Genomic DNA, 91,454 nt, shown 5'->3' with positions numbered 1-91,454 from the left:
CCGCTTTGTCGCGCCCCACACCGAACCCTGGGCCGACGCGGTATACTCCCGCTCTTTTTTCCCGGAGCGACGTCATGTCCCTGCCCAGCCTTCGTCTCAAAGCCAATGCCGACCGCCGCCTGCGCGCCGGCCACCTGTGGGTCTACAGCAATGAAGTCGACGTTGCCGCCACCCCGCTGCAGGGCCTGAAGGCCGGCCAGCAGGCCATCCTCGAAGCCGCCAACGGCAAGCCGCTGGGCGTGGTGGCCATGAGCCCGAACAACCTGATCTGCGCCCGCCTGCTGTCGCGCGACGCCAAGCTGCCGCTGGACAAGTCGCTGCTGGTGCACCGCCTGAACGTGGCCCTGTCGCTGCGCGAGCGGTTGTTCGACAAGCCGTGCTACCGCCTGGTCTACGGCGACTCCGACCTGCTGCCGGGCCTGGTGGTCGACCGTTTCTTCGACATCCTCGTGGTGCAACTGGCCTCGGCCACCATGGAAGCGCACAAGGACGAAGTGATCGCCGCCCTGATCCAGGTGCTCAAGCCCAGCGGCATCCTGTTCAAGAACGACTCCGCCGCCCGTGACGCCGAAGGCCTCGAGCGCTACGTCGACACCGTCTACGGCGAAGTGCCGGACTGGGTCGCCCTGGAAGAGAACGGCGTCAAGTTCGAAGCCCCGGTACGTGAAGGGCAGAAGACCGGCTGGTTCTACGACCACCGCATGAACCGCGCGCGCCTGGCGCCCTACGTCAAAGGCAAGCGCGTACTCGACCTGTTCAGCTACATCGGTGGCTGGGGCGTGCAGGCCGGCGCATTCGGCGCCAGCGAAGTGTTCTGCGTGGACGCCTCGGGCTTCGCCCTCGACGGCGTCGAGCGCAATGCCGCACTGAACGGCATCAGCGAGAAAGTGACCTGCATCGAAGGCGATGTGTTCGAAGCCCTGCGCGAGCTCAAAGCCGCCGAAGAGCGCTTCGACGTGATCGTCGCCGACCCGCCCGCCTTCATCAAACGCAAGAAAGACCTGAAAAACGGCGAGGCCGCCTACCGCCGCCTCAACGAACAGGCCATGCGCATGCTCAACAAGGACGGCATCCTGGTCAGCGCCTCGTGCTCGATGCACCTGCCCGAGGACGACCTGAACAACATCCTGCTGACCAGCGCCCGCCACCTGGACCGCAACCTGCAACTGCTCGAGCGCGGCGGCCAGGGCCCGGACCACCCGGTGCACCCGGCGATCAGCGAGACCCGTTACATCAAGAGCATTACCTGCCGCTTGCTGCCGAACAGCTAAGCACGCTGGCCTGACCGCATGGGGCCCCATGCTGTCAGGCCAGCCCCGGTTACCGCCTGAAGTCCTGCATCAGCTCCTGCCCGTCGATGCTCAAGGTCTTGTAGCGCGGCGTGACCAGCTTCACCGCCCCTTCGCGAATGCCCTTGGCCAACCCTTCCAGGTTGTCCATGTTGCCGCTCAAACTCCCCACTTCCTGCCATTCCCGGTTGTCCCAGGTGAACACGAACAGGCGCGATGCGTAAGTGTGCCGCGGAATCATCAGCACTTCGTTGTGGCCGTCGCCATCCAGGTCGACCGCCCACAGGTAGCACCCCTTGCCGCCGCACTGGCTTTCGGCCATGGTCGAGTCAGCCAGGGCTTCAGTGCTGGACTGCACCGGCCCCAGCCACTCCAGTTTTGGTCCGCGCTCCTCGGACACTGCCGGCCGGCGCACTTCCTCCAGCGCCGCCAGCAGTTGCGCGCGCCCTCGCGCATCGAGCAACTCATCCGTTTGCAGCCGTTTTTCAAGCTGCTCGAAGGCGTCCCGCCCCGGCTGGCCCAGGTCGTGGTACAGGTTGCGCGCATCGAACTCGCTCACCGGCGTACGCCCACTGACCAGGCGCTCGACCTGGTTTTTCGCACTCAGCGCCTGTGGCGCGAGCAACGGCGTATAGAACAGCACCACCAGCGCCGCGCTGAGCAGGGCGATCCACGGGTTGCTCACCCGCAGGCTGTTCAGCCAGCCCTGGCGCGACGCCAGCACCGCCCAGGCCGCCGCCAGGCCGTGGGCCAGCATCACCCCCACCAGCAACAGCGCCAGGATTCGCGACGGTGTCAGCCCGTACTGATCGATGCGCATCCAGCTGGCGTAGGCCGCCAGGCCCACCAGTACCGGCAGGCACAGCAGGCTGGCGTTTACCAGGCGCTTGAGCGCAACGGGGTAGACACTGCCCTGATGCCCCTCCTGGAACACACCGTTGACCAGGAACAGGTTGATGATCGCCAGCACCAGCAACAGGGTCGTCGAATAGCCTGTGTCCCACACCGGCTGCAGCCCGGTGAACGGCAGCGTCAGGGTGAACAGCAGGGTAATCAGCGCACCGAGCGGCAGCAGGAAGCGGCACAGCGTCAGCAGGATGCCGCGCAGCAGGCCGATGACCTTCTCGTTCTCCCGGCCCATGCGCATCCCCAGGGAGAACACCACCGGCAGCACCAGCCAGAGGAACACCGGCGACTCCACCGCCTCCTTCACCTGCGGGATGCCCAGCATCCTGAACAGCAGCGCGCACAGCCAAAGCAACTGCCAGAACAGGCCGGTCAGCATCTGCGCCAGGAACAGGATGAACACATTGTTCCAGGCATGCCGGAACAGGTCTTCATAGCGCAGCCGCAGCCCTTCGCCGGTCGGCCAGGCAAGGATGAACGCGGTGCCGATATAGCCCAGCACCACCGCCGCCAGGCACCAGGTCTGCTGCAGCCAGCCCATGCGTTCGGTGGCGAACACCCAGGCGCTGATCCCGCCGATCAGCAGGCTCAGGCCCAGCACCAGCCAGCCCGTGCCGCGCTGGCGCACAGCGCTGCCGAGCAACTGCAGGTTGAGGCCCGCCACCGCCACCGCGACACAGACCGCGACCGACAGGCCGAAGCCGAGCACTTCACCGCGCCCCAGCACGGTGGCGAGCAACACCAGGCCCTGGAGCAGGCCAATGACAACGTAATACAACAACGAACGAGCAGGCGCCGGCATGGCAAATCCTTTTGGCCAGAGGGGTACGAAGCGCGCCAGTCTACCGAACCCTGCGCAACCGATGCCAAGGGCTTTACCCTGCGGGCTGGGCCGACCGCCAATTATCACAACGGCATTCCCTCGCAGGCGCGGCGGTGTAGAATCGGGCCTATTCATCGCCAGTCATCCCCGGCGGGTTTATGAGCTCTGGTCGAGCCTGCGGCGATCCCGCGCGGTCTTCGGCCCCCATCCTTGCCAGCGGCAACCGGCCTTCGGCGTATCAGGACAAGAGAAGCTCACTCCCTATTTACGTGATGTGATTTAGCCGCCAGGAGCGCTCCATGCCTGATTACCGTTCCAAGACCTCCACCCACGGCCGCAACATGGCCGGCGCCCGCGCCCTGTGGCGCGCCACCGGGATGAAGGACGACGATTTCAAGAAACCGATCATCGCCATCGCCAACTCGTTCACCCAGTTCGTCCCGGGGCACGTGCACCTGAAGGACCTGGGCCAGCTGGTCGCCCGCGAGATCGAACGCGCCGGTGGCGTGGCCAAGGAATTCAACACCATCGCAGTCGATGACGGCATCGCCATGGGCCACGACGGCATGCTCTATTCGCTGCCCAGCCGCGAGATCATCGCCGACGCCGTCGAGTACATGGTCAACGCCCACTGCGCCGACGCCATCGTCTGCATTTCCAACTGCGACAAGATCACCCCCGGCATGCTGATGGCCGCCCTGCGCCTGAACATCCCGGTGATCTTCGTCTCCGGCGGCCCGATGGAAGCCGGCAAGACCAAGCTGGCCAGCCACGGCCTGGACCTGGTCGACGCCATGGTCATCGCCGCCGACTCCAGCGCCTCCGACGAGAAAGTCGCCGAGTACGAGCGCAGCGCCTGCCCGACCTGCGGTTCGTGCTCCGGCATGTTCACCGCCAACTCGATGAACTGCCTGACCGAAGCCTTAGGGCTTGCCCTGCCGGGCAACGGCTCGACCCTGGCCACCCACTCGGACCGCGAGCAGCTGTTCCTCACCGCTGGCCGCACCATCGTCGAACTGTGCAAACGCTACTACGGCGACAACGACACCTCGGTCCTGCCGCGCAGCATCGCCAACTTCAAGGCGTTCGAGAACGCCATGATGCTCGACATCGCCATGGGCGGTTCGACCAACACCATCCTGCACCTGCTGGCCGCGGCCCAGGAAGGCGAGGTGGACTTCGACCTGCGCGACATCGATCGCCTGTCGCGCAAGGTGCCGCAGCTGTGCAAGGTGGCGCCGAACATCCAGAAGTACCACATGGAAGATGTGCACCGCGCCGGCGGCATCTTCAGCATCCTCGGCTCGCTGGCCCGTGGCGGCCTGCTGCACACCGACCTGCCGACCGTGCACAGCGCCAGCATGGAAGAAGCCATCGCCAAGTGGGACATCACCCAGACCGATGACGAAGCCGTGCACACCTTCTTCAAGGCAGGCCCGGCCGGCATCCCGACGCAGACCGCGTTCAGCCAGTCGACCCGCTGGGAAACCCTCGACGACGACCGCGAAAACGGCTGCATTCGCAGCTTCGAGCACGCCTACTCGCAAGAAGGCGGCCTGGCCGTGCTGTACGGCAACATCGCCCTGGACGGCTGCGTGGTGAAGACCGCCGGCGTGGATGAGTCGATCCATGTGTTCGAAGGCAACGCGAAGATCTTCGAAAGCCAGGACAGCGCCGTGCGCGGCATCCTTGCCGACGAAGTGAAGGCCGGCGACATCGTCATCATCCGCTACGAAGGCCCGAAAGGCGGCCCGGGCATGCAGGAGATGCTGTACCCGACCTCGTACCTGAAATCCAAAGGCCTGGGCAAAGCCTGCGCCCTGCTGACCGACGGCCGCTTCTCCGGCGGCACTTCCGGCCTGTCGATCGGCCACGCCTCGCCGGAAGCCGCCGCAGGCGGTGCCATCGGCCTGGTGCGCGACGGCGACAAGGTGCTGATCGACATCCCCAACCGTTCGATCAACCTGCTGGTCAGCGACGAAGAGCTGGCCGCGCGTCGCGTCGAGCAGGACAAGAAAGGCTGGAAGCCGGCCGAAGTGCGCCCACGCAAGGTGACCACCGCGCTGAAGGCCTACGCCCTGCTGGCCACCAGTGCCGACAAGGGTGCGGTGCGCAACAAGGCGATGCTTGAAGGGCTGTGAGGCTTTGATGGCATGAAAAAACCGGCGCCTGGTGCGCCGGTTTTTTATGCCTGCTTTGCGCAACACACGCCCTCTGTAGGAGCGGCCTTGCGCCGCGAAAGGGGCGCGAAGCGCCCCCATCAACGCAGGTGTCAACGCTGAATCCTGGGGCCGCTTCGCGGCCCTTTCGCGGCGCAAGGCCGCTCCTACAGATGAACGCGGCGGCAGTTACTGAATCTGCTCCGGCGTCACGATCACCCAGTTCTTGTCCGCCGTCACCGGCAGCCCTTCCTTGGCCTGGGCCGCCGCATGCTTGGCGATCATGCCGTTCAACTGGTCCATGTACTTGGCCTTGCGGTTGATCCACAGGTGGATGCCGCCCTTGCTCACATCGACACTGTGGAACTGCATGTAGCCATCGCTGGTCGGCGTGTCGCCGCCCACCAGCACCGGTTTCTTCCATTCGTCGATATAGGTCAGGATCGCCGCCTGCTTGCCGGCCATCCAGGTCGCCGGGGTCCACAGGTACGGGGTCAGCTCCAGGCCTTCGTTGGCCTTGGGGTCATAATGCCCGGCGCTGATCTGCTTGCGCGCGGTGGTCAACTGGCCCGTGGCGCGGTCCTTGAGCAGCAGGCTGACGCCGATCACGTTCTCGGGTTTGACGTTGTAGCCGTACTTGGGATCGGCAGCGACCATGCGCACCAGCTCTTCCGACGCCGCCGAGATCACGTACACCTCGATGCCGTTCTCCATCAGCTTGTTGTACAGCTCGGCCTGGCCGGTGAAGACCTTGGGCGGCTGCACCTCGATGTTCTTGACCTGATCCCCTTCGTAATAGGTGCTGGGGATCGGCTTGCCCGAGGCCATCAACTCGTCAACCTGCTGCTTCAGCTCCTTGAGGGTGAAGCCGGAGAACACCTGGGCCACCCACGGGTAGCAGACCATGTCGTCGATTTCGCACAGGCGGTAGTAGTAGCTGAACAGGCTCTCCTTGTGCTCGGCGGTGTCCTTGAACGGGATCAGCTTGAGCGAGGGGTCGAGCTTGTCGCGGGTCAGCAGGCCCTTGTTCTCCATGTACGGCAACAGCGACTCTTCGAGGTCGAAGCGGTAGCTGGTGTTGTCCATGTCGAACACCGCGTAGTTACCCTTGTTGGCATTGGCGGCAATCATCGCGTCCAGCTTGCTGGCCGCCTCGGCGGGCCAGTGCTTGAGCTCGGTGGCCGCCCAACTGCTGGCACTGAGCAACAGGGCCAACCCGCCGGCGAACAGTTTCGGCGCAGACATCATGTGCAGTTCTCCCAAAGACGTGGCCGCTCAACCCTAGACCCGTTTTGTGACACCCAGGCGTTCGCGACCGACCCCGACGCAGCCGCAAACGCCATGGGGGTTGCCAATAACGACACTGCGTTATTCCATAAACGACTATGTAAATTCCTTTTAGGTATAAATTCGTTTGTTTTCAGGCTGTTAGCATTTCGGTTCGCAATCGCTCATCAGAGGCGCTGCCTCTTCTGCTTTTTCTGGAGCTTCAATGAACCTGCCGCTGTCTCTCAACCTGCTGGCGTTCCTGGCCCTGCTGCTGGGCCTGGCGCAAACCCGCCGCACCGACTGGAGCCTGGCCAAGAAAGTACTGCTGGGCCTGGCCCTGGGCGTGGGCTTTGGCCTGGTCCTGCACACGGTCTACGGCGCCGGCCACCCGGTACTCAAAGCCACCATCGCCTGGCTCGACCTGGTCGGAAACGGCTATGTCGGCCTGCTGCAGATGATCGTCATGCCGCTGATCTTCGCCTCGATCCTCAGCGCCGTGGCCCGCCTGCACAATGCATCGAGCCTGGGCCGCATCAGCGTGCTGAGCATCGGCACCCTGCTGCTGACCACCGCCATCGCCGCGCTGATCGGCATCGTCCTGACCAACCTGTTCGGCCTCAGCGCCGAGGGCCTGGTGGCCGGCGTGCAGGAAAGCGCGCGGCTGCAGGCGATCCACAGCGACTACGCGGGCAAGGTTGCCGACCTCAACATTCCGCAACTGCTGCTGTCGTTCGTCCCCACCAACCCGGTGGCCGACCTGGCGCGGGCCAAGCCGACCTCGATCATCAGCGTGGTGATCTTCGCCGTGTTCCTGGGCCTGGCCGCCTTGCAACTGATCAAGGACGACAAGGACAAAGGCGAACGCGCGCTGTCGGCCATCGACGTACTGCAAGCCTGGGTGATGCGCCTGGTGCGCCTGGTGATGAAGCTCACCCCCTATGGCGTGCTGGCGCTGATGACCAAGGTGGTGGCCAGCTCCAACCTCGACGACATCCTCAAGCTGGGCAGCTTCGTGGTGGTGTCGTACATCGGCCTGGGCCTGATGTTCGTGGTGCACGGGGTGATCCTGGCGCTGACCGGCGTCAGCCCGCTGCGCTTCTTCCGTAAAGTGTGGCCGGTACTGACCTTCGCCTTCACCAGCCGCTCCAGCGCCGCCAGCATCCCGCTGAACATCGAGGCGCAAACCCAGCGCCTGGGCGTGCCGCAGTCGATCGCCAGCTTCAGCGCCTCGTTCGGCACTACCATCGGCCAGAATGGCTGCGCCGGCCTGTACCCGGCGATGCTCGCGGTGATGGTCGCCCCGGCGGTGGGCATCGACACCTTCGACCCGCTGTGGATCGCTACACTGGTGGCCATCGTCACCCTGAGCTCGGCCGGTGTGGCCGGCGTGGGTGGCGGTGCGACCTTCGCCGCGCTGATCGTGCTGCCGGCTATGGGCCTGCCGGTGGAGCTGGTGGCACTGCTGATCTCGGTGGAGCCGCTGATCGACATGGGCCGCACGGCCTTGAACGTGAGCGGCTCGATGACCGCGGGCGTGGTGACCAGCCAGTTGCTCAAGCAGACCGACCAGCAGGTGCTGGGCGGGGATGAGCATGCCGAGCTGAGTCACAGCTGATATCGCCGGGGGCGCTTTGCGCCCCTTTCGCTGGCAAGCCAGCTCTCACAGGGTCATGCATTTTCCTGTGGGAGCCGGCTTGCCGGCGATAGGGCTTCAGGTCAGTAACTGGCCCGCAACGTCAACGTCAGGTTGCGCGGCTCGCCATAGAAGTTCGACCCCCAGGCACTGTCCACCCGCTCGTAATACTTGCGGTCGAACAGGTTGTTGGCCGTGAGGGTGGACGACAGGTGCTTGTTGAAGCGATACCCCACCTGCGCCGTGGCCACGCTGTAACCCCCCTGGACGAAGTCCACGTCACGCTTGTAATAGGTCTGGCTGACCGCCCGCACACCGCCACCCACGCTGAAACCGTCCAACGGCCCATCCTTGAACTCGTAACGCGTCCACAGGTTGAAGTTGTGCTTGGGGGTGATGCTGATCCCCTGGTAGTTCTCCTCGTTCATCGACTTGAGCATGGTGAAGGCGTAGCCGGTGCTGATGCTCCAGTTGTCGGTCAGGTTGCCGGACAGCTCGGTTTCCCAGCCCTGGCTACGGACCCTGCCCTGCGCTTCGAAGTAGGCGGTGCGCTGCACCGACTGCGCACGGTTCTCGTCATAGATGCGGAACAACGCCACGCTGCCGTTCAGGCGGCCATCGAGAAACTCACGCTTGAGCCCCAGCTCGTACTGTTCGCCCTCGCGCGGGTCGATCGGCTTGCCGCTGGCATCCACGTCGGTCTGTGGCTTGAACACGCTGGTGTAGCTGGCGTAGGCCGACAGCTCGGGGGTGAGCTTGGCCACCAGCGCCGCATACGGGATCACCTTGCGGTCGATGTTGGTCTCGGTGTTGCTGAAGTTGTTGAAGAAGGCATTGGCGTTACGCCCTTCGCTCTCGAACCAGGTCACCCGGCTGCCGAGAATCACGTCCAGCCAGTCGGTGGCGCTGATCTTGGTGCGCCCATAGACACCGTACTGCTGCGACTTGACCCAGTTGCCGTTGACCATCTCGTAGTCGCGCTTGGGGATATTGATGCTGCCCGGGTCGTACACATTGATGTCGAAGTACTCCCCGCCGCCGTAGGTGAAGTCCTTGTCCAGGTGCTGGTATTCGGCGCCCACGGTCAGCTCGTGGCTGCGCCCGAACGCCTCCACCGGCAAGGTCACGAAGCTGTCCAAGCCGAGGGTCTTGATATGGGTGTAGTAGGCGTAGGCCACTGCCGAGCTGGCGCCGGTCGCCCTGTCCACCGCGCCATCGGTCCAAGTGAAGTTGCGGGTCGGGGTTTCGGCATCGCGGTAGGTCAGCGAGGTCTTGAACTGGCCGCCATCGTCCAGCGCGTGGTCCACCTCGAAGAAGCCCTCCCACACGCGTTCGTCCAACTCGTTCCACTTGGCGTCGACGAAGCTCGAGCGGCTCACATCGAGCAGCTTGCCGTCCGCATAGGCCGGCAGGCCGAATGCCGGCGTCGAGTTGTTGCGCTGATAGGCGCCCCCCAGGGACAGCGTGGTGGCCGGAGTCACGTCGTATTCCAGGCGGCCATAGACCATGGGCCGCTCGTTCTGCGCATGGTCGACGAACGACTGGTTGTTCTCGTAGGCGGTCACGAAACGCCCGCGCAGGCTGCCGTCGCCGTTCAGCGGGCCGGTGACATCGACGCTGGAGTGGTAGCGGTCCCAGCTGCCGGCCGACAGTTCGCCGCTCAGGCCGAAGGTACTCAGTGCACGCTTGCGCACCAGGTTGATGGTGCCGCCCGGCTCCCCTGCGCCCTGGTACAGGCCGGAGGGGCCGCGCAGTACCTCGACCCGGTCGAACATCGCCAGGTCGAAGCTGGTGGCCATGTCGCCCTGCCCGGTCAGTTGCGAAACGCCGTCCACCTGCACCTGGTCGACCAGGAAGCCGCGCATGTACACATCGTTGAGGTTGGAGCCGCTGTTGTAGCTCTTGATCGTCGCCCCGGTCACCTGGCGCATGGCGTCCTGCAGGCTGTTCATGTTCTGGTCGTTCAGGCGTTGGCGGGTAACCACCGAGACCGATTGGGGGATGTCCTTGAGTTTCTGCTCACCCTTGCCGATGGTCAGCGCGCCCGTGGTGTAGGAGCCGCTGCCCTCGGTGGTGGCCCCCAGCGCGCTGCTGTCGATCTTGACGGCGCCCAGTTGCATCGAGGTGTCGCCTGCCGCGCGCTGGCGCTCCAGGGTGACGCTGTCGGCGTCGATCACGCTGGCGCTCAGCCCGGTGCCTTGCAGCAGCCTGGCCAGTGCCTGGTCCTGTGGATAACTGCCATTCAGGCCCGACGAACGCAGGCCCTGGGTGAATTCGCCCGGCACCAGCACCTGCACCCGGGTAACTGCACTGAAGGCCGCCAGCGCCGAGTCCAGCGACTGCGCCGGGATCTCGAAACGGTATACCTGTGCCTGCGCTGCGGCCAGCGCCTGCAGTGGCGCGGCCAGGGCTGCGCTGCCCAGCGCGATGGCCAGGCCGAGCACGGTCCGAGTGGCGGTAATCTTCATCAGTGGAGCTCCCCGAAATCGTCCAAGTCATTGAGTGGCGCTGCACTATCTGAGAGTGCTTATTATTTGCGCCTGCTCATTCAAGGACGACGGACTCGCGGGAATCCCCGAAACTTTTTTCAACCCTCGCGCAGAATGCGCAGGTAAGGGGTGTATTGCTCGGCGTGGACACCCAGGGTGTGGGTCAGGGCCCTGAGCACGGCCTCCGGCTTGTCGATCTCGAACACCCCGGACACCTTGCGCTGGCGCAGGGCTTCGCCCAGCACCAGGGTCTGGCCCGGCCAATAGCGGTTCAGTTCGGCCACCACTTCAGCCAGGGGCTGCTGGCTGAACACCAGTTGCCGTTGCCGCCAGGCGAACGCCCGGCCCGGCTCGAACGGGTGTACGGCCCCCGGCCCGTTGGCCGCGTACTCCACCGCCTGCCCCGGCACCAGGAACACCCCGGGGCTTTCCCCCGCACGCACCTGCACCTTGCCCTGGGCCAATTGCACGCAGGTCTGTTCGCCTTCGAGGGCAACACTGAATTGCGTGCCGACCACCTTCACCCAACCGTCGCCAGCGCGCACCACGAAGGGCCGGTCGGGGTCACGGGCCACCTCGAACCAGGCCTCGCCACGCAACAGGTGCACACGCCGCTCGCCATGGGCCAGCTCCACCTGCAGCGCGCTGTCGGTGTTCAACTGGATACGCGAGCCATCGGCCAGCTGGACACTGCGCGACTCGCCGGTGCCGGTGGCGTAGTCGGCACGCCAGCGGTCCAGCCAGGGCGTCTGGCCGAGCAGCAGCCCCAGCGTCAGCACCGCGGCGGCAGCGCTCGCCACCTTGGGCCAGGCACGCCGTGGCGCGCTGCGCCATTGCCAGCGCTGCTGCTCGCGCACGCGCCTGGCCGGGGCCTGCAGGGCGCCCAGCAAGGTGACCACCTCGGCCCAGGCCTGGGCCTGCTCCGGCCCCTGCAGGTGCCAGTCGGCAAACGCCTGCCGCTCGGCCGCGGTGACATCCTCGGCTTGCAGGCGGTAATACCAGGCGGTGGCTTCGGCGAACAGCTGCTCGCTGTCGGGCGTGTCGCTCATGGGGTCGATGGTGCTCTCGGGATCTTGGCTCATGGGCGTTGCCTCCCCCCGTCGCCGGCCAGCTGTGCCTTGATGAAGGCACGGCAGTCGAGCAGCGCCTTGCGCAGCTGGTATTCGACACTGCGAGGCGTGGTGTTCATGCGCTCGCCGATTTCGCGGTAGGTGCAACCGTCGACATGATAGAGCAGGAAGATGTGCCGGGTCGCCTCGGGCAAGGCCTGGATAGCGGCCTGCATCAAGGCTTGCTCCTGCTGTGCGGCCAACTGGTCTTCGGCGGCGGGTGCTTCGCTGGCCAGCTCCTCGCTCGGCTCGCCGGCGTCCAGGCGCTCACGGCGAATGGCCTGGCGCTGGTGGTCGCGCACCAGGTTGCTGGCGATGGTGAACAGAAAAGCCGACAGGTTGTCGATCTGCTTGTCGGCAGGCAGCCGCGCCAGCCGCAGGAAAGACTCCTGGGTCAGGTCGGCGGCCACCTGCGCATTGCCGGTGCGCCGGGCCACGAAGGCCTCAAGGGCCTTCTTGTGCTCGGTGAACAGCCGGGCGATCTGCTTGTTCCATGAAGACACGGCACATCCTGGCTCTAGGTCTCAAGAGGTGCGCACGCTAGCAGAGGATGAGATAAATTCGCAATTGCTGCTGATCAGCGTTTATCCCAGACTTCGAAATGGTAGACCGGGCCCTCGCCCTCGGCGGCCTGGGCCTGGCTCGATGCCAGTTGCCACTGCCCCGGGTCGTACTCGGGGAACCAGGCATCGCCCTGAGGCGACAGCTCGACCCGGGTCAGGTACATGCGACTCACCAGCCCTTTTTCCAGCGCCTGGCCGTAGAGCTGCGCGCCGCCGATCAGCATCAGCTCCTCGACGCCCTGCTCCCGGGCCCACTGCTCGGCGCGTACCAGCGCGGCTTCCAGCGACGCGAACACCTCGGCACCGGCCAGTTGCAGCCCAGGCTGGCGGCTGACCACGATGTTCAGCCGCCCGGGCAACGGCCGGCCCAGCGAATCCCAGGTCTTGCGCCCCATGATGATCGGCTTGCCCAGGGTGGTGGCCTTGAAGTACTTGAAGTCCCCCGGCAGGTGCCAGGGCATGGTGTTGTCGATGCCGATCACACGGTTCTCGGCGAGGGCCGCGATCAGGCTGAGGGGGAGTGAGGTAGTCATGGCGGCGAGGATAGCACCGGGCACGTGGGTTATGCTTGCGCCCTGACCTGTGCAATGGACGAGCTTGTGACTGCACTGACTGAACTGGACAAGCAATGGCTCACCGAAGCGGTGCGCCTGCGCGAAGAACACGCCGGCCCCCTGGAGGACCAGGAAGCCAACCGCCGCGCCCGCCAGCAGGGTGGCGACCTGGCCAGCCGCATCGAAACCCGCGCCCTGTGGCTGGCCGAACGCGATCGTATGGCCGAGGCGCTGCGCCACTGGAAGCAAGGCGCCCGCCTGGCATTGATGGCGTTGCTGGTGCTGGCCCTGTTCAGCGGCGCCGGCCTGGGCCTGGCGGCGCTGGGCGACGGCCAGCGCCCGGTGAACGTGTTCTGGGCCCTGGGCAGCCTGCTCGGGCTCAACCTGGTGTTGCTGGCCGGTTGGGCCATCGGCTTTTTCTACGCCGGCGAACAGGGCGCAACACTGGGCCGCCTGTGGTTGTGGTTGAGCGAACGCCTGGCCCGTGATGCCAAGGCCGCGCAACTGGCCCCGGCGCTGCTGGTGCTGTTGCAGCGCCAGCGCCTGAACCGCTGGCTGCTCGGTGCCCTGGTGCATGGCCTGTGGCTGTTGGCGATGCTGGCGGCGCTGGGCATGTTGCTGGCGTTGCTGGCGACCCGGCGCTACGGCTTCGTCTGGGAAACCACGCTGCTCGCCGCCGAACCCTTCATCGCCCTCACCCATGCCCTCGGCGCCCTGCCCTCGGTACTGGGCTTCGCCGTGCCGGACGAGGCCATGATCCGCGCCAGCGGCGACACCCTGCCGGCCCTCGACCTGGCGCGCCAGGCCTGGGCCAGCTGGCTGCTCGGCGTGGTGCTGGTCTACGGCCTGTTGCCGCGCCTGGCGCTGGCCGCGCTGTGCCTGTGGCGCTGGCGCCAGGGCCGCGGGCGGCTGGCCCTGGACCTCAACCTGCCCGGCTATGCGCAGTTGCGTGAAGCGCTGATGCCACGCAGCGAGCGGATCGGCGTGCAGGACGCGGCCCCGGAGGCGCTCCCGCGGTTCGAGGCCGGGCAACTGGACAGCGGCAGCAGCGGCGCCCTGCTGGTGGGCCTGGAGCTGGACGATCAGCAGCCCTGGCCGCCAGCCCTGCCGCAAGGCGTGACCAACGCCGGCGTGCTCGACAGCCGCGAATCGCGCAACAAACTGCTCGAACAGCTCGGCCGCTTCCCCCCGGCGCGCCTGGCCATCGCCTGTGATCCGCGCCGTTCACCGGACCGTGGCAGCCTGGCGCTGCTCGCGGAGCTGGCGCGCAATGCCGGCGCCACGCGCATCTGGCTGCTCCAGCCACAACCCGGCCAGGCGCTGGACGCCGCGCGCCTGGGCGACTGGCACGACGCCCTCGACCGCCTGGGCCTGCCCCACGCCGACACCTCGCCGCTGACCTGGCTGGAGCATGGCCATGACTGAGCCCCTGAAACTGGCCGTGGTCGGCCACACCAACGTCGGCAAGACCTCGCTGCTGCGCACCCTGACCCGCGATGTCGGCTTTGGCGAGGTCTCGCACCGCCCCAGCACCACCCGCCATGTCGAAGGCGCGCGCCTGTCGGTGGACGGCGAGCCGCTGCTGGAGCTGTACGACACCCCCGGCCTGGAAGACGCCATCGCCCTGCTCGACTACCTCGAACGCCTCGAGCGGCCGGGCGAGCGGCTGGACGGCCCGGCCCGGCTGGAGCGATTCCTCCAGGGCAGCGAGGCGCGCCAACGCTTCGAACAGGAAGCCAAGGTGCTGCGCCAGTTGCTGGCGAGCAACGCCGGGCTGTACGTGATCGACGCCCGCGAGCCGGTGCTAGCCAAGTATCGCGACGAGCTGGAGGTGCTGGCCGGTTGCGGCAAGCCACTGCTGCCGGTGCTCAACTTCGTCGCCAGCCACCAGCACCGCGAGCCGCAGTGGCGCGAAGCCCTGGCGCGGCTGGGCCTGCACGCGCTGGTGCGGTTCGACAGCGTGGCCCCGCCAGAGGACGGCGAACGGCGCCTCTACGAAAGCCTCGCCCTGTTGCTGGAAGAGGCCCGCCCGGCCCTGCAGCGGCTGATCGACGACCAGCAGGCGCAGCGCCTGGCCCGCCAGCACAGCGGCAAACGCCTGATCGCCGAATTGCTGCTCGATTGCGCCGCCTGCCGGCGCAGTGTCGAGCCCGCCGAAGAAGCCAAGGCCATCGAGGCCTTGCGCCGAGACGTACGCCAGCGCGAGCAGCGCTGTGTCGAGGCGCTGCTCAAGCTCTATGCCTTCCGCCGCGAAGATGCCAATGCCGGTGACCTGCCATTGCTGGATGGCCGCTGGGGCGATGACCTGTTCAATCCGGAAACCTTGAAGTTGCTGGGCGTGCGCCTGGGCAGCGGGGTGGCTGCCGGTGCAGCGGCCGGCGCCGGCGTCGATCTGCTGGTCGGCGGCCTGACCCTGGGCGCCGCGGCGCTGGCCGGGGCCATTGCCGGCGGCGCGCTGCAAACGGCGCGCAACTATGGCGCGCGGTTGATGGGCAAGCTCAAGGGCCAGCGGGAATTGACGGTGGATGACACCGTGCTGCGCCTGCTGGCGCTGCGTCAGCAGCAGTTGATGGTGGCGCTGGATAGCCGCGGACACGCGGCGCAGGACAGCATTCGCCTGGGCACGCTGGACGAGAAGGCCTGGCGCGAAGGCAAGCTGCCCGAGGCGCTGAGCAAGGCGCGGGCGCATCCGCAGTGGTCGACGCTCAATCCGGGGGCCAAGGTGAATCAGCCGGAGCGCCAGGAGCAACTGGAGGCGTTGGTGGCCGACCTTTAGGCCCATCGCGGGGCAAGCCCGCTCCCACAGGTTCACTGCTACTTTTGAGCGCAACGAGATCCTGTGGGAGCGGGTTTACCCGCGAAGAGGCCGGCGCAGGCCATTAAAGCCTCAGAGCAATGCCAAGGCCTTCTGCTTCAGCACCATCAGGTCCATCACCGGCACCCCGACCTCCTTGGCCAACTCATCCCACTCGCGCATCCGCAGGCTCACCGCAAACAGCGGATCCCCCTCGAACGCATCCGCCTCGGCATCGCTCATCACCCCACCCTGATACCCCAGCGTGCGTCGACTGGCCTCGCTCAGCCGGTCGTAATACCCCGGCTTGCGCAGGGTCAGGTAGCGCTTGGCCTCGACGTGGTACTCCACCAGGCGCGCCATGCGCTCGCCGAAGCCGGCACGGCGCAGGTATTCGGCGCCCAGGCGTTCGTGGCTGACCACACCATAGCCGCCCATGCTGGCTTCGCCTTCACCCAGCAAGTGGCCGATGTCGTGGAAGAACGCCGCCAGCACCACTTCGTCGTCGTAGCCTTCGGCCATGGCCAGTTGCGCGGCCTGGGACATGTGCTCGAGCTGGGTGATGGCTTCGCCGATGTAGTCGGCGCTGCCGTGGTGTTCATAGAGAGCGAAGGTGTTATCGATGGTCTGGTGCGAATTGGGCATCGTGTTTTCCTTTGATGACGTCATCGCGGGGCAAGCCCGCTCCCACGACACCTGGACTCCCCCTGAAAATTGGACACCAATCCAACCCTTGGGGACAGTCCACGCCCGTGGGAGCGGGCTTGCCCCGCGATGGGGCCCTCACTGCTGGGCGACTTTCTCCGACTTGCCGTCATAGCGCTTGCGCCATTCGCTGAGGATCTCGTCGCGGTTCTTCGAAGCCCAGGCGAAGTCGTTCTTGATCAGGCGCTGCTCGTAGTCCGCCGGCAACTCGGTCTGGGGCTTGGCAATGCCCGGCGCGGCGAGCACGGCGAAGTTCTCTTTGTATAGCTCCATCGCGGCGGGGCTGGCGGAAAAATCTGCAAGGCGCCTGGCCGCATCGGCCTTCGGCGAACCCTTGATCACGGCGGTGGCCTCGATCTCCCAGCCCAGGCCTTCCTTCGGCAGCACGATGTCCAGCGGCGCGCCCTGGCGCTTGAGCTGCACGGCCGGGTACTCGAACGAGATACCGATCGGGAACTCGCCGGCGGCGGCCAGCTTGCACGGCTTGGAGCCGGAATGAACGTACTGGCCAATGTTCTGGTGCAGGGCGTCCATGTAGGCCCAGCCCTGGGGTTCGCCGAAGGTCTGCAGCCAGGCGCTGACATCCAGGAAGCCGGTGCCGGACGAGGCCGGGTTGGGCATGACGATCTTGCCCTTGTACTCGGGCTTGGTCAGGTCTTGCCAACTCAGCGGCTTGCTCAGGCCCTGTTTCTCGGCTTCGACCGTGTTGAAGCAGATGGTCGCAGCCCACACGTCCATGCCCACCCAGGCCGGCGGGTTGGCGGCGTCGCGGTAGTTGGGCGAGATCTTGCCCAGGTCCTTGGGCGCGTAGGCGTCGAGCATGCCGTTCTGGTCGAGGATGGCCAGGCTGGAGGCCGCCAGGCCCCATACCGCGTCGGCCTGCGGGCGGTCTTTTTCGGCCAGCAGCTTGGCGGTGATGATGCCGGTGGAGTCACGTACCCACTTGATCTCGATGTCCGGGTTGGCCTTCTCGAAGGCCTGCTTGTAGCTCTTGAGCTGCTCGGCCTCAAGGGCCGTGTAGACGGTCAGCTGGGTGGCGGCAGCCGAGGCCTGCAGGCTGAACACGGCGGATACTGCAGCGGCAAGTGCGAGGGGCTTGAACATGGTGCGGTTCCTATCGTTGTGGGCAGTCGGTCAATGGCCAGGGGCGCGCTGGCGCCAGGCCTGGGAGCGGCGCAGCAGGCCGCGTGAAGCCGCGGCCAGCAGCAGCGAGGCGGCGGCGCTGGTGAGCAGGATCAGGGTGGACATGGCGGCGGCGCCGCCAACGTTGCCGGCGTCATCCATGTTCAGCACGGCCACGGCAGCAAGGATGGTGTCGGGGCTGTAGAGGAAGATCGCCGCCGACACGGTGGTCATGCCCGAGACGAACAGGTAGCGGGTGATGTCCAGCAGCGCCGGCAGGCAAATCGGTACGGTGACGCGCATGAAATGCTTGTACAGCGGCGCCTTGAGCGACAGCGCGGCGGCTTCGAACTCACCGTCGAGCTGGCGCAGCGCGGTGGTGGCGGTCATCTGCGCGGTGGTCAGGTAGTGGGCGATGGTGCACACCACCAGCAGCGCCATGCTGCCGTAGAACACATGCAGCGGGTTGCCGTTGAGGTTGAAGAAGAACACGTAGCCCAGGCCGAGTACCAGGCCGGGCACGGCCATGGGGATGAAGCTGAGCAGACGCAGGGCCTGGTTGAGCAGGCGTTGGCCTTGGGTCTTCTCCATCAGGTAGGCGCCGCTGAAGATGATCACGCTGCCGATCAGCGCGGTGCACAGGGCCATGGTCACGCTGTTGCGATAGGCCAGCCAGCCGCCACCTGCGGTGTCGTCGAACTGATAGTGGTTCAGCGACAGCGACAGGTTGTAGGGCCAGAACTTGACCAGCGACGAATACACCGCCATGCCGATCACCGCCAGCAACGCCGCGCACACCACCAGCACCAGGGCCAGGAAGCAGGCATCGCGCAGCCTGGATGGCTTGGGCTCGAACACCTGGGCGCGGCCGCTCATGGCGTCGCCCTGGCGGCGGCGCAGCCAGGCATCGACAGCAAAGCTGAGCAAGGCCGGCACCAGCAGCACCATGCCGATCAGCGCGCCACGGCCGAACTGTTGCTGGCCGACCACCGCCTTGTAGGCTTCCAGCGCCAGCACCTGATAGTCGCCACCGACCACCACGGGCACGCCGAAGTCGGTGATGGTCAGGGTGAACACCAGGCAGAACGCGGCGAATACCGCCTGGCGCGTGGCCGGCCAGGTGATGCTGAAGAAGGCCCGGGCTGGCCCGGCACCCATGCTCGACGCGGCATCGAACAGCCGGGCATCGGCCAGCGACAGCGCCGACAGCAGGATCATCAGGGCATGGGGGAAGGTGTAGATGGCCTCGCCGAGGACGATGCCCCAGAAGCCGTAGATGTTGTCGCTGAGCAGCCCGCGCAGCAGGCCCTGGTTGCCGAACAGGTACACCAGGGCGATGGCCGGCAGCATCGACGGCGCCAGCAGCGGCAGCAAGGAAATGCCGCGCCACAGGCCCTTGGCCGGGATCAGCGTGCGTTGCAGGGCATAGGCGAACAGGTAGGCCAGCGGCACGACGATGGCCGCGACGGTGAAGGCCACCGACAGGCTGTTACCGAGCAGCCAGTGGAAGTTGGCGCTGGCGAACAGCTCGCGGGCCGCCACCAGGCCACCGCCCTGGCCGGCATCGGCACTGAAGCCTTTCCAGAAGATCGCCAGCAACGGCATCAGCACCGCCAGCACCAGCAGGATCAGCAGCAGGCTCTTGCCACCAACGACGAACAGCCGGTCACCGAAGGCGACGCCACTGCGCGGCGCGGCCTTGGCGGTGTTCAGGGGCAGGGTCATGGGCGCGGCCATCTCAGGCAAACACCTGCAGGCTCTGCGGTGGCAGGGCCACCCAGATGTCCTGCGAGCCCAGGCGCGGCATGGCTTCTGGCGCAAGCTCGGCGAGCAGGGCATGGCCCGGCAGGGCCTTGAGCTCGAAGCTCATGCGGCAGCGGTTGCCGAGGAAGGTGATCTCGCGGACCTTGGCCGGGAACAGGTTTTCCTCGTGCACCACCGGGTTCACGGTGATCGCCTCGGGGCGACAGAACAAGCGGCCGCTGCTGGCACGGCCGGCGTTGGCCGCCAGGCGCATGTTCATGCTGCCGACCTGGGCATGGCTGTCGCTGCTGCGCTGGAACGGCAGCCAGTTGCCCTGGCCGACGAACTCGGCGACGAACGGCGTGGCCGGCTGGTCGTAGATTGCCTGCGGGGTGGCGTACTGCTCGACCTGGCCGTTGTTCATCACGGCGATGCGGTCGGCCATCAGCATGGCCTCGTCCTGGTTGTGGGTCACCATCAGCGTGGTGATGCCCAGTTGGCGTTGCAGCTGGCGCAGCTCGGTGCACAGGTGCTCGCGAACCCGGGCGTCGAGTGCCGACATCGGTTCGTCGAGCAACAGCAGCGATGGCCGGGGAGCCAGGGCCCGGGCCAGGGCCACGCGTTGCTGCTGGCCGCCGGAGAGTTGGCCGGGGTATTTCTTTTCGCTGCCCGACAGGCCGACCAGCTCGAGCATCTCGCTGACGCGCTCGCGCACCTGGTCACGGCTGCTGGCGGTCAGGCCGTAGGCGATGTTGGCTGCGACGGTGAGGTTGGGGAACAGCGCGTAGGACTGGAACAGGATGCCGTAGTCACGGGCCTGGGGCGGCAGCTCGGAGATGTCGCGATCGCCGATGTACAGGGTGCCGCGGTCCTGGCGTTCCAGGCCGGCGATGCAGCGCAGCAGGGTGGTCTTGCCGCAGCCCGAGGGGCCGAGCAGGCACACCAGCTCGCCAGCGGCGATGTCCAGGGACACGTCGTTGAGCGCGGTGAAGGCACCGAAGCGTTTGTGGATGCCGCGCACTTTCATCTGTGCGCCCGGGGTGACGTGGTTCATGGCAAGTCCTCATCGAAGCGATGGGGGCCATGCTAGGCAGGCTGTGCGAAGGTTCTGTGGCGTTGGGGCAAAAGCCGGCGATAGTGGTATAGGCAGATTTTGTAGTGGCCTTGAGGGCCCTATCGCTGGCAAGCCAGCTCCCACAAGAGCAGGTCGGCGCTAACCCTGTGGGAGCCGGCTTGCCGGCGATGAGGCCGGTGCAACCCGTAGAGAACTGTCAGAACTGCGAACCCACCACTTCCTGCGCCACCCCCAGAAACGCCGCCGGCAACCGCGCCTGGCGGCGCTCCTTCAGGCAATACAGGTACTCGTGCATCACCGGCGCATCGTCCAGCGCCAGCACCCGCAGCTCGGGGTTATGCGGCACCTCATGGCGGGCAATGATGCTGATGCCGATATTGCGCAACACCGCCTCGCGGATCGACTCACGGCTGCCGATCTCCAGCAGCGCCCCGGCCTTCACCCCGGCGTCCTGCAGCATCTGCTCGGTGAGCTTGCGGGTGGTCGAGCCCTTCTCGCGCATCAACAGGCAATGCCCGGCCACCACGTCGATCGACACCGCCTGGCGCTGTGCCAAAGGGTGGTTACGGTGTACCGCCAGCACCAGCGGGTCGGTGCCCAGCACCCGGCGCACCAGGCGTGCGTCTTCGAGCAGTTGCGATGAGGCGGCGATATCCACCCGGTAGTCCTCGAGCATTTCCAGCACCTGCTGCGAGTTGCCGATCTCCACCGCCACCTCTACCTGGGGCAGGCGCTCGCGGAAGATCTTCACAAGGTCCAGGATGTAGTACGGCGCGGTGGCGGCGATGCGCAGGCTGCCCTGGGCCTGGCCGCTGTTGCGCAGTTCGAACTCGATGTCGGCTTCCTGCTGCAGCAGCGCCTTGACCATCGGCAGCAGGCGCACGCCCTCCTCGCTCAGCACCAGGCGCCGGCCGCCACGGTAGAACAGCTCGACGTTGTACTGGCTTTCGAGGTTGCGGATCTGCGTGGTCACCGTGGGCTGGCTGAGCCCGAGCTTTTTCGCAGCCAAGGTGATGCTGCCCTGGCGGGCCACCATGTAGAAGGCTTTGAGCTCGGCACTGAGCATTGGGGATAACCTCTTGTGGAACAGATGCATGAACTGTGGGAGCGCTGGCGCGCCGAAACAACTTGCCCCGCGATATCGGCGCCGCCGGCGCCATCCCATCGCGGGGCAAGCCCGCTCCCACGTTGCCATGTTGGGCAGAGCTGAGCGCTGTGCTACTTGCGCAGCAGGCGCAGGCCGTTGAACACCACCAGCAAACTCACGCCCATGTCGGCGAACACTGCCATCCACATGGTGGCCATGCCGGCAAACGTGATTGCCAGGAATATCGCCTTGATCCCCAGGGCCAGCACGATGTTCTGGGTGAGGATCGCCGCACTTTGGCGCGACAGCCTGACGAACGCCGGGATTTTGCGCAAGTCATCGTCCATCAGCGCCACGTCGGCGGTCTCGATGGCCGTGTCGGTACCGGCGGCAGCCATGGCGAAACCGATCTCGGCGCGGGCCAGGGCCGGCGCGTCGTTGATGCCGTCACCGACCATGCCGACCCGATGGCCCTCGGCGTACAGGCGCTCGATGGTGGCGAGCTTGTCCGCCGGCAGCAGGTTGCCCTCGGCCCGGTCGATCCCCACCTGGGCGGCGATAGCCTGGGCGGTGTGAGGATTGTCGCCGGTCAGCATGACCGTCTTGATACCGAGTTCATGCAGTTCGGCAATGGCCTGGCGGCTGCTGTCCTTGACCGTGTCGGCCACGGCGAAGAGCGCCAGCGGGCCGCTGCGGTCGAGCAGCAGCACCACGGTCTTGCCCTGGCGCTCCAGCTGGTCGAGCTCGGCCTCGAGCTGCGGCGAGCACAGGCCCAGCTCCTCGACCAGGCGATGGTTACCCAAGTGGTAAGTTTCACCGTCGATGTCGCCGCGCACGCCACGGCCGGCCAAGGCGGCGAACTCGGTGACTTCGCTCAGGGCCAGGGCTTGCCCCTTGGCGAAGAGCGCGATGGCGCCGGACACCGGGTGGTCGGAACGGTCGGCGAGGCTTGCCGCCAGCGCCTGGGCGCGGCCTTCGAACAACGGGTCGAGCACCTTGCTGTCGGTTTGCACCGGCTTGCCGTGGGTGATGGTGCCGGTCTTGTCCAGGGCCAGGAAGTCCAGCTTGCGCCCACCCTCCAGGTACACACCGCCCTTGATCAGGATGCCCTTGCGCGCGGCAGCGGCCAGGCCGCTGACAATGGTCACCGGGGTGGAGATCACCAAGGCGCACGGGCAGGCCACCACCAACAGCACCAGGGCGCGGTAGATCCAGTCGAACCAGGCGCCGGCCATGAACAGCGGCGGGATGATCGCCACGGCCAAGGCCACGGCGAACACCACCGGGGTGTAGATGCGCGAGAACTGGTCGACGAAGCGCTGGGTCGGCGCACGGGCGCCCTGGGCCTCCTCGACCGCCTTGATGATGCGCGCCAGGGTCGACTGGCCGGCGGCGGCGGTGACGCGGTACTCCAGCGAACCGGCCTGGTTGATGGTACCGGCGAACAGTTTGTCGCCCACGCCCTTCTCGACCGGCAGGCTTTCGCCGGTGATCGGTGCCTGATCGACGCTGGATTGCCCACTGACCACCTCGCCGTCCAGGCCGATGCGCTCACCCGGGCGCACCCGCACCAGGGCGCCCAGCGCCACCTCGCGCACCTCGACTTCGCGCCACTGGCCGTCAGCCTGCTGCACGGTCGCCATGTCCGGCGCCAGTTGCATCAGGCCTCCGATCGCGTTGCGCGCACGGTCCAGCGAGCGGGCCTCGATCAGCTCGGCGACGGTGAACAGCACCATCACCATGGCCGCTTCCGGCCACTGGCCGATCAGCACGGCACCGGTCACGGCGATGCTCATCAGCGCGTTGATGTTGAGGTTGCGGTTCTTCAGGGCGATCCAGCCCTTCTTGTAGGTGCCCAGGCCGCAGCCGAGGATGGCGGCCAGGGCCAATGCAGCGACCACCCACTCTGGGGCAAGGGCGGAGAAGTGCACGAGTTCAGCGGCGATGGCCGCCACACCCGACAGCGCCAGCGGCCACCAGCGGGTCTTGACGGCAGGCGCGGCACCGGGCTCATCTTCACCGCCCAGCGGTTCGGCCTGCATACCCAGGCTGTCGATGGCGCGTTCGATCTCGGCGGTGCCGTCGAGGGTGTGGCGTACCCCCAGCACGCGGTTGATCAGGTTGAATTCCAGCTGCTCGATGCCGGCCATCTTGCCCAGCTTGTCCTGGATCAGGGTCTGCTCGGTCGGGCAGTCCATGGCCTGGATGCGGAAACGGCTGAGCTGCGCCCCGGCGCTGGCCTTTTCGGTCAGTTGCACCAGGGCCGGCGCGGCACTGGCACCGCAGCAGCTGTGGGCATGGGTGTCGTGGCTATGGCCTTTATCACCATGCGCGTGGTCATGGCCGTGGTCATGCTTGTGTTCGGGGCTGACAGGCTGGTTCATGGAATCATCCTTAACTGAGCACTGGCCTCTGCAGTTATCCACAGAGCGGGTTGTTGCCAAGTGAACACCCTGTAGCCACTATAGGGTCAAGCCCTCTGCAGGAGATTTGCCATGAAGATCGGAGAACTGGCCAAGGCCACTGATTGCGCCGTGGAGACCATTCGCTACTACGAGCGCGAGCAACTGCTGCCCGAGCCCGCCCGCACCGATGGCAACTACCGGCTGTACACCCAGGCCCACGTGGAGCGGCTGACGTTCATCCGCAACTGCCGCACCCTGGACATGACCCTCGACGAAATCCGCAGCCTGTTGCGCCTGCGCGACAGCCCGGAAGGTTCGTGCGGCAGCGTCAATGCGCTGATCGACGAGCATATCGAGCATGTGCAGGCGAGGATCGACGGGTTGCTGGCGCTGCAGACGCAGCTGGTGGAGCTAAGGCAGCAGTGCAATGCGCAGGGGAATGAGTGCGCGATCCTGCAGCAGCTGGAGACCAATGGGGCAGTGTCGGTGCCGGAGACCGAGCATTCGCATGTGGGGCGTAGCCATGGGCATTGAGGCCAAAAGCATCGCGGGGCAAGCCCGCTCCCACGCAGCCTGCGTTTAGCTTGCGTGGGAGCGGGCTTGCCCCGCGATAGCGTCAGCTCAGACGATGAGGATCTGTCAGACCGCCATCGGCGCCGTCATCGGCGCATGGTGCTCATAGCCTTCCAGCCAGAAATCACTCGGCTCGATCTTCTCCAGCCACTCCGGCTCGTACTTGCCGGTCTCGGCAAACGCCGGCACGCGGTCACTGATCACCAGCTTCGGCGCCGCCAGCGGCTCGCGCTTCATCTGCTCGTTGAGCATGTCCAGGTGGTTCTCGTACACATGGGCATCGCCGATGAAGTAGGTGAACCAGCGCGGGGTGTAGCCGGTCAGGCGGCCGAACAGCGACAGCAGCGCGGCGCCTTCGGTGAGGTTGAACGGCGTGCCCAGGCCCAGGTCGTTGGAGCGGATGTAGAGGGTCAGGGAGATTTCCTTGGTCTCGACATTCGGGTGGAACTGGTACAGCAGGTGGCACGGCGGCAGGGCCATCTCGTCGAGCTGGGCGCAGTTCCAGCCGTGGAACAGGATGCGGCGGCTGCCCGGGTCGTTGGCAATGGTGTCCAGGCACTGGCGCACCTGGTCGATGGCCTTGTACAGGATGACGAACGCCTGGCCGTCCTCCTCGTCCTGGGCGATCTGGCGGAAACCGGCCTTCTCGGCCATGGCGATGGCGGCCGGGTTGCTCAGCGCGATGCGCTTGTAGCCCGGCCACTGGCGCCATTGCACGCCGTAGATTTCGCCAAGGTCGTCATGGCCCAGGCGGAACGGGTTGGCCAGCCACTGGGCGTTTTCGTTGGCGTTCTGGTCCCAGACCTTGCAGCCCAGTTCGCGGAACTCGCCGGCGTTCTTCACGCCACGCAGAAAGCCCACCATCTCGCCGATCGCCGACTTGAATGCCAGCTTGCGCGTGGTGATGGCGGGGAAGCCTTTTTGCAGGTCGAAACGCAGCATGGCGCCCGGCAGGCTGATGGTGCGGGTGCCGGTGCGGTTTTCCTGCAGCGTGCCGTTGTCGATGACGTCACGGACCAGATCTAGATACTGTTTCATCGCTTACCTGTAACAAGAACGGCAGGGGGATCGCCCCTGCCGTGGGAATCAGACGGCGGCCTTGGCCGTAGGTTTACGGTTGTAGGCCCACCAGATCAGGAAGATGCCGCCGACGATCATCGGCACGCAAAGCAACTGACCCATGGTCAGCCAGCCAAAGGCAATGTAGCCCAGCTGGGCATCCGGCACCCGCACGAATTCCACGATGAAGCGGAAGATGCCGTAGAACAGCGCGAACATGCCGGAAACGGCCATGGTCGGGCGCGGCTTGCGCGAGTAGAGCCAGAGGATGACGAATAATGCCACACCTTCCAGGGCGAACTGGTACAGCTGCGACGGGTGACGCGGCAGTTGCGCCGGATCGCTGAACGGCGGGAAGACCATGGCCCACGGCACGTCGGTGGCCTTGCCCCACAGTTCGGCGTTGATGAAGTTGCCGATGCGCCCGGCACCCAGGCCGATCGGCACCAGCGGTGCGACGAAGTCCATCAGCTCGAAGAACGACTTGTTGTTGCGCTTGCCGAACCACAGCGCCGCCAGCATCACGCCGATGAAGCCGCCGTGGAACGACATGCCGCCTTTCCATACTTCGAAGATCAGCGTGGGGTTGGCCAGGTACTGGTGCAGGTCGTAGAACAGCACGTAGCCCAGGCGCCCGCCGACGATTACACCCATCGACAGCCAGAACACCAGGTCGGACAGTTTCTCGCGGGACCAGGTGGGGTCGAAGCGGTTGAGCCGGCGCGAGGCCAGCAGCCAGGCGCCGCCGATGCCGATCAGGTACATCAGGCCGTACCAGTGGATTTTCAGCGGCCCGAGGGCCACGGCCACGGGATCTATCTGCGGGTAAGGCAGCATGGATATTCCTCTTGGTTCAAATCAGAAAACTTAAGCCGACGCAGAACAGCAGCGCGGCGAATAGGCGCTTGAGCAGGCGCGGCGACAGCCTGTGCGCCAGGCGCGCGCCAAAGCGGGCAAAGAACATGCTGGTCACGGCGATGCCGACCAGCGCCGGCAAATAGACATAACCCACACTGTGGGCCGGCAGGTGCTCCTCGTGCCAGCCAAGCCACATGAAGCTCAAGGCACTGGCCAGGGCGATCGGCAGGCCGCAGGCCGACGAGGTGGCCACGGCTTTTTGCATGGGCAGGCTGCGCCAGGTCAAGAACGGCACGGTCAACGAGCCACCGCCGATGCCGAAAATCGCCGAGGCCCAGCCGATCACGCCGCCGGCGCCGATCAGGCCAGGCTTGCCGGGGATGCCACGGCTGGCCTTGGGCTTGAGGTCCAGGGCCATCTGCACGGCGATCACCAGGGCGAATATGCCGATGATCTTCTGCAACATCGGGCCCTGGATCAGCGAGGCAGTCTTGGCCCCCACCAGCGCACCGAGCAGGATGCCCACGGCCATCCAGGTGAAGATCGGCCACTGCACCGCGCCTTTGCGCTGGTGCTCGAGCACGGCATTGATCGAGGTGAAGACGATGGTGGCCAGCGAGGTACCAACCGCCAGGTGGGTGAGGACCGCAGGGTCGAAGCCCTGCAAGGTGAAGCTGAACACCAGCACCGGCACGATGATGATGCCGCCCCCCACGCCGAACAGCCCGGCCAGCACGCCGGCGCAGGCACCCAACAGCAGATAGAGTACGAATTCCATTCGTGGCCCCTGTGGAAAACAATCCGGCATGGTAACGGAAGCCAAGCCCGGCGCTCTAGTGAAGTCTGTGTCAGGTGATGGATCAGCTCCCCCGGCGCGGGTAGAGTGGCCGAAAACACAGGGGACAACCTATGTGCCTGATCGTATTCGCCTGGCGGCCGGGTACCGCCCGGCCGCTGATCGTCGCGGCCAACCGTGACGAGTTCCATGCCCGCCCGACCCAGGCCCTGGCGGCCTGGGCGGATGCGCCGGGGGTGTACGCCGGGCGCGACCTGGAGGCCGGCGGTACCTGGCTTGGCGTAGGGCCGCAGGGGCGCTTCGCCGCGCTGACCAATATCCGCGACCCGCGCCAGGCGCTGGGGCCACGCTCGCGGGGCGATCTGGTGGCGGCGTTTCTGCAGGGCGAACTGGGGGTTGAGGCGTATCTGGACCTGGTCGCCAGCCGCAGCGGGCAGTACTCCGGCTTCAACCTGCTGGTCGGGGATGCCGAGCAGCTGGGCTACCTGCATGCCTGGGAAGCGACGCCACGCTTGCTGGAGCCTGGGGTCTACGGGCTTTCGAATGCCGGGTTGGACACGCCGTGGCCCAAGCTGGTCAAGGCGCGCAGCGGGCTGCTGAAGTTGCTCGAATCAGCTGAACCAGAACAACTTTTGCGTTTGCTGGCCGACGGTGAGCCGGCCGCGGACAGCGAACTGCCCGAGACCGGCGTGGGGCTGGCCACCGAGCGGCTGCTGTCGAGCGTGTTCATCGCCAGCCAGAACTACGGGACGCGGGCGAGTACGGTGCTGATTGTGGATGACCGGGGGCGGCGGCGCATGGTGGAGCGCAGTTTCGGGCCGTTTGGGGGGCATCTGGGGGAGGTGAGCCTGGAGGTCTGAGCCAGCCCTCATCGCGGGGCAAGCCCGCTCCCACGCAGTCTGCTTATAGCCTGCGTGGGAGCGGGCTTGCCCCGCGATAGGGCCACATCGAATTCAGAGGGTTTTGTTAGCCCCAGGCCCGATCATCCGCGCCAGCCCCAGGTTCTTCAGCGCCAGCTGCAGCGAGCTGTGGATAACCTGCGGGTTGTCATGGCTCATGGCATCGACCAGCAACTCCTTGGCCTTGCTCATGTTGATCTGGCGCAGCATCCATTTCACTTTCGGCAAGTTGGTGGCGTTCATCGACAAGCTGTCGAAGCCCATGGCCATCAACAGGATCGCCGCTGCCGGGTCGCCCGCCATCTCGCCACAGATGCTCACCGGCTTGCCTTCGCCATGGGCGTCGCGCACCACGGTGTTCAGGGCTTGCAGCACGGCTGGGTGCAGGTAGTCGTAGAGGTCGGCAACCCGCGGGTTGTTGCGGTCGACCGCCAACAGGTACTGGGTAAGGTCGTTGGAACCGACCGACAGGAAGTCCACCTGCCGCGCCAGCTCCTTGGTCTGGTACACCGCCGCGGGGATTTCCACCATCACGCCCACCGGCGGCATCGGCACGTCGGTGCCCTCGTCGCGGACTTCGCCCCAGGCGCGGTGAATCAGGTGCAGTGCCTCTTCCAGCTCGTGGATGCCGGAAATCATCGGCAGCAGGATGCGCAGGTTGTTCAGGCCCTCGCTGGCCTTGAGCATGGCGCGGGTCTGCACCAGGAAGATTTCCGGGTGGTCGAGGGTGACACGGATGCCGCGCCAGCCGAGGAACGGGTTCTCTTCCTTGATCGGGAAGTACGACAGCGCCTTGTCGCCACCGATGTCGAGGGTGCGCATGGTCACCGGCAGCGGGTGGAACGCCTGCAACTGCTCGCGGTAGATCGCCAACTGCTCCTTCTCACTGGGGAAGCGCTGGTTGATCATGAACGGCACTTCGGTGCGGTACAGGCCGACACCCTCGGCGCCACGCTGCTGGGCGCGCGCCACGTCGGCGAGCAGCCCGGTGTTGACCCACAGCGGCATGCGGTGGCCGTCCGGGGTGATGCACGGCAGCTCGCGCAGGGCGTCGAGCCCCTGGGCCAGCTGGCGCTCCTCCTCGACCACGTCGCGGTACTGCTTGCGCAGCACTTCGCCGGGGTTGGTGTATACCTCGCCCTTGTAGCCGTCGACGATCAGCTCGATGCCGTCGACTTTCGAATACGGCAGGTCGACCAGGCCCATGACCGTGGGGATGCCCATGGCCCGGGCGAGAATCGCCACGTGGGAGTTGCCCGAACCGAGCACCGAGACCAGGCCGACCAACTTGCCTTCCGGCACCTCGCCAAGCATGGCGGGGGTCAGCTCTTCGCTGACCAGGATGGTGTTGTCCTGGTACACCAGCGACTGCGAACGGGCTTCCTGCAAGTAGGCGAGCAGGCGGCGGCCGAGGTCCTTGACGTCGGAGGCGCGCTCGCGCAGGTAGTCGTCGTCCATCAGTTCGAAGCGGTTGACGTGCTCGCCAACGACCTGGCGCAGCGCACCTTGGGCCCACTGGCCGGTCTTGATGACCTCGGTCACCTCGCCACCGAGGGCGGCGTCCTCGAGCATCATCAGGTAAACGTCGAACAACGCGCGCTCTTCCGGGCGCAGCTGGGTGGCCAGCTTGGCCGACAGCTTGCGCATGTCTTCGCGCACGCCTTCGAGGGCGTTGTTGAACAGCTTGAGTTCGTTGTCGATGTCTTCGACGGTCTTGTCCGGCACCACTTCCAGATCGGCCGGCGGCAGCATCACCACGGCGCGGCCGACCGCAGCCCCTGGCGAGCCCGGCACACCGACGAAGCGCGCCTCCTGGATGCCCTTGCCCTGGCGGCCCAGGCCGCGGATCGAGCCGGTGGCCTCGGCATGGGCGATAACCCCGGCGAGCTGGGCGCTCATGGTGACCAGGAAGGCTTCCTCGCCTTCATCGAACTGGCGACGCTCTTTCTGCTGGATGACCAGCACCCCGACCACGCGGCGGTGATGGATGATCGGTGCACCGAGGAAGGAGGCGAATTTCTCTTCGCCGGTCTCGGCGAAGTAGCGGTAGCGGGGGTGGTCGGCGGCGTTTTCCAGGTTCAGCGGCTCTTCCCGGGTGCCGACCAGGCCGACCAGGCCCTCGTTGGGGGCCATGCTGACCTTGCCGATGGAGCGCTTGTTGAGGCCTTCGCTGGCCATCAGCACGAAGCGGTTGGTCTCAGGATCGAGCAGGTAGACCGAGCAGACCTGGCTGCCCATGGCTTCCTTGACGCGCAAGACAATGATACCCAACGCCGTCTTGAGATCTTTGGCGGAGTTCACTTCCTGGACGATCTTGCGCAGCGTATTGAGCATGGCTCGGGGTCGGACTCCGTCGTCAGTCGCGCGTCAGCAGGCGCGGGGCTAGCTCTTTCAGGGCGCGTCGGTAGACCTCGCGCTTGAATGTCACCACCTGGCCCAGCGGATACCAGTAGCTGACCCAGCGCCAGCCGTCGAATTCCGGTTTGCCAGTCAGGTCCATGCGCACCCGTTGCTCATTGCTCACAAGGCGCAGCAGGAACCACTTTTGCTTCTGGCCGATGCACAGCGGCTGGCTGTGGGTGCGCACCAGGCGCTGGGGTAAACGATAACGCAACCAGCCACGGGTGCAGGCAAGAATTTCCACATCGTCGCGCTCAAGGCCGACTTCTTCATTCAGCTCGCGGTACAGGGCGTCTTCCGGCGTCTCGTCAGGGTTGATGCCTCCCTGGGGAAACTGCCAGGCATCCTGGTTGATCCGCCGAGCCCATAGCACCTGCCCGGCATCATTCGTAAGAATGATCCCGACATTGGGGCGAAAACCATCCGGGTCGATCACGGCAGCAACCTCGCAAACGCATGTCGCGGCATTGTTCCACAAAGCTTGCGAGCGCAGCAACGCGCCCGCCAAGCTTATGTGCAGCGAGGTGAAAACTCCGTATCGTGCAGGGCTTCCCGAGGGCTTCTGCGAGACATTCCCATGCGCCTGGCTTTATTCGATCTGGACAATACCCTCCTCGGCGGCGACAGCGACCACGCCTGGGGTGACTACCTGTGCGAACGGGGCATTCTCGACCCTGCCGCGTACAAGGCACGCAACGATGCCTTCTACCAGGACTACCTGCACGGCAGCCTGGACCTTTCGGCCTACCTGGCCTTCTCCATGGAGATCCTTGCCGCTACCGAACCTGCACAGCTTGCGCAATGGCACCGCGAGTTCATGCGCGACTGCATCGAGCCGATGATCCTGCCCAAGGCCCTGGCGTTGCTGCAGCAGCACCGCGAGGCCGGCGACCAGTTGGTGATCATCACCGCCACCAACCGCTTCGTCACCGCGCCCATCGCCCGCCGCCTGGGCGTGCGCGTGCTGCTGGCGACCGAATGCGAAACGCAGGACGGGCGCTATACCGGGCGCAGTACCGATATACCCTGCTTCCGTGAAGGCAAGGTGACGCGGCTGAACCGCTGGATGCTGGAGAACGGCTTCGACCTGGAAGACAGCTACTTCTACAGCGATTCGATGAACGATGTGCCGCTATTGGAACAGGTGACCCATGCCGTGGCGGTGGACCCGGACCCGAATCTGCGGGCCGAGGCGCAGCGGCGCGGGTGGAAGGTGATTTCGTTGAGGGGTTGAGAATGCCGGGGCCGCTTGCGGCCCAATCGCCGGCAAGCCGGCTCCCACAGGGGAAGTGCAAACCCGATCCTTGTGGGAGCCGGCTTGCCGGCGATTGGGCTGCAAGGCAGCCCCAAAAGGGCCTAGACCGGTTTGGCGCCCATCAGCCCGGCAATGGACAGGAAGCACACGCCGCTGAACACCGCCAGCGCCAGGGTGAACTTCAACCCCACCACTTCGGCCTTGCGCAGCCGGTTCAAGCGCACCAGCAGCCACCACAGCGCAAACGCGCCAACGGTATAGATGACGCTGGACGCCAGCACCCAGGCCTGCCCCAGCGGCCACCCCACCAGGTGCACCAGCCACCAGCCAGTGAACGGCATGCTCACCAGGCACAGGCCCATCAGCAGCCAGACGAACACCAGTGGCCGGCGCAGCAGTTTGGCGTAGGCCTCGGCATCGCCTTTGCGACGGGCGTAGCCGGTCCAGATTGCCAGGCCCAGCGCGCCCAGCAACAGCAGCGCGGTGGCGAGGATGTGCAGGGTCTTGAGGGTGGTCAGGTGTTCCATTTGTCGAGATTCCTTCTGCGGGCCATCCAGCATCGCGGGGCAAGCCCGCTCCCACGCCGTAACGTGGGAGCGGGCTTGCCCCGCGATGGGGTCTTCAGCCCAAGAATAGCCGGTAAGCCGGGTTCTCGGTCTCGTCCCAATACGGGTAGCCGATCTTGGCCAGCGCCGCCGGCACCAGGTGACGCTCGTCTTCCGGCACCTGCAGCCCCGCCACTACGCGGCCGTCGGCGGCGCCGTGGTTACGGTAGTGGAACATCGAGATGTTCCAGCGCCCGCCCAGTTTGTTGAGGAAGTTGAACAATGCACCCGGCCGCTCGGGGAATTCGAAACGCAGCACGATCTCGTCGCGGGCCCCGGCCGAGTGGCCGCCGACCATGTGACGGATATGCAGCTTGGCCAGCTCGTTGTCGGTCAGGTCGGTGACCGGGAAACCTTGCTCGGTCAACTGCTGCACCAGTGCCGCACGCGGGTCGGTGTCCGGATGGGTCTGCACGCCAACGAAGATGTGCGCCTCGTCCGAGGTGTGCTTGCGGTAGTTGAACTCGGTGATCTGGCGCTTGCCGATGGCCTCGCAAAAGGCCTTGAAGCTGCCCGGGCGCTCGGGGATGGTCACGGCAATGATCGCCTCGCGCTTCTCGCCCAGTTCGGCGCGCTCGGCGACATGGCGCAGGCGGTCGAAGTTGACGTTGGCGCCGGAGTCGATGGCCACCAGGGTCTGCCCGGTCACGCCTTTGAGTTCGACGTACTTCTTGATCCCGGCCACACCCAGTGCGCCGGCAGGTTCGGTGATCGAGCGGGTATCGTCGTAGATATCCTTGATCGCCGCACAGATCTCGTCGGTGCTGACAGTGATCACTTCATCCACATGATGGCGGCAGATGTCGAAGGTGTGCTGACCGATCTGCGCCACCGCCACGCCGTCGGCGAACAGCCCGACCTGCGGCAGCACCACGCGCTCGCCGGCAGCCATGGCGGCCTGCAGGCAGTTGGAATCGTCCGGCTCGACGCCGATCACCTTGATCTCCGGGCGCAGGTACTTCACGTAGGCGGCGATGCCGGCGATCAGGCCGCCGCCGCCGACCGGCACGAATATCGCATCGAGCTGGCCCGGGTGCTGACGCAGGATTTCCATGGCCACCGTGCCTTGGCCGGCGATGGTGTGCGGGTCGTCATAGGGGTGGATGTAGACGAAGCCCTTCTCGTCGACCAGCTTCAGCGAATAGGCCAGCGCCTCGGGAAAGGAGTCGCCATGCAGCACCACCTTGCCGCCGCGCGAACGCACGCCCTCGATCTTGATCTCCGGGGTGGTCTTGGGCATCACGATGGTGGCCTTGATGCCCAGCTCGCGGGCGGCCAGGGCCACGCCCTGGGCGTGGTTGCCGGCCGACGCGGTGACCACGCCACGGGCCAGTTCCTCCGCGCTCAACTGCGCCAGCTTGTTGTAGGCCCCGCGGATCTTGAACGAGAACACCGGCTGCAGGTCCTCGCGCTTGAGCAGCACCGTGTTGCCCAGGCGCTTGCTCAGCTGGCCGGCACTGTGCAGCGGGGTTTCGACGGCAACGTCGTAGACGCGCGAGGTGAGGATCTTCTTGACGTACTGTTCGAGCATCGGGAAAGCATCACTGGGCCGCGGGACAAGGCCTGGGAGTCTACCGCAGCGCTACGTCGGGCGACCACAGCAAAGCCGCGCGAGCCGTTATACTAGGCCCCTTTCGATTTCCGCCCAGCCCCTCCCGGAGCCCGCATGACCCAGGACCAACTCAAACAGGCCGTTGCCCAGGCCGCCGTCGACCTCATCCTGCCGAAACTGGATGAAAAGAGCGTCGTCGGTGTCGGCACCGGCTCTACCGCCAACTTCTTCATCGATGCCCTGGCCCAGCACAAGACCGCCTTCGACGGCGCCGTCGCCAGCTCCGAGGCCACCGCGCAGCGCCTGAAGGGCCATGGCATCCCGGTCTATGAGCTGAACAGCGTCAGCGAGCTGGAGTTCTACGTGGATGGCGCCGACGAAAGCGACGCCCACCTCAACCTGATCAAGGGCGGCGGCGCGGCCCTGACCCGCGAGAAGATCGTTGCGGCCGTGGCCAAGACCTTCATCTGCATCGCCGACGCCAGCAAGCTGGTACCGGTACTGGGCGCCTTCCCGCTGCCGGTCGAAGTCATCCCCATGGCCCGCAGCCATGTGGCGCGCCAGTTGGTCAAGCTGGGCGGCGACCCGGTGTACCGCGAGGGCGTGCTGACCGACAACGGCAACGTCATCCTCGATGTGCACAACCTGCAGATCACCGACCCGGTGGCGCTGGAAAGCCAGATCAACGCCATTGTCGGCGTGGTCACCAACGGCCTGTTCGCGGCGCGCCCGGCGGATGTGCTGTTGCTGGGTACCGCCGAAGGCGTGAAGACCCTCAAGGCCGAGTAAGCAGGTCAGACGCCATCGCGGGGCAAGCCCGCTCCCACGGGCGTGGGAGCGGGCTTGCCCCGCGATCTGTTCAGCCCCTTCAGTCAACCGGCTGCTTGAACACATAGAACAGGTTCGGCTCACTGACCAGATACAGGGTCCCGGCGTCATCCATCGCGATCCCCTCTGCCTGCGGCACGGTCTGCTTCAGGCCCTGAAACCCATTGCGCAATGACATCGTGCTCAGCGGCCTGCCCTTCACGTCCAGCTCCAGCACCAGCCGCGATTCGTCCGACAGCGCCAGCAGATGCCCGCTGCGCTCGTCGTACTGCAGGCTCGACAGATCCCTCACGAACAACCGCCGGTCACGCTTGCGGTCCTGCACCACATGCACGGCGTAGGGTTTGTCGGGGTTGTCATGGGGAAAGCCATGCACCTCGTAGATCACCATCGGGTCCCGCTCCTTGGCCACGAACAGGCGCTTGCCTGCCGAGTCATAGGCCAGCCCCTCGAAGCCCTTGTTTCCATTGAGGCCGATACCCAGGCTGAGCTGCTCGGCATCGTTGGCATCGAGGAACAGGGTGTCGTCATCCAGACGCACACGAATCAAGCGCTGCTGGCGCTCATCGGTGATCACATAGGTGCTGTGGCCCACATACTCCACCGCTTCGGGGTCACCGAAGCCGGTCAGCGCAATTCGGCGCAGGATGCGCCCGTCCAGCGACAACTCGATCAGCTCGGACTTGGCATTGGTGACGGTGAACAGGCTCTTGCGGTCGGGATCGTAGGTCAGCGCCGAGATATCGTCGTCCAGCCCGGCGACAGGCTGGGCCTCGAGCACCACCTGGTAACGGTCCAGGCCCATGCTCTGTTGCGCGGGCTGCCACCAGGTCTTGAGGTTGAACCAGCCGCGCTCGAACAGACGGAACTCGTGCCCTGCCACGCCGGCGAAAAGCAGTAGAACGAAGGCGGTGACAGCAAAAATCAGACGGCGGCTAGGGCGCATGGGGGCAAACTCGGCAAAATGAGCACGAATCTAACCACTACCAACTGAAGCAAAGCTTAATGCCAGCGTAGGGTTCCCCTGACTGCGCGTCAGTGCTTCTTGAAGCGATAGAACAGGTTGGGCTCGCTGACAAAATAGAGGTTGCCCTGCTCGTCCATGGCCACGCCCTCTGCCCGGGGGATACGGTCCTTGAGGCCATTGAAACCGCCGAGCAGGGTCATGAAGCTGACCTGTTCACCCTTTTCATCGAGCTCAAGCAGCATGTTGGAGTCGGCCGACAGCACCAGCAGGTGGCCGGTGCGAGGGTCGACACCCAGCGCAGAGAGATTGCGCAGGTCGAGCTCGTCACTGGCCAGCGGTTGCTTGTCGCCCTTCAGCGGGCTGCGCCCATCGGTGCTCCAGATGTACAGTTGCGGCGGCCGCTCTTCGCCAATCACCAGGCGCTGGCGCATCGGGTCCCAGACCACCGCTTCGAAGCCCTTGTTGCCTTTGCCTTCATCGCCCAGGTCGTAACTGTGGAAGTCGGCGCGGTTCAACGACGTGGTGCCGGCGTCCACCTTGACCAGGGTCAGGTCATGGTTGCGCTCGTCGACGATGGCGATCTGGCCATCCTCCAGCACCGCTACGCCTTCCGGATTCGACCAACCTACCAGCGGCATCTTGCGCAGCACATCGCCGTCAAGCGTCAGCTCCACCAGAAAGGGGTGCTTGCCCATCACCGCGAACAGGGTGCGGGTGTGCGGGCTGTACGCCAGGTCAGAGGCCTCGTCGCGCTCCATGCCCGGTAGCGGTTTGGCGTCGATGTCCACCACATAGTCCGGCAGCCAGATGCTTTCCTGGCGTTCGGCCTGGGTCTCGAAGCGCTCCTTTATCCACAGCAGCCCTCGGTCATCCCAGTGCATGGCCACGGCCAAGCCATAGCCGATCAGCGCCAATGCAGCGAGCCAGGCAGGCCAACGCAGCAGCGCGTGACGTTTACGGGTGGGCGGAACGGGAGCGGTGGACGGGATAGCCATTGGCGGGGTCCTGATGATGAGCCGTGATGTCTTCCTTAACGTCGGCAAATGAACATGAAACTGCGGATTATCCGGATCGTTTGTGAAAAAAACGACAAATGCCATCAGGTGATGGCCACACGACGGCAGCGGGGCTGCCGTCGCGCCTGCGCAGTCAGAGCACGCGGCTTTCGAAGCGGCTGACGCCCGGGAGTTCCAGGACCAGCTCGTCACCGACATTGAACGGCCCCACGCCCGCCGGGGTGCCGGTGAGAATCACGTCACCCGCCTGCAGCGAGAAGTTCGCCGCCATGTGCTGGATCATCGGCACGATCGGGTTGAGCATCATCGCGCTGTTGCCGTCCTGACGCACTTCGCCATTGATGGTCAGGCGGATGCCGATATCGCTGAGGTCCTCGAACGTGCCCGCCGAAACGAACGGCGGCAGTACACAGGCGCCGTCGAAACTCTTGCACAGCTCCCACGGCAGGCCCTTTTCCTTCAACTTGGCCTGCAGGTCGCGCAGGGTCAGGTCCAGCGCCGGGGCATAGCCGGAAATGGCGTCGAGCACTTCCTCTTCGGTTGGGTGGGGCGACAGCGACTTGCCCAACAACACGGCAATTTCCGCCTCGTAGTGCACCGAACCGCGCTCGGTCGGGATCTTGAAGCCACCCTCAAGCGGCACCACGCAACTGCCCGGCTTGATGAACAGCAGCGGCTCGCTGGGGATAGGGTTATCCAGTTCCTTGGCATGTTCGGCGTAGTTGCGGCCGATGCACACCACCTTGCCCAGCGGGAAGTGGATGCGCGTGCCGTCTACGTACTGGTGCTGGTAACTCATGGCCGACTCCTGTGAACACTGCTTTTTATTCGGGAGCGAAGATCTTACCCGGATTCATGATGCCGTTCGGGTCGAACACCGCCTTGATCGCCTTCATGCAGGCAATTTCATCCGGCGAGCGGCTGTAGCCCAGGTAATCACGCTTGGTCATGCCCACGCCGTGCTCGGCGGAGATCGAGCCGTGGTAGCGCTGAACGATCTCGAACACCCACTTGTTGACCTTGGCGCACGAGGCGAAAAAGTCGTCCTTGCTCATGTGGTCGGGCTTGAGGATGTTCAGATGCAGGTTGCCGTCGCCGATGTGGCCGTACCAGACCACTTCGTAATCCGGGTAGTGCTCGGCGACGATGGCATCGATATCGCGCAGGAACGCCGGCACCTTCGACACGGTGACCGAGATGTCGTTCTTGTACGGGGTCCAGTGGGAGATGGTCTCGGACAGGTATTCGCGCAGCTTCCACAGGTTCTTCAGCTGCGTTTCGCTCTGGCTCATCACCCCGTCCAGTACCCAGCCCTGCTCGACGCAGTGCTCGAAGGTGGCGAGCGCTTCGTTGGCCACCTGCTCGGTACTGGCTTCGAACTCCAGCAAGGCATAGAACGGGCAGTCCGTCGCGAAGGGCGCGGGCACATCGCCACGGCCCATGATCTTGGCCAGGCCTTTATCGGAGAAAAACTCGAACGCAGTGAGGTCCAGCTTGCCCTGGAAGGCGTGCAGCACCGGCATGATCGCGTCGAAATCCGGCGTGCCCAGCACCATCGCCGTGAGGCTGCGCGGCGCGCGGTCCAGGCGCATGGTGGCCTCGACCACAAAGCCCAGGGTGCCTTCGGCGCCGATGAACAGCTGGCGCAGGTCGTAGCCGGTAGCGTTCTTGATCAGGTCCTTGTTGAGCTCGAGCAGTTCGCCCTTGCCAGTGACCACCTTCAGCCCGGCAACCCAGTTGCGGGTCATGCCGTAGCGAATGACCTTGATGCCGCCGGCGTTGGTGCCGATATTGCCGCCGATCTGGCTGGAGCCGCTGGAGGCGAAGTCCACCGGGTAATACAGGCCCTGGTCCTCGGCGAACTGCTGCAACTGGCGGGTAATCACGCCTGGCTGGCAGACCACGGTGCGGTCGAACTCATTGAAGGCGAGGATCTGGTTCATGTTGTCGAAGGCCACCACCACTTCGCCGTTGGCAGCGACTGCGGCACCCGACAGGCCAGTGCGCCCGCCTGACGGCACCAGGGCGACCTTGTGCCGGTTGGCCCAGGCGACGATGGCCTGCACTTGCTCGATGGTCTTGGGGAAAACGATGGCGCTCGGCGCGGGCGGGTAATGCTTGGTCCAGTCCTTGCCGTAGGCGTCGAGCGAGGCCGGGTCGGTAAGCACTTTGCCTGGGTCGACCAGGGTCATCAGCTCTTCAATTAATGCAGGCTGGGTCATCGCTGGAACCCTCGACTTATTCATAGTCACCCTGAGTACTCTTCACCTGTCGGGATAAGCTCAGATTGAGTCGCGTATGCTAGCATAGCCCTCCCGCTGTTCGTGCTAAGGCCGACGCCGCGCCGCTTCACCCCCCCTCGCCATTTTTCTCCGGGATACAGGTTTACGCAGATGAGCAAGACTTCTCTCGACAAGAGCAAGATCAGGTTCCTTCTTCTTGAAGGCGTCCACCAGAATGCGGTGGATACCCTCAAAGCTGCCGGGTACAGCAACATCGAATACCTCACCGGCTCGCTGCCGGACGCAGAACTGAAGGAAAAGATCGCCGATGCCCACTTCATCGGCATCCGCTCGCGCACCCAACTGACCGAAGAGGTCTTTGACTGCGCGAAGAAACTGGTCGCGGTCGGCTGTTTCTGCATCGGCACCAACCAGGTCGACCTGGGCGCAGCCCGCGAGCGCGGCATCGCGGTGTTCAACGCACCGTACTCCAACACCCGTTCGGTCGCCGAGCTGGTGCTGGCCGAAGCCATCCTGCTGCTGCGCGGCATCCCTGAGAAGAACGCTTCCTGCCACCGTGGTGGCTGGATCAAGAGCGCGGCCAACTCCTTCGAGATCCGTGGCAAGAAACTGGGCATCGTCGGCTACGGCTCGATCGGCACCCAACTGTCGGTACTCGCCGAGAGCCTGGGCATGCAGGTCTACTTCTACGACCCGTTGACCAAGCTGCCGCTGGGCAACGCCACCCAGATCACCAGCCTGAACGAGCTGCTGGGCCTGGCCGACATCGTCTCGCTGCACGTTCCCGAGCTGCCATCCACCCAGTGGATGATCGGCGAGAAGGAAATCCGCGCGATGAAGAAGGGTTCGATCCTGATCAACGCTGCCCGTGGCACCGTGGTCGAGCTGGATCACCTGGCCGCCGCGATCAAGGACAAGCACCTGATCGGCGCCGCCATCGACGTGTTCCCGGTCGAGCCGCGCTCCAACGATGAAGAGTTCGAAAGCCCGCTGCGTGGCCTGGACAACGTGATCCTGACCCCGCACATCGGTGGTTCCACCGCCGAAGCCCAGGCCAACATCGGCCTGGAAGTGGCCGAGAAGCTGGTCAAGTACAGCGACAACGGTACTTCCGTGTCGTCGGTCAACTTCCCTGAAGTGGCCCTGCCGGCGCACCCAGGCAAGCACCGCCTGCTGCACATCCACGAGAACATCCCGGGCGTGCTCAGCGAAATCAACAAAGTGTTCGCCGAAAACGGTATCAACATCTCCGGTCAGTTCCTGCAGACCGACGAGAAAGTCGGTTACGTGGTGATCGACGTCGACGCCGAGTACTCGGACCTGGCCCAGGAAAAACTGCAGCACGTCAAAGGCACTATCCGCTCGCGCGTACTGTTCTGAGTTTGCTGGCTGCATGAAAAAGGGAGGCCCTGGTGGCCTCCCTTTTTTGTTGGCACTTTGCACTCGATCCTGTGCAAGCAACTGTCGTTGTAAGAGCAACTGTCTTGCATCAAATCTAAAATCTGGCGCAGTCCCTGTGGGAGCGGGCTTGCCCGCGAAGCAGGCGACGCGGTGGATGGCACCGGCTCTGCCGGTGTTCGCGGGTAAATCGCAGCGGCGAACCGCCGCTCCCACAGGATATGCGCCGCTTTGACGTTGCTCCTACAGGGCCCGCGTCGGCCTTACTTGACGTTGACGGTAATCTTCTGCGATTCGACGCTCGGCTTGAACGGCACGTGGTACTTGTCGCCCAGTACCAGTTGCAGGGTGTGTTTGCCCGGAGTAAGGGTAATGGTCGCCTCGGTCTGCGCCTTGCCGAAGTGCAGCACCTGCGGGCCGGCCGGCAACGGGGCATTGTTCTCGGGCATCAGGCTGGTCGGCAGCGGCATGTCGGCCACCGGCGCCTTGTCGACGTCCACCAGCAGGTGGTGATGGCCGCTGTGCGCGGTCTGGTCACCGGCAGGCTTGAGGGCAATACCCTCGATGCCGAACTTGACGGTGAAGGTCTTGTCGACCGTGGCGCCGTCGGCGGGGGAAACGATGAAGACCTTGGCGCCTTCCGGTGGCTGCTCGCTCTTCAGTGCATCCGCGGCACTGGCGAACACCGACGCCCCCATCAGCAGCCCGGCAACGGCAGCACGCGAAAATAGGCTTTTCATTCACTTCTCCTTTCATTCACTTCAATAGACCGCTATCACTAAAACGAAACAAAGCGGTACTTCACCATAGTTCATCTGCGCCAGCGAAGGTTCAGAAAAACGCCACAGAAATAGTTGCAGTGGCGTTAAACATTACCCAGGTCCTGGGGTCATAGGCTGCGTTCGACCGGGCGAGGAACAAGCTGCGGCGAATGACATTCACCTGCCATACAAATAAGGGGCTTTCATGCGTTTGACCATTGGCGTACTGCTGGCAGTACTGTTCTGCCCACTGGCCCAGGCCGAACTGATCGACGAAATCAACGACCGCGGCGAACTGCGCATTGCCGTATTGAGCGACACACCGCCCTACGTGCTCAAGGAAGACCAGCACCTCACCGGCTTCGAAATCGAGCTGGGCCAGGCCCTGGCCAAGGAGCTGGATGTGCGCGCCGAGTTCGTCGAAGCCACGGCTGAAGATGTTTTGCCGGGTGTGGTCAGCGGCAAGTACGACATTGCCTTCAACAAGACTCAACCTGAACTGCCACTGGCCCCTGAACTGGTCACCAGCCAGCCCTTCAGCGAGCCGCACCTGGTGATCCCCTTCCAGAAAGGCAACCCGGCCTTCGAGAGCGCCGTGAACAATGCCCTGAAGCGGATCGAGAGCGATGGCCGGCTGGCAGCGCTAGAGCAGAAATGGCTGCAGCGCGAAGCGCAGAAGTGACCAGTTGCTGACGCTGGCGCCTACAACAGGCTTGCCAGCGCCCGTTCGGCCTCGTCCAGCTCCAGCTCGCTGAACACCTGCACCCCTTCACGCCGCAACAATGCCGTGGTGACGCCCTCGCCCGCTACTTTCACCCCCGTGAAAGTACCGTCGTAGGTCTGCCGGTTACCGCACGACGGGCTGCCGGACTTCATCACCGCCACCCGAATGCCATGCCGGCGAACCAGTTCCAGCGCCTGATGCGCCCCGGCCATGAACGCCGCGCTGACATCCTCGCCGCTGGCCGTCAGCACCTGCGTCTGGCCGTCCACCACCTGGCCACCCTGCCCGCCCGGGATCTCCGCCGCAGGGCGGGGTGTCGGCAGGCCGCCGGCCACTTCCGGACACAGCGGCACTACCCGGCCCTCGGCCTGCCAGCGCTGCAGCAGGTCGGGGTGGCCGCTGGCACGCCCGTCGTAGCGCACCGGCTGGCCCAACAGGCAGGCGCTGACCAGGACTTTCGGCCGCTCAGAACGGGTCATTGCCACGGCGGCGGAACCAGCCCGTCAGCGACAGGCGCTCGCGCCCGGCCGGGAGGACTTCATGGGGAATGGCGCCAGAAAGGAACACCACCAGGCTGCCGGCGATCGGCTGCACGTCATGCTCGACATCGCCGTCGAGGAACATGCGCAGCTGCCCGCCATCGTCCGGCTGCCAGCCTTCATTGAGATAGAACACGGCAGAGACGGTACGCCGGTCGTCGTCGCGGAAGCGATCCAGATGGCGGCGGTAGAAAGCCCCCGGCGGGTACAGGGCAAAATGGCACTCGAAATCCTCGAGCCCGAGGAACAACCCCTGGTTGATGGCCTGGCGCAGGCTGTCCATGGCCCCCAGGTAACGGTCGCAGGCCGCGGATTCACCAGGGTCGATCCACTGGATCTGGTCGCCACGGATCGCTTCGCGCACTTCCTGCGCGGCGCCGCGCCCCACCCCGGCAGGGTTGAGTTCGCCTTCGGCATAACGGCGCCGGCACTCGAGCGCGAGCTCACGCGACAGCCCGTCGGGGAGAAAGAGGGTTTGCTGCGACCAGCCACGGGTGGCCAGGTCGTCGACGATTGCCGACAGCATGGGATGTTCGCAAGGATTGTGCATGGCGCATCATAGCCATTCGGCCTGCCCGCGCACAGCGCCACTTGGTCAGGAAGCGCCCCTGGCGACTCGACAAAGCCCCGCCATGCCAAGGACAATGGCGGCCTGACGACAGGAGTCCTGAATGCGCCGTCTGTTTTCCCTGCTTCTGCTGATGATCTGCACCATGCCTGTCTGGGCAGACAACCTCGATCAGCTGTACAAGGCCGCCGGCTGGCCCGACCAGCGCGCCCATTTCAACGATGCCGTGAGCGCCGCCCAGCAGCGCTACCGCAACAGCTTGCCGCCTGCGGTTTACCAGGCGCTGGTCAACAACAGCAACCAGCGCTTCCAGGCCCAGGCCATGGACCGCCGCGCCCAGGCGCAGTTGCGCAGCACCCTCAAGAACCCGGCACCGGCCCTGGCCTTCTTCCAGTCGCCGCTGGGGCGCAAGGTGGTGGCCGCCGAGCTGCTGGCCACGCGCAAGGACCAGTTGGCCAAGAACGCCAAGGGCCTGCCGAAGATCCAGGCCAGCGACAATCGCCAGCTGATCATCGGCCACCTGGCGCAGGCACTGCCCGCACGCGAGGCCGGTGCAGAAGTCAGCCTGGCCATCGCCGGGGTGGCAGCCGACAGCCTCAGCTCGATGATCCCCGGCCTGTTCGGTGGCGGACAGACCCAGAGCCTGCTCGACGGCCAACGCCAGCGCCTGATGAACCAGGTCGGCGAAGACCTCGACAACACCCTGTTGTATGTCTATCGCGACCTGTCGGACGCCGAACTGGAGCAGTTCTCCACCTTCGCCGAGTCGCCGGACGGCCAGGCCTATTACAAAGCGGCAGTCAGCGCGGTGCGCGCCGCCCTCGCCGTGGGCCAGAACGCCAACGACCTGAACTGATCAGCCCAGGCGCTGGCCAATGAAGTCAAAGTAGCGCTGGCGGATGCCCGGCAGCTCGTTGGCCAGGTGGTGCCGGGCCTCGGGCAGCATCAGGATCTGCGGCTCGGCGAACTTGGCCTTGAGCACCTTGAGGTTGTACGGCCAATCCACCGTGGCATCCGCCTCCCCCTGCACGATCAATGGCCGCCGCGCGCTCTGCGGCGCGGCCTCGATGCGCCTTACCCATTTCATCAATGCCCCGACCCAGGCGGTCGGCAGGCGCCGTGGCTGCAGCGGGTCGGCCTCCAGGAACGGCAGGAACGCCGGGTCGTTGGTGTTCTCGCTGAAGCGTCGCTCGATGCCGTTGACGAAGTGGCGCAGCACCCGGTAGCTCAGCTTCGACCAGCCCCAGGCGCGCGGGCGCACCAGCGGTGCCAGCAGGATCACCTCGCCGTCGGCCGGGCTCTGCTCGGCACAATGCAGCAGGTGATCGACCACGATCGCACCGCCCGTGCTTTGCCCGCACAAGTGCCAGGGGTGCGGCAGCTCGAGCTGGCGCGCCTGCTCGAACAGCACGTCGAGGGCCTGCTGGTAGAGGGCGAAGTCATCGATGCTGGCCCGCTCGCCGCTGGACAGCCCATGCCCTGGCAGGTCACAGCTGATCACTGCATAGCCCTGCTCCAGCGCCCACTCGATGACATGCCGGTACAGGCCCATGTGGTCGTAGTAGCCGTGCAGCAGGAACAGCGTCGCCACCGGCTGCGCGGGCAGCCAGACCTGGCCGACCAGCTCGAACCCCGCCGCGCGAAAGCCGCCAAGCCAGCTCGGCACGCCCAGGTCCAGGCCGTAAAAGCGCTGGTAGTCGCGGGCTTGGGCGGACAGCGGTTGACGTTCGGCAAGCGGCGCCAGGCTGGCGCGCAACAGGTCGGGCTTCAAAGCGGCAGGCATCGGTACATCCACAACGAGGCGAGTATTGATCTGGGATATTCAGGTCTGCTTGATGTCATGGCAAGCTGCAACACCATTCAACGGGCGGCATGCCTCCCTTGTGGGAGCGGGTTTACCCGCGAATGCGCTGGTGCTTCCACTGCCGCATTCGCGGGTAAACCCGCTCCCACAGGCGGCATGCGTTGCTCATAAGCTCTGCAGACAGCCCATGCCCATCCCAAATTCCAAGTCATTGCTCGGCGCTCTCGCCGCCCTGCTCTGCGCCGCCGCCCTGTGGTGGGCCTACGACAGCTTCCAGGCCCGCTACCTGCGCCCCTTCGACAACCAGGCCACGCTGTTCGACGGCAGCCAGTTGCGCTTGCCGCCCGAACTGGCCGGCCCCGGCCCGATCCGCCTGGTGCACTTCTGGGACCCGGCTTGCCCGTGCAACGTCGGCAACCAGCAGCACCTGAGCGAGCTGGTCGAGCACTTTGCCCCGCAGGGGGTCAGCTTCCACGTGGTGCAACGGCCCGGCAGCCACGGCCAGCTACCCGCCAACCTCGCTGCGCTCGAACCCCTGGCCGGGCTGCCCGGCAGCGAACAGCTGCCGGCCACGCCCGCCGTGGCGATCTGGGACCGCAATGGCGACCTGGCCTACTTCGGCCCCTACAGCGAAGGCGCGGTGTGCAATTCGAGCAACAGCTTCATCGAACCGATCCTCAAGGCCCTGAACCAAGGGCGCCGGGTGCAGGCCAGCAACACCCTGGCCGTGGGCTGCTACTGCCCCTGGGCCGGCTGACGCACCCGCGCGGGGTTACCCACCACCACCGCCCCCGCCGGCACATCTCGGGTGACCACGCTGCCGGCGCCGATCACGGCGTTATCGCCAATGGTCACCCCCGGCAGGATGATCGCCCCGCCGCCGATCCACACGTTGTCGCCAATGGTCACCGGCCGCCCGCTTTCCAGGCCGCTGCGGCGCAGATCAGGGTCGAGCGGGTGGTCGGCGGTGTAGATCTGCACCGCCGGGCCGATCTGGCAGTCGGCGCCGATGCGCACCGGCAGCACGTCGAGGATCACGCAGTTGAAGTTCATGAAGGTATTGGCGCCAACACTGAGGTTGTAACCGTAGTCGCAATGGAACGGCGGGCGGATCACCACAGCGTCGCCGACGCTGGCGAAGTGCTCGACCAGCAACCCGTGGCGGGCTTCGTTGAGCAGCTCGACGCTGGCGTTGTAGCGGTGCATCCAGTGCTTGTTGGCGATCTGCTCGGCCTGAAGCTCCGGGCAGCCAGCGTGGTAGAGCTGGCCTTGCAGCATTTTCTGTTTTTCGCTGAGGGACATGGAAACTCCTTGTTGGGGCTATGCTCAGTGCGCGAATCCGCCGATGATCGGACCACATTTTTCGCTCGAGTGCACAAGGAGTCTCGATGAAGCGCAGCCTGACCCTGCTGGCCGTGGTGATTGCCGTGGCCGCTGCCGGCGCCGGTTACTGGTATGTGCAGGGCAAGCAGCCCCAGCGCGAGGGCGAACTGGCCGTCGCCGGGCTGCAGGCGCCGGTCACCGCCCGTTATGACGCACGCGGCGTGCCGCACCTGCAGGCGCAGAACGAGCAGGACCTGTACCGCGCCCTGGGTTACGTGCACGCCCAGGACCGCCTGTTCCAGATGGAGATCATGCGCCGCCTGGCCCGTGGCGAGCTGGCCGAGGTGCTGGGCGACAAGTTGCTGCCCACCGACACCCTGTTCCGCAGCCTGCGCATCCGCGAGCAGGCCGCGCTGATGGTGCAGCGCCAGGACCGCCAGGGCCCGGCCTGGATAGCCTTGCAGGCCTACCTCGATGGCGTGAACCAGTGGCAGGCCAGCCATCCCAAGCCGATGGAGTTCGACCTGCTCGGTATCACCCCGCGCCCATTCACCGCCGAGGACACCCTGAGCATCGCCGGCTACCTGGCCTACAGCTTCGCCGCGGCCTTTCGCACCGAGCCCGCGCTCACCTACATCCGCGACCAGCTCGGCGCCGATTACCTGAAGATCTTCGACCTCGACTGGCAGCCCGACGGTGCCATCGCCACGCCGCTGGCCGCCGCCGACTGGCGCAGCCTGGAGCAGTTGGCGCAGCTCAGCCACGAGGCCCTGATCGAGGCCGGCATCCCCCAGTTCGAGGGCAGCAACGCCTGGGCCGTGGCCGGCAGCCGCACCCGCAGCGGCCGCCCGTTGCTGGCGGGCGACCCGCACATCAGCTTCGCGGTGCCGGCGGTGTGGTACGAGGCCGAGCTGTCGGCGCCGGGCTTCAACCTGTACGGCTACTTCCAGGCGCTCAACCCGTTCGCCCTGCTTGGCCACAACCGCGACTTCGGCTGGAGCCTGACCATGTTCCAGAACGACGACGTCGACCTGATCGCCGAGAAGACCAACCCGGCCAACCCCGAGCAGGTGATGGTCGATGGCCGCTGGCAGACCCTGGAAAAAACCGAGCAGCAGATCGCCGTCAAAGGCGAGCAACCAGTGCCCCTCACCCTGCGTCGCTCGCCCCACGGCCCGATCGTCAACACGGTGCTGGGCAACAGCGCCGGCGCTGCGCCCATCGCCATGTGGTGGGCATTCCTGGAAACCGACAACCCGATTCTCGAAGGCTTCTACCAGATCAACCGCGCCGACACCCTGGGCAAGATGCGCGAAGCGGCAGCCAAGGTGCAGGCGCCAGGGCTGAACCTGGTCTGGGCCAACGCCCGTGGCGATATCGGCTGGTGGGCGGCGGCGCGCCTGCCGATCCGCCCGGACGGGGTGAACCCGGCGTTCATCCTCGACGGCAGCAGCCGCCAGGCCGACAAGCCCGGCTTCTACCCGTTCAGCGTCAACCCGCAGCAGGAGAACCCGGCCAGCGGCTACATCGTCTCGGCCAACTACCAGCCACCGGCGGTGGTGCCGGTGCCCGGCTACTACAACCTGGCCGACCGCGGCCGCCAACTGGACCGCCACCTGAACAACCCGGACATCAAGTGGGACACCCAGAACAGTCAGGCCCTGCAACTGGACACCAGCAACGACTACGGCCCACGCACCCTGGCGCCGCTGCTGGGCACCTTGCGCAGCGTGGCCCAAGGGGACGAAGAGAAAGAGCTGGTCGAACAGCTGGCCGCCTGGCGCGGCGACTACCCACTGGACTCCACCAGCGCCACGCTGTTCAACCAGTTCCTCTACGAATTGGCTTTCGCCGCGCTGCATGACGAGCTGGGCGATACCTGGTTCCCGATCCTGATCAGCACCCGTGCCATCGACGCGGCCCTGCCGCGGCTGGCCGCCGACCCGGCCTCACCCTGGTGGAACCTGCGCGGCGGCAATGAGCACACCGACCGCAGCGCCATCGTGCGGCTGGCCTGGCAGCGCAGCCTCAAGCACCTGGACGAGACCTTCGGCAAGGACCCGGCCAGCTGGCAATGGGGCAAGGCCCACACCCTCACCCACAACCACCCGCTGGGGGTGAAAAAGCCGCTGAACCTGCTGTTCAACATCGGCCCCTTCGCCGCCCCGGGCACCCACGAGGTGCCGAACAACCTTTCGGCGAAGATCGGCCCGGCGCCCTGGCCGGCCACCTATGGCCCCTCCACCCGGCGGGTGATCGACTTCGCCGACGCCGGCGCGGCCTTGACCATCAACCCGGTCGGGCAAAGCGGCGTGCCGTTCGACAAGCACTATGGCGACCAGGCAGAGGATTACATCGAGGGGCGCTACCACAAGGCGCGCATGGGGGTGATCCCGGCGCAGAGCACGTTGCGCTTGGTGCCTGAGCGATGACGATCGTGAAAACCTGGCCCCTGTGGGAGCGGGTTTACCCGCGAAGCAGCCTGCTCGATCTGCAAGGCATGGCAAGGGCTTCGCCCTTGTTCGCGGGTAAACCCGCTCCCACAGGGCCTTGTCACGATGACCAAATTTGCTATCCCCATTCATGAGATAACCCATGCAAAAACACTTCATCGAAATCGACGGCGCGCGCATGAGCTATGTCGACCAGGGCCAGGGCTTCCCCGTCCTGCTCGGCCATAGCTACCTGTGGTCGGCCGCCATGTGGCAACCGCAGATCGATGCTCTGTCGGAGCACTTCCGGGTCATCGTGCCCGAGCTGTGGGGCCACGGCGATTCCGCCGCGCCACCGGCCACGACCACCGACATGAGCGCCTTGAGCCGCCAACATCTGGCCCTGCTCGATGCGCTGGATATCCCCAAGTGCCACCTGGTCGGCCTGTCGGTCGGCGGCATGTGGGGCGCGCAGCTGGCCATCGAACACCCGGAACGGGTCGATCGCCTGGTGCTGCTGGATACCTTCCTGGGGGCCGAGCCGGAGGCCACGCGGCTGAAGTACTTCGGTTTGCTGGATGCCGCCAGCGCCGCCGGCACCTTCCCCGACCCACTGCTGGATATCGTGGTGCCGATCTTCTTCCATGCCGGGGGGCAGACGGTGCCTGAAGTGCGTGAACGGTTCCGCGCCGACTTGCAGGCGAGCAGCGCGCAGGCTATCCGCGAAAGCCTGGGCCCGATGGGGCGGGTGATCTTCGGGCGGCCGGATCTGCTGGCGCGGCTCGGCGAACTGCCCGCGGATCGGACCATCGTGATCTGTGGCGATCAGGACATTCCCAGGCCGCCCGAGGAGTCGAATGAGATGGCGCGGTTGATTGGCTGCCTGGCGGCGCAGATTCCGTTTGCCGGGCATATCTCCAGCCTGGAGAACCCGAGGGTGGTGAATGATTTCCTGTTGAACTGGTTGCCGCGCAATAGCTGATATCGCTGGGGCCGCTTTGCGGCCCTATCGCGGCACAAGGCCGCTCCTACAGGAGAATGCGATCCCCTGTAGGAGCGGCCTTGTGCCGCGATAGGGCTGCGCAGCAGCCCCAGAATCAGATAATCAACCCTGCCACTTGCCCCCTTCGACAATCACGCTCTCAGGCTTGGTGTCGTCGCTCAGTTCTTTGCGCACGTACTGGTCATAAAGCTTGAGCAGGAACTTCTCCTCCCCCAGCTTGGCCAGCTCGGCATTCACCCAGTCGCGCAGCTCGGCATTGCCCTTCTTCACCGCCGGGGCAATCGGTGCTTCCTCGCCCAGCAGTTGCGGCAGCACACGGTAGCCCGGGTTCTGCTTGGCCCAACTGAACAGGATCAGGTTGTCCTGGGCATAGGCATCGCCACGGCCATTGGCCAGGGCGGCCAGCGACTCGCTGTTCTTCTCGAACTTGAGCAGCTTCCAGTCCGGGTGGTGCTTGGTCAGCCAGATATCGGCGGTGGTGCCGGTGGTGACGATGATGGTCTTGTCGGCCAGCTCGTCGAGCTTCTGCACCGGGCTGCCGTCGGCAACGATGGCCTGCACGGCCACGCGCAGGTTGGGGTTGGTGAAGTCCACCGCCTCCTTGCGCTCAGGGGTGACCGTCATGTTGGCGAGGATCAGGTCGACCTTGTCGCTCTGCAGGAAGGGGATGCGGCTGGCGGGCTCGACGGCGACGAACTCGACCTTGTTCTCGTCGCCCAGCAAGTCCTTGGCGAAACGCCGGCCGATGTCGGTGTCGAAGCCGACGTAGCGGCCGCTTTCATCGACGAAGCCGAACGGCGGCTTGTCGGTGAACACACCGACGATCAGCTTGTCGCGGGCCTTGATGGTTTCCAGGTAGCTGGTGGCGGGCGAGGCGGCAGCGGGCTTGGCCGGCTCATCGGCCTTGTTGCAGCCGGCCAGCAGGGCCAGGCCAAGCAGTGGAGCAAGCAGTTTGGCAAAGGGTGCGGTGTTCATGACAGTTCCTTGTGCAGTGTCTTGGGCAGGCTTTCGACGAAAGAGAATTTCTCCAGGAACTGCTGCGCGCGTGCGGTCTGCGGTTGGGTGAAGAAGCGCTCGGGGTGGTTCTGTTCAAGGATCCTGCCGGCCTCCATGAACACGATGCGGTCGGCCACCGCGCGGGCGAAGGCCATTTCGTGGGTAACGATGAGCAGGGTCATGCCGTCACGGGCCAGGCCCTGGATCACTTGCAGCACTTCCTTGACCATCTCGGGGTCGAGGGCTGCGGTGACTTCGTCGAACAGCATCACCTGCGGGTTCATGCACAGCGAGCGGACGATGGCGATGCGTTGCTGCTGGCCGCCGGACAGCTGCCGCGGGAAGGCATCGCGCTTGTCCAGCAGGCCCACCCGCGCCAGCAGCGCTTCGGCCTGGGCCTGGGCTTCGGCGCGCTCGCGCTTTTGCACCTTGAGCGGGCCCAGCAGCAGGTTGTCCAGCACGCTCATGTGGCCGAACAGGTGGTAGCTCTGGAACACCATGCCCACCCGCTGGCGCACCTGGCGCCAGTCGGTGCCTGGGGCCAGCAGCTCCTGCCCGTCCAGGCGCAGGCTGCCGCTGTGGGCCTGTTCCAGGCCATTGAGGCAGCGCAGCAGGGTGCTCTTGCCGCAGCCGCTGGGGCCGAGGATCACCACCACTTCGCCGGCGCTAACCTGCAGGTCGACGTTGGCCAGCACCTGGTGCTCGCCGAAGAACTTGTTGAAACCGTGGAATTCGATCAATGCGCTCATGAGTGGGCCCAGCGGCGTTCCAGCACGCGTGAGGCGGCGGAAAGCGGGTAGCAGACGAAAAAGAAGAACAGCAACAGCACGCCGTAGATCAGCGCCGACTCATAGGCGCGCTCGATGATCTGCTGGCCGGCCTTGATCACCTCGACCACACCGATCAGCACTGCCAGCGAGCTGGTCTTGATGATGCGCGTATAGATGTTGATGGTCGGCGGGGTCATGCGCTTGAGCGCTTGCGGCAGCAGCACATGGGCGTACAGCTGCCAGCCGGACAGGCCGATCGACAGCCCGGCCTCGCGCTGGCCACGGGGCAGCGAACCGAGCGCGCCACGCACCACCTCGCCAACTTCGCTGGCACCCCACAGGCCCAGTACCAGCACCGCGCACCAGAAGCTGGGAATGCTCAGGCCGAAGAAGATCGGCAAGCCGAAGAACACCAGGTACAACCAGACCAGCACCGGGATCGCCCGGAATAGCTCCAGGTAAACCTGCAACAGCACGTTCAGCAGCCGGTTGCCGAGGGTGGCCAGCACGCCGTAGAGCACGCCGCCGAGGGTGGCAAAGCCGATGCCCAGTGCCGAAATCGCTACGGTTTGCCCAGCGCCGGCAGCCAGTTGCGGCAGCGACACCTGCAGCAGTTCAAATGCCGAACTGGCCATGTTGCAGCCTCCTTTCCAGGCGGCGCAGCAGCAGCGACAACGGCAGGAAGATCAGCACGCACAGCAGGGTCAGCACCGCGAGCATTTCGTAGGTCTTGTAGTACAAGGCGATGTAGTTCTTGGTGGTGTAGAGGATCTCCGGCACCGCCACCGCCGAGACCACGGTGGTCTCCTTGAGCAGGAACACGAAGTTGGCGAACAGTGCCGGCAGGCTGAGGATGCCCGCTTGCGGCAGGATCACATGGCGCAGCAGCTGGCCTTCGGACAGGCCGATCGAACGCCCGGACTCCAGCTGTGCCCGCGGCACCGCTTCGACACCGGCGCGCAGCACTTCGGTGAGGTAGGCGCCGCCCATGAAGGTCATGGTGATGATCGCCGCGGCGAAGCCCGAAATCTTCACGCCCACGCTCGGCAGGGCAAAGTAGACGAAGAACAGCTGGATCAGCAGCGGCGTGTTGCGTGCCAGCTCCACATAGCCCTGCACCAGGCGCCACAGGTACGGCGTGCGAAACACCAGGATGGCCGAGTTGAGGAGCGCCACCAGCAACGAGGTGGCGATGGCGATCAAGCCGACCTGCAAGGTCACCCCCAGCGCCTTGAAGAAAGCCGGCAATGTGCTAAGCATGAAGGCGGTGTCGAAACTCATGGACAGGGCCTCGACACAAGGTTACGGAGGTACGGCATGGGCAGGTTCCAGGTCGGCACGAGGGTCACTCGGCGTCGTTCAACACATAGTGGCGCTGTGCCGGTAGGCACGATTAATAGACTCTAAAGGTATAAAAATATTTTTCGAAATACCTTTATTGCATATCTATATCACTGCTTGTTTCCCTCGGAAATTTCCTACATCAAACCGGGACCTTTCCCGCGATCCACCCCTCAAACAGGTTCCAAACTGTGACTTGCATGGCCCATCAACTTACAAGGACGAAAACGATGAACAGCCCCTGCTCACCTGCTGCGAATGAACAACTGCTGTGGCTGCTGGCCCTGCGCCGGGCGCTGGGTGGCCAAGGCTGACCAGCCGGCGAAGCACCGGCTTGTGTAGGAGCGGCCCTGCGCCGCGAAAGGGCCGCAACGCGGCCCCAGCGATGTTGCGGCGATGCTAAAGCGGGGACCGCTTTGCGGTCCTTTCGCGGCGCAAGGCCGCTCCTACACAGGGACGATGTAGCCGTCTGACGATGAGACCGGCAAAAACGAAAACGCCGACGCAGGATGCGTCGGCGTTTTTCGTTTCAGGCTTGGCTGGTGCCGCGTATCAGAACGCCGGCAGTACCGCGCCCTGGTACTTCTTGGCAATGAACGCCTTCACTTCCGGGCTGGTCAGCGCCTTGGCCAGTTTCTGGATGGCCTCGCTGTCCTTGTTGTCCGGGCGGGCCACCAGGAAGTTCACGTACGGCGAGTCGGCACCCTCGATCACCAGGGCATCCTTGGCCGGGTTCAGGCCGGCTTCCAGGGCGTAGTTGGTGTTGATCATGTCCAGGTCGACCTGGTCCAGCACGCGCGGCAGCATGGCCGATTCCAGCTCGCGGAACTTGAGCTTCTTCGGGTTCTCGGCGATGTCTTTCGGGGTCGCCAGGGCGTTCTTCGGGTCTTTCAGGGTGATCAGCCCAGCCTTCTGCAGCAGGAGCAGGGCGCGGCCGCTGTTGCTGCCTTCGTTGGGGATGGCGACGGTGGCGCCTTCCTTCAGCTCGGCCAGGGACTTGACCTTCTTCGAGTAGCCGCCGAAGGGTTCGACGTGCACGCCGATCACGGTCTCCAGGTGCGTACCTTTGCCTTCGTTGAAGTTCTGCAGGTAGGGCAGGGTCTGGAAGTAGTTGGCGTCCAGGCGCTTCTGGTCGACCTGCACGTTGGGCTGCACGTAGTCGGTGAACACTTTGATCTGCAGGTCGACGCCTTCTTTGGCCAGGGTCGGCTTGATCAGTTCGAGGATTTCAGCGTGGGGTACCGGCGTGGCGGCGACCACCAGCTTCTCGGCGGCAGAGGCCAGGCCTGCAAACGAAAGGGCGGCGGCCAGGGCGGTGGTCAGCAGGGTCTTTTTCATGGTGATCCTTGTTATCGAGCTGGGCCATCGCAGATGGCTACGTCAGGTGCCCACCCGTTCGAGTGGGCGTGAAACGGACGATACCGGGATTTTTTATTCCGGAACAATATCTTTTATTTAGCTGCTTATTCCAAAAACAAATGGCCATCAACGCCTTTGCTTATGAGCCGCCAAGCGCCGCTCTAGGGTGCGGGCTCATCCAGCCGCGCCAGGCTCTCGCTCAGCAACTGGCGCAGGGCCCGGAGGGTCTGCGCCTCGCGGCTGCGGCCCAACTGCCCAAGCTGGCGGGCCAGGCTGGCCAGCGGAGTGATGTCCGGCAGGTCAAGGTGCTCGGGGAGGATTTCCTCACCGTCGCTGACCAGCAGGGCGAAGTGGATGACGTTCTCCAGCTCGCGGGTATTGCCCGGCCAGGCATGGGCCTCCAGCGCCTGCTGGGCGGCCTCGCTGATCAATGCCAGCGGCCGGTCCAGGCGCACGCTGTAGATACCGACGAAGTACTCCGCCAACGGCAGGATGTCACCGACCCGCTCGCGCAGCGCCGGCAGCTCCAGCTCGCCCTCATGCAGGTAATGGTAGAGCCGCTCGTTGAAACGCCCGGCCTGCACCGCCTTGGCCAGATCGATACTGGAGGCGGCGACCAGGCGCACGTCCACCGGCTGCGGCTGGGCGGCACCGACGCGGGTCACTTCGCGGTTTTCCAGCGCCGCCAGCAACTTGCCCTGGATCGTCAGCGGCAGGTCGGCGATCTCATCCAGGTACAAGGTGCCGCCGTTGGCCGAGCCAAACCAGCCAGCGCGGCTGCTGGCGGTACCGCCCTGGCTGCCGGCGCTGTAGCCGAACAGTTCGGCGTCGGCATAGGTCGGGCTGATGGCGGCGCAGTTGACCGAGACGAACAGCCCCGCGCGGTCACTGGCGCGGTGAATCTGCCGCGCCAGCAACTCCTTGCCGGTGCCGGTCTCGCCACGGATCAATACCGGCAGCGGTTGCGGTGCCAGGCGTTCGAGGGCCTGGCGCAGCGCCTGTGAGCGCGGGTCGACGAACACCAGCGCCTTGGCGCGGATACTCAGCGGGCTCTTGTCCAGTTCGGGGAAGGTCAGCAATGGCTGGCCGAAAGGGGTGTGAAAGGTCATGGAAAACTCCCGCCCCGGTCGCATGCAGCCGGGGCTCAAGGCATTCGTGGAACGGCCGGCGGATCAGGCGCGCCGCAGCGCGCGCTGGTCGATCCGGGCCTGCAGGCGGAACAGGTAAGCGAAGCCCTGTTCCCAGCGCTCGTGGCCGGACTTGACGTTGATATGCCCGGCATTGGCCAGCAGCCCCGCCTCGGCATCCCAGGCGCGCGCCAGGTGCAGGGCCCGTGGCACGCTCACCGCCGGGTCGTTGTCGGAGCTGACCACTTGGCTTGGGAATGGCAGCGCCTGCAACGGGATCGGCGCAAAGTTGCGCAAGGCCGGCGCGCAGTTGGGCCGCTCGACATCGGCCGGCGCCACCAGCAGCGCGCCACGCACCCGCCGCAGCAGGCTCGGGCTGGCCTGGGCGGCCCAGTGGGCGACCGTGATGCACCCCAGGCTATGGGCAATCAGAATCACCGGCGAGCTTTCGGCGGCGATCGCCTGCTCCAGTGCCTGCACCCAATCGCGCCGCTGCGGGGTGAGCCAGTCCTGCTGCTCGACCCGGGCGCTGTTGGGCAGGCTGCGCTGCCAGTGACTCTGCCAATGGTTGTCTGGCGATCCTTGCCAGCCCGGCACAATCAGGTAACGAATCGACTCATTGCGCATGGGGACGCCTCCGAAAGTTTGCGTGCTTGGGGTGCAAGTATAAGGAGGCAGTTATATGCGTAAAGGAATAAGAAGCTATTTATTAATAACCAAAAATACAAAACACTAAACGACGCCCATAAAAAAGGGCCGTCGAAACGGCCCGAAATCCCTGCTATGGCTAAGAGCATTACAACGAGGATTCGCTTAACGATTGGGTTGCGGCGTCAGGCGCAGATAAGGTTTCACCGCCCGGTAACCTTTCGGGAAGCGCTGCTTGATTTCGTCCTCGTCCTTGAGCGAGGGCACGATCACGACCTCATCACCGTCCTGCCAGTTGGCCGGGGTGGCGACCTTGTGGTTGTCGGTCAGTTGCAGCGAGTCGATCACCCGCAGGATCTCGTTGAAGTTGCGCCCGGTACTGGCCGGATAGGTGATGGTCAGGCGCACCTTCTTGTTCGGGTCGATGACGAACAGCGAGCGCACCGTGAGGGTGTCGCTGGCGTTGGGGTGGATCAGGTCGTACAGGTCGGACACCTTGCGGTCGGCGTCGGCGATGATCGGGAAGTTGACCACGGTGTTCTGGGTCTCGTTGATGTCATCGATCCAGCGGTGGTGCGAGTCGACCGGGTCGACCGACAGGGCGATGGCCTTGACCCCGCGCTGGGCGAAATCATCCTTGAGCTTGGCGGTCAGGCCCAGCTCGGTGGTGCACACCGGGGTGAAGTCGGCCGGGTGGGAGAACAGCACGCCCCAGCTGTTGCCCAACCATTCGTGGAAACGGATCTTGCCGGCGCTGGAATCCTGTTCGAAATCGGGGGCGATGTCGCCGAGTTTGAGGCTCATGGAAGCGGCTCCTGTGCTGTGTCTGGCCTTGATGGGTTCAATGTGCCTGCATCCGAATAAAAATAAAAAGAATAAATATCGATTTATTTATAACCAGAACGCATACGAAATAGCAGGCACAAAAAAGCCTCGCACTAGGCGAGGCTTCTTGTTTTGCAGCTACGACTTACATGAAGGCGTAAGTGTAGTTGACGATGAAGCGAGTCTGGTCCTGGTCGGCGCTGCTTTCGCCTTCACCACGGTACACGCCCTGACGCAGGCTGAAGCCCAGGCCTTTGAGGGTACCTTGCTGGATGGTGTAGTCGACGCGGGCATCACGTTCCCACTCATCGTAGGTGCCGTGGCCCGATGCGTTACGCACGTCGTCACCACGCAGGTAGGCAACCGAGGCTTTCAGGCCTGGCACGCCCAGCGCGGCGAAGTCATAGGAGTACTGACCGAAGTTGGTGTTCTCGCCAGCACGGGCGAACTGGTTGATCATGCTGTCGGTGAACAGGTAGAAGCTGGAACCGCCAGCGCCTTCCGAGGTGCCGCTGTCGTTGACCAGGTTGCCCTGGTTCAGCCAGACGAAGCCACCGTCGTCGCCGACCTGCTGACGACCGAGCATCAGCGCGTGGCCACCCAGGGTGTAGGTGAACATGGCAGACCAAGTCTTGTTGTCGATCTTGCCCTTGTTCTTGGCGTAGCCACCGTTGTTGTTGAAGTTGTACGCGCTGTCGTGGCCGTTCTTGCCGTCGTTGCTGCTGTCGAAGTAGCGCAGGTCGGTCTTGAACGACTGGTCGTCAGCGATCTTGAAGACGTGGGTCGCACCCAGGAAGTGCTGCTTGTAGAAGTCTTCCAGGTTCGAGTAGTAGTACTGCAGGGTCAGGTCTGGAGTGAGCTTGTAGTCCAGGCCGCCGTAGCGGAATTTGTTGCTTTCGGCGGCGGAACCGGCAACCGACAGACCGGTGCGGTTGCTCGACGCACGGCCCATGGCGTGGGTCAGCTGACCGGCGTTGATGGTCAGGTTGTCGATTTCCTTCGAGGTGATGGTGCCACCTTCGAAGGTCTGCGGCAGCAGACGGCCATCGTTGGAGACCAGGATTGGCAGGTTCGGAGCCAGCGCGCTACCGAAGTGCGCTTCGGTCTTGGAGAAGCGAGCCTTGGCATTGGCGCCAACACGTGCCCACTGGTCTGCGGCGCCCTTGCCGTCATCCGGGAAGAAACCACCTTTGTGGTAACCCTTGCCGCCGTCCAGGCGGATGCCCCACAGAGCCTGGGCGTCAACACCGAAACCTACGGTGCCTTCGGTGAAGCCCGAGATGTAGTCGAGCTTGAAGCCCTGGCCGGATTCACGTTGATCCGGGCGGACTTTACCGTGGGCTTCACGGTTGTCGTTGTTGAAGTACATGGTGCGCGAGCTCAGGGACAGTTTGCTGTCCTCGATGAACCCTGCAGCGCCTGCTTGTTGGGCGAGAACCCCCAGTGCCACGGCCAGGGCCAGGCTGGACTTGTACATGTTTTGCTCCTCTACGTTCTAATTTTTGTGCGTCACAAGCGGCAGGATCTTTTGCCCCACTCGCCCGGGATTGGCGATTTAGCACCAATGCGTGACCGCCAAGTCAATGCTCAACGATCGATTTGCGACTTTGGTCTAAGCCGCCGTCCTGCGCTACAGGATAATGACAATCCTATAAATCCAAAATGACCGTTTTATGAATCTGTAAGATTTTTAAGGAATAACATTGGAACCTTTACTGCGAAAGGTTGTATCGACGTCGTCAATCATACCTTTAGGTTATGTGCAAACGTTTGGCGCCCCGCTGCCGTACGGCCCCCCGGCCGGAACCGAAAAAGCGTAGCAGCCGTTCGCTATTACGCCAGCCGCCCGATCACCCCCACAGCCTTAAAGCGATTGGCTCCTAAGCTAATGCAAAAAAGTTATTTATTTCTGATTTCTTAGATCATCTAGTCTTCTCGCCATCCATAACCCAATTGCCTGACGAGAGGTTCACCATGATCCCGCATGCCCCGCTGCGCCTGTTCGCTGCCCTGACCCTCGCCGGCACCAGCTGGCTGGCCCAGGCCGCCGACCTGACCGTCGCCTACCAGACCACCGTCGACCCGGCCAAGGTGGCCCAGGTGGACGGCGACTACGAGAAAGCCAGCAAGGCCAGCATCGACTGGCGCAAGTTCGACAACGGCGCCGACGTGATCACCGCGGTGGCCAGCGGCGACGTGCAGATCGGCTACCTCGGCTCGAGCCCCCTGGCCGCCGCCGCCACCCGCAAGCTGCCGGTCGAAACCTTCCTGATCGCCACCCAGATCGGTGCCGGCGAGGCGCTGGTCGCCCGTGACAGCATCAAGACCCCGCAGGACCTGGTGGGCAAGAAAGTCGCCGTGCCGTTCGTCTCCACCGGCCACTACAGCCTGCTGGCCGCGCTCAAAAGCTGGAACATCGACCCCACCAAAGTGCAGATCCTCAACTTGGCGCCGCCGGCGATCATCGCCGCCTGGAAGCGCGGCGACATCGACGCCACCTACGTCTGGGACCCGGCCCTGGGCGTGGCCAAGGAAAACGGCAAGGTGCTGATCACCTCCGGCGAGCTGGCCGAAAAAGGCGCGCCGACCTTCGACGCCTGGATCGTGCGCAAGGACTTCGCCGCCAAGCACCCGGAAATCGTCAAGTCGTTCGCCAAGGTGACCCTCGACGCCTATGCCGACTACCGCAAAGACCCGAAAGCCTGGCTGGCCAACCCGGACAACGTCGCCAAGCTGGTGAAGCTGTCGGGTGCCAAAGCGGCGGATATCCCGGTACTGCTGCAAGGCAATGTCTACCCGCTGGCGGACGACCAGGCCAATGCCCTCGGCGCACCGACCACCCAGGCGCTGACCGACACCGCCACCTTCCTCAAGCAACAAGGCAAGGTCGATGCGGTACTGCCGGACTACTCGCCCTACGTCAGCAAGCAATACCTGCCCAACTAAAGACCGGAGCCCGTCATGGCCTTGCTTGAACTGGAGCGCATCAGCGCACAGTACCCCGGCGCCAGCACCCCGGTGCTGGCCGACATCAACCTGAGCCTGGGCCCACGCCAGCTGCTGGTGGCCCTTGGGCCGTCCGGCAGCGGCAAGACCTCGCTGCTCAACCTGATCGCCGGTTTCGTCGCCCCCAGCGCCGGGCGCATCACCCTTGACGGTGCCGCGGTGCAAGGGCCAGGCGCCGACCGTGGGGTGGTGTTCCAGGACGATGCCCTGCTACCGTGGCAAAACGTGCTGGCCAATGTCGCCTTCGGCCTGCAACTGGCCGGTGTACCCCGCGCGCAGCGTGAGGCCAAGGCCCGCGAGATGCTGGCGCTGGTCGACCTGGCCGGCTTCGGCGAGCGGCACATCTGGCAGTTGTCCGGTGGCCAGAAACAGCGCGTGGGCCTGGCCCGGGCGTTGGCCGCCGACCCTCGGGTGCTGCTGATGGACGAGCCGTTCGGCGCCCTCGACGCCTTCACCCGCGAACAGATGCAGGAGCTGCTGCTGCAGGTCTGGCAGCGCACCGCCAAACCGGTGTTCCTGATCACCCACGACATCGAAGAGGCGGTGTTCCTGGCCACCGAGCTGGTACTGCTGGCGCCCAACCCCGGGCGCGTGGTCGAACGCCTGCAACTGGACTTTGGCCAGCGCTACGCCGCCGGCGAGCCGGCGCGGGCGATCAAGTCCGACCCACGCTTCATCGAAACCCGCGAGCACGTGCTGGCGCGAGTGTTCTCGCAACGCGAATCTGCCCGCCGAGAGGAGTCTGCATGAGCAGCCTGGACCTGCCTGTGGCGGCCAAACGTGACGCCAAACCTGCCCCTGGCAAAACCCGCCAGCCCCTTTCCACCCGCTGGATCAGCACCCTGACCCTGGCCACCCTGCTGCTGGCCTGGTGGCTGGTGACGGCGGCCGGCTGGGTCGAGCCGCTGTTCCTGCCACCGCCCGCCGACATCCTGGCCAAGGCCTGGACCCTGCTCACCCAGGGCTACATGGACGCCAGCCTGTGGCAGCACCTGGGCGCCAGCCTCGGCCGCATCGGCCTGGCGCTGGTGGCTGCGACGCTGACCGCCATCCCGGTCGGCCTGGCCATCGGTTACAACCGCGTGGCCCGCGGCATCCTCGACCCATTGATCGAGTTCTACCGGCCGATCCCGCCGCTGGCCTACCTGCCATTGATCGTGATCTGGTGCGGCATCGGCGAGCTGTCCAAGGTGCTGCTGATCTACCTGGCGATCTTCGCCCCGATCGCCATCGCCACCGCCACCGGCGTGCGCACCGTCGACCCGACCAAGCTGCGCGCCGCGCAGTCGCTGGGCGCGACCAAGGCCCAGCTGATCCGCCACGTGATCCTGCCCAGCGCCCTGCCCGACATCCTCACCGGCGTGCGCATCGGCCTGGGCGTGGGCTGGTCGACCCTGGTCGCCGCGGAGCTGATCGCCGCCACCAGCGGCCTGGGCTTCATGGTGCAGTCGGCGGCGCAGTTCCTGGTGACCGACGTGGTGGTGCTGGGGATCCTGTTGATCGCCCTGATCGCCTTCGCCCTGGAGATGGGCCTGCGCGCCGTGCAACGCAAGCTGGTGCCCTGGCATGGGCAGAGCCACTGACCTTTCCAACCCATCGCGGGGCAAGCCCGCTCCCACGCAGTGAATGGAAAGCGTGGGAGCGGGCTTGCCCCGCGATATTGCCCGATAACGGGACACGAATTCTCAAGCGAGATACCACCATGAGCCTGACCATCACCCCTCTCAGCCCGGCCCTGGGCGCGCAGATCAGCGGCGTCGACATCAGCCGCGAAATCACCGCAGAACAGCGCGACGCCATCGAGCAGGCGCTGCTCGAGCACCAGGTGCTGTTCTTCCGCGACCAGCCGATCAACCCCGAACAACAGGCACGCTTCGCCGCCCACTTCGGCGACCTGCATATCCACCCGATCTACCCCAACGTGCCAGAAACCCCGCAGGTGCTGATCCTCGACACCGCCGTGACCGACGTGCGCGACAACGCCGTGTGGCACACCGACGTGACCTTCCTGCCGACCCCGGCACTGGGCGCGGTGCTCAGCGCCAAGCAGCTGCCGGCCTACGGCGGCGACACCTTGTGGGCCAGTGGCATTGCCGCATTCGAGGCACTGTCGGCGCCGTTGCGCGCGATGCTCGACGGCCTGACCGCCACCCATGACTTCACCAAATCGTTCCCGCTGGAGCGCTTCGGCACCACGCCCGAGGACCTGGCGCGCTGGGAAACCACCCGGCGCAACAACCCGCCGCTGTCGCACCCGGTGGTGCGCACCCACCCGGTCAGCGGACGCAAGGCGCTGTTCGTCAACGAGGGGTTCACCACGCGAATCAACGAGCTGAACGAGTATGAAAGCGAGGCGCTGCTAAAGCTGCTGTTCGCCCATGCGACGCGGCCGGAGTTCAGCATTCGCTGGCGTTGGCAGGAGAACGACGTGGCGTTCTGGGACAACCGCGTGACCCAGCATTTCGCGGTGGATGACTACCGGCCCAATCGGCGGGTGATGCACCGGGCGACCATCCTTGGGGATGCGCCGTTCTGATACCTGCCGGTGTAGAGCGTGGGAGCGGGCTTGCCCCGCGATGGCTGTGCTGAATCCACCATCGCAATCGCGGGGCAAGTCGGGTCGCCGCACCGCCGCTCCCACGTAGCCTGCGTTGAATCCTCAGCGGACCAGATGCAGGTACTGCATGTGCCGCTCGTACTGGTCGAGGATGTCGTTGATGATCTGCTCCTTGCTGTAGCCCACCAGGTCGTAGTTCTGGCTGCCCTCGCTCAGGTGCACCTCCGCTCGGTAATAACGGCGGTTCTTCAAGTCCTGCGTACCCAGCCCACCGAGGGCGAACGACGGCGTGAAATACCCACGCATCTGCACCTGGTAGATGAACGGCTGCTCATCGCCATGGCCGATCTTCAGGCTGACGTTGTCGTGGCTCGGGTCGTCCTGGGTGATCAGCACCAGGCCCTTCTGCTCGAACACCTCGCGCACCTCGGCAATCGCCGGGCGCACCACGTCGTCCATGAAGCGGTACACCTCGTCGCGTGACGGGAAATGCACCGCCTGGCTCAGGCGCTGGCGCCAGCCGCCTCGGCCGCGCCGCGACTGGGCGAACGGGGCCAGCGAATGCATCTGCGCGATCTGCCGCTGGCTCTCCAGGTAGAAGGCCTTGTGCAGCCCCCACATCATGCACAACAGGATCAGCGAGAACGGCAGCGAGGTCAGCACCACCGCAGACTTGAGCGAGTCGATGCTGCCGGCGAACAGCAGGGCACTGGTGATCAGCGCAGTCATCGCCCCCCAGAAGATCCGCAGCCAGTTCGGCCCGTCTTCGTCAGCGCCACCGCCCTTGGCCGACAGCGTCGACAGCACCACGGTGCCGGAGTCGGCCGAGGTGACGAAGAACACGAAGCTGATGAACACCGTCACGGCGATCACCGTCTTGCTCCACGGGTAGGTTTCCAGCAGCAGGTACAGGCTCATCGACGGGTTATCCAGTGCCGACTGGCCCAGCGCGGTCATGCCGTGGTTGATCACCTGGTCCAGCGCGCTGTTGCCGAAGATCGACATCCACGCCAGGGTGAAGCCCAGCGGGATCAGCAGCACGCCGAAGACGAACTCGCGGATGGTGCGGCCGCGCGAAATGCGCGCGATGAACAGGCCCACGAACGGCGCCCAGGCAATCCACCAAGCCCAGTAGAACACCGTCCAGCCACCCAGCCAGTCACGGTTTTCACCATAGGCGTACACGTCGAAACTCTTGCGCGGCAAGGCGCCGAGGTAGTCGCCGAGGTTCTGGATCAGGGTGTTGAACAAGTGCTGGGTAGGCCCGGCGAACAGCACGAACAGCAGCAGCGCGCAGGCCAGGAACAGGTTGATGTCGCTCATCACCCGCACGCCCTTCTCCACCCCGGCGACCGCCACGGCCACCGCCGCGCCCATCATCAGGGTGATCAGCAGCACCTGCACCCACTGGCTGTGGCTGATGCCGAACAGGTAGTCGAGCCCGGCGTTCAGGTGCAGCACGCCGAAGCCCATGTCGGCACCCAGGCCGAACACCGTGGCGATGATGCCGAAGCCGTCCACCGCGTAGCCGATCGGGCCGTTGATGCGCTTGCCGATCAGCGGGTACAGCGCCGAACGCAGCGCCAGCGGCAGGTTGTGGCGATAGGCGAAGTAGGCCAGCGCCATGCCGACGAAGGCGAACACGCCCCAGCCATGCAGGCCCCAGTGCAGGAACAGGATCTGCATCGCCTGGCGCCCGGCCTCGGCCGTGCCCGCCTCGCCCTGGGGCGGCTGGAGCATGTGGGTCAGGGGTTCGGAAACACAGAAGAAGAACAGCGTGATGCTGATGCCGGCGGCGAACAGCATGCCCGCCCAGGACAGGTAGCTGAACTCGGGTTCGTCGTGGTCGGCGCCGAGCTTGATCTTGCCGTAGCCGGACACCGCAGTGACCACCACGAACACCAGGTACAGGGTCATGGCCAGCATGTAGTACCAGCCGACGGTGTTGGCCGCCCAGTTCTGCGCCGCCAGCAACCATTCGCCGGCCGCTTGCGGCATGGCGATGACCACCAGGCCGAACAGCAGGATGAAACTTGCCGCGAAGTAGAACACCGGGGGGTTCATGCGGATCTTGCCATTGGCAAGGGAAGGCGTTGGTGCACTCATCGGGCGTGCACCTCGTCAAAGGACGTGAGGTTCGGATTGTACGGGTTCAGCAAAGGAATCCTCCTGTTGAACACCGGCAATGGACCAGCGTTTTACATTGAACAAGCGTTCAAGTTAAACATGGATCGGATTTCAATGCGACCCGATGCCGCTGGGCGGGGACCGAACAGGATGCATCGTGGGAGCGGGCTTGCCCCGCGATTGCAGTGTCCGGCCCACCCCTGCAATCGCGGGGCAAGCCCGCTCCCACGCGCCATATACGCGATGCTAGAGGGTTTTCTTGCCCTCGCAATCCAACTGCAAATTGGCCTGGGTAATGTTGCTCTCGGCCGGCACGCTGCGGGTCAGCCACACGTTGCCGCCAATGGTCGAGCCCTTGCCGATGGTGATGCGCCCCAGAATGGTCGCCCCGGCATAGATCACCACGTCGTCCTCGACGATCGGGTGGCGCGCCAGGCCTTTGTGCAGGGTCCCCGACTCGTCGCTGGGGAAGCGCTTGGCCCCCAGGGTGACCGCCTGGTAGATGCGCACCCGCTCGCCAATGATCGCCGTCTCGCCAATGACCACGCCGGTGCCGTGGTCGATGAAGAAACTCGGGCCGATCTGCGCACCGGGGTGGATGTCGATGCCGGTGGCCGAGTGCGCCAGCTCCGAGCTGATCCGCGCCAGCAGCGGCAAGCCAGCCTGGTACAGGTGATGGGCCAGGCGGTGGTGAATGATCGCCAGGATGCCCGGGTAGCACAGCAGCACCTCGTCGACGCTGCGCGCCGCCGGATCACCGTGGTAGGCGGCCAGCACATCGGTGTCGAGCAGCACGCGCAGGGCCGGCAGGGCGGCGGCGAAGTCCTGCACCAGGCGCAGGGCATGGGCGTCGACGTCGGTGACGTCGGTCTTGCCATGGCGCGCCGCGTAACGCAGCTCCAGGCGAGCCTGGGCCAGCAGCGCGGTCAGCGCGGCGTCGAGGGTATGGCCAACGTAGAAGTCCTCGCTTTCTTCGCGCAGGTCCACCGGGCCCAGGCGCATGGGGAACAGCGCGCCGCACAGTTGCTCGAGGATCTGGCGCAGCGCCTCGCGCGACGGCAGCTCGCGGCCGCCCTGCTCGCCGCTGCTGCGGCCATTGCTGCTGCGCCATTGCTCACGGGCGCTGCGCAGGCCGGTGACGATGCCCTGCAGTTGCCAATGGGCTGTTGATGGTTGTTCGCTCACGGTGGATCTCCTGCCGATCAGGCCGACTGTTTTTATCGTCAGCCCCGGCCTCTTCGCGGGTAAACCCGCTCCCACAGGATCTTGCTCAACTTGAGAAATGTGCGATCTCTGTGGGAGCGGGTTTACCCGCGAAGGGGCCAGCACCGACTGAATGGCATCCACGATACGACAAATCCCCCCCTTGGAAAAAACAACGCTTTATTCCATCCTGCGCTAAGTCCGGCATAAGCAACGCTGACGGGGTGTCCATTCGTGGCTACCCTCAACCGTGCCACGGGATGGCAATGTGCAAACATGGAATAACAACCGGTTTTTTTATTATTTCCAGGCCTATACGGCCCAGCTTTATATTTGCCACCCACTACTTCCACAACAAGCGCGGGGCCACACATGTCCAAATTCGCCAAACCCCTTCTCAATGCCAGCCTGGCGCTCCTGCTCGGCGCCGGCCTGCTCGGCCAGGCCTTCGCCGGCGAGCAACTGAAGACCATCCAGGAAAAAGGCGTGATCAACGTCGGCCTGGAAGGCACCTACCCTCCGTTCAGCTTCCAGGATGAGAACGGCAAGCTGGCCGGCTTCGAAGTGGAGCTGTCGGAACTGCTGGCCAAGGAGCTGGGGGTCAAGGCCAAGGTGCAGCCGACCAAATGGGACGGCATCCTCGCCGCGCTGGAGTCCAAACGTCTGGACGTGGTGATCAACCAGGTGACCATCTCCGACGAGCGCAAGAAGAAGTACGACTTCTCCGAGCCCTACACCGTCTCCGGTATCCAGGCGCTGATCCTGAAGAAGAAAGCCGACACCCTGAACATCAAGACCGCGCAGGACCTGGCGGGCAAGAAGGTCGGCGTGGGCCTGGGCACCAACTACGAGCAATGGGTCAAGCAGGACGTGCCGAAAGCCGAAGTACGCACCTATGAAGACGACCCGAGCAAGTTCGCCGACCTGCGCAACGGCCGCATCGACGCCATCCTGATCGACCGCCTGGCCGCGCTGGAATACGCGCAAAAAGCCAAGGACACCCAGCTCGCCGGCGACGCCTTCTCGCGCCTGGAAAGCGGCGTGGCCCTGCGCAAGGGTGAGCCCGAGCTGCTGGCCGCACTCAACAAGGCCATCGACAAGCTGAAGGCTGACGGCACCCTGGCCAAGCTGTCCGAGAAATACTTCGGTGCCGATGTCACCAAATGATTGCTGAAAGCCTGCAACTCGTTGCCGACTCCACGCCCTTCCTGCTGAAGGGCGCTGGCTACACGGTGCTGCTCAGTGTCGGCGGCATGTTCTTCGGCCTGGTGCTGGGCTTTGCCCTGGCACTGATGCGCCTGTCGAAGATCCTGCCGCTGGACTGGCTGGCACGCATCTACGTCTCGTTCTTCCGTGGCACGCCGCTGCTGGTGCAGCTGTTCGTGATCTATTTCGGCATGCCGCAGATCGGTATCGAGCTCGACCCGATCCCGGCCTCGCTGATCGGTCTGTCACTGAACATGGCGGCATACATCTGCGAGATCCTGCGTGCGGCGATCTCCTCGATCGACCGTGGCCAGTGGGAGGCCGCGGCTTCCATCGGCATGACCCGCACCCAGGCCATGCGCCGGGCGATCCTGCCGCAGGCGCTGCGCACCGCGCTGCCGCCGCTGGGTAACAGTTTCATCTCGCTGGTCAAGGACACCGCCCTGGCGGCGACCATCCAGGTGCCCGAGCTGTTCCGTCAGGCGCAGCTGATCACGGCCCGCACCTTCGAAGTGTTCACCATGTACCTGGCGGTTGCGGTGATCTACTGGATCCTCTGCAGCATCCTCGCGCACTTCCAGAACCGCATGGAAGCGCGGGTCAACCAGCACGACCAGGAGCACTGACGATGATCGTAGTAGAAGGCCTGACCAAGCGGTTCAAGGGCCAGACCGTGCTCAACGGCATCGACCTCACCGTACAACCGGGCGAAGTGGTGGCCATCATCGGCCCCAGCGGCTCGGGCAAGACCACCTTCCTGCGCTGCCTCAACCTGCTGGAAACGCCCGACGCCGGGCGCATCCAGATCGGCGATATCAGCATCGACGCCAACCGCCCCCTGGGCGGCCAGCAAAGCGCGATTCGCCGCCTGCGCCAGCAGGCCGGCTTCGTGTTCCAGAACTTCAACCTGTTCCCTCACCGCACCGCGCTGGACAACGTCATCGAAGGGCCGGTGATCGTCAAGAAGACCCCTCGCGACAAGGCCATCGAACTGGGCAAGCGCCTGTTGGCCAAGGTCGGCCTGGCCGGCAAGGAAGACGCCTACCCCCGGCGCCTGTCCGGTGGCCAGCAGCAGCGGGTGGCCATTGCCCGCGCCCTGGCCATGGAGCCGGAGGTGATCCTGTTCGACGAACCCACCTCGGCGCTCGACCCCGAGCTGGTGGGTGAAGTGCTGGCGACCATCCGCGGCCTGGCCGAGGAAAAGCGCACCATGATCATCGTCACCCACGAGATGAGCTTTGCCCGCGATGTGGCCAATCGGGTGATCTTCTTCGACAAGGGCGTGATCGTGGAGCAGGGTGAGGCCAAGGCGCTGTTCGCCAACCCCAGAGAGGAGCGTACGCGGCAGTTCTTGCGCAAGTTCCTCGGGACCGCTGCCGCGCAGGACTGATCCACCGCAATCGCGGGGCAAGCCCGCTCCCACGCTGGAACATGCGTGGGAGCGGGCTTGCCCCGCGATTTTTTTCGACCCTTGAGTTCTTCTATTGATATTCCCAAACGTTAGTTCATAAAGCTTTTACAAACGAATAGGGTATATAGACCGGACCACCGGACCAGCAAACGTCTGCCGACCTCACCCCGAGGCGGCACAGTCAACTTTTGTGAGGTAAGGAATGGTCAGGATCACAATCACCCCAGTGGCCAACGCCAGGGCATTGAGTGCAGCCAAGGAGCGGCACTGATGTCCAGCCAGCCAACTACCCAATCGCACAGCGACACCGACAGCTCACCCCTGCTGCTGCCCGCCAAGGTGCTGCAGAGCGACCAGGAGGCCCTGCAGGCCGCCCGTGAACTGGCCGAAGTGGCCCGCCACAACGCCGCCAGCCGCGACCAGCAGCGCAAGCTGCCGTGGGCCGAGATCGAACAGTTCACCCGCAGCGGCCTGGGCAGCATCAGCATCCCCAAGGCCTACGGCGGCCCGGAAGTGTCGTTCGTGACCATCGCCGAAGTGTTCCGCCTGATCAGCGCCGCCGACCCGGCGCTGGGGCAGATCCCGCAGAACCAGTTCGGCATCCTGCAACTGGTGCGTCTGACTGCCACCGAGGCGCAGAAACAGCGGATCTTCCGCGCCGTGCTCGACGGCTGGCGCATCGGCAATGCCGGGCCGGAGCGCGGCACCAAGGACACCCTGACGCTCAAGGCGCGCATCACCCGCAAGGGCGACGACTTCAGCATCAGCGGCGAAAAGTTCTACTCCACCGGCGCCCTGTACGCCCACTGGGTAGCGGTCAAGGCACTGGACGACGAAGGCCGCCAGCGCCTGGCGTTCGTGCGCCGTGGCAGCCGCGGCTTGCGCATCATCGACGACTGGTCGGGCTTTGGCCAACGCACCACCGCCAGCGGCACCGTGCTGCTGGAGCAGGTACCGGTGGACGCCGACCTGGTTGTGGATAACTGGCGCCAGCGCGATGTACCGAACATCCAGGGCGCGGCCTCGCAACTGATCCAGGCGGCCATCGACGCCGGTATCGCCGAAGCGGCGATCGAGGACGCGATCAGCTTCGTGCGCGAGAAGTCGCGGCCATGGATCGAAGCCAAGGTCGAGCGCAACAGCGACGACCCTTATGTGATCGCCGACATCGGCCGCCTGAAGCTCGACCTGCATGCCGCCGAAGCGCTGCTGCGCAGGGCCGCCAAGGTGCTCGACGATGTCAACGCCGGCCCCATCGACGATGCCGCTGCGGCGCGGGCCTCGATCGCGGTGGCCGAGGCCAAGGTGCTCACCACCGAGATCTCGTTGCAGGCCAGCGAGAAGCTGTTCGAGCTGGCCGGCAGCCGCGCGAGCCTGGCCGAGTACAACCTCGACCGGCACTGGCGCAACGCCCGGGTGCACACCCTGCACGACCCGGTGCGCTGGAAGTACCACGCGGTCGGCGCTTACTACCTCAACGGCAGCCTGCCAGCCCGCCATTCCTGGATCTGATTTTCGGCTCATCGCGGGGCAAGCCCGCTCCCACGGTTACGACGTGGGAGCGGGCTTGCCCCGCGATGAGGCCTTCGGAGAGCACCATGACTGCATCCCTCATCACCAACGACGCCCAGGCCCTGGCCGTCGCCGAAGAACTCGCCCACCACCTGCGCCAGGACAGCGCCGTGCGCGACCGCGAACGCCGCCTGCCCCACGCCGAACTCGAACGCTTCGTGCACACCGGCCTATGGGGCATCAGCGTGCCCAAGGCCTTTGGCGGCGCCGGCGTGTCCAGTGCCACCCTGGCCAAGGTCGTGGCCCGCATCGCCCAGGCCGACGCCTCGATCGGGCAGATCCCGCAGAACCACTTCTACGCCCTGGAAGTGCTGCGGGTGAACGGCAGCGCGGAGCAACAGAAACGGCTTTATGCCGAAGTCCTCGCTGGCCGGCGCTTCGGCAATGCCCTGGCCGAAATCGGTACCAAGAACGCCCACGAACGCACCACACGCCTGACCCGTGACGGCGAGCATTACCGCATCAACGGCCGCAAGTTCTACTGCACCGGCGCCATTTATGCCCAACGCATCCCGACCCTGGTGATCGACGAACAGGACGTGCAGCACCTGGCGTTCGTACCCGCCGACAGCCAGGGCATCGAAGTGATCGACGACTGGAGCGGCTTCGGTCAGCGCACCACCGGCAGCGGTTCGGTGGTGTTCGACAACGTGCCGGTACGCGCCGAAGACGTGGTGCCGTTCGGCAGCGCCTTCGAGCGCCCGACCACGGTCGGCCCGCTGGCACAGATTCTCCACGCGGCCATCGACACCGGCATTGCCCGCGCCGCCTTCGAAGACGCCCTGCACTTCGTGCGCACCCGCAGCCGGCCGTGGGTCGACTCGGGTGTCGAGAAGGCCAGCGACGACCCACTGACGCTGAAGAGCTTCGGCCACCTGGCGATCCGCCTGCACGCCGCCGAAGCGCTGCTGGAGCGCGCCGGCGAAATCCTCGACATCGCCCAGGCCGACAGCACCGCCGACACCCTCGCCGCGGCCTCCATTGCCGTGGCCGAGGCGCGGGCGATCAGCACCGAAATCTCGCTGGCCGCCGGCACCACCCTGTTCGAACTAGCCGGCAGCCAGGCCACCCTGGCCGAGCACAACCTCGATCGCCACTGGCGCAACGCCCGGGTGCACACCCTGCACGACCCGGTGCGCTGGAAGTACCACGCCATCGGCAACTTCTACCTCAACGACGAGAAGCCGCCGCGCCGGGGGACCATCTGATGGCCAAGCAGATCCTGCTCAATGCGTTCAACATGAACTGCATCGGGCACATCAACCACGGCCTGTGGACCCACCCGCGGGACACCTCGACCCAGTACAAGACCCTCGACTACTGGACCAACCTGGCCCGCCTGCTGGAGCGCGGGCTGTTCGACGGGCTGTTCATCGCCGATATCGTCGGCACCTACGACGTGTATGGCCAATCGCTGGACGTGACACTCAAGGAGTCGATCCAGCTGCCGGTCAACGACCCGCTGCTGCTGGTCTCGGCCATGGCGTCGGCAACCCGGCACCTGGGCTTCGGCCTTACCGCCAACCTGACCTATGAGGCGCCCTACCTGTTCGCGCGGCGCCTCTCCACCCTCGATCACCTGAGCAACGGCCGGGTCGGCTGGAACATCGTCACCGGCTACCTCGACAGCGCCGCCCGGGCCATGGGGCTGGAACAGCAACCCGAGCACGACCGCCGCTACGACCAGGCCGACGAGTACCTGCAGGTGCTGTACAAACTGCTCGAAGGCAGTTGGGACGACGATGCCGTGGTCGCCGACCGCGCGCAGCGTGTGTATGCGCACCCGGACAAGGTGCACAAGGTCACCCACCACGGTGAGTTCTACGACGTCGAGGGCTACCACCTGTGCGAACCCTCGCCGCAGCGCACCCCGGTGCTGTTCCAGGCCGGCAGTTCGGCACGGGGCCTGGCCTTTGCCGGCAACCATGCCGAGTGCGTGTTCATCAGCGGCCAGGACAAGGCCGCCACCCGCGCCCAGGTCGACAAGGTGCGCGCAGCAGCGCAAGCCGCTGGTCGCGACCCGCAGGCGGTCAAGGTGTTCATGGGCATCAGCGTGATCGTTGCCGCAACCGAAGACGAAGCCCGCGCCCTGCACGCCGAGTACCTGCACTACGCGAGCCCCGAGGCCGGCGTGGCGCACTTCGCCAGCTCCACCGGTATCGATTTCTCGCGCTACGGGCTGGACGAGCCGATCGGCTTCGCCAAGGGCAATGCCATCCAATCCGCCACCCGCCAACTGCAGGACAGCGCCTGGACCCGCCGCCGCCTGCTGGAGCAGCACGCCCTGGGCGGGCGTTACGTGACCCTGGTCGGCAACCCCGAACAGGTCGCCGAGCAACTGATCGGCTGGCTCGACGACACCGGCCTGGACGGTTTCAACCTGACCCGCACCGTCACCCCGGAAAGCTTCGAGGCCTTCATCGACCTGGTAGTACCCGAACTGCAGCGCCGTGGCCGCTACAAGACCGCGTACGCCGAAGGCACCCTGCGCGAGAAGCTGTTCGCCAGCGACCACCCGCACCTGCCCGCCGACCACCCCGGATCCACCTACCGCAACACCCACGCCTCTGCCCCGACTGGAGCCCTGCACCATGCTTGAGAAACTGTTCCGGCCCGTCGCGGCCATCGCCCTGGGCCTCGGACTGTCCGCCGCCGCCTTCGCCGCCGAGCCACTGAAGATCGGCACCACCGCCGCCTTCGCCATCCCGCTGGAAGCGGCGGTGGCAGAAGCCCACAAACAAGGCCTGGAAGTGAAGCTGATCGAGTTCAGCGACTGGATCGCGCCCAATGTCAGCCTCAACAGCGGCGACATCGACGTGAACTACTTCCAGCACATCCCCTTCCTGGAGAACGCCAAGGCCGCCGCCGGCTTCAACCTGGTGCCCTACGCGCCAGGGATCATCAACAACGTCGGCCTGTACTCGAAAAAGTACAAGAGCTTTGCCGAGTTGCCCGAAGGCGCTAGCGTGGCCATCGCCAACGACCCGATCAACAGTGGCCGTGGCCTGCAATTGCTGGCCAAGGCCGGGCTGATCACCCTAAAGCCGGGCGTGGGCTACAAGGCCACCGAAGACGACATCGTCGCCAACCCGAAGAAGATCAAAATTCTCCAGGTCGAGGCCGTGCAGCTGGTGCGCGCCTACGATGACGCCGACCTGGTGCAGGGCTACCCGGCCTACATCCGCCTGGCCAACACCTTCGACGCCACCTCGGCGCTGCTGTTCGACGGCCTGGAAAACAAGGAATACGTGATCCAGTTCGTCATCCGCCCGCAGGAGAAGAACGACCCGCGCCTGGCCAAGTTCGTCGACATCTATCAACACTCGCCCGCCGTGCGCGCAGCCCTGGACAAGGCCCATGGCAAGCTGTACCAGGCCGGCTGGGAAGGCTGACATGAGCCAGGCCAGCGCCCTCAGGGCGCTTCCCTCGCAGCCGGTGCCGCTCAGGGCGCCTGAACAAGTGCTGCGCCCGGAGGTGAACCAGGCCCATGTGCGCTTCATCGGCCTGGGCAAGACCTACCCGGGCCAGGCGCAACCGGCGCTGCAAGGCATCGACCTGAACATCCGCCGCGGCGAGATCTTCGGCATCATCGGCCGCAGCGGCGCCGGCAAGTCGTCGCTGCTGCGCACCATCAACCGCCTGGAGCAGCCAAGCCAGGGCCGGGTGCTGATCGACCAGGTGGACATCGCGCCCTTCGACGAAGACCGCCTGGTGGCCCTGCGCCGACGCATCGGCATGATCTTCCAGCACTTCAACCTGATGTCGGCCAAGACCGTGTGGCAGAACGTCGAGCTGCCGTTGAAGGTGGCCGGCGTGAGCAAGCCCGAGCGCCAGCGCAAGGTGCGCGAGCTGCTGGAGCTGGTGGGGCTGGCGGAAAAACACCACGTCTACCCGGCGCAGCTGTCCGGCGGGCAGAAGCAGCGGGTCGGCATCGCCCGGGCGCTGGTGCACGACCCCGAGATCCTGCTGTGCGACGAAGCCACCTCGGCGCTCGACCCGGAAACCACCGCATCGATCCTCGAACTGCTGCGCGACATCAACCAGCGGCTGGGCCTGACCGTGGTGCTGATCACCCATGAAATGGCGGTGATCCGCGATATCTGCCAGCGCGTGGTGGTGCTCGAGCGCGGCGAAGTGGTCGAGCAGGGCGAGGTATGGCAGGTATTCGGTGCGCCACGCCACGAGGTCACCCGCACCTTGCTCGCGCCCTTGCAGACGCGCCTGCCCGCCGCCTTGCAGGCCAGCCTGCGGGCCAGCCCGAACAGCCGCGATGCGGCCGTGGTACTGCGCCTGCAGCTGGTCGGTGAACCGGAGCTGAGCACGCTGTTCGGCGACCTGGGTGGCCGCGTGCGCCTGCTCCAGGGCGGCGTCGAAACCATCGGCGAGCATGCCCTGGGCCAGTTGATCCTGGCCGTGCGCGGCTCACCGCTGGACACTCACCAATTGCTCGAACGCGCCCGGCGCTGGGCTACGGATGTGGAGGTACTGGGCCATGTGGATTGATCGCCTGCTGCAAGGCTTGCTCGACACCCTGCTGATGGTCGGCGTGTCCTCGCTGGTGGCGCTGCTCGTGGGGGTACCGATGGCAGTGCTGCTGGTCACCAGCGACAAGGGCGGGATCTTCGAGGCGCCGGCGCTCAACCGGGTGCTGGGCGCCATCGTCAACCTGTTCCGCTCGATCCCGTTCCTGATCCTGATGGTCGCGCTGATCCCCTTCACCCGCCTGGTGGTCGGCACCACCTACGGCGTGTGGGCGGCCGTGGTGCCGCTGACCATTGCTGCCACGCCATTCTTCGCACGGATTGCCGAGGTCAGCCTGCGCGAGGTCGACCATGGCCTGGTCGAAGCGGCCCAGGCCATGGGCTGCCGGCGCTGGCACATCGTCTGGCATGTGCTGCTGCCCGAGGCGCTGCCGGGGATCGTCGGCGGTTTCACCATCACCCTGGTGACACTGATCAACTCGTCGGCCATGGCCGGGGCGATCGGTGCGGGAGGGCTGGGGGATATCGCCTACCGCTATGGCTATCAGCGCTTCGACAGCCAGATCATGCTGACGGTGATCGTCATGCTGGTGGCATTGGTGGCAGTGATCCAGCTGGGCGGGGACCGCTTGGCCAAGGGTTTGAACAAGCGTTGAGCCCATCGCGGGGCAAGCCCGCTCCCACGGTGGGTCGTGGGAGCGGGCTTGCCCCGCGATACGATCTCAGCCCCAGTGCAGCTCCGCCGCCGGCACCGGCCGCCCGAACCAGTACCCCTGCCCCAGCTGGCACTGCTGCTCCAGCAGGAAGCGCGCCTGCTCGGCCTGCTCGATGCCTTCGGCGTGCACCTGCATGCCCATGCTGCGCGCCAGGGCGATGATCACCCGCACGATGGCAATGTCGTCATCGTCGAAGGGCAGGCCCGCGACGAAGCCCTGGTCGATCTTCAGTTTCTGCACCGGCAGGCGCTTGAGGCGCAGCAACGAGGAGTAACCGGTGCCGAAATCGTCGATGGCCAGGGTCAGCCCCAGCTCGCGCAGGCGGTGCAACTGCTCCAGCGCCACTTCCGGGTCTTCCATCACCGCGCTTTCGGTGACTTCCAGCTCCAGCAACGACGGGTCGAGGCCGGTGTCGTGCAGCACATCGGCCACTTGCCGGTACAGCTCGCGCTGGCTGAACAGGCGGCTGGAAATGTTGACTGCGACGAACGCCAGCACCCGGCCGTCCTGCTGCCACTGCACCATCTGCCGGCAGGCCTGGCGCAACACCCAGGCGTCGATCTCGGCGATCAGCCCGGTGCGCTCGGCAATCGGAATGAACTCCCCCGGCGGTACCAGGCCCCGTTGGGGATGCTGCCAGCGCACCAGCGCTTCGACGCCGATCATCTTCGCGTTGAACAAGTCGTGCACCGGCTGGAAGAACACCCGCAGTTCCTCCTGTTCCAGCGCCCGGCGCAACTCGCCGGCGGTCTCGACCCGGTGCTGGGCGTGGGCGGTCAGCTCTTCGGTGTACAGCGCGTAGCAGGCGCGGCCACTGCTCTTGGCCTTGAACAACGCCGAGTCGGCGTTGCGCAGCAGCTGTTCGGCGCTCAACGCATCGCTGGGGAACAGGCTGATGCCGATGCTGGCACTGATGAACAGGCGGTGGTCGTCAAACGTGAAGGGCTCACGCAGGCGCTCGATGATGCCCTGCGCCAGCTTGCCGGCCTGGCCGACCTGCTGGCAGTTCTCGGCCAGCACGCCGAATTCGTCGCCGCCCAGGCGTGCCAGGGTGACGCCATTGCCCACCACTTCGCGCAGGCGTTCACCCACCAGCTTGAGCAACTGGTCACCGATGGTGTGGCCAAGGCCGTCGTTGATGCTCTGGAAATGATCGAGGTCGAGCAACAGCAAGGCGCAACCGCGTTTGTTCAGTTGCGCGGCAGCCAGCGCCTGCTCGGCACGGTCGTTGAACAACAGACGGTTGGGCAGGCCGGTCAGCGGGTCGTGGTGGGCAAGGTAGGCGAGCTCCTGCTCGGTGTGCTTGATCGCGCTGATGTCGCTGAACACCGCCACATAGTGGCTGAGGTCGCCGCTGTCGTCGCGAATGGCGCAGATGGTCTGCCATTGCGGGTAGATCTCGCCGCTTTTGCGGCGGTTCCAGATCTCGCCGCTCCACTCGCCCTTGGCATTGAGCGCGGCGTAGATCTGCTGGTAGAACGGCGCGCCATGGCGGCCAGACTTGAACTTGCTTGGGCGCTGGCCGATGACCTCGTCCTGCTGGTACCCGGTGATGCGCATGAAGGCCCGGTTGACGTGCACGATCAGGCCGTTGCGGTCGGTCACCAGCACGCCTTCGAGGGTGCTGTCGAACACCGCCGCGGCCATGCGCAGGCGTTCACGGTCTTCGCTGCGCAGGCGTGCGCCGATGCCGATGAAGTTCAACAGCCGGGCGCGCGAGACGAAGATCAGCAAGGCACTGAGCAACACCCAGACCACCACATTGATCTGCCGGCCCACGGTCAGCGCCAGCGGGTCCTCGGACATGCGCTGCAATACCAGCTCCGACAGCGTCAGCCAGAGGATCGAAAGCAGCAGGTAGAGCCCGGCCATACGCAAGGCGTCGCGAACGGAAACAGACATGTCGGGTCGGTGAGCCCATGGAAAATGAGGGGGCATTATAAAGGCTGAAACACCCTGTGACTTCCTATCAAAAAGGCCGACTGGTTTTATTTGCCTGCCAAGGGATAATGCCAGCGCTGTTCCCCTGTGTTTACGAGGGTTTTCCCCGCTATGTGGTACTACGGTTTGCTCGATCTGTCGGCCTGGCAACTGGTCGCCGTCACCCTGCTGATGACCCATGTGACCATCGTCAGCGTCACCATCTACCTGCACCGCTACTCCGCGCACCGGGCGCTGGAGCTGAATGCAGGCCTCAAGCATTTCTTCCGTTTCTGGCTGTGGCTTACCACCGCGCAGAACACCCGCGAGTGGACCGCCATCCACCGCAAGCACCACGCCAAGTGCGAAACCCCTGACGACCCGCACAGCCCGCTGCACAAGGGCCTGGGCACCGTGCTGCGCAAGGGCGCCGAACTCTATCGCGAAGAGGCGCGCAACGAAGAGACGCTGCGCATCTATGGCAAGAACTGCCCGGACGACTGGATCGAGCGCAACCTCTACACGCGCTACAAGCTCGGCGGCATCGCCCTGATGGCGGTCATCGACCTGCTGCTGTTCGGCACCATCGGCATCACCATCTGGGCGGTGCAGATGATGTGGATTCCGTTCTGGGCCGCCGGCGTGGTCAACGGCCTCGGCCATGCGGTGGGTTACCGCAACTTCGAATGCCGCGACGCCGCCACCAACCTGGTGCCCTGGGGCATCATCATTGGCGGCGAGGAGCTGCACAACAATCACCACACCTACCCCAACTCGGCCAAGCTCTCGGTACGCCGCTGGGAGTTCGACATGGGCTGGATGTGGATCCGCCTGCTGAGCATGCTGCGCCTGGCCAAGGTGCAACGGGTGGCGCCCATCGCCCATCGGGTCGAGGGCAAGGCGTCGCTGGACATGGACACCGCCATGGCCATCCTCAACAACCGTTTCCAGATCATGGCCCAGTACCGCAAGCTGGTGATCGGCCCCTTGGTCAAACAGGAGCTGGACAAGGTCGACGCCTCGGTGCGCCACCGCTTCCGCCGCGCCAAACGCCTGCTGTCGCGTGAGACCAGCTTGCTGCAGGACCGTCACCACGTGCGCATCGAGTCGATGCTGGCGCACAGCCAGTCACTCAAGACCATCTACGAGAAACGCCTGGCGCTGCAGCAGATCTGGGCGCGCACCAGCGCCAACGGCCACGACATGCTCGCCGCCATGAAGGACTGGGTGCACGAGGCCGAGGCCAGCGGTATTCAGTCACTGCGCGATTTCGCCGCCCAACTCAAGACTTACTCGCTGCGCCCCACCGGCGCCTGATGGCCGTTGATCGGCATGCCCCGCAATGGGGCGTGCCGACCGGAACTTCCCCCTCCGATACCACTCCAACGCGGCACATCGTCCGCGTGGCGGGCCGGTTCGTGGCCGCACGCCCCACGTCGAGAACCGTTCCGTGCACATGGCCAAAGACCTTACGCCCACGTTTACCGACCCTCCCCGCCCCGAAGCGGCCCAGACGCTGCTCGCCCTGCTGCATGCCCAAGGCGAAGTGGCCCGCCTGAGCGAGCGCGAGCAGCTCTATTCATCGCTGCTCGACAGCGTCAACGCCGTGCTCTGGGCCTTCGACTGGGAAACCCGCCAGGTGCTCTATGTCAGCCCGGCCTACGAACGCCTGTTCGGTCGCCCCGCCAGCCTGGTGCTGGCCGACTACAACGAGTGGCGCGACGCCATCTACCCGGACGATCTCGAATACGCCGAGCGCAGCCTGGCCCAGGTGCTGGTAAAGGGTACCGTCGAGGACCGCGAGTACCGCATCCTCAATGGCGCCGGTGAAGTGCGCTGGGTCAGCGACAAGTGCTACATCAACCAGCAGCGCGAGGGTGATCAGCGGGTGATCATCGTCGGCATCGCCGAGGACATCACCGAAAAGAAGCAGCTCGAAGGCGAGTTGCATCGCCTGGCTACCACCGATGTGCTCACGCAAAGCAGCAACCGCCGGCACTTCTTCGAATGCGCCCAGCAGGCGTTCGTCAATGCCCGGGCAGAGGGCACGCCGCTGGCGTTCCTGCTGTTGGACATCGATGACTTCAAGCTGATCAACGACAGTTACGGGCACCAGGAAGGCGACCAGGTGCTGCAGCGCATCGCCGACAGCGGCAAGGCCGTGCTACGGCGTGGCGACCAGTTCGGGCGGATCGGTGGTGAGGAGTTCGCCGCAGTGTTCCCCGGCTGCACTGCGCAGATGGCCGAGCAGATCGCCGAGCGCCTGCAGCGGGAGATCCAGCACTTGAGCTTCAGCCACGGACAGCAGACTTACGGCGTGACCGTTAGCCAGGGGCTGACCGGGCTGACTGATGAGGACGAAACGCTCGACAGCCTGTTCGCCAGAGCTGATGCGGCAATGTACCGCGCCAAGCGGCAGGGCAAGAACCAGATCGTAAAAGGCTGATCGATTACCCGCCCGTTATGTGCAGCAAGTAGCTCATTTCATTTCGTAACGGCTAACAACCACTCGTAATCGATCCGGCCGCTACGTGGCCCGGCCATCACACCTCCAGGCTCTTTCTCCCGGCCCTCCCTGAACGCGACATCGAGAATATGCCGCTCAAGGTCGGTGATTTCGCCCGCAAGGGCGTCAGCTTCGGCAGTGTATCGCTTGATCAATGCTGCCTTCCTGGAACTTGTTGAATAGTTCATGGGCACCTCTGATATCTGGATAGTGGTTTGTTCATCAATCGCCCCTAGCGGCTTCACAAGACGCCCGGCAGAATCACGCACGAAACCAAGGGATAAGTACAAAGTTTCGACACCCGGGTCGGGTTGTTGAACCTCGATTCGCGAGTACCTGAGCATCCGTGCGTATTCAATAACGGCCAACACCAACAGCGAGGCCACCAGGCCTCTCAAAGGATTCTTCGGGCCTGGTTTGCCCTCCAGCAGAATGATCTTGATGCAGTGATTGCTTCTGCGGGGGCTGGCGTAGCAGAGACCGCAGAGCACATGCTCAGACCACAACGAAACGTCGAATCCCTTGAGATCTCGATCAGCCCAGCGTGAAACCTCCTCCCAGGGAAAGTGGTGAGTCTGCTCGTCCCAGGATTGCAAAGCTTCGATCGCCATGCTTCCAATAGGCTCGAAACGCACCTTTTCAACGTCGAGCTCAGCACCAGGCGTGCAGAACCTATTGGAGAATGCTTCATGGGCGAGTATTCGCGCCCTGGAACGACAGACCTGATAGCGCAGGCCGCGATGCCTGTAAGTATTCATCCTCAGCCACAACCTTCCTGCCATTCCGTTGGTGGAGTGGCTGGAAAACTACGCCTGAAGAACTTCCATGGATACGAACGGACGTCCGCAACACCTGTAGGACCGATCCCAAGTCTGATGCAACACCGCTGCGCGGCTCAGGCTTGGCGTTCGTCTCCGTCCACGGGCTCGGCATCTGCTGCGGGAGTTACCAGCAAATCAACCTCCGGCTCACTCTCGTCAGCCTGTGCCGCCAGGCGCTCAGCCTCCTCCCGTGCCAGCGCTTCGGGGTCCACCTTGCGCAACCGCGTCAACTCCGGCAGCCCGAGCTTGAGCAAGCGTGCCGTCTTGCCGCTGGCGACCTTTTCCAGCCCTTCGCTGGGTCTGAGCCGCGCCAGCTGGCCGGCCAGGCTCATGGCCAGGATTTCCCGCGAGTAAACACCGCCGCCCAACTGATACACCGCAGCGATCAGCTCGCGCAGGTTCAGCGGCAAGCGCCAGCGGGTGCGTAGCGCCGAGCCGAACGGCGCGCCGAATTCGTTGAGCGACAACTGAACCTGGTCTTCATCCAGTTCGCCGCCCGCCAGGCGCCACTCCTGCAAGGTGCGTAGCACCGCCAGGTCACCCAGGCAATGCAGCAGCCCCGCGCAGTAGCAACGGCCTTCGTCCACCTCGAGCATGCGTGCCAGGGTGCGGCCGTACTCGGCGGTGTGCAGGGAAAAATCCCAGTAACGGGCAGCGTGCCGCGCCAGCAAGGGGTCGCTCAAGCGCGCACTGCGCTTGAGCGTCAGGCCCAGAATGAGGTTCATGCTCTGGGTGCTGCCGAGCTTGTTCAGCGCTTGCATCAACGTCTGCACCGGCGCATCGCGGTGCATCGCGGCACTGTTGGCGGCGGCGATCAGCACCCCGGTGATCTGCGGGTCGTTGCGCACCTCCTCCTCGAGCACCTTGAGATTAAGGCCCTCGGGATTGAGGGCGCGCTTGATCGCCACCTGCACGTCGGCGAACAGCGGGCCGCCGTCGGCGGTTGCGCGGCGCTGTTCGAGGAAGGCCGACAGCTTGAGCCCCGGCGGCAGCGCCGGGACCGGGCAGGCAATCTGCTCGCCGACGTGCACCAGGAGGTCTTCCAGGCGTTTGCGCAGGTTATCCAGGTCGAGCGGTTTGCTCAGGTAGGCGGTGGGGTGCAGTGGCAGCGCCTCACGTACGCTGGCGGTATCGGTGCGGTTGCTCATGAGGATGAACGGCATGCCCGACTGTTCACCCTGCTTGCGCACCTTGCGCAGCAGGTCGAGGCCATCGAGCCCGGCGAGTTCGCGGGCAGCGATGATCAGGTCGGGCTTGGTTGCCAGCGCGCTCAGCGCCTGGGGGCCATCGGCACAGACGTGCAGGCGTGCATCGCAACGCACGCTGAGCAGCATTTCGCTGAGCATGTCACGCACCCAAGGGTCGCCCTCGGCAATCAAGACACAAGGGGGGATGGGGTCGGCGGCGCTCATGAGCGAGTCTCCTGTAATGGCGCGCGATCCTTCGCAGCTTCCACGGAATCCTCGTACAACCTTAGCGCCTGAAGCCGACAAACGGCATAAAAAAAACCCGCCTAGGCGGGTTTTTTCTGAAGCGTGTCACATTCAGGCGAGTTCGGCGAAGCACTCTTCGATGATCGCCAGGCCTTTGTCCAGCAGGGCGTCTTCGGCGGTCAGCGGCACCAGGATGCGCAGGACGTTGCCGTAGGTGCCGCAGGACAGCAGGATCAGGCCCTTGTCACGCGCCTTGGCGACAACCTGGCCAACGGCGGCGGCGTTCGGGGTGTGGGTACCCTTCTCGAACACTTCCACAGCGATCATCGAACCCAGACCGCGGACGTCACCGATGATCGGGTACTTCTTCTGGATTTCACGCAGACCAGCGGTCAGGCGCTCGCCGACAGCCTTGCTGCGGTCCAGCAGTTTCTCTTCCTCGAACACTTCGATCACGGCCAGGGCCGCAGCGCAAGCGATCGGCGAACCGGCGTAGGTGCCGCCCAGGCCGCCCGGGGCGATGGCGTCCATGTACTCGGCCTTGCCGCACACACCGGCCAGCGGGAAGCCGCCAGCGATGGACTTGGCGAAGGTGGTCAGGTCAGGCGCAACGCCCATCTGCTCCATGGCGAAGAAGGTGCCGGTACGGCCAGCGCCGGTCTGCACTTCGTCGGCGATCAGCAGGATGCCGTGCTGGTCGCACAGGGCGCGCAGGCGCTTCATCAGCTCTTTCGGCGCTGGCAGGAAGCCGCCTTCGCCTTGTACCGGCTCGAGGATGATCGCGGCGATGTCGCGCGGCTCGGCGTCGTTCTTGAAGATGCGCTCGACCGAAGCGATGGCGTCGTCAACGCTGACACCGTGCAGCTCGCTCGGGAACAGGGCGCGGAACACGCCGCCCGGCATCAGGCCCATGCCGGCGGAGTACGGCACGACCTTGCCGGTCAGGCCCAGGGTCATCATGGTACGGCCGTGGTAACCGCCGGTGAAGGCGATCACGCCAGCGCGGCCGGTAGCGGCACGGGCGATCTTGACGGCGTTCTCGACAGCTTCGGAGCCGGTGGTGACCAGCAGGGTCTTCTTGTCGAAGTCACCTGGGACCAGCTTGTTGATCTTCTCGCACAGCTCGACGTAGGGCTCGTAGGCCAGCACCTGGAAGCAGGTGTGGCTGACCTTGGTCAGCTGCTCTTGCACGGCCGCGACCACTTTCGGGTGCAGGTGGCCGGTGTTCAGTACTGCGATGCCGCCGGCGAAGTCGATCAGTTCGCGGCCTTCAACGTCGATCACGGTCGAGTTCTTCGCGGTATCGACGAAGATCGGGTGAATCTGGCCAACGCCACGTGGGACGGCGGCGACACGGCGTTGCATCAGGGATTCGTTGGTCTTGCTCATAATGCCCTCATTCGCGCCGACTCTGACGGCGCTGTTATTCGGGGGTGGCTGGGTGTGTTCACGTTCAGTATTCGTTGATCGACTGTCGTGAACGCCCTGGCCACCAGGTACTGCGGTGTCAAAAAGACCAGCGAGGCGTCGCTCTCGCGCCCCGCTGGCAGAGGTAAATACTGCTCTGTCAGTCAGCGATCAGACGCTGATGCACAGGTATTTGATTTCGAGGTAGTCCTCGATGCCGTACTTGGAACCTTCGCGGCCCAGGCCCGAGGCCTTGATACCGCCGAACGGCGCTACTTCGTTGGAGATCAGGCCGGTGTTGATACCGACCATGCCGTATTCCAGGGCCTCGGCAACACGGAACACACGGCTCATGTCGCGGGCGTAGAAGTACGAGGCCAGGCCGAACTCGGTGTCGTTGGACATGGCGATGACTTCGGCCTCGTCCTTGAAGCGGAACAGCGGCGCCAGCGGGCCGAAGGTCTCTTCCTTGGCGACAGCGGCGCTCGATGGCACGTCGACCAGGATGGTCGGTTCGAAGAAGTTGCCTTCGATCAGCTTGCCACCGGACAGCACCTTGGCGCCTTTGGAGACGGCGTCTTCGATGTGTTCCTGGACCTTGGCGACAGCCTTGCCGTCGATCAGCGGGCCAGTGGTGGTGCCTTCTTCCAGGCCGTTACCGATCTTCAGCTTGGCCACGGCGGCCTTGAGCTTCTCGGCGAACGCCTCGTAGACGCCGTCCTGCACGTAGATACGGTTGGCGCAGACGCAGGTCTGGCCGTTGTTGCGGTACTTGGAGATGATCGCGCCCTCGACCGCCTTGTCCAGGTCGGCGTCGTCGAACACGATGAACGGCGCGTTGCCGCCCAGCTCCAGGGAAACCTTCTTGATGTCCTTGGCGCATTCTTCCATCAGCTGGCGACCGATTTCGGTCGAGCCGGTGAAGGACAGCTTGCGTACCAGGGAGTTGCCGGTCAGCTCGGAGCCGACTTCGCCGGCGCTGCCGGTGATCACGCTGAGCACGCCAGCCGGGATGCCGGCACGGGTGGCCAGCTCGACCAGGGCCAGGGCGGAGTACGGGGTCTGCGAAGCAGGCTTGAGCACCATGGTGCAACCGGCGGCCAGCGCCGGGCCGGCTTTACGGGTGATCATCGCGGCCGGGAAGTTCCACGGGGTGATGGCGGCGGTGACGCCGATCGGCTGCTTGATGACGATCAGGCGCTTGTCTGGCTGGTGGCCTGGGATGACATCGCCGTAGACACGCTTGGCTTCTTCGGCGAACCACTCGATGAACGAAGCGGCATAGGCGATTTCGCCCTTGGCTTCGGCCAGCGGCTTGCCCTGCTCGGTGGTCATCAGGCGGGCCAGGTCGTCCTGGTGCTCGATCATCAGCTCGAACCAGCGACGCAGCTTGCCGGCACGCTCTTTGGCGGTCAGTGCGCGCCAGGCCGGCAGCGCCTTGTCGGCGGCCTCGATGGCGCGGCGGGTCTCGGCGGCGCCCATCTTCGGCACGGTACCGATCACGTCACCGGTGGCCGGGTTGGTCACCTTGATGGTCTGACCGCTGTCCGCATCCAGCCATTCACCGTTGATGAAGGCTTGCTGGCGGAACAACTGAGCGTCTTTGAGCTGCATGTCGGCTTCCCTTAACTGCGCTGCGGCACGGCGCGGCGCGAATTATTGATTGTTGAAAAGGCGCCCCCATGCGGGGGCGGCCGTCAGGAATTCGTGTACCCGGGTGTTCGATGCCTGGGCGCTGAGCGTTTGAAATCTCAAACGGAATGCTAAGCGGGGGCTGGGGTGTTGGACAATAGGCTGTTCGAAAAAAAGAACGAATGGTCGGAATTCAGATCAGCGGAAAGCATCGCGGGGCAAGCCCGCTCCCACGCAAGCATAAGTTGGCGTGGGAGCGGGCTTGCCCCGCGATTGGGTCAGGAAAGGCTAGACGATCAGAACGCCTTGTCGAGATCGATCACCAATGCCCGATACCCCACACTCCCCGGCTGGCGGCTGTGCACTTTCAACTCCACCGCCACCTCCTGGCTTCCTCGGCGCACTTCATTGAGCACCGTCGTGGTGAGCTTCTCAGGCGTCAGGTAATTCACCGACGCGGAATAGATGAACTGGGTGTCGGTGTCCGCCCGGTAGGCCACCACCGAGGTGATCGGGCTGTACCACTCATCGCCTCGCTCCTTGCCGTACTGCCACACCTGCTCGACCGTGCCCTTGGCCTCGTCGACCTTGTATTCCACGGCCCGGCTGTAGTTGCCGCTGAGTTTGGTCGGGGCAAAGTCCCGGCCCCAGCCATTGTCGAACACGGTCAGCGTGCCGTAGCCGGTCAGCCAGGCGGTGTGCTGGGTCCACGACCATTCGAAGCCCTCGCCCACCGGCTTGAGCACTTTGTCCTGCAAATGCGCAGGCCAGCCCTGGGGCGAGGCGAGAATCCACTTCACCTGCTTGTCGCGGCCGATCTTCACCACACCCTGGTGCCGTGCTGAAACGATGATGCTGTCGTCATCGGCGTCGTAGTCGATGGCATTGACGTGGGCCCAGTTGCGCCCGGTGCCCACCCCCGGCGTGTCGCCGAACGGCAGGTCGCCCTCGGCCAGCTCGTTGGCCAGCCGGTCGTCCTGTTTGTGTACGCCATCCGGGAGCTGGATCGCCGCCTTGCCCAGGGTTTCCAGCAGCTCGCCGCGGTACGGGTCGAGGATCTGGTTGAGGTCCCAGAAGTCCAGCACGTCACCGGCCTCGCTGACCTCGATGATGTGGTCGCGGATCGAGCGCACGCGCTTGCCGTCCGGGCGCCGGTAGTCGCTGGTACCTACCCGCAGCAAGTAGGTGCCGTTGGGCGTCTCGCGGATCTCGTGGGAAAAGTCGGCGAACTTGTCCGGCAGGTTGCGCTGCCAGATGCGCCGGCCGAGCAGGTCGTACTTGGAGTAGGTCTGGCCCTGGCCCCAGATCAGTTTGCCGTCGCGGGTCTGGTGGAAGCCCATGGTGCCGCCCAGGCCATCGCGGTGGTTGGAGTCGTGGATCTGCTCGATGTCCAGGTACCAGCGCACATCGCCGTTGCTGTCGGCGATCCAGTTGTTGCCCACCGAATCCCACTCGGCAGCGCCGCCCAGGCCGTTCCACTTGAAGGCACGCCCGCCGGGGATATCCGCCAGCAGGTGGTTGAACAGGTACAGGCGCTGCTCGAAGCCTGGGGCGACCGTGACCGGCTCGACCTCGGGCAGGGCTGCCGTCTGCTTGGCCACCACCGGCAAGCGCACCGCCGGGGCATAGATTTCATAACGTTCGCGGATGCGCTCACCGTCGAGCTTGTAGCTCACTTCCACCTGGTTGACGTGGTCGGGGTACAGGCCGAACACCGGGATGCCGCCGTAGGTCCACAGCGAGCGCTCGGACACGTCGTAGCTGATGGCCACACCGCGCTCGCCGCGGCCCAGCACGCGCACATGGGCGGCGCTCAGGGTGCGGCCACCGTCGCGGATGATCGCGGTCAGCGGCGCCAGGCGGTAGGGGTTGACCACCACGTCGCCGAGCAAGGCTTGGTTGCGCTCGGGCACCTTGGCGGTAACGCAGGCGCCTTCAGGCAGGTCGTGCGGTTGGGTCTTGGCATTCATGGCAAAGCTCCTTGTGCTCAGAAGTCGTAACGGGCGGTGGCGCCCACGGTGCGCGGGGTGCCCAGCACGCCGGCATAGCCGCCATTGGCGGAGTTCCACAGGCTGGTGAAGTAGGTCTTGTCGCCGGCGTTCTTCACCCACAGCGACAGGTCGAGCACGCCGTCGCCCTGGTCCAGGCGCACGCCGGTGGAGAGGTTGACGATGCCGTAGCTGGGGATCTGCCCGTAGTCGGAGTCGTCGATGGTGCCCACCGCTTTCGAGCGGAAGGCGTAGCTGGCGGTGACGTAGGGTTCGATCCGCTCGCCGAGCTGCCACTTGTACTGGCCGTTGAGGTTGGCGATGTACTTGGAGGCGCCGACCACCTGGTGCCCGGACAGATCGCAGGTGGCCGTGGCACTGGCCAGGCTCACTTCCGGCGGGCACGGGGCATCGTCGTACTCGGTGTAGCGCACGTCGTTCCACGAACCGTTGAAGTTGAGCGTGAGGCCGCGCACCGGCAGGGCCGTGGCTTCGAACTCCAGGCCCCGCGAGCGCACGCTGCCGGCGTTGGCCAGGTACTGCACGCGGTTGATCTGGTCGTAGACGTTGGCCTGGTAGCCGTGCACCTCGGTCCAGAACAGGTTGCTGTTGAGCTGCAGGCGGCCGTCCAGCAGGGTGCTCTTGACCCCCAGTTCGGCATTGTTGGCGCGCTCGGTGCCCACCAGCAGCGAATCGGTGCCCAGCCGTGGCGCCGCGCCGACGGTGAGGTTGACCCCGCCGGACTTCTCGCCGTGGGACAGGCTGGCATAGCCGAGTACTTGATCGTTGAAGCGATAGCTCAGGCTGAGCAACCCGGACGGGGCGAAGCTGTACTGGTTGAGGTCACCCGAGTCATAGGCGCCCACCCTGCCCTGACGGGCCGCAGCCGCCGCACCGGTGACCGCCGCGCCACCGAAGGGTGCATCGCGGGTCACCCAGGCGCTCTTCTCTTCATAGGTGCCGCGCACCCCGGCGGTGAAGTCCAGGCGCTCGGTGAGGTGCCAGGTGCCTTGGGCGAACAGGGCATAGCTGTCGGTGTCGATGTGGCCGTTGCCGATCGTGGTGACGTTGGCCAGGGCGCCGGCCGGGGTCAGGTTCCAGATATCCGCCTGCGGGCCGTTGTAGGTGAACGACTTGTTGTCCAGGTCCTGCTTGAAGTAATAGGCGCCGAGCACGTAGTCGAAGAAGCCGCCCGTTGGCGAGGCCAGGCGGATTTCCTGCGAGTACTGCTTGTCGCGCACCGACACCCCGGCGTTATGGAACACCGGCACGTTCAGGCCGTCATCGTTGCGCGGGGTGAAGTCCCACCAGCGGTAGGCGCTGATGGAGGTCAGGGTGAAGTCGTTGGGCAAGGTCCAGTTGGCCTCCACCGAGGTGCCGCCCTGGAACACCTTGACCATCTGGTCGGCGTCGAAATTGACCTTGCGGTCCTTGCCCGATACCAGCGTGGCGCCGGCCTGGCGGGCCAGGCTTTCGTAGCGGTTCACCCCGTTGATGGTCGGCCCGGTGCTGTACAGGCTGAGCACGCCGTTGTCGGAGTCCTCTTCGTTGTATTCGCCGATCCAGCGCAGGTTGAAGGTTTCGCTGGGCTTGAACAGCAGCTGGGTACGAAAGCCCTGGCGCTTGCCGCCGTTGAGGTCGTGGCCGTTGTAGATGTTCTTCACATAGCCGTCGTCCTCGGTGTGGTAGGCGCTGATACGCCCGGCGAGGGTGTCGGTCAGCGGCCCGGAGAAACTGCCCTGGGTCTGCCAGTAGCCGTCCTCGCCCAGCGACGACTGCACGCTGCCCTCCTGGTGGAAGGTCGGCTTGCGGGTGGTGATGTTCAATACCCCGGCGGTGGTGTTCTTGCCGAACAGCGTGCCCTGCGGGCCACGCAGTACCTCCAGCTGCTCCACATCGAGCAGGTCGAACACCGCCATGCCCGGGCGCCCCAGGTAGACGTTGTCCAGGTACACGCCGACGCTGCCTTCCAGGCCATCGCTGGCCGGGTTGTTGCCCAGCCCACGGATGGAGATGCTCGACTGGCGCGCATGCACATAGGACACGTTGGTACTCGGCACCAGTTGCTGGATGTCCTGCACCCGGTAGATACGCTGGGTTTCCAGGGTTTCGCTGCTCAGCACGCTGATCGGCGTGGGCACGCTCTGCGCGCTCTCTTCGCGGCGGCGGGCATTGACGGTCACGGTGCCTAGCTTGGCGTCCTGCTGGGCGACGGGGGTGGCCGTGGCCGGCTCTTCGGCAAAGCTGCTGCCGGCAGCGGCCAGCAGCAGGCCGGCGGCCAGGGGTTGCAGGGCGAACAGCGACGCGCGCAAAGGCCTTGGGGAAAGTCGGGACATGCAAATGCTCCTGGAGGCATGGGCCCTGGCGAGCATTTCCGTTGGCGGAACCGAATCGCGGTCAGAGGGGCTTTATTCTTTTAGGTGATATAAATATTTGTAATTCATATTTTGTGGAATAAGTGACTCCCTTTATAAGGTTCACAACCCTTCCCAGCAATTGCATTCCACCGAAAGTTTCCATGTAGAAAATGCATATCGACCTGCGCCAGCTCCGCCACTACATCGCCCTTGTCGAGCACCGCAGCTTCGTCGCCGCGGCGGCCGCGGTGAACCTCTCGCAATCGGCCTTCAGCCGCAGCATCCAGACCCTCGAGCACAACGTCGGCTGCCGCCTGGTCGACCGCGCCAGCAAAGAGCTGGCGCCCACCCGCCAGGGCCTGCTGGTGCTGGAGCACTCGCGGCGGCTGGTGCACGGCGCGCACAACCTGGTCAACGAGATCAATCAGTTCAATGGCGCCACCACGGGCGTGGTGCGCTTCGGCTCGGGGCCGGCGCCGGCGGGTGGGCTGGTGCCCCGGGCGGTGGCGCGCTTCGTCGCCGAATACCCGGCGGCGCGCACCTGCTTCCAGGTGGACAACTGGCAGGCGTTGAACCGCCGCCTGATGGCCGAGGAAATCGAATTCTTCGTCGCCGACACCCGCCAGTTCGAAGCCGACCCGGATTACCAGGTGCACAAGCTGACGCCGCAACGCTGGCATTTCTGCTGCCGCGCCGGGCACCCGCTGACCGCGCAGGCCGAGGTGCGTGCGCGGGACCTGTTCGACTACCCGCTGGCGACGACTTTCCGCCCGCCCAACATCCGCAAGATCCTCAGCGACCTCAGCGGTCGGCAGGACTTTTTACCCAGCGTGGAATGCGAGCATGGCTACGCCCTGCTCAACGTGGTGCAGCACTCGAACACGATCGGGATCGCCTGTAGCGCCAACCTGCAGCCGTACCAGCGCGAGGGGGGGCTGGTGGCGCTGAAACTGTCGGACCTGGCGCCCGAGCAGGAAGAGGCGTGCTACACCCGCTATGGGGTGGTCAGCCGGGTGGGGTATGGCTTGTCACAACTGGCGCAGGGGCTGGTCAGGCAACTGATTGCCTGCGACAGCGCCATGTGATCAGCGCTTGGCCAAACGGCCGAGGATTCGATCCAGCGCGTTGGCAAACGCCTGCTTTTCGCGCTCGCCATAAGGTGCCTGGCCACCGCCCACCTGCCCCTGCTCGCGCAGCTCGGTGAACAGGTTGCGCACCGCCAGCCGGTCGCCCATGTTGCGCTCGTCGAACTCGCGCCCGCGCGGGTCAAGCGCCGCCACGCCCTTCTTGATCAGGCGATCGGCCAGCGGCACGTCGCTGCAGATCACCAGCTCGCCGGGCACGGCATTGTCCACCAGATAATCGTCGGCCGCGTCCATGCCGCTGGGTACCACGATCAGCCGCACGCAGGCGAAGGCCGGCTTGATCTGCGGCTGGCCGGCCACCATCACCACCTCCAGCTTGCGCTTGAGGGCGAACTTGACGATCAGGTCCTTGGCCGCCTTGGGGCAGGCGTCGGCATCGATCCATATACGCATGGGAGTTGTTCCTGTGTGTCTCGGGCTGAGATTGTCGCAGGTTCGGCCTCTTCGCGGGTAAACCCGCTCCCACAGGTACAGCGTCATCCTTGTGTCTGCGCAATCCCTGTGGGAGCGGGTTTACCCGCGAAGAAGCCAACACCAATTTCAGTTGGCTGTCGCCCGACGCTTCTCGGCCAGCCGGCTACGCCCGTACAGGAACACGATCGCCAGCAACGCCAGCGCCTGCGCGCCCAGCGAGTAGGCATCGGCATGAATGCCCAGCCAGTCGAACTCGAAGAACGCCACCGGCCGTGTACCCAGCACGCCGGCTTCCTGCAGCGCCTTGACGCCATGCCCGGCAAAAATCACCGACAGCGCACACAGCAAGGCCGCGTTGATGCTGAAGAACAGCGCCAGCGGCAATTTCGCCGAGCCGCGCAGGATCACCCAGGCCAGGCCCACCAGCAGCACCAGCGCCGTGGCACCGCCCGCCAGCACCGCCTGGTGCCCGGCAGGTCCCGCCTGCAGCCACAGGGTTTCGTAGAACAGGATCACCTCGAACAGCTCGCGGTACACCGAGAAGAACGCCAGCAGGGCAAAGCCGAAGCGCCCGCCACCGCTGACCAGGCTGCTCTTGATGTAGTTCTGCCAGGCGGCGGCGTGGCGGCGGTCGTGCATCCACACGCCCAGCCACAGCACCATCACCGAGGCGAACAACGCCGTGCAGCCTTCGAGCAGTTCGCGCTGGGCGCCGCCCACGTTGATCACGTAGGCCGCCAGGGCCCAGGTGGCAAAGCCGGCGACCAGCGCCAGGCCCCAGCCGATGTTGACGCTGCGTACCGCCGACTGCTGGCCGGTGTTACGCAGGAAGGCCAGCACCGCCGCCAGCACCAGGATCGCTTCCAGGCCCTCGCGCAGCAGGATCAGCAGGCCGGAGATGTAACTCAACGACCAGCTCAGGCCATCGCTGCCCAGCAGTTTGGCGGCTTGCTTGAGCTTGGCCTTCGCGGCGTCCAGGCGCTGTTCGGCCTGGGCCAGCGGCAAGCCGTCCTGCAGCGACTGACGGTAGGCCATCAGCGACTTCTCGGTGTCCTTGCGCACCTGGGCGTCGATGTTGTCGAGAGAGCTTTCGACCAGCTCGAAGCCTTCCAGGTAGGCCGCCACCGACAGGTCGTAGGCCTGGTCGCGGTCGCCGGC

The 91,454-nt window shown here is 65.1% G+C and carries 79 protein-coding genes (1 of these 79 cut by a window edge); 31 read left to right on the top strand and 48 right to left on the bottom strand.

The features are described 5' to 3' along the window. Positions 1-74: 74 nt before the first annotated feature. Positions 75-1,271 (top strand): class I SAM-dependent rRNA methyltransferase, encoded by a 1,197-nt coding sequence (locus DM373_RS02940; RefSeq protein WP_110992134.1) that lies wholly within the window; start codon positions 75-77, stop codon positions 1,269-1,271. Between the two features lie 49 nt (positions 1,272-1,320). On the opposite strand, the gene DM373_RS02935 is transcribed toward DM373_RS02940, so the two are convergent. Continuing rightward, positions 1,321-2,997 carry a DUF4153 domain-containing protein gene (locus DM373_RS02935; protein ID WP_110992133.1) on the bottom strand — a complete coding sequence of 559 codons (1,677 nt, stop codon included), beginning with the start codon at positions 2,995-2,997 and terminating at the stop codon, positions 1,321-1,323. A gap of 320 nt (positions 2,998-3,317) precedes the next feature. Here DM373_RS02935 and ilvD point away from each other — a divergent pair, with 320 nt between their 5' ends. Continuing rightward, positions 3,318-5,159, top strand: coding sequence for a dihydroxy-acid dehydratase (gene ilvD, locus DM373_RS02930; RefSeq protein ID WP_110992132.1), 1,842 nt, complete (start codon positions 3,318-3,320; stop codon positions 5,157-5,159). 207 nt (positions 5,160-5,366) lie between these two features. On the opposite strand, the gene DM373_RS02925 is transcribed toward ilvD, so the two are convergent. Beyond that, complete coding sequence (locus tag DM373_RS02925) at positions 5,367-6,422, bottom strand: HAD family hydrolase (protein WP_167409788.1); 1,056 nt, start codon at positions 6,420-6,422, stop codon at positions 5,367-5,369. 247 nt (positions 6,423-6,669) lie between these two features. Here DM373_RS02925 and DM373_RS02920 point away from each other — a divergent pair, with 247 nt between their 5' ends. Next, positions 6,670-8,061 carry an L-cystine transporter gene (locus tag DM373_RS02920; RefSeq protein WP_110992130.1) on the top strand — a complete coding sequence of 464 codons (1,392 nt, stop codon included), beginning with the start codon at positions 6,670-6,672 and terminating at the stop codon, positions 8,059-8,061. Positions 8,062-8,162: 101 nt separating this feature from the next. Here the strand turns inward: DM373_RS02920 and DM373_RS02915 are convergent, their stop codons facing one another. From DM373_RS02915 to DM373_RS02900, 4 genes are all read right to left on the bottom strand, one after another. Then, positions 8,163-10,547 (bottom strand): TonB-dependent siderophore receptor, encoded by a 2,385-nt coding sequence (locus tag DM373_RS02915; RefSeq protein WP_110992129.1) that lies wholly within the window; start codon positions 10,545-10,547, stop codon positions 8,163-8,165. Between the two features lie 119 nt (positions 10,548-10,666). Further along, entirely contained in the window at positions 10,667-11,650 is a 984-nt protein-coding gene (locus tag DM373_RS02910; protein ID WP_244215027.1) for a FecR family protein, read from the bottom strand. After that, positions 11,647-12,180, bottom strand: a complete 534-nt coding sequence (locus DM373_RS02905; RefSeq protein ID WP_110992128.1) for an RNA polymerase sigma factor — start codon at positions 12,178-12,180, stop codon at positions 11,647-11,649. The genes DM373_RS02910 and DM373_RS02905 overlap by 4 nt, the downstream gene beginning before the upstream one ends. 74 nt (positions 12,181-12,254) lie before the next feature. Continuing rightward, a complete protein-coding gene (locus tag DM373_RS02900) occupies positions 12,255-12,773 on the bottom strand; it encodes a dihydrofolate reductase (protein ID WP_110992127.1) in 519 nt (172 codons plus the stop codon). Positions 12,774-12,827: 54 nt separating this feature from the next. On the opposite strand from DM373_RS02900, the gene DM373_RS02895 reads away from it, so the two are divergent. Together DM373_RS02895 and DM373_RS02890 are read left to right on the top strand one after the other, a co-directional pair. After that, positions 12,828-14,219, top strand: a complete 1,392-nt coding sequence (locus DM373_RS02895; RefSeq protein ID WP_110992126.1) for a DUF2868 domain-containing protein — start codon at positions 12,828-12,830, stop codon at positions 14,217-14,219. Beyond that, positions 14,212-15,570: a GTPase/DUF3482 domain-containing protein gene (locus tag DM373_RS02890; protein ID WP_110992125.1), complete on the top strand. Its 1,359-nt coding sequence runs from the start codon at positions 14,212-14,214 to the stop codon at positions 15,568-15,570. The genes DM373_RS02895 and DM373_RS02890 overlap by 8 nt, the downstream gene beginning before the upstream one ends. 111 nt (positions 15,571-15,681) lie before the next feature. Here DM373_RS02890 and DM373_RS02885 read toward each other — a convergent pair whose 3' ends face one another. The 6 genes from DM373_RS02885 to DM373_RS02860 all read right to left on the bottom strand — a co-directional run bounded on the left by DM373_RS02885 (position 15,682) and on the right by DM373_RS02860 (position 23,704). Then, positions 15,682-16,233: a phosphonate degradation HD-domain oxygenase gene (locus DM373_RS02885; protein ID WP_110992124.1), complete on the bottom strand. Its 552-nt coding sequence runs from the start codon at positions 16,231-16,233 to the stop codon at positions 15,682-15,684. Between the two features lie 138 nt (positions 16,234-16,371). After that, the gene (locus tag DM373_RS02880; RefSeq protein ID WP_110992123.1) at positions 16,372-17,397 is read right to left on the bottom strand and encodes a putative 2-aminoethylphosphonate ABC transporter substrate-binding protein; all 1,026 of its coding nucleotides are present in this window, start codon (positions 17,395-17,397) and stop codon (positions 16,372-16,374) included. A 30-nt stretch (positions 17,398-17,427) separates the two neighbouring features. Then, the gene (locus DM373_RS02875) at positions 17,428-19,152 is read right to left on the bottom strand and encodes a putative 2-aminoethylphosphonate ABC transporter permease subunit (protein ID WP_110992122.1); all 1,725 of its coding nucleotides are present in this window, start codon (positions 19,150-19,152) and stop codon (positions 17,428-17,430) included. A gap of 1 nt (position 19,153) precedes the next feature. Next, positions 19,154-20,212 carry a putative 2-aminoethylphosphonate ABC transporter ATP-binding protein gene (locus DM373_RS02870; protein WP_110992121.1) on the bottom strand — a complete coding sequence of 353 codons (1,059 nt, stop codon included), beginning with the start codon at positions 20,210-20,212 and terminating at the stop codon, positions 19,154-19,156. A 217-nt stretch (positions 20,213-20,429) separates the two neighbouring features. Beyond that, positions 20,430-21,299 (bottom strand): LysR family transcriptional regulator, encoded by an 870-nt coding sequence (locus tag DM373_RS02865; RefSeq protein ID WP_110992120.1) that lies wholly within the window; start codon positions 21,297-21,299, stop codon positions 20,430-20,432. Between the two features lie 152 nt (positions 21,300-21,451). Beyond that, positions 21,452-23,704, bottom strand: coding sequence for a heavy metal translocating P-type ATPase (locus DM373_RS02860; RefSeq protein ID WP_110992119.1), 2,253 nt, complete (start codon positions 23,702-23,704; stop codon positions 21,452-21,454). Positions 23,705-23,815: 111 nt separating this feature from the next. Between DM373_RS02860 and cadR the strand changes: the two genes are divergently transcribed. Continuing rightward, complete coding sequence (cadR, locus tag DM373_RS02855; RefSeq protein WP_110992118.1) at positions 23,816-24,259, top strand: cadmium resistance transcriptional regulator CadR; 444 nt, start codon at positions 23,816-23,818, stop codon at positions 24,257-24,259. Between the two features lie 105 nt (positions 24,260-24,364). Here cadR and DM373_RS02850 read toward each other — a convergent pair whose 3' ends face one another. From DM373_RS02850 to DM373_RS02840, 3 genes are read right to left on the bottom strand one after another with little or no spacing between them, the layout of a single operon-like run. Further along, positions 24,365-25,336 (bottom strand): thymidylate synthase, encoded by a 972-nt coding sequence (locus DM373_RS02850; RefSeq protein ID WP_110992117.1) that lies wholly within the window; start codon positions 25,334-25,336, stop codon positions 24,365-24,367. Positions 25,337-25,384: 48 nt separating this feature from the next. Next, positions 25,385-26,194: a prolipoprotein diacylglyceryl transferase gene (gene lgt, locus DM373_RS02845; RefSeq protein ID WP_110992116.1), complete on the bottom strand. Its 810-nt coding sequence runs from the start codon at positions 26,192-26,194 to the stop codon at positions 25,385-25,387. Between the two features lie 16 nt (positions 26,195-26,210). Then, positions 26,211-26,993 (bottom strand): sulfite exporter TauE/SafE family protein, encoded by a 783-nt coding sequence (locus DM373_RS02840; RefSeq protein WP_110992115.1) that lies wholly within the window; start codon positions 26,991-26,993, stop codon positions 26,211-26,213. A 131-nt stretch (positions 26,994-27,124) separates the two neighbouring features. Between DM373_RS02840 and DM373_RS02835 the strand changes: the two genes are divergently transcribed. Beyond that, entirely contained in the window at positions 27,125-27,871 is a 747-nt protein-coding gene (locus DM373_RS02835) for an NRDE family protein (RefSeq protein ID WP_110992114.1), read from the top strand. A gap of 93 nt (positions 27,872-27,964) precedes the next feature. On the opposite strand, the gene ptsP is transcribed toward DM373_RS02835, so the two are convergent. Together ptsP and DM373_RS02825 are read right to left on the bottom strand one after the other, a co-directional pair. Then, positions 27,965-30,244 carry a phosphoenolpyruvate--protein phosphotransferase gene (gene ptsP, locus DM373_RS02830; protein ID WP_110992113.1) on the bottom strand — a complete coding sequence of 760 codons (2,280 nt, stop codon included), beginning with the start codon at positions 30,242-30,244 and terminating at the stop codon, positions 27,965-27,967. Between the two features lie 22 nt (positions 30,245-30,266). Beyond that, positions 30,267-30,746, bottom strand: a complete 480-nt coding sequence (locus DM373_RS02825; RefSeq protein WP_003249017.1) for an RNA pyrophosphohydrolase — start codon at positions 30,744-30,746, stop codon at positions 30,267-30,269. A gap of 141 nt (positions 30,747-30,887) precedes the next feature. Here DM373_RS02825 and DM373_RS02820 point away from each other — a divergent pair, with 141 nt between their 5' ends. Next, on the top strand, positions 30,888-31,544 hold the full coding sequence (locus DM373_RS02820; protein ID WP_110992112.1) for a histidinol-phosphatase: 657 nt from the start codon (positions 30,888-30,890) through the stop codon (positions 31,542-31,544). Positions 31,545-31,666: 122 nt separating this feature from the next. On the opposite strand, the gene DM373_RS02815 is transcribed toward DM373_RS02820, so the two are convergent. Both DM373_RS02815 and ilvA read right to left on the bottom strand, forming a co-directional pair. After that, positions 31,667-32,092 carry a DUF2269 family protein gene (locus tag DM373_RS02815; protein ID WP_110992111.1) on the bottom strand — a complete coding sequence of 142 codons (426 nt, stop codon included), beginning with the start codon at positions 32,090-32,092 and terminating at the stop codon, positions 31,667-31,669. Between the two features lie 94 nt (positions 32,093-32,186). Further along, complete coding sequence (gene ilvA / locus DM373_RS02810; protein WP_110992110.1) at positions 32,187-33,701, bottom strand: threonine ammonia-lyase, biosynthetic; 1,515 nt, start codon at positions 33,699-33,701, stop codon at positions 32,187-32,189. A 135-nt stretch (positions 33,702-33,836) separates the two neighbouring features. Here ilvA and rpiA point away from each other — a divergent pair, with 135 nt between their 5' ends. Beyond that, on the top strand, positions 33,837-34,511 hold the full coding sequence (gene rpiA / locus DM373_RS02805) for a ribose-5-phosphate isomerase RpiA (RefSeq protein ID WP_110992109.1): 675 nt from the start codon (positions 33,837-33,839) through the stop codon (positions 34,509-34,511). A gap of 79 nt (positions 34,512-34,590) precedes the next feature. Here rpiA and DM373_RS02800 read toward each other — a convergent pair whose 3' ends face one another. The 4 genes from DM373_RS02800 to DM373_RS02785 form a co-directional block, all read right to left on the bottom strand. Next, the gene (locus DM373_RS02800) at positions 34,591-35,496 is read right to left on the bottom strand and encodes an SdiA-regulated domain-containing protein (RefSeq protein WP_110992108.1); all 906 of its coding nucleotides are present in this window, start codon (positions 35,494-35,496) and stop codon (positions 34,591-34,593) included. Positions 35,497-35,585: 89 nt separating this feature from the next. Next, positions 35,586-36,512 (bottom strand): SdiA-regulated domain-containing protein, encoded by a 927-nt coding sequence (locus tag DM373_RS02795; protein ID WP_425272555.1) that lies wholly within the window; start codon positions 36,510-36,512, stop codon positions 35,586-35,588. Between the two features lie 154 nt (positions 36,513-36,666). Further along, positions 36,667-37,332, bottom strand: coding sequence for a fumarylacetoacetate hydrolase family protein (locus tag DM373_RS02790; RefSeq protein ID WP_110992107.1), 666 nt, complete (start codon positions 37,330-37,332; stop codon positions 36,667-36,669). Positions 37,333-37,357: 25 nt separating this feature from the next. Then, a complete protein-coding gene (locus DM373_RS02785) occupies positions 37,358-38,755 on the bottom strand; it encodes an FAD-binding oxidoreductase (protein WP_110992106.1) in 1,398 nt (465 codons plus the stop codon). 171 nt (positions 38,756-38,926) lie between these two features. On the opposite strand from DM373_RS02785, the gene serA reads away from it, so the two are divergent. Further along, positions 38,927-40,156 (top strand): phosphoglycerate dehydrogenase, encoded by a 1,230-nt coding sequence (gene serA, locus DM373_RS02780; protein WP_110992105.1) that lies wholly within the window; start codon positions 38,927-38,929, stop codon positions 40,154-40,156. 281 nt (positions 40,157-40,437) lie between these two features. On the opposite strand, the gene DM373_RS02775 is transcribed toward serA, so the two are convergent. Then, on the bottom strand, positions 40,438-40,914 hold the full coding sequence (locus tag DM373_RS02775; RefSeq protein ID WP_110992104.1) for a DUF4399 domain-containing protein: 477 nt from the start codon (positions 40,912-40,914) through the stop codon (positions 40,438-40,440). 226 nt (positions 40,915-41,140) lie between these two features. On the opposite strand from DM373_RS02775, the gene DM373_RS02770 reads away from it, so the two are divergent. Further along, positions 41,141-41,617, top strand: coding sequence for a transporter substrate-binding domain-containing protein (locus DM373_RS02770; protein ID WP_110992103.1), 477 nt, complete (start codon positions 41,141-41,143; stop codon positions 41,615-41,617). Positions 41,618-41,637: 20 nt separating this feature from the next. Here DM373_RS02770 and DM373_RS02765 read toward each other — a convergent pair whose 3' ends face one another. Together DM373_RS02765 and DM373_RS02760 are read right to left on the bottom strand one after the other, a co-directional pair. After that, on the bottom strand, positions 41,638-42,138 hold the full coding sequence (locus DM373_RS02765; RefSeq protein WP_110992102.1) for a 2-thiouracil desulfurase family protein: 501 nt from the start codon (positions 42,136-42,138) through the stop codon (positions 41,638-41,640). After that, positions 42,125-42,748 (bottom strand): 2OG-Fe(II) oxygenase, encoded by a 624-nt coding sequence (locus DM373_RS02760; RefSeq protein WP_110992101.1) that lies wholly within the window; start codon positions 42,746-42,748, stop codon positions 42,125-42,127. The genes DM373_RS02765 and DM373_RS02760 overlap by 14 nt, the downstream gene beginning before the upstream one ends. Before the next feature lie 121 nt (positions 42,749-42,869). Between DM373_RS02760 and DM373_RS02755 the strand changes: the two genes are divergently transcribed. After that, positions 42,870-43,622: a DUF2059 domain-containing protein gene (locus tag DM373_RS02755; RefSeq protein ID WP_110992100.1), complete on the top strand. Its 753-nt coding sequence runs from the start codon at positions 42,870-42,872 to the stop codon at positions 43,620-43,622. On the opposite strand, the gene bipL is transcribed toward DM373_RS02755, so the two are convergent. Next, entirely contained in the window at positions 43,623-44,549 is a 927-nt protein-coding gene (gene bipL / locus DM373_RS02750; RefSeq protein WP_110992099.1) for a phospholipase BipL, read from the bottom strand. Positions 44,550-44,757: 208 nt separating this feature from the next. Between bipL and DM373_RS02745 the strand changes: the two genes are divergently transcribed. After that, the gene (locus DM373_RS02745) at positions 44,758-45,327 is read left to right on the top strand and encodes a DUF6436 domain-containing protein (protein WP_110992098.1); all 570 of its coding nucleotides are present in this window, start codon (positions 44,758-44,760) and stop codon (positions 45,325-45,327) included. On the opposite strand, the gene DM373_RS02740 is transcribed toward DM373_RS02745, so the two are convergent. Next, positions 45,306-45,872 carry a sugar O-acetyltransferase gene (locus DM373_RS02740; protein ID WP_110992097.1) on the bottom strand — a complete coding sequence of 189 codons (567 nt, stop codon included), beginning with the start codon at positions 45,870-45,872 and terminating at the stop codon, positions 45,306-45,308. The genes DM373_RS02745 and DM373_RS02740 overlap by 22 nt on opposite strands. An 86-nt stretch (positions 45,873-45,958) precedes the next feature. Between DM373_RS02740 and DM373_RS02735 the strand changes: the two genes are divergently transcribed. Further along, positions 45,959-48,325 (top strand): penicillin acylase family protein, encoded by a 2,367-nt coding sequence (locus tag DM373_RS02735; RefSeq protein ID WP_110992096.1) that lies wholly within the window; start codon positions 45,959-45,961, stop codon positions 48,323-48,325. Between the two features lie 163 nt (positions 48,326-48,488). Next, positions 48,489-49,307: an alpha/beta fold hydrolase gene (locus DM373_RS02730; protein ID WP_110992095.1), complete on the top strand. Its 819-nt coding sequence runs from the start codon at positions 48,489-48,491 to the stop codon at positions 49,305-49,307. A 123-nt stretch (positions 49,308-49,430) separates the two neighbouring features. Here the strand turns inward: DM373_RS02730 and DM373_RS02725 are convergent, their stop codons facing one another. The 9 genes from DM373_RS02725 to DM373_RS02685 all read right to left on the bottom strand — a co-directional run bounded on the left by DM373_RS02725 (position 49,431) and on the right by DM373_RS02685 (position 57,871). Then, positions 49,431-50,303: a transporter substrate-binding domain-containing protein gene (locus DM373_RS02725; protein ID WP_110992094.1), complete on the bottom strand. Its 873-nt coding sequence runs from the start codon at positions 50,301-50,303 to the stop codon at positions 49,431-49,433. Then, positions 50,300-51,073 (bottom strand): amino acid ABC transporter ATP-binding protein, encoded by a 774-nt coding sequence (locus DM373_RS02720; RefSeq protein ID WP_110992093.1) that lies wholly within the window; start codon positions 51,071-51,073, stop codon positions 50,300-50,302. Before DM373_RS02720 ends, DM373_RS02725 begins: the two co-directional genes overlap by 4 nt. Next, on the bottom strand, positions 51,070-51,729 hold the full coding sequence (locus DM373_RS02715; protein ID WP_110992092.1) for an amino acid ABC transporter permease: 660 nt from the start codon (positions 51,727-51,729) through the stop codon (positions 51,070-51,072). The genes DM373_RS02720 and DM373_RS02715 overlap by 4 nt, the downstream gene beginning before the upstream one ends. Continuing rightward, complete coding sequence (locus DM373_RS02710; RefSeq protein WP_110992091.1) at positions 51,710-52,375, bottom strand: amino acid ABC transporter permease; 666 nt, start codon at positions 52,373-52,375, stop codon at positions 51,710-51,712. The genes DM373_RS02715 and DM373_RS02710 overlap by 20 nt, the downstream gene beginning before the upstream one ends. 612 nt (positions 52,376-52,987) lie before the next feature. Further along, positions 52,988-53,773, bottom strand: coding sequence for a MetQ/NlpA family ABC transporter substrate-binding protein (locus DM373_RS02705; RefSeq protein WP_110992090.1), 786 nt, complete (start codon positions 53,771-53,773; stop codon positions 52,988-52,990). A 182-nt stretch (positions 53,774-53,955) separates the two neighbouring features. Beyond that, a complete protein-coding gene (locus DM373_RS02700) occupies positions 53,956-54,903 on the bottom strand; it encodes a sigma 54-interacting transcriptional regulator (protein ID WP_110992089.1) in 948 nt (315 codons plus the stop codon). A gap of 63 nt (positions 54,904-54,966) precedes the next feature. Beyond that, positions 54,967-55,548, bottom strand: coding sequence for an alpha/beta hydrolase (locus tag DM373_RS02695; RefSeq protein ID WP_110992088.1), 582 nt, complete (start codon positions 55,546-55,548; stop codon positions 54,967-54,969). A 186-nt stretch (positions 55,549-55,734) separates the two neighbouring features. Next, positions 55,735-56,373, bottom strand: coding sequence for a peroxiredoxin (locus DM373_RS02690; RefSeq protein ID WP_110992087.1), 639 nt, complete (start codon positions 56,371-56,373; stop codon positions 55,735-55,737). 166 nt (positions 56,374-56,539) lie between these two features. After that, complete coding sequence (locus tag DM373_RS02685; protein WP_110992086.1) at positions 56,540-57,871, bottom strand: OprD family porin; 1,332 nt, start codon at positions 57,869-57,871, stop codon at positions 56,540-56,542. A 497-nt stretch (positions 57,872-58,368) separates the two neighbouring features. Between DM373_RS02685 and tauA the strand changes: the two genes are divergently transcribed. The 4 genes from tauA (at position 58,369) to tauD (ending at position 61,936) form a co-directional block, all read left to right on the top strand. Continuing rightward, entirely contained in the window at positions 58,369-59,340 is a 972-nt protein-coding gene (gene tauA / locus DM373_RS02680; RefSeq protein WP_110992085.1) for a taurine ABC transporter substrate-binding protein, read from the top strand. A gap of 15 nt (positions 59,341-59,355) precedes the next feature. Next, positions 59,356-60,150 carry a taurine ABC transporter ATP-binding subunit gene (tauB, locus tag DM373_RS02675; RefSeq protein WP_110992084.1) on the top strand — a complete coding sequence of 265 codons (795 nt, stop codon included), beginning with the start codon at positions 59,356-59,358 and terminating at the stop codon, positions 60,148-60,150. After that, complete coding sequence (gene tauC, locus DM373_RS02670) at positions 60,147-60,983, top strand: taurine ABC transporter permease TauC (RefSeq protein WP_110992083.1); 837 nt, start codon at positions 60,147-60,149, stop codon at positions 60,981-60,983. Before tauB ends, tauC begins: the two co-directional genes overlap by 4 nt. A 119-nt stretch (positions 60,984-61,102) precedes the next feature. Next, positions 61,103-61,936, top strand: a complete 834-nt coding sequence (tauD, locus tag DM373_RS02665) for a taurine dioxygenase (protein WP_110992082.1) — start codon at positions 61,103-61,105, stop codon at positions 61,934-61,936. Between the two features lie 123 nt (positions 61,937-62,059). On the opposite strand, the gene betT is transcribed toward tauD, so the two are convergent. Then, positions 62,060-64,021, bottom strand: a complete 1,962-nt coding sequence (betT, locus tag DM373_RS02660) for a choline transporter BetT (RefSeq protein WP_167409787.1) — start codon at positions 64,019-64,021, stop codon at positions 62,060-62,062. A gap of 309 nt (positions 64,022-64,330) precedes the next feature. Beyond that, positions 64,331-65,269 carry a serine O-acetyltransferase EpsC gene (gene epsC, locus DM373_RS02655; RefSeq protein ID WP_110992080.1) on the bottom strand — a complete coding sequence of 313 codons (939 nt, stop codon included), beginning with the start codon at positions 65,267-65,269 and terminating at the stop codon, positions 64,331-64,333. Between the two features lie 390 nt (positions 65,270-65,659). On the opposite strand from epsC, the gene tcyJ reads away from it, so the two are divergent. The 9 genes from tcyJ to DM373_RS02610 all read left to right on the top strand — a co-directional run bounded on the left by tcyJ (position 65,660) and on the right by DM373_RS02610 (position 74,613). Next, entirely contained in the window at positions 65,660-66,454 is a 795-nt protein-coding gene (tcyJ, locus tag DM373_RS02650; protein ID WP_110992079.1) for a cystine ABC transporter substrate-binding protein, read from the top strand. Continuing rightward, positions 66,451-67,119: a cystine ABC transporter permease gene (gene tcyL, locus DM373_RS02645; RefSeq protein WP_110992078.1), complete on the top strand. Its 669-nt coding sequence runs from the start codon at positions 66,451-66,453 to the stop codon at positions 67,117-67,119. Before tcyJ ends, tcyL begins: the two co-directional genes overlap by 4 nt. Before the next feature lie 2 nt (positions 67,120-67,121). Then, entirely contained in the window at positions 67,122-67,883 is a 762-nt protein-coding gene (gene tcyN / locus DM373_RS02640; RefSeq protein WP_110992077.1) for an L-cystine ABC transporter ATP-binding protein TcyN, read from the top strand. A 291-nt stretch (positions 67,884-68,174) separates the two neighbouring features. Further along, the gene (locus tag DM373_RS02635) at positions 68,175-69,416 is read left to right on the top strand and encodes an SfnB family sulfur acquisition oxidoreductase (RefSeq protein WP_110992076.1); all 1,242 of its coding nucleotides are present in this window, start codon (positions 68,175-68,177) and stop codon (positions 69,414-69,416) included. A gap of 86 nt (positions 69,417-69,502) precedes the next feature. Then, entirely contained in the window at positions 69,503-70,684 is a 1,182-nt protein-coding gene (locus tag DM373_RS02630) for an SfnB family sulfur acquisition oxidoreductase (RefSeq protein ID WP_110992075.1), read from the top strand. Continuing rightward, on the top strand, positions 70,684-72,075 hold the full coding sequence (locus tag DM373_RS02625) for an LLM class flavin-dependent oxidoreductase (RefSeq protein ID WP_110992074.1): 1,392 nt from the start codon (positions 70,684-70,686) through the stop codon (positions 72,073-72,075). Before DM373_RS02630 ends, DM373_RS02625 begins: the two co-directional genes overlap by 1 nt. Continuing rightward, a complete protein-coding gene (locus DM373_RS02620) occupies positions 72,068-72,868 on the top strand; it encodes a MetQ/NlpA family ABC transporter substrate-binding protein (protein WP_110992073.1) in 801 nt (266 codons plus the stop codon). Before DM373_RS02625 ends, DM373_RS02620 begins: the two co-directional genes overlap by 8 nt. A gap of 1 nt (position 72,869) precedes the next feature. Next, the gene (locus tag DM373_RS02615; RefSeq protein WP_110992072.1) at positions 72,870-73,979 is read left to right on the top strand and encodes a methionine ABC transporter ATP-binding protein; all 1,110 of its coding nucleotides are present in this window, start codon (positions 72,870-72,872) and stop codon (positions 73,977-73,979) included. Then, positions 73,969-74,613, top strand: a complete 645-nt coding sequence (locus tag DM373_RS02610) for a methionine ABC transporter permease (RefSeq protein ID WP_110992071.1) — start codon at positions 73,969-73,971, stop codon at positions 74,611-74,613. The genes DM373_RS02615 and DM373_RS02610 overlap by 11 nt, the downstream gene beginning before the upstream one ends. A gap of 66 nt (positions 74,614-74,679) precedes the next feature. Here the strand turns inward: DM373_RS02610 and dibA are convergent, their stop codons facing one another. Beyond that, positions 74,680-76,575 (bottom strand): phosphodiesterase DibA, encoded by a 1,896-nt coding sequence (dibA, locus tag DM373_RS02605; protein WP_110992070.1) that lies wholly within the window; start codon positions 76,573-76,575, stop codon positions 74,680-74,682. Positions 76,576-76,725: 150 nt separating this feature from the next. Between dibA and desA the strand changes: the two genes are divergently transcribed. Further along, entirely contained in the window at positions 76,726-77,910 is a 1,185-nt protein-coding gene (desA, locus tag DM373_RS02600; RefSeq protein WP_110992069.1) for a delta-9 fatty acid desaturase DesA, read from the top strand. A gap of 139 nt (positions 77,911-78,049) precedes the next feature. Continuing rightward, positions 78,050-79,039: a GGDEF domain-containing protein gene (locus tag DM373_RS02595; RefSeq protein ID WP_110992068.1), complete on the top strand. Its 990-nt coding sequence runs from the start codon at positions 78,050-78,052 to the stop codon at positions 79,037-79,039. A gap of 38 nt (positions 79,040-79,077) precedes the next feature. Here DM373_RS02595 and DM373_RS02590 read toward each other — a convergent pair whose 3' ends face one another. The 6 genes from DM373_RS02590 to DM373_RS02565 form a co-directional block, all read right to left on the bottom strand. After that, positions 79,078-79,857, bottom strand: coding sequence for a hypothetical protein (locus DM373_RS02590; RefSeq protein ID WP_110992067.1), 780 nt, complete (start codon positions 79,855-79,857; stop codon positions 79,078-79,080). 137 nt (positions 79,858-79,994) lie between these two features. After that, positions 79,995-81,332: a response regulator gene (locus DM373_RS02585; protein ID WP_110992066.1), complete on the bottom strand. Its 1,338-nt coding sequence runs from the start codon at positions 81,330-81,332 to the stop codon at positions 79,995-79,997. 132 nt (positions 81,333-81,464) lie between these two features. Further along, on the bottom strand, positions 81,465-82,742 hold the full coding sequence (gabT, locus tag DM373_RS02580) for a 4-aminobutyrate--2-oxoglutarate transaminase (RefSeq protein ID WP_110992065.1): 1,278 nt from the start codon (positions 82,740-82,742) through the stop codon (positions 81,465-81,467). A 189-nt stretch (positions 82,743-82,931) separates the two neighbouring features. Next, a complete protein-coding gene (gabD, locus tag DM373_RS02575) occupies positions 82,932-84,374 on the bottom strand; it encodes an NADP-dependent succinate-semialdehyde dehydrogenase (RefSeq protein ID WP_110992064.1) in 1,443 nt (480 codons plus the stop codon). Between the two features lie 314 nt (positions 84,375-84,688). Beyond that, positions 84,689-86,362 carry an aryl-sulfate sulfotransferase gene (locus tag DM373_RS02570; protein WP_110992063.1) on the bottom strand — a complete coding sequence of 558 codons (1,674 nt, stop codon included), beginning with the start codon at positions 86,360-86,362 and terminating at the stop codon, positions 84,689-84,691. 17 nt (positions 86,363-86,379) lie between these two features. Beyond that, entirely contained in the window at positions 86,380-88,716 is a 2,337-nt protein-coding gene (locus DM373_RS02565; RefSeq protein ID WP_110992062.1) for a TonB-dependent receptor, read from the bottom strand. A gap of 191 nt (positions 88,717-88,907) precedes the next feature. Here DM373_RS02565 and DM373_RS02560 point away from each other — a divergent pair, with 191 nt between their 5' ends. Continuing rightward, complete coding sequence (locus tag DM373_RS02560; protein ID WP_110992061.1) at positions 88,908-89,822, top strand: LysR family transcriptional regulator; 915 nt, start codon at positions 88,908-88,910, stop codon at positions 89,820-89,822. On the opposite strand, the gene DM373_RS02555 is transcribed toward DM373_RS02560, so the two are convergent. Then, positions 89,823-90,275, bottom strand: a complete 453-nt coding sequence (locus tag DM373_RS02555; RefSeq protein ID WP_110992060.1) for a YaiI/YqxD family protein — start codon at positions 90,273-90,275, stop codon at positions 89,823-89,825. Between the two features lie 147 nt (positions 90,276-90,422). Then, positions 90,423-91,454, bottom strand: partial view of a cytochrome c/FTR1 family iron permease gene (locus DM373_RS02550; protein ID WP_110992059.1) — the 3' portion only. It continues 900 nt past the right edge of the window; 1,032 of the gene's 1,932 nt are visible here — the last part of the coding sequence; its start codon lies beyond the right edge, outside the window; its stop codon occupies positions 90,423-90,425.

The organism is Pseudomonas sichuanensis, assembly GCF_003231305.1.
GTDB lineage: Bacteria > Pseudomonadota > Gammaproteobacteria > Pseudomonadales > Pseudomonadaceae > Aquipseudomonas > Aquipseudomonas sichuanensis.
The sequence above is the reverse complement of the archived record's forward strand: the minus strand, read 5'-3'. Positions and strand labels throughout refer to the sequence as shown.

Coding starts and splice junctions, on each gene's coding strand:
- tauC (WP_110992083.1), top strand. CDS start 60,147: ATGAGCAGCCTGGACCTGCCTGTGGCGGCCAAACGTGACGCCAAACCT.
- DM373_RS02555 (WP_110992060.1), bottom strand. CDS start 90,275: ATGCGTATATGGATCGATGCCGACGCCTGCCCCAAGGCGGCCAAGGAC.
- DM373_RS02565 (WP_110992062.1), bottom strand. CDS start 88,716: ATGTCCCGACTTTCCCCAAGGCCTTTGCGCGCGTCGCTGTTCGCCCTG.
- serA (WP_110992105.1), top strand. CDS start 38,927: ATGAGCAAGACTTCTCTCGACAAGAGCAAGATCAGGTTCCTTCTTCTT.
- DM373_RS02870 (WP_110992121.1), bottom strand. CDS start 20,212: ATGAACCACGTCACCCCGGGCGCACAGATGAAAGTGCGCGGCATCCAC.
- tcyJ (WP_110992079.1), top strand. CDS start 65,660: ATGTCCAAATTCGCCAAACCCCTTCTCAATGCCAGCCTGGCGCTCCTG.
- ilvD (WP_110992132.1), top strand. CDS start 3,318: ATGCCTGATTACCGTTCCAAGACCTCCACCCACGGCCGCAACATGGCC.
- DM373_RS02925 (WP_167409788.1), bottom strand. CDS start 6,422: ATGTCTGCGCCGAAACTGTTCGCCGGCGGGTTGGCCCTGTTGCTCAGT.
- DM373_RS02880 (WP_110992123.1), bottom strand. CDS start 17,397: ATGTTCAAGCCCCTCGCACTTGCCGCTGCAGTATCCGCCGTGTTCAGC.
- tcyL (WP_110992078.1), top strand. CDS start 66,451: ATGATTGCTGAAAGCCTGCAACTCGTTGCCGACTCCACGCCCTTCCTG.
- DM373_RS02940 (WP_110992134.1), top strand. CDS start 75: ATGTCCCTGCCCAGCCTTCGTCTCAAAGCCAATGCCGACCGCCGCCTG.
- ptsP (WP_110992113.1), bottom strand. CDS start 30,244: ATGCTCAATACGCTGCGCAAGATCGTCCAGGAAGTGAACTCCGCCAAA.
- DM373_RS02690 (WP_110992087.1), bottom strand. CDS start 56,373: ATGAGCCTCAAACTCGGCGACATCGCCCCCGATTTCGAACAGGATTCC.
- DM373_RS02735 (WP_110992096.1), top strand. CDS start 45,959: ATGAAGCGCAGCCTGACCCTGCTGGCCGTGGTGATTGCCGTGGCCGCT.
- DM373_RS02790 (WP_110992107.1), bottom strand. CDS start 37,332: ATGAGTTACCAGCACCAGTACGTAGACGGCACGCGCATCCACTTCCCG.
- DM373_RS02720 (WP_110992093.1), bottom strand. CDS start 51,073: ATGAGCGCATTGATCGAATTCCACGGTTTCAACAAGTTCTTCGGCGAG.
- tauB (WP_110992084.1), top strand. CDS start 59,356: ATGGCCTTGCTTGAACTGGAGCGCATCAGCGCACAGTACCCCGGCGCC.
- tauD (WP_110992082.1), top strand. CDS start 61,103: ATGAGCCTGACCATCACCCCTCTCAGCCCGGCCCTGGGCGCGCAGATC.
- cadR (WP_110992118.1), top strand. CDS start 23,816: ATGAAGATCGGAGAACTGGCCAAGGCCACTGATTGCGCCGTGGAGACC.
- DM373_RS02915 (WP_110992129.1), bottom strand. CDS start 10,547: ATGAAGATTACCGCCACTCGGACCGTGCTCGGCCTGGCCATCGCGCTG.
- betT (WP_167409787.1), bottom strand. CDS start 64,021: ATGAACCCCCCGGTGTTCTACTTCGCGGCAAGTTTCATCCTGCTGTTC.
- rpiA (WP_110992109.1), top strand. CDS start 33,837: ATGACCCAGGACCAACTCAAACAGGCCGTTGCCCAGGCCGCCGTCGAC.
- DM373_RS02710 (WP_110992091.1), bottom strand. CDS start 52,375: ATGAGTTTCGACACCGCCTTCATGCTTAGCACATTGCCGGCTTTCTTC.
- DM373_RS02770 (WP_110992103.1), top strand. CDS start 41,141: ATGCGTTTGACCATTGGCGTACTGCTGGCAGTACTGTTCTGCCCACTG.
- DM373_RS02590 (WP_110992067.1), bottom strand. CDS start 79,857: ATGAATACTTACAGGCATCGCGGCCTGCGCTATCAGGTCTGTCGTTCC.
- DM373_RS02745 (WP_110992098.1), top strand. CDS start 44,758: ATGCCCATCCCAAATTCCAAGTCATTGCTCGGCGCTCTCGCCGCCCTG.
- DM373_RS02695 (WP_110992088.1), bottom strand. CDS start 55,548: ATGCGCAATGAGTCGATTCGTTACCTGATTGTGCCGGGCTGGCAAGGA.
- DM373_RS02820 (WP_110992112.1), top strand. CDS start 30,888: ATGCGCCTGGCTTTATTCGATCTGGACAATACCCTCCTCGGCGGCGAC.
- DM373_RS02715 (WP_110992092.1), bottom strand. CDS start 51,729: ATGGCCAGTTCGGCATTTGAACTGCTGCAGGTGTCGCTGCCGCAACTG.
- DM373_RS02635 (WP_110992076.1), top strand. CDS start 68,175: ATGTCCAGCCAGCCAACTACCCAATCGCACAGCGACACCGACAGCTCA.
- DM373_RS02725 (WP_110992094.1), bottom strand. CDS start 50,303: ATGAACACCGCACCCTTTGCCAAACTGCTTGCTCCACTGCTTGGCCTG.
- gabT (WP_110992065.1), bottom strand. CDS start 82,742: ATGAGCAAGACCAACGAATCCCTGATGCAACGCCGTGTCGCCGCCGTC.
- DM373_RS02700 (WP_110992089.1), bottom strand. CDS start 54,903: ATGACCTTTCACACCCCTTTCGGCCAGCCATTGCTGACCTTCCCCGAA.
- DM373_RS02615 (WP_110992072.1), top strand. CDS start 72,870: ATGAGCCAGGCCAGCGCCCTCAGGGCGCTTCCCTCGCAGCCGGTGCCG.
- DM373_RS02900 (WP_110992127.1), bottom strand. CDS start 12,773: ATGACTACCTCACTCCCCCTCAGCCTGATCGCGGCCCTCGCCGAGAAC.
- DM373_RS02875 (WP_110992122.1), bottom strand. CDS start 19,152: ATGGCCGCGCCCATGACCCTGCCCCTGAACACCGCCAAGGCCGCGCCG.
- DM373_RS02625 (WP_110992074.1), top strand. CDS start 70,684: ATGGCCAAGCAGATCCTGCTCAATGCGTTCAACATGAACTGCATCGGG.
- DM373_RS02570 (WP_110992063.1), bottom strand. CDS start 86,362: ATGAATGCCAAGACCCAACCGCACGACCTGCCTGAAGGCGCCTGCGTT.
- DM373_RS02800 (WP_110992108.1), bottom strand. CDS start 35,496: ATGCGCCCTAGCCGCCGTCTGATTTTTGCTGTCACCGCCTTCGTTCTA.
- bipL (WP_110992099.1), bottom strand. CDS start 44,549: ATGCCTGCCGCTTTGAAGCCCGACCTGTTGCGCGCCAGCCTGGCGCCG.
- DM373_RS02765 (WP_110992102.1), bottom strand. CDS start 42,138: ATGACCCGTTCTGAGCGGCCGAAAGTCCTGGTCAGCGCCTGCCTGTTG.
- DM373_RS02910 (WP_244215027.1), bottom strand. CDS start 11,650: ATGAGCCAAGATCCCGAGAGCACCATCGACCCCATGAGCGACACGCCC.
- DM373_RS02610 (WP_110992071.1), top strand. CDS start 73,969: ATGTGGATTGATCGCCTGCTGCAAGGCTTGCTCGACACCCTGCTGATG.
- DM373_RS02630 (WP_110992075.1), top strand. CDS start 69,503: ATGACTGCATCCCTCATCACCAACGACGCCCAGGCCCTGGCCGTCGCC.
- DM373_RS02730 (WP_110992095.1), top strand. CDS start 48,489: ATGCAAAAACACTTCATCGAAATCGACGGCGCGCGCATGAGCTATGTC.
- dibA (WP_110992070.1), bottom strand. CDS start 76,575: ATGTCTGTTTCCGTTCGCGACGCCTTGCGTATGGCCGGGCTCTACCTG.
- DM373_RS02840 (WP_110992115.1), bottom strand. CDS start 26,993: ATGGAATTCGTACTCTATCTGCTGTTGGGTGCCTGCGCCGGCGTGCTG.
- DM373_RS02890 (WP_110992125.1), top strand. CDS start 14,212: ATGACTGAGCCCCTGAAACTGGCCGTGGTCGGCCACACCAACGTCGGC.
- DM373_RS02835 (WP_110992114.1), top strand. CDS start 27,125: ATGTGCCTGATCGTATTCGCCTGGCGGCCGGGTACCGCCCGGCCGCTG.
- DM373_RS02760 (WP_110992101.1), bottom strand. CDS start 42,748: ATGCACAATCCTTGCGAACATCCCATGCTGTCGGCAATCGTCGACGAC.
- DM373_RS02785 (WP_110992106.1), bottom strand. CDS start 38,755: ATGACCCAGCCTGCATTAATTGAAGAGCTGATGACCCTGGTCGACCCA.
- DM373_RS02585 (WP_110992066.1), bottom strand. CDS start 81,332: ATGAGCGCCGCCGACCCCATCCCCCCTTGTGTCTTGATTGCCGAGGGC.
- DM373_RS02850 (WP_110992117.1), bottom strand. CDS start 25,336: ATGAAACAGTATCTAGATCTGGTCCGTGACGTCATCGACAACGGCACG.
- DM373_RS02815 (WP_110992111.1), bottom strand. CDS start 32,092: ATGGAACACCTGACCACCCTCAAGACCCTGCACATCCTCGCCACCGCG.
- DM373_RS02620 (WP_110992073.1), top strand. CDS start 72,068: ATGCTTGAGAAACTGTTCCGGCCCGTCGCGGCCATCGCCCTGGGCCTC.
- tcyN (WP_110992077.1), top strand. CDS start 67,122: ATGATCGTAGTAGAAGGCCTGACCAAGCGGTTCAAGGGCCAGACCGTG.
- lgt (WP_110992116.1), bottom strand. CDS start 26,194: ATGCTGCCTTACCCGCAGATAGATCCCGTGGCCGTGGCCCTCGGGCCG.
- DM373_RS02935 (WP_110992133.1), bottom strand. CDS start 2,997: ATGCCGGCGCCTGCTCGTTCGTTGTTGTATTACGTTGTCATTGGCCTG.
- DM373_RS02560 (WP_110992061.1), top strand. CDS start 88,908: ATGCATATCGACCTGCGCCAGCTCCGCCACTACATCGCCCTTGTCGAG.
- DM373_RS02920 (WP_110992130.1), top strand. CDS start 6,670: ATGAACCTGCCGCTGTCTCTCAACCTGCTGGCGTTCCTGGCCCTGCTG.
- DM373_RS02685 (WP_110992086.1), bottom strand. CDS start 57,871: ATGTACAAGTCCAGCCTGGCCCTGGCCGTGGCACTGGGGGTTCTCGCC.
- DM373_RS02860 (WP_110992119.1), bottom strand. CDS start 23,704: ATGAACCAGCCTGTCAGCCCCGAACACAAGCATGACCACGGCCATGAC.
- desA (WP_110992069.1), top strand. CDS start 76,726: ATGTGGTACTACGGTTTGCTCGATCTGTCGGCCTGGCAACTGGTCGCC.
- DM373_RS02775 (WP_110992104.1), bottom strand. CDS start 40,914: ATGAAAAGCCTATTTTCGCGTGCTGCCGTTGCCGGGCTGCTGATGGGG.
- ilvA (WP_110992110.1), bottom strand. CDS start 33,701: ATGCTCGAACAGTACGTCAAGAAGATCCTCACCTCGCGCGTCTACGAC.
- DM373_RS02755 (WP_110992100.1), top strand. CDS start 42,870: ATGCGCCGTCTGTTTTCCCTGCTTCTGCTGATGATCTGCACCATGCCT.
- tauA (WP_110992085.1), top strand. CDS start 58,369: ATGATCCCGCATGCCCCGCTGCGCCTGTTCGCTGCCCTGACCCTCGCC.
- DM373_RS02885 (WP_110992124.1), bottom strand. CDS start 16,233: ATGCCCAATTCGCACCAGACCATCGATAACACCTTCGCTCTCTATGAA.
- DM373_RS02705 (WP_110992090.1), bottom strand. CDS start 53,773: ATGAAAAAGACCCTGCTGACCACCGCCCTGGCCGCCGCCCTTTCGTTT.
- DM373_RS02740 (WP_110992097.1), bottom strand. CDS start 45,872: ATGTCCCTCAGCGAAAAACAGAAAATGCTGCAAGGCCAGCTCTACCAC.
- DM373_RS02895 (WP_110992126.1), top strand. CDS start 12,828: ATGGACGAGCTTGTGACTGCACTGACTGAACTGGACAAGCAATGGCTC.
- DM373_RS02595 (WP_110992068.1), top strand. CDS start 78,050: ATGGCCAAAGACCTTACGCCCACGTTTACCGACCCTCCCCGCCCCGAA.
- DM373_RS02865 (WP_110992120.1), bottom strand. CDS start 21,299: ATGCTCAGTGCCGAGCTCAAAGCCTTCTACATGGTGGCCCGCCAGGGC.
- gabD (WP_110992064.1), bottom strand. CDS start 84,374: ATGCAGCTCAAAGACGCTCAGTTGTTCCGCCAGCAAGCCTTCATCAAC.
- DM373_RS02795 (WP_425272555.1), bottom strand. CDS start 36,512: ATGGCTATCCCGTCCACCGCTCCCGTTCCGCCCACCCGTAAACGTCAC.